The following is a 107,090-nucleotide window of genomic DNA, read 5'->3' as shown; positions in this document are numbered from 1 at the left end:
CTGTGTGGGTCTCACCTGTGATCTCGACAACGTCACCGCGCCGCAAATGGTCACCGCCGAGTTCATCATCGAAGACTTCGATGGCGTGCCCGCCGACGTCGAAAACGCCGGGCCCAACTTTGGCGATGGCAACGGCGATGGTATCCCGGACGCCGAGCAAAGCGATGTAGCGTCTTTGCCCGCTTCCCACGGTGGCGGCTACCTGAGCGTTGAGCTGAGCGGTGCCTGCAGTCAACTCAACGAAGTCCAGACCCCGGTTGCCATCACGTCGGATCCGGATGGCTATGCCTACCCGTTCGGGCTGCTCGGCTTTTCCTTGCCCTGCGAGACGGCCACCGTGACCGTGCTCTATCACGGCATCGAGAGTCTGGCAGGCCTCACCTACCGCAAGCACGGCCCCAACCCACCGGGCTCGGCAAGTGAGATCTGGTACTCCATGCCAGGTGCAGTCTTCGGCACCACCACCGTGTTCGGCGAAACCGTGGCCACCGCGACCTTCGACTTGGCCGACAACGCCCTCGGCGACGCCACCGGAGACGACGGCCAGATCGTTGATCCCGGCGGGCCCGGGCTACCGCTCGCCGCAATCCCCACGCTCGGCCCCTTGGGGCTGATGATCTTGTGCCTCCTGCTGGGGGCCGCTGGAGTCATCCTCCGACACCGTTCATCCCAAAGCTCCGGCTAGCTAGGACTCGCGGCCCAGTCACGCCGACGGAGAAGTTGCGCTTCGACGCCGCCTGTCACCTCAGCGAGGCCGACAACCCTGTCGTTGCACGCGCCCGGCTGCGGAGGGAAGCGCGGGCCGCCGCGCGGCTCAACCCTGCGTCCATCGTCCAGATCTTGGAGTGGATCGAGACCGACGACGGCGACTGGATCGTTCTCGAGTTGGTCGAAGGCGCCACCTTGGCTCAATGCCTCTAGGACGGTGCCTTGGCCTTTCCCGAGGTTGCTGGCCCTTGTCATGTCGCCGGAACAGGCACGGGGCCTCCAGGTTTCGGAGCGAGCGCTCCGCCGCCGCATGGGACAGCTAGGCGTTCCGACCTAGTCGGTATTTGGCCTCAAAACCTCTTTCTTACAACGTTGTGATCGGCCGCCATCCGAGTGGACCGGCGGCGTTTGTCCGCTCCTGGGCTAAGAAAATCGAAAATCCGTCGGCGCTGCGAAAGATCTTCGCCGGACTTCGCGTCACCCCTATTGATGCTCGCTCGCACGAACGCCGCAACCCCCTGGGGGATCGATGCCCGCCTGGTGCAGGTGGAGGTCGACGTCCGCAACGGATTGCCCGGCATGCACCTGGTGGGCCTGGCGGATGTCGCCGTCCGCGAAAGTCGCGAACGGGTGCGGTCGGCGATTAAGAACTGTGGTTTTGAGCTGCCGCCGCGGGCGGTGGTGGTCAATCTCGCTCCGGCGGACCTCCGCAAGGAAGGCAATCACCTCGACCTGGCCATCGCGCTGGCGCTCCTGGCGGCGCACGGGCACTTGCCGCAGGAGTGCCTCGAGGGGCGGCTCTTCAACGGCGAGCTGGGCCTGGACGGGCGCCTCCGGCCGGTGCGTGGCGGCTTGGCCCTCGCCGAGTGTGCTCGCGAGGCGGCGGCGCAGGAGATCGTCTTGCCGCCGTCGACGGCGCGCGAGGCGGTGGCCCTCGGCGGCCTCGACGTGGTGGCCGTCGAGCGGCTGGACGAGGCGGTACGTCATCTCCTCGGCCTCGACCGACTGCCGGTCGTGACCGCGGGGGTAGCTCTTGGGCACGAGGCCGGTCGGGAAATGCCGGATCTCTCCGAGGTGCGCGGCCAAGGAGCCGCCAAGCGGGCCCTCGAAGTGGCGGCGGCGGGCTCCCACAACGTGATCTTCGTCGGGCCTCCGGGATCCGGCAAGACCATGCTGGCCCGTCGCTTGCCGGGGCTGCTGCCGCCCCTAGCGCCGGCCGAGGCGCTCGCGGTTACCAAGATCCACTCGCTGTCCGGCAACAGGCCGCCGAGTGGATTGATGCGCCGCCGACCTTTCCGCAGCCCTCACGCCGGCACTAGCGCTGCCGGGCTGATCGGTGGTGGCTCCATTCCGCGGCCCGGTGAAGCCAGCCTGGCTCACCACGGGGTCCTTTTTCTCGACGAACTACCGGAATTTCGCCGTGACGCCCTCGAGTCCCTTCGGCAGCCACTCGAAGAGGGCTTTGTGTCCGTCGTTCGCAGTCGGGCGCGGCTGACGTTTCCGGCGCGCTTCGCCTTGGTTGCGGCGATGAACCCATGTATGTGCGGCCATCTGGGGGACCTGAGAGGCCGCTTTCAGTGCCGCTGCGCGCCGAACCTCGTGGAGCGCTATCGCAGCCGCATTTCCGGTCCGCTGCTCGACCGCATCGATCTCCACGTCGAAGTCCCGGCCGTCACCTTGAAAGAGCTGCGCTCGGAGCCCGGCGAATCCTCCGCCGACGTCGCGGTGCGGGTGGCTGCAGCGAGGAATCGCCAGCAGAAGCGACACTCCAAGGCCGGCGGAGGCGAGTCCACCACCCACAACGCCGGTCTGAGCGCCGAGGGTGTCCGCCGACATTGCGCCCTCGATCTTTCCGCCCAGCGACTCCTCGACAGCGCCTTCGAGCGCCTCGGCCTCTCCGCCCGCGCCGTCCACCGCATCCTCAAGGTCTCCCGCACGCTAGCCGACCTCGCCGGCCGCGACCGCATCGCTTCGGCGGATCTGGCGGAGGCAATCCAGTACCGGAGGAACGTTGGATGAATGCTCTTTCGATCGCGAGTTCGATCGGGGGCTTTTCCCTAGCTCATCAAGATGGCTATAATAGCCAAATGAAGACGGCTACATTGACCGAGACCAAAAATGGTCTGAGTGCCTTGATCGACCAGGTTCGTGACGGTGAGACGATCTTGATTCTGGATCGTGGTCGGCCGGTCGCGCGGTTGACCTCGGCCGTCGATCGCGATGCCGGTTTGTCGAGCGGCCGAGTCGATCGCCTCGAACGCCGCGGAATTCTCCAGCGAGCGAGAGAACCCGTTGCCGAGGATCTCCTTCGGAGGCCCCGGCCGAAGGCTCGTGAGGGCGGCAGCCTTTTGGAAGTTCTTCTCGAAGAGCGGTCCACGGGCCGATGAGGTTTTGGGACAGCTCAGCGTTGGTTCCTCTGCTGGTAGAGGAGAAGAGTAGCGTCAGCTTGGCTCACATCGCGATGGATGGGCAGGAGATCCTGGTGTGGTGGGGTTCAGAGGTCGAATGCGCTTCGGCTGTCGCCCGACTGGAGCGGTCGGGACATCTCACGGCTGCCGAGAGTCACGGAGTCTTCGAAGCCCTCGACGAGTTCTCGAACACCTGGTCAACCGTCGACGCCCTGGAAATGGTGCGCAGGTCCGCCCGGCGTCTACTGCGAGTCCACGACTTACGAGCCGCGGATGCACTGCAACTCGCAGCCGCTCTGGCGGCGTCGGAAGGTCAGCCCGCCAGTCTTGAATTTGTCTGCCTCGATGAACGCCTAGTGGCGGCGGCTCAGCGGGAGGGTTTTCGGGTGATCGATGGAAGACGGCTCGGAGTCGGCTAGCAACCCCACTTCATCTCGACAAAGTTCCTCAGGTCCCCCGCGAGCCCACCACAATCTTCACCGTGCGGAACAGGATCGACAGGTCCAGCCACAGGTTCCAGTTGGCGATGTAGGCGAGGTCGTAGCGGAGTTTGTTCTGGGGGCTGGAGAGGTATTCGCCGTTGACCTGGGCGAGGCCGGTGAGGCCAGGGACGACGGCGAAGCGCTCGGTGTAGCCGGGAATTTCCTCCAGATAGCGGCGCACAAAGCCCGGGCGCTCCGGGCGCGGCCCGACCAGGCTCATGGTGCCGCCGAGGACGTTTAGGAGCTGTGGTAGTTCATCGATGCGGGTGGCGCGCAGCCAGCCGCCGACGGCGGTGAGGCGCGGGTCGTCCGGCTGGGCCAGGACTTCCCCGGTTTCGGCTTCGGCGTCCGTCCGCATGGTGCGGAGTTTCCACAGGGTGAACTCCTTCATGCCGCGACCGATCCGCCGCTGGCGGTAGAAGGCGCTGCCCGGTGAAGTGAACCAGACCAGCGGGACGCAAATGGCGAGAAGGGGCAGCGACAGCAGCATCAGCAGGCTGGCGCCGGTGAGGTCGAGGGTGCGCTTGAGGGGGCGGCGCACCCGCCACTCGTTCTCCCGCACCACCTCGATCAACGGCAGGTCATGGACCCACCGGTAGCGCATGCGCCCGATCAGGCTCTCGTAGGGACCCGGCAGCAGGAGCACACTGGAGCGCGCCGGCTGGGAGCTGGACAGCCGATCGAGCATATGGGTTCGCCAACTCGGCGCGCTGCCGGCCAGGATCACGTGGTGGATGCCGAGTTCAGGAATCTTGTGAGGCAAGTCGTCGAGGGTGCCGAGGCAGGGTCCCAGGGCCGGCGCCTCCGGGTCGCAGAAGTCTTCCTCGTCCGGCGGGACGACGTAACCCACCACCTCCAATCCGTGCTGGTGGTGAAGGTCGATCTTGACCGCCACCTCAATGGCCGATGGGCCGCAGCCCACCAGCACCACTCGGCGGCGGCCGGGACGGTGGAAACGCTCGATCAGGAGCCGCCACAGCAGCAAGGCGACGAAGTTCACCAGTACGAAGAGCACCAGCACCGAGCGCGGAAACTGGGTTTCCGACAGGAAGTAGAAGCCCGCCAGCAGCAATCCCTGGAGGCCGGCGGCGGCGGCTAGGCGGCGGACGAGGTCGAGGCGCGGCCGCGGCTCCGGCGGATCGTAGAAGCCGAAGAAGTAGAGCAGTACGAGCTGGCTGGCCACCGCCAGCGCCACGCCGTTCCAGCCGGACGAGGCCAGGAGCAACCGATCTTCCGGCAGCAGTTGCTCGGTGAAGGGGATGGGGACGGTGATCCGGGCCCAGAAGGCGCCGTAGAATGCGGCCGCGGCGATCGCGAGATCGCCCGCCAGGCGCACCGTCGAGGTGATTCGTCCGCGGGGAGTGAAAGTGTTCATCGGGAGGGGGATCCAGCCACTGGCTCATCCGACTCTATCGAAGTTTCATTTTCCGCCCGCTATACTCGGCCTGGCTTCACCACGGCCTGTGGTTGCCCACCGAGAAATGATCCGCCGAGGGCAAGTCATCGCATGAAAGTCACCGATCACTTGGATCAGGCCGACGGGCCACTCATCAGCTTCGAGATCATTCCGCCCCTGCGTGGTGGCAACGTGCGGCAACTGCTGGAGGTGATCGAGCAGTTAGTGCCCCACAATCCGCCGTTCATCGACATCACCAGCCACCCGGCGGAGGTGATCTACGAGGAAACCGGCAGCGGCATCCAGAAGCGCATCAAGCGCAAGCGGCCGGGCACCCTCGGAGTGTGTGCGCTGATCCAGAACAAGTACGACATCGACGCGGTTCCTCACATCCTCTGCCAGGGCTTCACCCGGGAGGAGACCGAGGACTTCCTGATCGAACTCAACTACCTGGGGATCGACAACGTGTTGGCGGTGCGCGGCGACGATAGCGGCTACCGCAAGCCTCTGCGCAACGGTCGCAGCGCCAACCCCTTCGCGGTGGATCTGGTGCGGCAGATCGAGGCGATGAACGCCGGTACCTATCTCGAAGAATCCCTGCTCGATGCGGAGCCCACCAGCTTTTGCGTCGGAGTCGGTGGCTATCCGGAAAAGCACTTCGAGGCCCCCAACTTGCCGAGCGACATCCGCTGGGCGAAAGAGAAAGTCGATGCCGGTGCGGAGTACATCGTCACTCAGATGTTCTTCGACAATTCGCGCTACTTCCGCTACGTCGAGTCCTGCCGGGAAGCGGGGATCGGGGTGCCGATCATCCCAGGTTTGAAGGTGGTCACCTCGCTCAAACACCTGTCGAGCATCCCTCGCACTTTCCACGTCGATATTCCGCCGGAACTTTCGGAGGCCATCACGGCCGATCCGAAGCATGTCCGGGAAATCGGGGTGAAATGGGCTTTGGCTCAGGCGCAGGAGTTGGTCGACCGAGGAGTTCCCTCGGTACACTTCTACGTGATGCTCGATGCCGTGGCGGTCAACGATCTGATGACGCGCCTCAAGATCTGAAACGGGCCTCGGCAACTCCTTCCGCGCCGGTTCGTAGAATGCCCCCATGAGCCGTGCTTGGCCGGTGTACCTCGCCCTCTTGGTACTGGTGCTCGCCCTTGGTGGATTTGTCTGGCTCTCCCGTTTCCCGGAGTCTCCCGCGGTCGAAAGCGCCGAGAGTTGGCCGCTGGCCGGTCCATGGATCGCCGAGCTCCGCCGCGGCTATCTGCCTCCGGAGCCTCCGGAGCCGCAACGGGAGCCGGCCGAAGGCGCCGCCGCCGAGCCCGTCGTCCCCGCGGGGCCGATCGATCTCACCGGCAGCCAGAACGCCGCGGGTCGTATCCCCAAGCCTGGAGACGGCGATGCCGGCGAGCTGTGGCTGGGGCCCGGTGACCGGCTCTACCGGGGGCGGTCCGAATCGTCGCCGGTGGTGGCGGAGGTCGATGCCTTTTCCCGCGTCCTGGTGTTGGAACGCCGAGGCGCCTGGCGGCGAGTGCGCACGGACCGCCGGCAGGAGGGTTGGGTGCGGCCGATCGAACGTGCCCGAGCCGGGGAGCCGCCGCTCGGCAATGCCCCGGAGCCGGCGCGCCCGCTGCCGGGCCAGGCGCCGGATCCTGAGCGCCTCGAAGCGGCCCTCGACCTTCTCGGAGTCGGTGGACCGGCCGGCGAAATCGGTCCCTATCCGCTCTTTACGGACGTGGTGGACGTCGGTCTGGTCACCACCCTCGATCGGCTGGCCGGCGATCTGGAACGCGCCTACTTTGGGCGCTACGGCCGGTCGCCGAGAGGGCAAGCGCGGGAAGCGGTGGTGTTGTTCGATGCCGAGCGCGCCTATCGGCGCTTCCAGAACCTGGAGACGCCGCTCGTCGGGTTGCCGGCGAGCGGCCATGCGGCGGCGGGCCTGGTGGCCCTGTACCGGGGGGAACGGCGGCGTGACGAACTCCATGAGACGCTGGTGCACGAGGTGGTCCATCTGCTCAACCGCCGGGCCCTCGGTCCGGCTCTACCTCCCTGGCTGGACGAAGGGCTGGCGGACGATCTCGCCTCGTGCCGCATCGGCCCCGCCGGTGGTCTTGACATCTCGAAACTGGGCGGCTCGACGGTGACCGAGGGGGATCGCAAGCGCTACTTCGGTCCCCCGGCCACCCTCCGGCTTCTGGCCTATTCCCTCGACCGCGACGCGCTGCCGTCGCTGGCGGAACTGACGGCTCTCGACTGGCAGGGCTTCGTGCGGTCGGACCTGCGGGACCTCTACTACGCCTACAGCGGATTCTTCGTGCGCTATCTGCTGGAGGGCGAAGGAGGCGCCCTGGCCGATCCTTTCCGGCGCTTTTTGGCGGCGGTGTCGGAGGGCGACTCGGCAGCGCCGGCCTCGCTGTGGTTCGCCCTGGGGCGGGAGGCGGCGAGTCTCGACGCGGGATTCGCCGAGTGGGTGCGGGCCGAGGCGGCGGCGCGGGCGGACTACGAACCGCCGTCCGCGCCCGTTGGCCCGGGCGATGGGACGATCGGTCCCTGACCGGCGGACAAGGGCTCTTCCTCACGCCACACCGCCTCGCCGTCCGCATAGTGTTCTCGTTTCCAGATCGGCACTTCGGCTTTGAGGCGTTCGAGAGCCTCGCGGCTCGCCTCGTAGGCGGCGTCGCGATGCGGTGAGGCGACGGCGATCACCACGCTCGCTTCGCCTGCCGGCACCTCTCCGAGGCGGTGGACGATCGCCGCCGCCAGGTTCCGGTGGGCAGCTTCGAGGTCCCGGATGATGCGCCGCAGGGTCTCTTCGGCCATCGGTTCGTAGCCCTCGTAGGTCAACCGCTCGACCGCCCGTCCGCGGTGAGAGTCGCGCACCGCTCCCACGAAGGTGACCACCGCACCGCGCTCGCGGCTTTGCACCGCGGCGGTGATCACCGCGGAATCGAGCGCGGAGTGGGTCAGGCCGGTGGTCATCCGCCGGAGACCGGAGGGAGCAGCGCGACCTCCGCTCCTGCCGCGATCACCGTACTGGTTTGCGCCAGTTGCCCGTCGACGGCGACGGCCAGGCGCGGCCAGAGGGGGGCGAGAGCCGGGTGGTCTTCTGCCATTCGGCCGGCGAGGTCGGAGACCCGAGTTCCAGCGGGAACCTCCAGTTCGATCTCCCGGCCGCCCAAAGCTTCGGCGGCGGTGGCGAAGGCCAGGATGCGAATCTTCATGACCGAATGCTATCTCGGTCCGCCAGCCCGGCTCTCCTCGAGGGGCGTCCCCCGACTGGGCGGCCCCTTATAATCCCGCTTCATCCTTTGATCCCCCATCCGACGTTTGAGGAGACACCCCGTGGCCATTCTTGAAAGCAACGTGACCCATGACGAGCGATTCGCCCGCCGCGCCGAGCACTGGCAAGGGGAGGTCGAGCGCCTGAGGGAGGAGGAGGCTGCGATCCGCCTCGGCGGCGGGGCCAAGCGCCAGGAGAAACAGCGCGCCAAGGGCAAGCTAACCGCTCGCGAGCGGGTGGCGGCACTGTGCGACGAGGGGGCGGATTTCCTCGAACTGGGTTTGTGGGTGGCCCACGGTTTCTACGAAGAGGTCGGTGGCGCGCCGGCGGCGGGGGTGGTGACCGGCCTCGGCAGGGTGCACGGCCGCGAGGTGATGGTGGTGGCCAACGACGCCACCGTCAAGGCCGGCGCCTGGTTCCCGCTCACCTGCAAGAAGGTACTGCGGGCGCAGGAGGTCGCCCTGGAGAACCGCCTGCCGATGGTTTACCTGGTGGATTCGGCCGGCGTCTTTCTGCCGATGCAGGACGAAATCTTCCCGGACAAGGAGCACTTCGGCCGCGCCTTCTACAACAACGCCCGGCTGTCCGCCGAGGGCATCTTCCAGGTGGCAGCGATCATGGGTTCCTGCGTCGCCGGCGGTGCCTACCTGCCGATCATGAGCGACGAGTCGCATATCGTCGAGGGCACCGGCTCGATCTTTCTCGCCGGTTCGCACCTGGTGAAGGCGGCGATCGGTGAAGACATCGACAACCAAGCCCTGGGCGGTGCCGAGGTGCAGGTGGACATTTCCGGCGTCGTCGACCACCGGCATGCCTCCGATGCCGACTGCCTGGCGGCCATCCGCCGGCAGATCGAACAGCTCGGCGACACTGAAAAGGCGCCCTTTGCCCTCCGCGAGGCGCAGAAACCGCGGTCGCCGGTGGAGGAGCTCGCGGCGGTACTGCCGATCGACCGGGCCAAGCCCTACGACATGCGCGAGATTCTCGCTCGGCTACTCGATGGCTCGGAACTGGACGAGTTCAAGGCCACCTACGGCGAGACCATCATTTGCGGCACCGGCTGGATCGAGGGCCGAGTGGTGGGCATCGTCGCCAACCAGCGTTCGGTGGTGCAGCGCAAGACCGGACTGGAGCCGAAGGACAAGGAACTCCAAATCGGCGGCGTGGTCTATTCCGAGTCCGCCGACAAGGCCGCCCGGTTTGTGCAGGTGTGCAACCAGAAGAAAATCCCGCTGCTCTTCCTGCAGGACGTCACCGGCTTCATGGTCGGCAGCCGCGCCGAGCGCGGCGGCATCATCAAAGACGGCGCCAAGCTGGTGAATGCCGTCGCCAACTCCTCTGTCCCAAAGATCACCCTGTTCGTCGGCAATTCCTACGGTGCCGGCAACTACGCCATGTGCGGCAAGGCCTACGGTGCCCGCTTCCTCTTCGCTTGGCCGTCTGCCTCCATCGCGGTGATGGGCGGCGCCCAGGCCTCGAAGACCCTGTTGTCGATCCAACTCAAGAACCGGGAGGTCTCGGACGAGGAAAAACAGGAACTTCTGGCCCGCATCCAGAAGCGCTACGACGACGCCATGAATCCCCGCTACGCCGCCGCCCGCCTGTGGGTGGACGCCATCATCGAGCCGGCGAAGACGAGGCAGGTGCTGGCCCGGGCGCTGGAGGCGGTGGCGGAGAATCCGGAGGTAGCGGAGTTCAAGACCGGAGTCTTGCAAACGTAGCGTCTTTCCGGTGTGTCGTGGCTCCTTGCCGGCGCCGCGAAATCCTCGGAAATACGTTTAGTAATCGGGCTTTCCCTACGATGGTGGGCCGCTGGGGTCGACGAATCGGCTCCCCAATTCTGTTTTGAACAGATCCGCGAACTCCGGGTGCTCGGTCAGGTACTCGTCGGCCAATGCTCTGTGGTCCGGCCGGAGCGAAATCGCCAGCAGGACGGCCAGGTAAGGATCGTCGACCTCTTGCGGGTCGAGCTTTTCGAGCACCGCCGTCAGAAAGCCGCGGGCCGCGGTGCTGGCTTGCTCGCCATCGAGGGTTTCGGTGAAGGGCTCTGCCGCCTGGGCCAGCAACTCACCGCGCCGCTGCCAGGAAGTGCCTCCCAGGCGTTCGGCCCAGGTGTCCACCATCTGCTGCATTGCCGGCGTCAAACGTTCGTACAGAATCATGTCGGTTCCTCTTCTCCCGCCGGATAGGCGCGTTCGGCGTAGACCTTCAGTCGGTCGAAGCGGCGCAGGTTGACCCGGCCGGCCGGGTAGCCGCACGGTTTGGAGACGTCTCGCGCGCGGCAAATGTGGACTTCGGTCTTGCCGCGGCCGTTGCGGCCCTTGGAGTGCCAGGCGGCCAGCGCCGCAGCTCGCTCTTCGACGGAGCGGGGCAGGGCGGCGAGATCGTCCGGATTGCGCACCACCACATGGCTGCCCGGCGTACCGCCGGCGATATGCAGCCAGAAGTCTCGAGGCTCGGCGATCACCAGACTTAGGCGATCATTGTCCGCTGCCCCCTTGCCCACCAGGATGGTAAAGCCTTCGTGCTCGATGGTGCGATAGCCGCGGCCCTTGCTCGCCATCCGCGCATGGTAGCAATCAGAGAGCGGGAGAGGAACGAAGGTTCTCCCGCGCTCTGATTGCTCTTGATCTCAGGGGGGCTGGGCGCCCCCCTCGGCCGAGAAATGACTCGGCCTCACCCTCATCCTCGGCGGACCTGGCGGTCCGCCGCCGAGCCCTCTCGGGCTCGGAGCGGCAAAGCCACGAGGGGTAAGCCGCCAATGACGACTTGAAAAGAACGGAGCCGACTTGCATAGAAGTCCGACTCGGAGCACAATTCAAGCCAACCTTGCGCGATCTATTTCTCGGTTTGTAGGAGGCCTTGCATGAGCGACCGTTCGTTCCAGTCCGTCGTCGAGATGTTCCACCACCGGATTTCCACCTCGCCGGACAGCGATGCGATGTACGGGCGCCGGGGCGGAGAGTGGTACACCCTCACCTGGCGCGACGTGGGCGATCGCGCCCGTCAGATCTCCTGCGGTTTGCGCAGCCTGGGAGTGGAGAAGAGCCAGCGCTGCGCCATCCTGTCGATGACCCGGCCGGAGTGGGTGACGGTGGACATGGCGATCCTCTGCGCCGGCGGCGCCACCACCACTATTTATCCTTCGAACACGCCGGAGGAATGCGCCTACATCCTGGGTGATTCCGAGGCGGTGGTGGTATTCGCCGAGAACGCCGAGCAGGCGGCCAAGCTGGTGGAGGTGCGCGGCGAGGTGCCCGCCGTCAAAGCGGTGGTGGTGATCGAGGGCGCGGTGCCGGGCGGCACCGCCGACGACGGTTGGCTGCTGACCCTCGACGATCTGGCGGCTCGCGGTGCCGCCTGGGAGAGCGCCAACCCGGGAGCCTACGAAGAAGTCGCCGATAGCGTCCAGTCCGACGATCTCGCCACCTTGATCTACACCTCCGGCACCACCGGCAAGCCAAAGGGCGTCATGCTCACCCACGACAACTGGGTATTCGAGGCCGGCGCCATCGAGGAGATCGGGGTGCTGTCGCCGACCGATAAGCACTACCTTTTCCTGCCGTTGGCCCACTCCTTTGCCAAGGTGCTGGAAGTGGCCTCCGTGCGCATCGGCGTGCCGACGGCGGTCGACGGCTCCATCGACGATCTGGTCGACAACCTGGCCGTCGCCCGGCCGACGGTGATGGCGGCGGTGCCGCGGGTGTTCGAGAAGGTCTACAACAAGGTGGTGTCCGGCGCCCGCGAAGCCGGCGGCCTGAAGTACAAGATTTTCCTCTGGTCGCTGGAAGTGGGCAAAGAGGTGTCGCGCCTGCGCCAAGCCGGCAAGGACGCCTCCGGCCTGCTGGCCTTCAAGCACAAGGTCGCCGACAAACTGGTGTTCTCGAAGCTCAAGGACCGCTTCGGCGGAAGGATCCGCTTCTTCGTTTCGGGCGGTGCGCCGCTGGCGCGTGAGATCGCTGAGTTCTTCCACGCGGCGGACATCCTGGTCCTTGAAGGCTACGGCCTCACGGAGTCGTCGGCGGCGAGCTTCGTCAACCGTCCTGAGCAGTACAAGTTCGGCACCGTCGGCCTGCCGGTGCCCGGTGCGGCGGTGGAGATTGCTGAGGACGGCGAAATCCTGATTCGAGGCCGCGGCGTGATGAAGGGCTACTACAACCGGCCGGAGGACACCGCCGAGGCGCTCGACTCCCAGGGCCGCCTCTACACCGGCGACGTCGGCTTCGTGGACGAGGATGGCTTCCTGAAGATCACCGATCGCAAGAAGGACATCATCGTTACCGCCGGCGGCAAGAACATCGCGCCGCAGAATGTCGAAAACCAGCTCAAGGCGAGCTGCAACTACATCTCTCAGGTGGTCATGCTGGGCGACAAGCGGCCGTTCTGTATCGCGCTGATCACCATCAACGAAGAGACCGTCGGCAAATGGGCCAGCGATCAGGGCATCGCCTTCTCGGACTACGCCGACCTCGCTTCCAAGGCTCAGGTGCACGACCTGATCTGGGACGCGGTGCAGGCGGTCAACGGCGACCTCGCTTCCTACGAAACGATCAAGAAGATCCACCTGCTGCCGGCGGACTTCTCCCAGGAGACCGGTGAACTCACCCCCAAGATGTCGATCAAACGCAAGGTCGTCGAGACCCGCAACCAGGACGTTTTGGAGCGGATGTACGAGGGTACCGGCAGCCAAAGCTGACCGTACCGCTGGCCTCGAAGACCAGGTGGGTCAGGCTCCCCATTCACGAGAGACCGCCTTGCGTATCTTCGGTTTGATCGGGCGACCGAGACCGTCAGGGCTCGGCGGCTAAGCCGGGGATGGGGGGAGCCGCGAAGACTTGTTTTCGCGGTGAGGGGGGCGCCCAAGCCCCCCTGAAAAACTCCCTAGCAGGTGATGCCATCGGCGCGTGCGCCGGTGGCATCAACCTGCTACTCTCGGCTCGATGAAAACGGTACGAGTCGGCAACGGACAGGGTTTTTGGGGCGACAGTATCGACGCCCCGGTGCTGCTTCTACGGGGCGGCGAGATCGACTATCTCGGCATGGACTACCTCGCCGAGGTGACCCTGTCGATCATGATGCGTCAGAAGCTCCGGGATCCCTCCCTGGGCTACGCCACGGACTTCATCGATTTTATCCGGCGGGTGCTGCCGGAAGTGGTGGATCGCAACATCCGGGTGCTCACCAACGCCGGGGGCTTGAATCCCCACGCTTGCCGCCGGAAGATCTTCGAAGTCGCGAAGGAACTGGGGGTCGAAGGCCTCAAGGTGGGGGTGATCGAGGGCGACGACGTGCTGCCGCGGCTGCCGGATCTGGTGGCCGCCGGCCATCCGCTGGAAAACATGGACACCGGCGAGCCCATCGGCCCGGTGGTCGACCGCATGACCAGCGCCAATGCCTACTTGGGCGCCCGGCCGGTATGCGAGGCGCTGGCCGGCGGTGCCCATATCGTGCTGTGCGGCCGGGTGACGGACACCGCCCTGGCGTTGGCGCCGCTGGCCTACGAATTCGGCTGGCCGGAGGACGACTGGGACCGCCTGGCCGCCGGTACCATCGCCGGCCATATCCTGGAGTGCGGTCCACAGTGCACCGGCGGCAACTTCTCGCGCTGGTGGGAAGTGCCGGACCTGTGGAATGTCGGCTATCCCCTGGTCGAAGCGCGCGAGGACGGCACCTTCGTGGTGACCAAGCATCCCGGTACCGGCGGCATGGTGACCGTGGACACCGTATCCGAACAGCTCCTCTACGAGATGGGCGACCCGAACGAATACATCACGCCGGATGTGGTGGCGGACTTCACCTCGATTCAGCTCGCTCAGGCCGGCGAGAATCGGGTGGAGGTCTCCGGCGTTGTTGGCCGGCCGCGCACGCCCTTCTTGAAGATCTCCGCCTCGCACCTCGCCGGCTACAAGAGCTCCGGCCAGATCACCCTCTCCGGCCCGCGCGCCGTGGACAAGGCGAAGCTGGCGGCGGAGCTGGTGTGGAAGCGCCTGGAGCGGGCCGGGGTGACCTTCCCGGAGGAGTGCCGCTCGCAAGAGATTCTGGGCATCGGCGCCTGCCTGCCGGGGGTGTTCGAGGCGCCCAAGGAACCGCCGGAAGTGGTGCTCCGCCTCGGCGTGCGCGACGCCGATCGCGCCAAGGTCGAGCGTTTCGGCAAGGAGATCGCGCCGCTGGTGACCGCCGGTCCTCCCGGGGTCACGGGCTTTGCCGGCGGTCGTCCCAAGCCGCAGACGGTGGTGGCTTACTGGCCGGCGCTACTGGCCCGCGAGGAGGTGGAGGACCACATCGAGGTCTCCGTGGAGGAGGCGTGACGGCGGATACGGCGCCAGCGGCCTCTGCGCCAGCGGAGGCCACCCGGAGGCTGAACCTCACCCGCGAGGCTTTCTTCGACTGGTACCTGCCGATCACCGCCGGCTTGCTGCCGGTATTCCTGGTGGGGATGCTGGCGAGTGCCCTCGCCAACCGGCTGGCCTTCGCCGGCTGGTGCCTCGTCTTCGGCTTGCTCTACACCCTGTGGCTGCGACGGGGCGTCGAACGGGACTGGTCCTCCGGCCGGCGCATTGGTGGCGGATTGTTCCTCCTCGCCCTGGCCTGGTTTGCCTTTGCAGGCCTGGTCGTCCGCCACGGCGAGATCTTCGACCTCGGCTTCCGCGCCGCCCTGCCGGCCCTCTACCATCCGATCTTTACCCATCCGGCGACGGCGCTGGCGACCGGTGGTGCCCTGGCTGCGTCGGCCCTGGGCGTCATTCTGCGCGGGAGCCACCGGACCGAATCCGAGGAATCTACCCGATGAAAATACTTTTGAGCCGCGTGGCCCACGCCCGATCCGGCGACAAGGGCGAAGCGTCGAACGTGGGTTTGATCGCCTACTCGCCGGAACTGTGGGAAGTGCTGCGGCAGCAGGTCACGCCGGAGCGGGTGAAGGAGCACTTCCGCCACGTCTGCCGTGGTCCGGTGAAGCGCTTCGAGGTGCCCAACCTACAGGCCTTCAACTTCATCCTGCACGACTCCCTTGGCGGCGGCGGTACGGAAAGCCTGATCAACGACGCCCAGGGCAAAACCCACGCCCAGGGGCTGCTGCGCCTGGAGGTGGACGTACCAGAGGAACTGCTGAAGGAGCTGCCGGAGAGCCGGGCTTGAGCGTGGGCGACTTCGTGTCCTTCGAGATGATCAAGGTCGAGCGGCGGGGCGATCTCCTGTGGGTGTCCCTGGACAACGCCGAGCGGGCCAACGCTCTGGCGCCTCAGATGCTCGACGAGCTGACCGAACTCTACCGCCGCGACCTTCTCGGCGAGGGCGTTCGCGCGGTGCTGCTGCGCGCCGAGGGCAGACACTTCTCGGCCGGTGCGGACCTCGGTCACCTGCGTTCCCTGCGAGATGCCGGGCCGGAGGAGAACCGGCGCGATTCCGGTCGGCTGATGGATCTTTTCGAGTCGGTGCTGCGGCAAGAGACGCTGACCCTCGCGCTGGTGCAAGGCTCCTGCGTCGCCGGCGGTTGCGGACTGGCGACGGCCCACGACTTCGTGGTCGCCGCCGAAGATTCCCGGTTCCTCTACAGTGAAGTGCGCATCGGCTTCGTGGCGGCGCTGGTGGCGACCTATTTGCCGCTCCGGCTGCGCGGTGCGGACATTCGCGAGGTGCTGTTGAACCCGCAGTTCATGACCGCCGAGAAGGCGCTGGAGATCGGCCTGGTCAATCGGGTGGTGGCGGTGGAAGACCTTCAGGACGCCGGAGAGCATCTCGCCGCGGAGATCCTCACCAACGGCAGCTCCCAGTCCATCGCCAGCACCAAGCGGCTGCTCTTGGACCTTCCCGGCCGCAGCCTGTCCGACGCCCTGCGCCACGCCGCCGAGGTCAACGCCAAAGCGCGCGAGACGGACGATTGCAAACGCGGCATTGCCCATGTGCTGGACCACAAGAAGCCGCCTCGCTGGCGGGATTGATCTTCTCCTGCTGACCGAAATCGAGTGCCCGGCCCCGCGCTAGTTCATCTCGTGCTGCTCTACGGCGCGACGGCGGCGGTACTCGCCGTCCTCGGGCGGCGGTGGCTGCGAGGGCGCTGCCTCTCCTGGTCGGCGGTGGCAATCCTGTCGCTCCTGCCCTTGGCCTTCACCGTCTCCGGCTTCCTTCCCGGCCGCACCCTTGCGCCGACGCCGCAACTCGCTGGCGTGCCGCCCTGGGCGGACCCGGAACTGGTGGCGGCGAGCGCCGCTTCGTCGTCGGCAGTGAACCCGCTACTGCTCGATCCGCTGTCGCAGATGCTCCCCTGGAGCCGGGCGGCGCGGGACAGTTGGTTGTTCAACTCCTCCCAGGGGGCCGGCGCGGCGCTGTTGGGCAACGGTCAGTCGGCGGTGCTCTTTCCCACTGAACTCGCCTCGCGTGGGCTGCCGCCCTTCCGCTCGCTGCCCTACTCGCAGGCGGCGCGCCTGCTGATCGCCGGCTGGGGGTTGTTCCTGCTGGCGCGGCGCTTGGGGGCGCGGGAACCGGCTGCGCTCGTTGGGGCGGCGGTCTATGTCGGCTCCGGATTCCTCCAGCTCTGGCGGCTCCATCCCCATTCGCTGGTCGCCGCCATGGCGCCCTGGATTGCCGTGGCGGCCCTCGATCTGCTGCGCCGCCGCACGACCGAATCCGTCCGACGGTCGGCGGCGCGGCTGGCCGTTTGCGGTGCCCTGGGGGTCTTTGCCGGCCATCCGGAGACGCTACTCCATGGGGTACTCCTCGCCGGACTTCTCGCCCTCCTGCTCGGCCGCTGGCGGCAGCGGGTTCTCCCTCGGCTGCGCTGGGTGGCCGCCGCCGGTTTGCTCGCCTTCCTGCTGGCGGCGCCGGTGTTGCTGCCGGTGGTGGAGAACCTTCGCGCCTCCGCCGAGTGGTCCGAGGCGCGGGCTGAGCGCCGTGCCCAGACCGGCGTTCGGTGGGTCGATTCGCTGGATCGCCTGGCGCCGGCGGTGGCCTTCGCGGCCTGGGGCGATCCGCGGGACGGAAGTTGGCACGGTCCCGAAAACCTGGCCGAGGTGGGGGGCGGGTCCCTCGGTGCGTCGGCTGTCCTGCTGGCGCTCTTCGGAGTCTGGCGGTATCGCCGTCGACGGGTGGTGTGGGCTCTGCTTGGGGTCGGCTTGCTGTCCCTTGCCGCCGGCGCCCTGGTGCCGCTGGTGGCGGAGCCGCTCGGCTGGATTCCGCTGCTGCGGGATTCACTGCTCAAGCGGCTCGCCCTCGGCTGGTGCCTTGCCGGCACGGTGCTGGCGGCCCTCGGGGTGGAGGGATGGGTCAGGAGTCGGTACGGCCGGCGGACGGCGGTGGCCGTCTTCACGGCGATCCTGGCCGTCTTTCTCGGCGCGCTGCTGTCCGGCGGCGCTCTGGCCTTGGAACTGGTGCCGCTGATCGTCCTGGCCGCGGTGCTGTGCTGGAACCCCCGAGGTCGTCTGCGCAGGGTGGCCCTGGCTCTGCTGTTGGCGACCGTTTTGGTGCCTCGCCTCGCCCACTTCGCTCGCTGGGTGCCGGTCGCGGACGCTTCGGCGTTTTTCCCGGAGACCCTGGCGACCCGCTGCGTCGCCGAAAGACTGGAAGGTACAGTCTGGCGGGTAGCCGGGCTCGACGCCGCTCTGGTGCCTCAGGCCGCCAGCTTTTTCGGTTTCGAGGAGGTGCGCGCCAACGACCCGATGACCTTTGGCCCCTACGCCGCTTTCTCGCGAGCCTTCGGTACGCCCCGGCGGGGAAATTGGGTGAAGATCCTGGATCCCGACCACCCGGCCCTCGACTTCCTCGGCGTGCGCTACCTCTTCGATCATCCGTCGATGCACCACCGGGCCGGCGTGGAGGTGGTTTATCAAGGGCGCGATGCGGTGGTTTACGAGAACCCCGGCGCCCTGCCGCGGATGTTTCTGCCGCGCGAAGTTCTGGGCCTGGCGAATCCGCGGGTGGCGATGGAAGCGGCCGTCTCCCTCGAAGATTTCGCGGCCCGGGCGGTGGTGGCCGTACCGCCGGAGCGGGAGCTTCCGGTGGTCACCCCCAACGGCCGTGGAAGGCTCGCGGATCTACAGGTCGAAAAAGGCGTGCTCGGCGCCCGGGTGGTCGCTGAAGAGCCCCTGCTGGTGGTCACCAGTCAGCCGGCGATTCCCGGTTGGCGGCTCACGGTGGACGGTCGTCGGTTGGAGCCGGAGCGGGTGAACGGCGCTTTTCTGGGTGTTCGGCTAGCGGCCGGCGAGCATACCGTCGAGTTTCGCTATCGGCCACTCTCCTGGGTCATCGGCTGCTGGGCCTTCGGGGTCGGCATTCTCGCCTGGTTTTGGTTTACCCTGATAGGGCGTCACGATCACCATCGGCGGTCGGTCTCCACCGCCTGAACATCCCATGTCCTACCTGATCCTCTTCGACATCGACGGCACCCTACTGCGCTGCGGTCCGCGCCTCCGGGAGATTTTCGAAGGCGCATTGGCAGATGTTCGGATGCCCGCCGTCGGGGTGCCCGGCTACGACTTCGCCGGCAAGATCGATCCGGTGATCGTGCGAGATCTGGGGCGCGCCGCGGGCTGGACCTTGGAACGCTCGGTGGCGGCGATTCCCGAGGTGCGCTCCGCCTGGGTACGCCGCCTCGAAGCGGAGCTCGCCGCCGACGAGATCGAAATCATGCCCGGTGTTTCGACCCTGCTCGAACGGCTGGCGGCCCGGCCGGATGTCGAACTGGGTTTACTGACCGGCAATTGGCAGGCCGGCGCCGCCGTCAAGCTGCGGCGGGCGGGCCTCGATCACCACTTCGCCTTTGGCGCCTTTGGGGACGACGGCGAGCACCGTCGCGACCTGCCGCCGGTCGCCCTGGCGCGGGCCGCTGAGATCCATCGGCGAGAGTACGAAGCGGATTGTGTGTGGATCGTCGGCGATACGGTGCACGATGTGGATTGTGCCCGGGCGAACGGTTTGCCCTGCCTGGGGGTCGCCACCGGCGGCAGCACCGTCGAGCGGTTGCGGCAAGCCGGCGCCGTACAGGCCCTCGAAGACTTTACCCACCTGGCCGCCGACTGGCCCTTTGCCTCGGCTTCCGTGAACGGATGGAAAACGTAGCCTGCGTTTCTCACCCCCGACCGACTGCGAGTCCATATGCCACTGAATCTGCTGCGTTATCCGCAGAACTTGCTCCTCGACGTACTAAGAGTACGCCTTCGTCACAGAACCCGCGAATGCCTTTCATCTTCAGCGACCTACGGCCTCTCGTCACGGTCGCCGGTGAGAAAGTCTGGCTAGATGCAAGCCGACGAGATCGCCACCCGAGTGCCCACCCTTCGCCTGCGGGCGGCCAACGATCGGCCGGTGCGTGAGGACGGCGACTTTGTCCTGTACTGGATGATCGCCTACCGCCGGACCACCTGGAACTTCGCCTTCGACCGGGCTGTGGACTGGGCCAAGGCCCTGGACAAGCCGGTGCTGGTGTTCGAACCGCTGCGCTCCGGCTACCGCTGGGCCTCGGACCGCATCCACCGCTTCGTGATCGACGGCATGGTGGCTAATGGCGCGCGCCTCGCCGGCAGCCGGGTGGGTTACTTTCCGTATTTGGAGCCCGAAAACGGCGCCGGCCAGGGCCTCTTCGAAACGCTGGCGGAGCGCGCCGCGGTGGTGGTGACGGACGACTTCCCGTGCTTCTTCCTGCCGCGCATGGTGGCGGCGGCGGCGGACAGGCTGCCGGTGCTCCTCGAATCGGTGGACGGCAACGGCGTCCTGCCGATGCGGGCGACGGAGAAAGTTTTTTTGCGCGCGGTGGACTTTCGGCGCTTCCTGCAAAAGACCCTGCCGGCGCACCTCGGCGACCGGCCGCGGCAGGATCCCCTCACCACCCGTGGCCTGCCCGAGTGGCAGGGGCCGCTACCGGAGGACATCACCGACCGCTGGCCGCCGATGGATCTCGGGAATCCGCCGGATCTCGCGGACTTTCCCATCGACCACGAGGTGCCGCCGGTGTCCTACAGCGGCGGTTCCGAAGCGGCCGCCGAGCTCTTGGATCGCTTCCTCGAAGAGCGCCTCGACCGCTACCAGGATGGCCGTCGGGACGTGATCGACCGCGCGACCAGCGAACTGTCCCCCTACCTCCATTTCGGGCACATCTCCGTCCATGAAGTGTTCTCGGCACTGGCCGATCGGGAAGACTGGACGCCGGACGATCTCGCTCCCAAGGCCACCGGTTCTCGGAGCGGTTGGTGGGGGATGGGCGAGAACGCCGAGTCCTTTCTCGATGAACTGCTCACCTGGCGCGAGGTGGGCTACAACATGGCTTGCCTGAAGGAGGACTACACGGCGTTCGACTCACTGCCGGCTTGGGCCATCGAAACCCTCGAAGAGCACGCCGGCGACGATCGGCCGGAGGTGTACACCCGCGAAGAATTCGAGGGCGCCAAGACCGAGGACGAGCTGTGGAACGCCGCCCAGCGCGAGCTGATTCGCGACGGGCGCATCCACAACTACCTGCGGATGCTGTGGGGCAAGAAAATCCTCGAATGGTCCGCCACGCCGCGCGACGCGCTGGACGTGATGATCGAGCTGAACAACAAATACGCCCTCGACGGCCGCAATCCGAACTCCTACAGCGGCATCTTCTGGTGCCTCGGGCGCTACGATCGGCCGTGGGGTCCGGAGCGGCCGATCTTCGGCAAGATCCGCTTCATGAGCACCGCTAGCACCCGGCGCAAGCTCGACGCCGACGCCTACGAACGAGAATTTGGAATTGGGCGATTGTTTTAGGGGGGCTTGGCTAGAGGGCGATTTCGGCTAGAAGTTCCTCGGTGGTCATCAGCTCGACGCCCCGCTCCGGCCACTCCGCCAGCAGTTCTTCGCCGCGTTCCGGGTCGAGGGGGCGGGTGGCGTCGCTCACCACGACCACCCGATAGCCACGGCGCAGGAGCCCTTCCACCGCGTGGAAGTTGCACACATCTAGGGCCACGCCGTACACCGCCACCCGCTCCGGTTGCAGGATGTCCAAGACCACTTCGGTGTTGGGGTTGGTGAACACGTCGACGTGCTTCTTGAGGAGCAGTACCCCCGATGCGGCGGCGATGCGCATTTCTAGATCCGACCGAGGGATGGCCTGATGGCCGATCACCGCCACGTCGTCAATCTGAGTCTGGGGAATGCGTTTCGCTCCGCGGGTGCGGCGCATGCAGTGCGGTGGGTAGGTGGTGGAGAAGTCCGGCTCCAGGGAGATCTCGGCGTCGTCCAATTCGTGGTCGTCGGCCGACTGCACCAGGGGAATACCGCGCGCCACCACCGCCGAGGTCAGCCGAGCGAGATGGGGGTCGAGGGATTCGGCGTCCGGCACGTAGAGGGCGCCGTCCTCACGCATGAAGTCCACCTGGGTATCCACGTCCCAGAACAACCAGCCGGAAGCCGCCTGCTTGGTGCTCTCGCTCACGCTAGGGTCTTCCGGAACCAGTCCTGGGTGGCGTTCATTGCCTCGATCAAGTGCGGCGTGGGTCCCTGGAAAGGGTGCTTCGCCCCGAAGGTGTGGCCGGCGTCCTGTACCTGCAGCAGCTCTCGGGGCTCACGGGCGGCGGCGTAGAGGGTCTCCGCCTCTTCGATTGGCACCGTTTCATCATTGCCCCCGTGGACGATCAACCAGGGGGCCTCCCGGCGCTCAGCGGCGGCTTCCAGGTCGAGGGCGTCGGCGTTCTGCTCGATGTCGTCGAGGAGCCCCAGTCCGAGGGTCAGCTCCTGGCCGGTGCGGCCGTTCATCACCGGAAATCCCCCCGCCTTCCGCCACTGCTCTTTTTGCTCGTCGTTCCAGCGTTGGTAGGTCGAAACGCCGGCCCAAGTGACGACGGAGCGAACCCGCGGGTCGTCCGCCACTTGCAGTACTGCGCCGCCTCCCCGAGAATGGCCGAAAAGGCCGATGCGCTCTACATCGAATTGTCCTGGACCGAACACTCCGCGCTCCACCTCCAGGCCTCCGCCGCCGACCGCGTCGAGGACCGTGCCTAACTCCTCGCCCTCGCGGCTAAAGGTATTTGCCTCGAAAGCCGCGAGGTCGCTGACCCGGTCCTCGCCGGGCCGCTGACCGGCGCCGGAGAAATTGAAACGAACCGCCGCAAAGCCGCGTTCCGCCAGCAGGTGGGCGAGGGCGGAGAAAAACCCCCACTCCATGAAGCCCTTGAAGCCGTGGCAGATAATTACCGTCGGCCAGGGGCCGGGGTTCGATGGGTGGTCGATGAAACCTTCGAGAAAGTCCGCGCGGGCGGAAGCGGGTAGGGAAAGTCGGAAGGGTAGCTGTTGCGCCATGGCGGAATGATAACGGTCTCGGGTGGGTTTGCGGCTAGACTCATGCCGATGAGCGAAGCGAAATCCCTCCCCGAAACCACCCTGCTCCCTCACCACGGCGATCCCGTCGCCGAGCTGTCGGCATTGCGCACTGGCGCCGGCCACTGGTCGCCCTCGCCGGACCGCCTCTCGATGACCGGAGCCGACCGTCAGCGCTTTCTCCACGGCCTGGTGACCTGCGAGGTCAAGGAGTTGTTGCCGGGACAAGGCAGCTACGGCTTCGTGTCGAGCGCCAAGGGCCGTATCCTGGCGGACATTGTCGTCTCCTGCCGGGCGGACGATCTGCTGCTCGAACTGCCCGCCGGGCTTGGGGCGACCCTTCGGGAACATCTAGAGAAATACATCATCGCGGACCGGGTGGAGACCGCCTCGGCCGAGGAACTCGCGCCCTGGATCGTCGCCGGTCCGGTGGCGATGGCCGAACTGGCCGAGCGCAGCGGCGGTGCCCTTTGCGAAACCGTGGCTCCCTGGGCGGGTGTCGAGGCGACCCTCGGAGAAAGCGAGTTTTGGGCAGTGCGGCGAGATCACCTGGGTGCACCCGGCTGGACCCTGTGGGCTGAATCCTCCGCTGCGGCGGCGATCGAAGAAGCCCTCGCAGCCTTCAGCCAGCCGGTAGGGGCCCTGGCCCTCGAGGCCCTACGGGTGGAACATGGCCAGCCGGCCTTCGGTGTGGACTTTGGACCCGACAACTTCCCCAAAGAAACCGGCCTGGACGACGCCGTCAGCTACACCAAGGGCTGCTATCTGGGCCAGGAAGTGATCGCCAGAATCCACTACCGAGGCGGCGTCAACCGGAGGCTATGCCGGGTCGTCCCGCAAGACGGAGCGAATCTAGAACTCGGGATGGACCTCTCGTGGGACGGCCGCGCCGTCGGCACGGTAACCTCCCTGGACCGCGTCTCAGAAGAAAACGCCGCCGGTCTGGCGATCGTTCACAAGAAGGCGAAAGAGATTGTCGAACTACCGGACGGAGGAACCGCCCGTTTAGAGGAGAACCGTTCGGCGTAGCCTCAACGAGTTCGCTCGGCGGACTGGAACGCGGTAAGGACCGGGGTTAGAAGCCGAAGCTGTACGTAGATGCAAGGAGCTGCGGTCTGACCGGCCCCGCAGGCGTACTCCTAGTACGCCGAGGAGCCGGCAGGCCGCACGACGCAGCAGATGCGTGCAGATCCGGCTTCTAAACCGCGAAGGACGAGCCGCATCCGCACGTCCCCACCGCCTTCGGGTTGTTGAACTTGAACCCGGTACCGTTCATCCCCAGCACATAGTCGATGGTGGTGCCCTCCAGGTAGCGGGCGCTCACCGCGTCCACCACCACCTCCAGCCCGTCATATTCGAGGACGATGTCGTTCTCTCGCTTTTCGTCGTCGAAGTCGAGGGCATACTCGAAGCCGCTGCAGCCGCCGCCGCGCACCGCCACCCGCAGGTGGTACGAGGGGTCGATGCCCTCTTGCTCGCGGGTGATCTTGACCATGTCCACGGCCTTGGGCGTCACCTGAAGGGGGCCATCCGGAATCGGCGTAGGGTTGGCGTCCGCCGGGGGTGTCGTCGCTTCTTGCATCTCTCGTGTTCCTCGGAGGGTTGCGGCCGGCCGATGCGGCCGGTCGTTGAGTTCAAGACTCATAAGGCAACTTAGCGCCGCCGAATTCCCACGTCAACCGCTCGCGCCACCATTGAACACCTCGCGCGGTTATGATGCGGCCCGTGTTCCGAGCTGTCTTGTTCGATTTCAACGGCGTCCTGGTGGACGACGAACCGCTCCATTTCGAGCTGTTCCGGCGGGTGCTCGCCGAAGAGGGGCTGGACCTCTCCGAGGAGGAGTACCAGGCCGAGTACCTCGGTTTCGACGACCGGGGTTGTTTCACGGCAGTTTTCGAACGCGCCGGCCGGGCTGTCGAGGCGGCAAAGCTCGCCCGCCTGCTCGCCCGCAAGAGCACCTACTACCAGGAGTGGATCCGGCGAAACGGTTACCCCTTTTTCGCTGGCGCCGTGGATCTGGTGCGCGAGGCGGCGAATTCCGGCGCCGTGCTTGGCGTGGTGAGCGGCGCGCTGCGGGACGAAGTGGAGGGTGCGCTCATGCAGGAAGGGCTGCGGGATCTCTGCAAGTTCTTGGTGACGGCGGACGACGTGGCCGCCAGCAAGCCAGATCCGGAGAGCTATCGAACGGCTCTCACCCTCCTCAACTCCATGCCGCCCCTGCCGGAGCGCCTGATCCATCCGCACGAAGTCTTGGTGATCGAGGACAGTCCAGCGGGTCTCGCCTCGGCTCACGCCTGCGGTTTGACCACCGTGGCGGTAGGGCACACCTACTCGCGGGAAGAGTTGCCAGAGGCGACGGCCTATGTCGAATCCGTGGCGGCGTGCGGCTGGGAGGAGATGGTTCGGCGGGCCAGCTAAGTGCTCAATTGAGAGGGACTCGGCCCGCGAATCCCTCGTCGTAGCCGTGAAAGTGGCAGACGGCTTCTTCCGGGTACTTCCAGCAGTAATAGCCGTCGCCGCTGTCCCAGTCCACCAGCCATAGGCCCTTCACCTCGCAGCCGAGGGAGCGCACTTCGGAGGTCCAGGCGTCGACGATGCGCTGGATGGACTCCTCCAACTCACCTCGCCGATCTTCCATTTCGTCGTAGCTGCGGACGCGGTTGGTCAGCGCTTCGATCTGACTCACCGCGGCGCGGGTGAGGTCGCGCACGGCGGGGAAGCTGGTCAGGACGTCGTCGTAGCTGAAAATCCTGCGATCACGGGGTCTTTCGGCCATGGCCGCGCATCGTAACACGGCCTCCGGTGATAGAATCGGCCGTCGGTAGGACGGTCCATCCATTGAGCGAGCGGGTCGGGGCAACCCGCTCGCGGTAGGAAATCTTCAAGAAAGCGACGCGTGGACGAACGATCCCGAGGACACATCGAAGTCATCGCCGGAGGCATGTTCTCCGGCAAGAGCGAAGAGCTGGTGCGGCGTTTGCGGCGGGCGAGTATCGCCCGCCAGTCGGTGCAGGTGTTCAAGCCGTCAGCGGACACCCGTTTCGGCCCCCAACGCCTGGTGACCCGCGACAACCGCGAACTCGACGCCATCAGCGTGAAGGACAGCGCCGAGATGTTCGACCGCCTGCGCTTCGGGGTGCAGGTGGTGGGGGTGGACGAAGCGCAGTTCTTCGACGACGGCCTGGTCGAGCGGGTTGAAGAGCTGGCTAACCTCGGCGTGCGGGTGATCGTGGCGGGCCTCGACCTCGACTACATGCAGCGCCCCTTCGGCTGCATGCCGCGGTTGCTGGCGATCGCCGAGTATGTCGACAAGATGCACGCTATCTGCGTTCGTTGCGGGCGTGCCGCCCACTACAGCCAGCGCACCGCCGGCGGCTCCGATCAACTCCAGGTGGGCGACCTCGAAGCCTACGAGGCCCGCTGTCGCCAGTGCTATGAGCCTTTCGAGCCGGCGGAGGCGTCGCCACCGAAGCCGCGCGTGGCCCAAAAGCCCAGTTCTAGCTAACAGGGCAGCTGAAGAAGGGCTTCGCCCTGGCATTTCAGCTGCCCTGCTAGCTTTGATTCCTAGGGGCTGGGCGCCCCCTCACCTTAAAAAGGCTAGCCTTTTTAAGGCTCACCCCGTTCCCTCCGGCGCCGCCTCGCCCGGGGGCGCCCAGCCATGCAGACTCGGAGCAGGGTGCTGATGCAAATTTTCAGGATATTTATTTTTTACTCAAGAGCGCAGGGCTTTTTGTACCGCGTCTGCCGGCGATTCGGCCTTCTGCAGCAAGGGCTCCGGTGCGCCGTCCGGCAGTTCGGGCATCCAGCTCTCGAGGCAGACCACCGGAATCCCGTGTTTGAGCGCCAGGGCGATCTCGGACAGAGTGCCCCAGCCTCCACCGACGGCGATCACCGCCCGCGCCGAAAGCACTAGAACGAGATTTCGCGCCTGGCCCATGCCGGTGGCGATCACCACCTCGTCGGTGGCGTTCGGCGATTCACCGAGGGAGGGCGAAATCGCCACCGTGCGTCCACCGGCGAGATGGGCGCCGCGGGAGGCGGCGGCCATCACGCCGCCACGGCCGCCGGTCAACAAGGTGACCCCGGCCTCGGCCAGGAGCCGGCCCACCTCCTCGCCTTTGCGAGACAGCAGTGGGTCGCAGCGAGCAGCCCCGACGACGGCGATCTGGTGGCGTTTCGGTCCCATCCGGGGCATGCTATCTTCGATTCCGTCCTTGTTCCTTTGATGACATTCTTTGTTTCGGTGCTCCGCGCGCCTTGCCCGAACGATGACAGCAAATTCCAGCGATCTCGGCAGTTACTCCGATTCGGATTTGATGCTCCAGGTCGCCTCCGGACGGGAGGCCGCCCTCGGCGAGCTGTTCGATCGCCATTCCGCCAGCCTGCTCGGCCTGGCAACGCGTATCGTCGGCAATCCGTCGGACGGCGAGGAAGTGCTCCAGGAGGTGTTTCTCCACGCCTGGAGCCGGGCCGCCGGCTACGATCCGGGACGCTCCTCAGTGACCACTTGGCTGTCCTTGATCACCCGCAGCCGTTCGATCGATCGCCTGCGCAGCCGCAAGGTGGTGGACCGCACAACGGAAGCGGCGCGAAAAGAAAATCGCATCCACCATGAATCCCCTCAGGCCTCTGGAAACGTATTTCTGCAACAGAGACGAAAGCGCATCGGTGCCGCGATGCGTGAACTGCCGGAAGAGCAGCGACAGGTCGTCGAGTTGGCCTATTTCAAAGGCCTGACCCAGAGCGAGATCGCCGAATCGGCGAGCATCCCGCTCGGCACGGTCAAAACTCGCACGCTGCTTGCGATGAAGAAGCTGCGCCTGGCTCTAGGCGCTGAGATTGGGGAGCTCTTGTGACGGACGAACGAATCGACCGCGAGGATCGAGCGATCCTCGCCGCGATCGAAGCCTTGGAATCCGGTCGGGTCAGCGGACCCACCTTTTTGCCGGAGGAATCGCCGGAAGATCGCGCCCTCGAACGCGAGTACCACGAACTGCTCGGCTTGATTCCGGAGCAGATCGAGCCCATCGAACCCTCGCCCGAGGCGCGTGAGCGCCTGATGGCGGCGTTGCCGAAGCGCTCGGCGGCCGGTCCGGGAGAGGCTCGCCCGAAAGAGTCGGCGGGCCGCTCGGCCGAGGTCCGGCCCTTCCGCTCGGCCGCCTCGGCGACCGGCTCGACGAGGCGTGGAGCGCCGCCTTTTGCTTGGGCGGCGGGCATCGCTCTTTTCGCTCTGGCCCTTGCCGGCTGGTTGGCCTTCCAACTCGCCGACCAGAGCGCGCAACTGGCCCGCACCGAAGAGCTTCTCGCTCAGGAGGTACTGGCGCGCTCCATTGGCGACGAGCGCCTCTCCGAGATCTCTCAGCGGTTGGTGTCCTTTACCGCGCCGGGTACCCAGGTTTGCTTGATGTACCCCACCGGCGAGGCGCCGCCGCAGCCGGAGGCGAGGGGTGCCCTGTTCATGTCCGAGGTGGAGCGCGCCTGGTACATCCAGGCGCGCGACCTCGAACCGGCGCCGGATGGCATGGCCTACGTTCTATGGGCCCTTGCCGAGGGCGACGCCATGCCCCTTGGCAGGTTGGCAATGGACGACGACCGCGAGGCGATCGTGCAGTGGGCAGCGGACGCGCTACCGGACTACGACATGACCGGAGTGGCGGTGACCCTCGAAGATCCCGCAGCCCTCGAACGTCCTACCGGGCCGGTGCTGCTCTACGGTGCCCGGGCGGACATGTTCAGTCTCTAGCCTGCCTTTCTCACCGTCAACCTACTGCGAGTCCGTATGCCACTGAATCTGCTGCGTTGTCCGCGGAACCTGCTCCTCGACGTACCGAAAGGACGCCTTCGGCTCAGAACCCGCGGATGCCTTGCATCTCCAGCGACCTACAGCCTCTCGCTACGGTCGCCGGTGAGAAATCCAGGCTAGAGCTTCCTTGCCGGCGATCTGCCGTTAAACTAGGCCACATGACCCAATCTAAAGGTGAGAATCGGCCGGGGAGGAGTGCACTCCTCGTGGCCTGGATCGCCGCCCTGGCCCATATCGGTGGGTTCGGCTCCGAAGCTCAGCAACAAGCACGCATCGCCTTTCCCCCGGCGGCGAACCATCTGCTGGTCGAGTACACCGTCCTGCACGATGAGCTGGAGGAAAACGACCCAGTGCCGCTCCTGCGCATCTTCGGGGACGGCCGGGCGTTGGTCCACATTCCGCGCTACATGCGCGGAGCCGGGGACTTTCAGATGAATCTCGATCCGGGAGAGCTGGATGCCCTGGTTCGCTCTTTCGAGGAGAACGGCGTACTGGCCTTCGACGGCGAGCGGCTGGCGGATCAGAAGCGCCTCGCGGACCAGGCCCGCCTGGCCGAAGAGCAAGCCGAGCTTCACATCTCCGATACCTCCTGGACCCTCTTGACGATACGCCTGAGTCTCTACGATCCGGCGGGGAATGGCCTGGTCGAGTCGGGGCTGGAGCGCGAGATCGTCTGGCCCGACGTGGCGTGGCAAGCGGAGAACTACCTGCAGATTCGAGGCTTGCAGGGTCTGGCGGCCGCCGAGCGGGGTCTCCGGGCCCTACTCTCGGATCCGAGATTGACCGCCACCGAGGGCGCGCAATGATCAATCGCCAACAACTCGTCAGCGCGGTTCTTGGTGTGTCGATGGTGTGGCTGTCGTCGTCTCCGGCCGACGCCGGTGCCTTCATCGGCGCCTCCGACGCCAATCCAGACCGCATCCTCCATCCACGGGGCTACGACGGCACCGGCGGGGTGGTTACGGTGGGCATCTGCATCGATCCGGACTCGATCGCCGTCAGCGAGATGGAGATTCCCCTGCGCAACGTCATCGCCGTGTGGAACGCGCTGGAGCCGACCACCGGCAACGTGCGCCGCGGCGACGGTTCCGAACTGGATCCGGATCAGATCGACTGGGAGTCCACCATCCTGCACGAAGTCGGTCACTGTATCGGCCTGTCGCATCCGAACCTGGCGTCCGAATCTCCGGTAGCGAGCGCGGACCGCAACTACACCAAGACCGGTGCTGGGCCCAACGGTGTTTTCGATCTCGATGCCGGTGCGGATGGGGTGAAAGGCTCGGCGGACGATGTGCGGGGCGATGACTTGAATCGCCACTGGTACCAGAACGGCGTGAACAATCCCTTCACCTTGCCGGCGACGGTGGACTTCACCACCTACAGCCGCACGCTGGAGAACCTACCGCCCGGTGATCTGTTCCCCGCCAATGGGGATCTCACCGTATCGGCGCTCTACGGCGTGCCGAATACCGAAGCTTCCATGCAGCAAGGCGCTCGGTCCGGGGAAGAGCAGCGCACCCTGGTGGCGGACGACGTGGCGACCCTTCGCCTCGGCATGTCCGGCCTCGACGAAATCGCCGGCACCGCCGACGACTACACCGTCCACCTGGTCTATGCCGGAGTCTCCGACTCCTGCGATCTGGTGGTGCGGTTGATCAACACGTCGAGCTTCGCCTTCTGTTCGAGCAGCCGAACCACCATCGAAGGCAACCACCAGCGCATCACCTCCTCGTCGGTGACCACCGGCGACTTCAACTGGTTCTTCACGACGGAACGGATCGGTGGTGAAGAGATTTTCTCCGACGGCTTCGAGTCTGGGGATACGACGCTGTGGACGGCGGCGATTCGTTAGACCTGCCCGTCCGGGAACCGGCTATCCGCCCTTGAGAGAGGCCAGCCCGCCGTCCGTGCCCCATACCTGACCGGTCACCCAGCCTGAATCGGGACCGAGCAGCCAGGCGATGAGCGCGGCCACTTCTTCCGGCTGTCCGATGCGGCCCAGCGGATGGAGGCTACGGGACGCCTCCAGAGCCTTCTCGTTGCCGGTGATACGCGCGGCCAAAGGGGTGTCGACCAGACCGGGCGCCACGGCGTTGACCCGCAGGCCGCGGCCGGCATAGGTTGCCGCTGCGGCGCCCACCAACCCTTCGACCGCTCCCTTGGCGGCGGCAATGGCCTCGTGGTTCGGCAGTCCGATGCGCGCCGCCGCGGAACTCATCAGCACCACCGAGCCACCGTCTTTCATCGACCGGGCCGCCGCTCGCACGAGCGCAAAGGCGGTGGTGATGTTGGCGTCGAGGGTGTCCTGCAGTTCTTCTTCGCGCGTCAGATGGGCCGGTTTCAGCAACAAGGAGCCGGCGCAGTTCGCGGCGCCTACCAGGTCGCCCAGCTCGGCGGCCTGGTTGAGCAGATTTTCCACCTGCTCGAAAGAGCGTCCGTCCACTTCCACGGCCAGCCCGCCGATCTCGTCCGCCAGCGCCTCGACCTTTTCGCGCTTGCGGCCTCCAACGGCGACCTTGGCTCCGCCCTCGGCGAGCTGCCGGCAAAGGGCCGAGCCAATGCCGCCGGCTCCGGCGAGTACGGCGTAAACGGGACGGTGGTTTGGGTTGATCATGGGGTCCTCCTGAGGACGGTGGTTCGTTCTTCGGCTTCACTACCGCCATTCGCTGGGGTACGGTGAACGGAGGCAACGGGTGGGGACCGACGCTTCTCAAGCGGATCCACCCGGCAGTCGCAACTTAACTCACCGCATTGAGCTCGAGAGTTCGTGGCCACGAGTCTGGGGATACGACGCTGGGGACGGCGGTGCGGCCGTAGACCGGGTGGCGTTTCCTGGCTGTTGGGTTGGCTCTAGGGGAAATCTTACTGAACTGCGTCGAGTTCCAGGTTGCCTGCCCATGACGGACCTAGAGAGCGCCCGAACGAAGCAATGAGCGCAACAGCATCGCGGTTCTCGTCTTGCCTGGGCTGCCAGGCGACGAGGGAGATGGGGAGCTTCGGCAGACCTCGTGCCTGCCAGATGCCGGCGTCGTCGGCGGTACTTGCACCGGTTAGCCACCGGAGAGACGGGCCACTGACAATGATGCCTTGAATCTCTATGGCTATCCGTGCCCAAGGGCTGGGGTCTCCGTTGAAAAGGACCCGGGCTCGAATCGGAGAACGCGTGGCAGGAAAGGTGAGAGCTCTCTCGCCACTAGGTACGCGATCCACCAGGAAGCCAGCCCGGTGAAATCGGGCGAGCAATCGGGAGCCAACGTACCGCTCGGGCACAGCAACTCGGCCCTTGCTGTCCGCCTGAGCGGTCCAGAGAGTACGTTCGCCACTCTCGTCGGGTACCATGATCTGCGAACCCTCCGCCGGAGTGCCGTCGGGACCTAGAAAAGTCATCGAAATTGAGGAAGCATCCTCGGGTTCGAGTGCAATCTCCAGTGTTCTCTCATCGCGCAGCATGCCGATTGCGACATCGTCTATCTCGGCATCTTTGTATGAGTCGGCTCTAAGATGAAGCTCGAGGCTCCCATTCCGTAAAGCTGGAAGGAGCGCCGATCCGGACTCATCTGTTATGACCTTTCCATGGTATTTGCCAACTTTCTCGGTACCATCCAAGTGTAGATTGCGATATCTGACAACCGTTCCTTCGACTGGCTCTCCGCTGCGAAGGTCGGTGGTATGTATCGAAATTCTGTTGTCTGGGATGAGAAAGTCAAGCCGGGAAGGATCGGGAAAATCTGTCTTGATCAGAAGCTCCCAGTGAGGCTTCCTCTCCGGCTCGTCTGCCGGCTTGACCAGCGCAATGGCGGGAGGTCCATAGAGCACCGTCTCGTAGTGACCTTCGGAGTCGGATTCCGTTCGCAGTTGAAAGTCAGGGTCGTCATCCTGAAGATGAAAGGTGATTTCCGCCTGAATTGGCTCCTGGCCTCGGAACACAGTGCCCGACAAATGAATTGTCTCGGCTTGTATTTCGATCTCTCCATTTTGCCAGTCAGAGAGATCGGTTCTTCCCAGAAACCGCCAGGGTGGAACTTCGACGACGACTTCGATCGGCTCGGCCGGAAGGTGGATGAAAGTCGTGGACAAGGTCGGTCCCAGAGGCTTCTCCGCGATGGGTAGGCGCTCCGGGAACGTTCTCGCCGCGACTTGAGTGCCCATGGGGATCACTAACTCACTGGGCGTGTTCAGATGGACATGCAGCGATGGCAGGAAACGCAGGAACCCGCGAAAGCTCTCGACTTTTCCTGGTCGCAGGGCGAGATCTTGGGAGGGGGCGCCTACCGACGGGGAGCGGACTCGCAGCGAGACGACCCTTTCATAGTGATCGTAGAAGACGGCATGGATCCGTTCCGCGGTGGCGACCTGGACGTCGGGAAGCCTTTCATCCCCTTGTTGGCCGCGAAGAGCTACAGAAGCGTCATATTGGGAGTGACTTCGCATGACCTGGGGGCGATCGAAAACTGCAACTATGGTGGTACCCTCTCCGAAAGGAGTTGACGAGACTTCCACCGCCTTCCCTGCGAGAACCGTGATCGGCTGCGACAGCCAACGATATTCTTTGCTTCGCGTGTCAAAGACGCCAGCGATGATCTGGCCCGCTGGCATGGCGACGCCCTCGAAGGCCTCGCTCCCATTCGCTCTTCTCGACATCTCCGGCATCGGCGCCTTGAGCCACCGATGACTGTCGAGATGAAGGAGTCGAAGTTCCTCTTCGGGCCCGAGGAATTCACCAATGGCAAGCTTTACGGTGCCCGCCGGCACTACTCTCCGAGCTACGATGTGTCCTTGGCCTCGAAATGGTGCTGCCGAAAAGTGGAGGATCCCGTGGGACGGGCTAATCCAGTCGTTCCCCTCGATCCAGTACCTGTAGATGCCCCGTGCTGGCGCCACCCACGTACCCGCCGGTAGAACGGTCTTGGACCGAGCCTCTTGGTTTTCCATCTTCACGAGGTGGACCTCTAGTCCGTCAGGATCCAGAGGCTTGGGTGCGCCCTCGAGCTGAGCATCTGAGGAAAGTGCGACGAACGCTAGTGCGGCCGTGCCATCCACCTGGCCCTGCTCCGGAAACAGGCCAAACTGTTGACCTAAGGCAGGAACCCCCAAGCCTAAACAGGCCAATAAAGTAAGGCCGGGAACCAGGAATCTCTTCATCGTCGCGGTGGGAGTCTAGAACAGCCCGGATTGGAGGGTATGGACGCAGCATTGATCGACCTGGTAGTCGTCGATGCATGTGTCGTCGACATAGTAGAAAAAGCAGCCATCGTCTCCGTCTACGCACCAGCCCCAGAAGTCATTGCACTTTGCAAAGCACTCGTAGTTCTGAGCGTCAAGGCATGGGTTTCTGTACGAATCAGCTTCGTTCTTCTCGGCGGAGGAGTCCGAAGGTGTTCCGTCGACGTTGATTCCTGCAGCGTAGTTTTCCTTTGCGGCGTCAGGATCGAGAGATCCTTCGCCAGCTTCTAGGGGAAGTGTTAAGAGTAGGAAAGAAAGTAAGATGAGGGTGGCGCCCTTGGACATTGAGAAGTCCTTTCTTTCAATGTTTGGCATTCGATTATAAATTGATGAATCCCGGCAGTCAAGGCGGAGCCACAGGGCCGTTGACCAAGTCACCGGAGGGCGCAGGATCAGAGTCACTTCGAACGCTCGATACAGATCGTTGGTCGCTGAGAAGGCCGATCTCGTAGCTCAACTTGGGTAACGGCGCGGACCGCCTCTGCGCCTGAATCCGGTGAACCCCACCACCGGAGTCGCCGCCCATGCTCGATGTCCATAGCCCGATTCACCTTTCCCAGCTTTCCGATGTCCGGGTCTATCCGGATACCACCGACAGCTCCACCTTCTACGCCCTGCCGGTTCGTCCGGCGGTGGAGGATCTGGAGCTCACGCTGACCGGCCGCAAGGTGCGGGGACGGTTCGAGGCGGAGCGTGGGGTGGTTTCGCTGACCACCGTTCTCACCCTTGCGGAGTCGGATCGTCAGCGAGTAGAGCGTTTGCTGACGCAGCGCGCCGAGGGGATGCCTGTGCGGCTGGCGCCGGTGACCTGGGCCGGCGGACGGGTGGTGGTGACCCTCCTCCCCGGGCTGACCCTCGAAGGCTCTCCTTCGCTCTATGGCGACAACCGCTGTTCTCTGCAGCGAAAATTGGACGAGCCGTCGGCCCGGGAACTGGAGAAGGCCTGGGGTCGGGGCTTGCCCGATGCGCAGGCCGAGTACCTCTTGCAGCTCGGTGGAACGCCCAGTTCTGCCCGCCGGTCCTTTCGCTTGGAATCTTCAACCCGGGTGGTGGACGGGGTCGAGGAGCACGCTGCTGCCGCCCGCGGCAGGACCGAGCGGCGGGCGGGCGGTTCTGCCCAGGAACTCCGCTTCGCCGGATCGCTCGACGGGGAGGCCGGGGCCGTTCGACGGATTGGCATGTAACGAATTTATCGCCGGCGTCGCCGGTGATCATCACGAGCCGGACGTCTATGCCTTGGACTGCAACGCATCCCATTTCGACTTCCCGGAGGAGTCGAACCACGACCTAGGAACTAGAGCATGCTGAATCTCGACAGTGCCTTAGAGCTCCACGGAGTCACCGTTTTCCGTGACTACACCTCCCAGAACCGCTTCTGGTACATGCCGGATTCGCCGCAGCTTTCGAAGCAGGGCGGCGAGCACATGTTCCAGCTCCTGATCTATCGGGAGGACATCGCTGCGAGCGAAGAATTCGAGGAGGGCGATCGCGAGGGCGGTGGTTTCTTGACCATGACCGTCGATCTCGAAGTGTCCGCCGGCACTTTGGCCGCGGTGCGCGGTGAGTTGGAAAGCCGGGTGGGCGGCGCGGTGGACCTGGTGCCGGTGCCCTTCGAGCGCGGCAGCGTGCGGGTGACCGCTCTGGGTGAGTCCGCCGGTGCGGCGCCGGGTTTGGCTTCCGGCGACGACGACGAGGAGGGTGGAGGCTCCGGTTTTGTCGAGGAAATCCTCGGTTCGGCGACTCCCTCGCTCTACGGCAAAAATGAGGCGGTTTTGGCGCTGGAGCTTTCGAAGCGCGGCGCCCTGTTGATGAAGTCTTCCATCGAAGCCGGTGGCGCATCGCAGATTGCGATGGTTTACAACCTCGACTACAAGGGCCTGATGCCGGCTCGCGAATGCAAGATCACCATCGATTTCCGGCAGTCCTACCAGCACCTGCGGTCCCGTGCCCAGGTCAACACTCTGTGGTTCAAGGCGGATATCGACGCCGAGATGGAGACTCTCCGCAAGCAGGGGGCGATCACCATCGAGGATGTCGACTACCTGGGCCTGGAAGGGCCGGAATTGGCGGAGCGGGCGACACAGCTCCAGAATTTGGCCAAGGAGCTGGCTACCTGGTCGTTCTTCCGGCCGGGCTTGCAGCCGGGCCAGGTGCTGGCACAGGACCGCGGCGAACTCTCGGTCTACGATCCGGCGGTGGCGGCAGTGGCCAATACCGACGGCTTCACCACTCCCCTGCAAACGGCGGCCACCGGCCGAGGCAACACCGGCGATACCGCCGGGCCGCGCCACGAGGGCCGTTCGGCGACGACCGCCAACACCCGCCCCGGCGGCGAAGCTCCGCCGCCGGCGTCGGAGCGCGATGGCGGTGGCGACGGCGATGCGGCCGACGGCGGCGGCGGCGACCGTCCGTTGACCGCCGTCGAGCGCTGGAATCAGGCCGGCCGGCCGCAGGTGGGCTTCCTGATGCGTTCGCTGACCCAGGAAGAGCAGCAGACCATCACCTTCGATCTGCGTCAGGTTTCCGCCCAGCGGCGGACGGCGGCGCCGCAGAGCTCGATCCGTTTCGCCTCGGGCGGTGCGGACCTGTCGGACAAGATCCTGATGGTGGACCTGCGCCACCCGTTCTTCGAGACCATGCAGGGCACCGTTGGCAGTACGGCGGATTTCGAAGCCGAAGGCGTGCGGTCGATGAATGTCAAGGTGCGCTACGGCCAGCGGGAAGACGGCACGGGACCGAAGGACAGCAAGGAGTTTGTGCTCAACCAGCCGGGAGAGGCGGGCTCCTTCGCCTTCCATCTGGACCATCGCCTGAGCGTCGAACTGGAGTACCAGGTGATCGTCCACTACAAGGCCGGATTCGCCCTGGGCGACGCCTCGCCTTCGGCCACCTCGCCGTGGATTCGCACCACCACCCGCAACCTGGATATCGATCCGCGGGTGGTCGGAGCCACTTTCCCGGTGACCGTCACCGCCGGTCAGGTGGACTGGCAGTCCGTCAGGAGCATCCAGGCGGAGGTCCGCTACGCGGAGGCCGCCGCCGGGGCCAACGACTCGGCGACCCACGTGCTGACCCAGGCGGACTCGACGGCGGAGGTGCACATTCGGCCGCCGGCGGGCGCCTCGCGCAAGTTCGAGGTGGCCTCGACGTACTTCTACGAGTCGACCCAGGAAGGGCCGATCTTGCAGACCGACGAGGGCGCCCAATTGGTGGTGCTCAACCAGCCGCCGACCAAGGCGGTGCCGATTTCCGTCAACCTGGTGGATCCGCTGGCTCGCATTCGCAAGGCGATCGTCGAACTGGGGTACGAGAACCAGCAGACCAGCTTGGAACTGGCCGGCGACGGCGCCAGCCAGGGGTGGACGCTCTTCCGGTCGCGGCTGGACGAGAAACCGCGCTACTCCTACGCCGTCACGGTCTTCGGCAACGACGGCACCACCCAGCGTTCCCCGGAGCGCGAAACCGCCGAGCGCAACCTGATCGTCGGCGATCTGGTGGAGGGCATGCTGGAGGTCGAGGTGCGGATTCTCACCCCCGACCTGGCGGCCGCCGGATTCGTCCTCGCCAAGCTGCGCCTCGACTATCCGGATGCACCGGATTGGGCGGATCCCAACGTCGAGAAGACCTTTGAAGGAAACCCCGAGGCCTTCCACTGGAAGGTGCCGAAGAAGGCCGGCGGCGGTGACCAGTACACCTACACCATGCAGTGGTTCCGGGCGGACGGCTCGCGGGAAACCGTGGGGCCGGAAACGGCGCGGGACGAAGTGTTGATCCTCATTCCTCCGGTAGGGAGCTGACCCATGTCACAAGACTTGAACGCCGCGCTGAGTTACTTCTTTGGATCCTTCTTGAGCGAGGGCCAGCGGCGCACTCTGAGCGCCGCCGGCGAGCGGGCGAAGATCCGCATCGGCAACTACACCCGCTACGCCGGTTCGCCGGTCGCGGTGGTCGGTGGCGAGGAGCGCATGCCGAAGTACGCTGTCGGTGTGGGGCCTGAGCTGCCGGCGGGGGACAACGGCGTTCCGTCCGTCGGCGACGCCACCGTAGGACAGGGTGCGAACCAGGTCTTCCTCCTCTGGCTGCGGGAGGTGGCCGACATCCAGCACGACTCCGCTGAGGAGATCGAACGGGTGATGTCGAACGTCGACTTCTACGCTCCGGAAGGCAGTTCCGCCAACGCCGCTGCCTGGGCGGAGGCGATCGCCGGCACGGCGGACCGCGCCAGCCTTGCGGTGAACTTCTTCGATCACGAGGAAGTGCCGGCTGGCTTCGAAAGTCTGGCCGAGTCGGTGCAGGACTTCCGCGAGACGCTGCATCACTTCTTCACCTTCGCTGAGGACGGCGAGTACTACGAGCGCTGGTCCGGCAGCGGGCGCGAGGTGCCCGACGGACTCTCCTCGATCTATCGTCAGCGCAACATCGTCGAACTGCAACTCAAGCGATATGACGAATACATCTACTCGCTCGTCCCCGCTCGCTTCCTGAACCCGAGTGCCGCCGCCGATAGCGGCATGCGGGAGGTGGTGTGGGGTTTCCGGCGCGGTGACGATGGCGCCCCGGCCGAGGCACGGGTGCTCTTGACGGTGCCGAAGGACTTCGGCAACGCCGGCGATTTCTACGACTTTGTCGCCTTCGAGGCCGAGGAGGGCGAAGGAGCCGCCCTGCCGGTGACCGCCCGCTCGGCGGTCGATGCTCGGCTGGCGGACTTTCTCCAGGATCTGCCGGAGGAGGGCGAAGCACGCTCGGCGGCTCTGCGCAATTCGACGATCACCACCGACAACGATGAGCCGGCGGTCAAGGTGTTCGCGCAGGTGGCCGAGGGTGTCACCCTGCCGGACGGCGTGCGAAGCATCGGTACGGGGCCGACCCAGATGCTCCTGGTGCCGCCGGAGCGGGTAACGGAACTGGCGGCCCTCGAGGGCGTCGATTCCCTGGAGGCGCCGAAACCCCTGTTCCCCAGGCTCGGGGACGTGCGGCCGATGGTCAATCTGCCCGCCCTGGAGGCGCGAGTCGCCGCCGCCGACCGCGGTGGCGCGGGGGTGGTGGTCGGCGTGGTCGATAGCGGCCTCGATGCTCAACATCCGGCCTTCGCCGGCCGGGTCTTGGGCGTTTGGGACATTGCAGACCCCGCCGGACCCACCCCGGCCTCCGCCTGGAATGCCGGCAATTCGGGTGTGTTCGACGGCTTCGAGGACGCGATTCGGAGCTTCTTCTGGGATGCCGGGACCGAGTTCACCGGCCCAACGGTGACCAATGCTCGGGATACAGGCTCCCACGGTACCCATGTGACGGGTATCGCCGCCGGTGCGGCGGTGACCGGCTCGGATCCGTTGCCGGCGGGCATGGCACCGCGGGCGGACATCGTCGCCGTGCACCGCGGCCGGCCGGAGCCAGACCCGGACGATCAGTTCTCCCAGGACAATCGAGACATCTCCGATTGGGACACCTACACGGCGATCGCCTACATCTTGGAAAAGGCGCGGCGCCACCGCGAAGGCACGCCGGTGGTGGTGAACATGAGCTTCGGCCACCACGACCACGCTCACGACGGCACGGCCGCTCTGAGCCGCAGCTTGAACGAGGTCTCCCAGCTCAACAATTCGGCGCGGCCGGGCTTTGCGATGGTGGCGGCGGCGGGCAACGAGCGCTCCGACCAGCGCCATATCCAGCGCAGCGTCGGGGCCTCGGCGACCCGCAATTTCGACTTCGACCTCACCGGTTTCGACAGCCGTAGCCGCTTCACCGAGGTGGTGACCGTCTGGGTGACCAATCCGGACCCCGACAACGTCAACAACCTGGCGCTCGACGTGACCACCCGGCAACCGGGCTCGGCGACGGCGGTCACGCCCACCTACAGCCAGCAAGCGACGCACTCTCCGAGCTGGCAAAGCTTCTGGGGGCAGGGGGTTCACGTGGGCACTTCCTTTGGCCCACGGGACCCGCACAACAACGACTTCAACGTTCGGGTGCGACTGCAGACGGCGGTTGGGATCGTGCCGGACCCGGCGGGAACGGTGAACTTCCTCGGCGCCAACTGGCGCCGAGTGCGGCTGGATCGAGACTGGAACATTTCCGGTACCACCACCCAGATTTGGGGTACCGGGCTGCCGGTGGCGCTGGGGCCCTCGACGGCCAACGGTTTGGCTGGGTTCCTGTCGATCTTCAGCCTCCCGGCGCCGAGCGCCGCGGACCTCACGGCTTTCAACAATTTGACCACCGGGCGCTGGCGGGTGTCGCTTCGCAACCGCACCTCCGGGGCCCTCGATTTCCACGTCTGGGCAGGGCGGGAGAACGCTCAGTTCCGCAACGTCGGAGCGGCGGACATCTCGCACCTCATCTGCACTCCGGCGGAGGCCGATGGGGTGATCTCGGTGGCTTCCTGCAACGCCAACCTCGCGGTACCGAACCCGCCGGGCGCGGACATCATCGCGGACGGCAACCCGGAGGGGGCGATCACCAGCTTTTCGAGCCCGGGACCGCTGCGCAACCAGGCGACCAATCCGGGGGTCGACATCACGGCGCCGGGCAACATGATCATTTCGGCGCGTTCGCAGGTGGACGTGGCCGGCGGCACTAACCTGCTGACCGTCAACGCCAACGCCGTGCGCATGGCGGGCACCTCCATGGCCAGCCCGGCGGTGGCCGGCATCATCGCGAATATCATGGCCGAAGAGCCGAACCTGACCATCGACCAGATTCGGACGCGCTTCGCCACCTGCTCGATCCCGACGACGTTGCGCGACGGCACCACCGCCATGCCGGCGACGGCGCCGACCTCGGCGAACGACTGGGGCGAAGGGTTGATCGACGCCAACCGGATGAAGCCGTGAGACGTCGGGCTCGGCTGTCGGGGCAGCGCGCCGGGCGGTAAGGAGCAATCCCTGTGACCCGGGGTCTCGACGCCGCACTGGAGTTCTTTTTCGGCAGCGTACTGAGCCATTCCCAGCGATCCGTGCTGCGGACCGCTGGGGATCGGGCCAAGGTGCGGTTGGGTCGCTACGGTCGCTACGCCGGCTCGCCGGTGGCGGTGCTCGGCGGCGAAGAACGCACACCGCGCTTTTGCCTCCGGGTTGGCCCGGAGCTGGCGGTCGGGCTCGACGGCATTCCAGCGGTGGGTGAGGCCTCCGTCGCCGACCACTCCCCCCAGGTCTTTCTGTTCTGGCTACGAGACCTGGCCGACATCCGCCACGACTCCGCCGTAGAGATCGAGCGGGTGTTGAGCAATCTCGACTTCTACGGCTCGCCGGAAGGGGGTCAACAGGCGTCCTCCTGGGCGCGGGCGATTGCCTCCCTGCCGGATCGCTCGGTTCTCACCCGCAATCTCTTCGAGTGGCTGGAGGTGCCTTCGAACCTTGCTGGACTGGCGGAATCGGTACCGAGCCTGCGCGAAACGCTCCACCACTTCTTCACTTTCAGCGAGGAGGGGGAGTACTACGCACGGTGGTCCGGCAGCGGTCGATCCGTTCCCGCGGACCTGTCGGAGACCTACCGCCAGCGCAACCTGGTGGAAGCTCGCCTGCGGCGCTATGAGCCCTACATCTACTCCCTGCTACCGGCTCGCTTTCTCGATCCCAGCGCCCCCGCGGGCAGCGGAATGCGGGAAGTGGTTTGGGGATTCCGCTTCGGCGAGGATGGAGCGCCGATCGGCGTGCGGGTTCTCCACACGGTGCCCAAGGACTTCGAGGGTGCCGGGGACTTCTACGACTTCGTGGGCTTCGAGGCGGAAGAAGGGGAGGGCGTCGCCCTGGCGGAGGCGGCGCGCTCGTCCGTCGATGCTGGCCTCACCGGATTCCTGCAGGAACTCTCCGAGGAACCCGAGGTGCGCCTCGCCGCCCTGCAGCGCTCCGATCTCACCACCGGCGGCGACGAACCGCGGGTGAGGATGTTCGCTCGTGTGACGGCAGGATTCGAGGCACCGGAGGGCGTGGGAGGTGTGGGTGATGGAACGACGCGGGCCTTGCGAGTGCCGGTGGATCGTTTGGCCGAAGTTGCGGCTCGCGATGACGTCGAGTTCTTGGAGGCGCCGAAGCGGATGTTCCCCCGCTTGGTCGATGTTCGCCCGATGGTGAATCTGCCTGCCCTCGAAGCGCGCATTCCCGCCGACCGGCGGGGCGGAGCGGGGGCTGTGGTCGGAGTGGTCGACGGCGGTTTCGACGCCCAGCATCCGGCCTTCGCCGGGCGGGTGCTGGGTGTCTGGGACCAGTCCGACACCACCGGTCCGACCCCCGCTGATGGCTTCAACGTCGACGACGGACCCTTCTTCGATGTGCTCAACGAGCGCGATTTCGGCTACGGCACGGAGTTCACCGGCGCCACCGTGTCCCAGGCCCGTGACGGCGGTTCCCACGGCACCTACGTCGCCGGCGTCGCTGCCGGCGCAGCGGTGGGCGGTGCCGATCCCGTACCGGCGGGCATGGCGCCGCGGGCGAACATCGTGGCGGTCGCCGCCGGCCGGCCTCGGCCGCAGCCGAACAACCCTTTTGCGGATGCGAACCTCAGGGTCTACGACCTCGACATCTTCAACGGGGTCCAGTACATCCGGGAAAAGGCGCGGCGCCACCGCGAAGGAACGCCGGTGGTGGTGAATATCAGCCTGGGGTTCAGCGACCATGCGCACGACGGCACCGCCCCGCTGAGCCGGGCGCTGGCGGACCTATCGGCGGTGGACGGTCGGGAGCGCGAGGGATTTGCCATCGTGGCGTCCGGCGGCAACGAGCGCAAGGATGATGGGCACATCCAACGCCGCGTCGCTCCCGCGGCTCGGCAGGACTTCGACTTCGACTTCTCCGGCGTGGCGGGCAACAGCTCGGACTACGAGGTGGTCACCCTGTGGATGACGAATCCGGACTCACGCCGCCATCTCGCCATGGAGGTCACCACCCGGCAGCCGGCTTCTCCGGCGGCGGGTACGCCTACCTACACGCAGCGGGTGGATCACACGCCTCACTGGGTGACTTTCTGGGGGCAGGGGATTCATGTCGGCACTTCGTTCGGGCCACGGGATCCGGTGAACGGGGATTTCAATGTTCGCATCCACTTCCAGTCGGCTCTCGCCTTGGTGCCCGATCCGGCCGGATCGATTCTCTTTCGCTCGGCGCGGCATCGCCGGGTGTTGGTGGATCGCGACTGGACGATTCGCGGCACGACGACGCCGGCTTGGCAACAGGGGTTCGTGGTGCCCTTGGGCGACTCCACGGTGCAGGCCGGTGCCAAGCAGGGTTTGAGCGCGGCGGATGTTGCGGTGCTCAACGGTCTGACCGTCGCCCACTGGCGGGTGGGTCTCCATAACCGGTCCTCGCGCGCAATCGAGTGTCACGCCTGGGCCGGTTTGGAGAACGCGCGCTTCCGCGGTGTCAGCGCCGGGGATCGTCAGCACCAGGTCAGTGCGCCGGCCGACTCCTCGGGGGTGATCGGGGTCGCTTCCTGTAACAGCAAGCTGCTGGTGCCCAACGCCCCGGCGGCCCATCGCCTCGCCGACACGAATCCCGAGGGCGCGATTTCCAGTTTCTCGAGCCCGGGTCCCTTGCGCAAGCAGCCGGCGAACTCCGGGATCGAGATCACCGCTCCGGGCTGCAGTGTGATCGCCGCCCGCTCGCGGCAGCATGCGGTGGAGGAGGCCCAGGCGGGCCGCCGCCATGCGAACACGGTCAATGCGCTGGCCATGCGCGGACGAGGTACCTCCGTTGCGAGCCCGGTGGTCGCCGGCCTGATCGCCAATGTGATGGCCGAGGAGCCGAACCTCACCCTCAGCCAGATCCGCGCTCGCCTCGCCCAGTGCTCGGTGCCGACGACGCTGCGCGACGGGGTGACCCCGATGCCCTCCAACCTGCCGACGTCCGCCGACGATTGGGGCGCCGGCTTGATCGACGCCGACAAGCTGAAGCCGTGACTCGAAAGCTGCAAGCCAGCCATTCTCACCAGCGACCATAGCGAGAGGAGTATCCTGGAGCCATGAACGGTGACTGCCCCCCACCCGACCGACCCGCCGAAGAGCGCCCCGCCGACGAGCAAGGCGCCGAAGCGACCACCGCCAACGAAGCCGCCGCGCCCGAAGGCGCCGTCACCCTCACCCCGGGCCAGCACGCCAAACTCGATTCGCGTCTCGGCGAAGCCCTCGGAGACGCCGGTCCGGAGGCGGATGCCGGACCCTTTGAGGTGACGGTGAGTTTCCACGGTCCGATCCCCAGCGCTCATGACCTCGCAACCTTCGGTCTGGCTCGTCTTGGTGACCTGGTCCTCGGCCGGGTGGACCGCGCGGCCCTCGGCCGGTTGACGGCGCGGGACGATGTGAAGAGCGTTTCCTTGATGGGGAGTTCTTACCTGAGGTAGAGGCTTGGGACTCGAAGGCCGCCCGGTCCCCGACGACCAAGCCCTGAACCGACCCTCACGAACCTCCCACCACCCCACGCCGACGTCTCGGGTATTCACCGAGAACGGGGTATCCTCGCCTGTGCCCAATGGCGGGCCAGAAACTCAGAAATTACGTGGCTCTCTGGCGTCCAGGGGGAGCCTTGAGAGGGGACGATACATCGTGGAAAAACTGCGTTTGGGGTTGGAGTGGTTTCTCAATCCGGATCACCTACCGCTGCTGGTGGCAGAAGAGAAGGGGTGGTTTCGCGAAGCGGGGATCGAACTGGAGCTGGTGGAGCCGGAGAAGCACTTCGATGCCATGGAGGAGATCGAGGCCGGGCGGATGGAGGTGGCGATCACGGAGCCCATTCACCTGGTGCAGGATCGCGCCAAGGGCGACAAGGTGGTGGGTTTTGCGCGCTTCCTCCACACCAACGGCGGGGTGATGTACCTCGAAGGCTCAGGGGTAGAGCGGCCGCGGGACATGGCCGGCAAGCGCATCCAGTATCCCGGCGCTCCGGGTCCCGGTGGGCCGGCCATTGTCAGAACGATGATCGAGGCGGACGGCGGAACTTGCGATCCGGCGGACTTCACACCGGTCAACAACGGTTTTCTTCACACCGACGCGCTGCTCGAAGGCAAGGCCGATGTGGCGACCCTGATCTTCTACAACTTCGAGGTCATCGAAGCCCGCGGGCGCGGCGCGAATCCCGGCTTCTTCGCGCTGAAGGATTGGGGCGTGCCGGATTTTTGCCAGCTCATCCTGATCACCAGCGAAGAGGTGATGGCGGAGCGTCGACCGCTGCTCGAGAACGTGGTTCGTCTGATTCGGCGGGGTATCGACTTCGTCCATCAGCAGCCGGCTGAAGCGCTGGAGATCTACGACCGGCGGACCACCGGCGCCTACTCGAAGGACGAGCTGGGCGCGGCGATCTTCGACGCCACGGTCGGATGCTTCACCCACGACCTGTCGATGAGTCACGATTACTACCATCGCCTCGGCGATTGGCTGGTGGCGACCGGCCAGTGCGACGAAGCGCCGGATCGACTCGTCTACTGGACCAACGAACTGGTGGTGTGAGGGCGGGGCGCTGTGGCGAGGTGCTCCAGTCGGCTGGCTGGGAGAGGGCGATCAGGCTGGAAGCACGAGCACTTCATCCGTCAGCTCGCGCTCCGTCAAGGCCCTCACCTCGGTCGTGAAGAACAGCTCCCCGGCCATCCGGTAGCGGGTTTCCTGGGCGTCACCGCGGAACGGAATGCGCATCTCGACCGGTGCTTTGCCGGCTTCCAGGAAGTGCTCCACGGTGGGGGAGATGCCGTCCGGTGGCTCGAGGGAAGTGAGGCGGAGGTTGGCGCCGGCGAGACCGTCGGTGGGCAGCAGGACGACCTTCACCTTGAGCAGCCGGAGATGCGTGTCGCCCACCACCAGCAAGGGGCCGGCCGCCGGCAGCCACTCGCCCTGCAGCACCTCGGCGTTCCTGGCGGTGGTGCGCAGGCGGTAGCGGTAGCCGCGGGCGAAGTCCGCCGCCGGGGGGACCGACCAGAAGGCCGTGGGCTGCTCGGCGGTGAGGTCGACGCCGGTGCGCGAGGCTTCGCCGCCGTCCAGGGTCTCCAATTCCACGAAGGCGCTACGCAACCGTTCGAGCGGATCCGCCAGAACGATGCGCACCCTCCGTTCGAGGATCTCCGGCGGTTGGATCAGCAGGTGACGCTGCTCCGGACCGATGTGGCCCTCCACGGTAACCTCACCGCCGTCCTTCAGGGCCAGGGTTCCGGTGAGATCAACGGCGGTACGACCCCACACGGCGACGGCGACCTCCCGCCGCTCTGCGTCGAGCAGGAGGGATAGCGAGCGGCTGCCGTCCGACAGACGGCCTTCGAAGCGCTCGGCGCGATCGAGCACGGTGGGCCCGAGGGCGATGCGTAGGCGGCGCCGTTGAGCGGCGACTTCCGGTTCGACCAACAGGGCGCGCGTCGGCGCCGGGGCGAACTCCGTGTCCGCCGGCGGTTCACCGAGGTCGTCCGATGCCGGCCGGGCGAGGGTCCGGCGTTTCACCTCGACCTCGCCGGCGGGCAGCACGGTGGCCGCCCTGGGTTCGTCCTGCGACAGCACCAGGGTGCGCCTTTCGTCGCCTACCCGAAGGTCGAGTTGCACTCGGTCCACCCCGCTCCAATCGGCGCCCGGCAGGCTGAAGGCTTCGAAACCCTGGTGCGCTGCGGCCGGATCTAGGAGGTCTACTTCGCGCAGCCAGTCGGTTGCGGAATTCGCTAGCGACACGGCGCCCTGGGGAGCGATCCTCCGGGCCTGCACGGAGGTTTCCCGCAGGTCGTAGGTCAAGGTTTGTTCGTCTTCCTGGGAGAACGCTCGCAGCACAAAGGCGCCTCGGGCGATGGAGTCGCGCCGGGTAGACGATGGGCCTTCGCCGGAATCGGTCTCTGCCTGTGCTGGCGCGGCCGCCGGCTGGAAGAACAGCATCTCCGACAGCTCCAGCAGGGTCTTGCGAATCTCCTCCTCGCGCTCCGCCAGCACCGTCGGGTCGCTGCCGGTGTAGTCCACGTCCTCGATGCGGATGTGGCCCTCGCGGGCCAGCGCTTCGGCTTCGCGATCGAGATCGGCGCGTAGGTACAGGGTGTCCGCCGCCAGGCGGGTGCGCAGGTAGTCGTAGGCCATGCGGTAGTCCACTTCGGCGCGCAGGCCGCGGGCCTGGGCCAGCCCGGAAAAGGTGAGGTCGTAGATCACCAGCAGCGGCGTCGCCGTGCCGTCCAGAGCGGCCTCCGCGAGAACCGCGCCGTCTGCCGTCAAGGGGGCCGAGAAGATGGCGTGCTGGTGGTGGAAGAGGGACGGTGCCGCGCTGCCCAGGACCTGTTCGACGAACCGCCCTGCCGGTGTGGACCCGTTCTCGGCGTCGCCTTCGCCGGATTCGGTCGCCGCCGTGTCCACCGCCTCTGCCGGACTCTCCGTTCCCAATATCACCAACCGCACGCCGCCGCGGTCGAACACCACCGGCACGATGTTCGGTTCAACTTCGAACCGCTCGGCGATCTCGTCGCGGGCGTCGGCGACCTGCTCCTCTGGCGGTTCGAGATCCACTGCCAAGCGCAGGAAACCGCCGCGGGCTTCGTCCTCGTCGGCGGTGCCGCGGTAGCGCAGCAGTTCAATGCCGCCGCCGGGACCTTCGGTGACGCGGGGCGTACCCGGCAGCAGGTGAAAGGTGGCGGGGTCGGCGTGGTCGCGGAAGAAAGAGAGGCCGGCGGCCTCGACGGGAGAGTCCAGGAGCAACATATCGACTCCTCCGGCGCGCCACCGGCGCCGGGCGTTACGCCGGTGCCGGCAACCGCAGGGAGACGACCCGCTGTTCGGTGCCGCTGGGCGAGAGCTTCCAGGCCAGCATTCCGTGCCAACCGCCGTTGGGTCGCGGACCGAGGGCGCGCACCGCCGCCAGGTGCCGTTGGTAGGCCTCGAGGTCCGGTGTGGCGAGCCCCCCCGACCAGCTTTCGGAGACCGCGTCGTCGTTCCCCCAGCAGCGCGAATCGGCGCCGACGGTGACCGCCACGAGGTCGCCGCCGCGCCACCCGAAGCTGACCCAGAACCCGAGTTCGGCGGGCCGCGGCCGCGGCGTCACGGCGGGCGGCGGGGCATCGATCAAGGCGGCGCAGGGGGCGACGAAGGCGGACCACGGGCCGGCTTGCCGCCAGCGGGCGTAGAGCTCGATTCGGTCCTTCCAGCGCGCGGCCATCACCGGTTTGAGGCCGACCGGCGCGCCCGCCGGCACGGGCGGAAGGTCGATGCTTTTCACCGGAGGGAGCCGGTGGTAAGGCTTCGCCTGCAGGCCGCCGGTGGCGGACCAGCGCAGGCCGATCCAGGTCGGCAGTCCCCAGGGGTGGTCTTGCAGCTCAAAGGCCGCGTTCAGCGCTGCGGAATCCACCCCCGATTCAAAGGTCATGCGCACGCCGTGGGCGGTATTCGGCGCCCCGACCAGCACCTCGAAGGGTCGGCCGCCGGCTCGGCGGGCCCGCCGGCAAGCTTCGACGAAGTTCACGGAGTCCGGCGGGCTTCGCCAGGTGATGGTCTGTAACAACGAATCGAATGAGTCGCCATTCATGGTGCAAGGCCTTCTTCCCGAGCCCTTTTCTCCCGACGAGGATCGGAAGCCGCCGAGAAACCTTTACGAAACCACCTGAGGTTCGATCATGCTGACGATGACCAATCCTATGACCGTCGCCCTCGGCAACCAGTCCTACACGATCTATCGGGACGATGCCAACAAAACCGGCCCGCTGCGCCGCAACGAGCGGCGGCGCTGGCAGTTTTACATGCTGCCGCCGGAACCGCGCATCGCGCTGGATCCGGACGGCAATCCGATCTTCTCGATGGTCGTCTATCGGCACGACGAAGATCGCCTGACGGTCGAGGACACCGCCGAGGACGTCGGTGGCGGCATCCTCACATTCACCGTGGACCTCGGAGTGCCGCAGCAGACCTTCCAGCAGATCAAGAGCCGGGTGAAGTCGATGGCCTTGGGCGATGCCCTGGGGGCCGCTGGCGATATAGAGATCGACCTCACCTACGTGCCCTTCCTCGAAGGCACGGTGGCGGTGGCGGTGGCCGGCGAGCAGGGCGACGACACCGGTGAGGATCGCGAGTTCGTCGAAAGCGTGGTGGGCGCCGGCAAGGTGGCCGGTGTCGGCGGCAACCGCAAGGCGGTGATGGTCAAGCTCACCCAGGCCGGCGCCGCGCTGATGTCGCAACTCGACCAGCTCCGCACGCTACCGATCAACGTCCAGTACGACCTCGAGTTCGAACACCGCCTGATGGGTGTGACCATGCGCGTGTGGTGCGATATGGAGTCGTCCTACGAACTGACCCAAACCCTACATCACGAAAAGGTCGACGAATGGGGCGGCTATCTCTCCTTGAGCCGGAGCCGTGGCCGGATCGACAAGGTGACCAGCGTGGTGGAGGAGCTGGAGCGCAGCAAAGACGCCGGCGTGGAGGTCACTCCCGGCAGCTCGGAGGTGGAGGAGGAGACCATCCTGGCCCTCGAGAAGTTCGGCCTCGACATGCTCGCCCGGGAATTGGACAAGGCGCTCGAAGCCTCACCGCCGCCGGAGGAGCTGGACCGCCAGTGGTTGGAGTCGTTCAAGCAGGACTATTCGAGCAACTTCAACTTCCAGGTGGATCGCAAGATGGTGCTGGTTCAGGGCTACACCCCCTCGGCCAATCTGGAGAACGTCTTCCAGCGCGGTGACCTCGACGAGATGGTGGCCTTCGTCGATCTAAGAACGGACTTCTTCACCTTCCTCAAGGTACCGATCCGGGTGAATGCGGATTTCACCAACTTGCCGGTCCATTCGGTCACGGTGACGGTCCACTACCGGCGCCAGCGGGTGGGCGGCGGTGGTTTCGAAGAGATCGACAAGTCCTTCAACTTCACCGACGGTGCGCAGATCCAAACTTTCCTCACCTTCGCCAACCGGCTGCGGGACGTGACCTACGACTGGTCCGCGACGGTGCACTACGAAGACTCCGACAAGAGCTACACCTTCGACCAGAGCGACGTCCGCGACGACTTCTTGGTCATCGATGTCGGCCAGCTCGGAATGCTCGAAGTGGATCTCGGCCTAGGCCTGGTGGATCTCGAAAAGTTCCCGCAGGCCAAGGTCAGTTGCCGGTATCACTCGGACGCCTTGGGCGAGACCGTGGAGCAGAGTTTCCTCTTCGACCAGGACAACGAAGGCTCCGTGTGGACCGAAGTGATCCACGAGGAGTGGGACAACACCTGGGAGTACAAGGTCGACTGGCGCACCGCCGACGGCGACATCCTGGAAGGCAACTGGACCCCCTCCAACTCCAGCCGAGTGCGGGTGGACGCGCCGATTCCGGACATGCTCGATGTCGCGGTGGTGTGCAGCGGCCAGTTCGGCCAGGAGGTTGACTCCATCGCCCAGGTGGCCGTGTCGCTGCGCTACCAGGACGAGGCCAACGCCTACACGGAGGAAGGGCAGCTCCTGTTCACGGCGGACCAGCAGCAGCTCACCTGGCAGGTTCCGCTGCGCAATCGCGAGTTGCGGGACTACGAATACCGCTACGCCATCATCTACCGCGACGGGGTGATCAAGAACTTCCCGGAAACCCCGGACGAATGGCTGCCGGGGCAACCGGGCTTCATCGCGGTGGGCGAAAAGTACACCCTGGAGGTGAACCTCTACCCGATGCTCCTGACCTATCCGGACGAGGCCAAGGTAGTGCAGGTGGACCTGGCCTACGAGGATCCGGCCAACGACGTCGCCGAGACCGACAGTTTCGTCTTCAGCGCCGACAACAAGGATCCCGAGGTATGGCGGGTGAGCGGCGCCGACGGTGGACCGAAGCAGTACACCTACACGGTCACCTATATGTCCACCACCGGCGAGGTGCGGCGGATGGACCCGGTGCTCCAAGAAGCCGAGGCGATCGTCATCAAGCCGCTGGTGCTGCCGGAGCCGGAGCCGGAACCCGATCCGGAACCCGGGCCGACTCCCGCGGACCCGACGCCCAGCCCGGCGGATCCCGAGCCCGGTCCCACCCCTGCGCCCGGCGGCTGATCCGCCTGGAGTCGCCCGGTGATCGATCTCAACGCCCCCCTTCGCACCGTTGCCGGGGTCGACCTCGCTGTCGATTCCGAGCAACCGACGCGCTTCCACGTGCTGCCTGCCAAACCGCGGGTAGCCCGGAAGGAATTCGCGCCGGCCGATGGCGACGGCGTGGTGGTGGAGAAGCCGGATCTCGGCCTGCTCCGCTTCCTGCGCGAGGGTGAGGTCACCGGCGGCCATCTCCACCTGGGCCTGGAGGCGGGGTACCCGGCGGAGCGGCTGGAGGCCTGCCGGGAAGAACTGGCCGACGAGCTGTCCGACGACGGTGTAGAGCTGGTGGCCGTCACCCCCGTATCGGCGTCGGCGGAGTTGCTGTTTCTCGGCCGCGAGACGGACGACGACGGCGGCCTCTCCGGTCTGGTGCGGCGCGGCTACGGCTGGGTCGCCGCCGGGGTCGACGCCCCCCATCGCTCGCGTTTCGCGGTGGATCTGGACCCGGCCGGCGTCGCCCTGATGGAGGCCGCCATGGTGAGCGGCGGGGCGCCGGTGGGAGTGATCTACCGATTCGGCATCGAGGGTCTGTGGCCCGCCCTCGAAGCGGTGGCTCGGGTGGACTGGGAACGGGTGTATGACCACTTCTCGAGCCACGAGCGCCGCGGCGTGCTGCTGGCGGTGGAGGACATCCAGCGCATCCGCGAGGATCTGGAGGAAGAGGGCGCGATCGCGATCGAGGTGGTGCGCGGCCTCTCCGGCGAGCATCTGCTCACCGATCCCTCGGTCATCCTGGCCTGGATTCAACGCGAGATGGTGGAGCGCTTCTGCGAGCCGGTGATGCCGATGTCCCGCGAGCCGGCGAGAGCCTCCCTGGGCGGAGTGGGCGAGCTGCTGGGGGCAGGTTTCTCCTATGCCGTCAAGGCCCGCACCCAGATCGAGCGGGCCCAAGGGGTCATCGATTTCAATCGCCGGGCGGTCGTCTCCCGGACGTTGACCGCCGAAGCCCACCTGGCGGATCTGCTGGGCGACTCGCCGGTGGAGGAGCACCTTTCCGATGCCGAGACGGCGGATCATCCCTTCTTCCGGCGCTTTCGCCTCGAGGTCGAGAGCACCCGGCCGCTATCGGAGCTGCATCTGGAAGAGGCGGTGCTGCACTTCTCCTTCGGCACCCACGACGACAGCGGCCAGCTCGCTGCCGCAAACCGCACCGTCCAGTTCGAGAGCTGGGCCGACGCTTCAGCGGACGGCACCTGGTCGTTGCTGCCGGAGGTTCGCTTCGCCGACGAGGCACCGATCCACCAGGGCGAGGCGGTGCAGCTACCGGTGGTGACCGGCGACAGCCGCGCCCTGTCCCTCGACTTCGGTCGCCTCCTCGGCCTGCGCGAGCTGCGCCTCGAAGCGCCCGCCGATGAGCGGGTTCTGATGTGCCGGGTGAAGGTGAATCACCGGCGGGGCGAGGAGATCCGGGACGATCGCGAGGTGGTGCTGACCGGGGATCACGCCGCGGAGACGGTGTGGTTTCACGACTTCGAGGAAGGCGACCAGCTGGAGGTGCTCCCGGCCTACCTGACCGCCGAGGGGCGCCAGGTCACCCAGGATCCGCTGATCGCCGACACCCGGATCCTCCGCCTGCCGCCGGCCTTTCCGGGCCGTATGACCGTGCAGCTCCTGTCGGACGACGACTGGACGGATCTCGACCAGGTGGTGGTGGCGGTCCAGAAGTCCGAAACGGCGCCTGCCGGAACGTTCACCTTCTCGGGTCCCGGTGAGCTGGTGCCGGTAGCCCTCGACCTGCCGGATCCCGCCGACCGCAGCTTTCGCTACCGGGTGGCGCGCACCTGGTCGAGTGGGGCGGTCGAGGAGGACGACTGGACCACCAGCGACGCCTCTCTGGTGGTGGTCGGCCGGGTGGCGAGCGACCGGCTGGTGGTGGACGTCGTGCCGGTGGGTCCGGAGCTGACCGCCGCCGGCATCCTCCTGATCGAGGTGGAGCTCGCCTACGTCGATGTACCGAACCGCGTTCGGGAACTCGATCAGGCCGTCTTCCGGGCCCGCGCCGATCGCCATCGCTGGCAGATCGCCCTCGCCGATCCTCAGCTTCGAACCTACGAATACCGCGTCATCGTGCACCGCACCTCCGGTGACCGGGAAACCGGCCCCTGGACCACGACCGGCGACCAGATCCTCACCATTCCCATCGTAGCCAGCCTTTAGGAGATTTCTCATGTTGAGCGTCATGGACCCGGTTGAGCTGGAAGGCCTCCAGATCTTTCGCGACGACGAAGACCCCCGCAAGTTCTACCCGCTGCCGGACCAGCCGGTGATCCCCGCCGACGACGAGGGCAATGCGGAGTTTCTGTTTATCAAGTACCTCAAAGAGGTCGACTCCCTGACCGACGATGAAGAGGCGGGCGGCGGTTTCGTCATGTTCCGCTCCGTCCTGCATCTCGACGAAGAGCGCCGAGAGCGGGTGATCGAGGGCCTGCGTACCCGTCTCGAGCAGGAGAAGGCGGCCGGCGAGAAGCCCTTTGGCCACAAGATCACCAACACCGAGCCGATCCTCGCCTCCCCCCTGTGGAGCGACGGCGAAGTGTCGCTGGCCACCTTCCAGGTGAGCGACACGGGGCTGGTGCGCCACGCCACCGAGACGGTGCGGCCGGACCTGGCCGGCGACCTCGGGGCCTCCATGACCTTGGAACTGGACGACACCGGCACGGAGATCTTTTGGAGCGCCTTCGAGGACCGCGACCAGCAAATCCCGATCGTCGTCTCCTACGACCTCACCTACAAGGCGCGGGTCTCCGCCACCATGAAGATCCACGCCGAGCGCTCGGTGATCGAGCGCCGGGTGTGGAGCCAGGCCCGGCCCTACAAGCTGGTGCGCCGGCCGCGCGCCCGCTGGGTGCGCATGGCTCACCAGGGCGCCCTCAATCCGGCGGTTATCGCCACCCTGATGGCGCGTAGCCAGCATCCGGTGAGGGCGATGATCCGCACCCGCCGCCTGCGCGAGTCCATCCGCCAGGCGATCCTCGAGCAGGAGATCCGGGTGGAGATCGACACGGACGAGAGCGGTGGTGGCGACTCTTCCGTGCAGCAGTCGCTCTTCACCCTCGCCACGGAGGTGTTGACCGAGCGGGTGATCCCGGCGATGTTCGGCGACGCCCAACCCGGCGCCGACGACGAGGACGACGAATCCGGCAGCTTCGACCTGCTAGAAGTCTCCGCCGACGATCCGGGCATGGTGTTCGATCTGCAACTCGATTCGCGCCAGACCATCGACCGCAAGGTCTATCCCAACGGTCCCATCCACCTGCTGCTGGACGATCCCGACGCCGTCGCCTCGTCCTTTCGGGAACTGCGCCTGACGGACGGCTTCTTCAGTCTGATGCAGGTCGCCGTTTCCACCTCCGGGGTGAACTTCGAGCGCGACGGCATCGCCTCCATCCAGGTGTTCCTGGAGTACGAACAGCGCGACGAGAAGAACCCGGCGCGACCCTGGGTGCGGCGCAACAAGGACGTCGTGCTCAAGAGCGAGGAGGACGCCGCCCACTGGCGGACGGACACCGCCCGGCGGGCCGACGGCAGCCACATCCGCTCCTACCGCTACAAGACCAAGGTGCGCTACCTCGACGGGCCGGACACGGAAAGCGAATGGCGGGAAACCACCGACCAGAAGCTCCTCATCACCCCGCAGGCGATGGAAGCCCTGCGGGTGGAATTGGCGCTGACCGCCACAAGCGACGTGGTGGAATCCGCCCGGTTGGACCTGCGCCATCGCACCCCCTCCGGCAAGCAGTTCACCAAAACCCTGGAACTCACCCCCGGCGGCGAGCGCGCCACCTGGTTCCAGCACACCGGTGAGTTGGTGGGAGACGATCTCCAGGGACCCGAATACGAAGTGCAGGCCACCTACCGCACCGGTTCCACGGAGCTGGTGGTGCCGTGGGCCGCCACCCGCGACCGCACCCTCGAAATCCCCAGCCCCTTCCGCCAGCGTTTGACCTACATTCTGCGGCCACAGGGCTCCTTCGAGGGGGTCAGCGGCATCGCCGGCGACCTCCTCTACGAGGATCCGCAGCACCAGTACAAGGTGCGCCAGACCTTCCACCTCGGCTCCCTGGCGGAAGTCGCGGAGATCGCCGTTCCGGTGCTCGAAGGCGGTCCGGAAACCGCCCGCTGGGAGGCCCGCAAGCTCTTTGCCGACGGCTCGTCGGAGGACCTGGGCGGTGGCGAGGCGGTGCCCGGCACCGTCTGGATCGGCGGCGCCGACGACGGTTCCGTCGCCTTCCTGGACGTCCAGGTGCTGCCGGACCTGCTCGACTTCGAGGGCGACGTACAGCTCGCCGTGGTGACCCTCACCCACGGCGACGAGAGCGACAGCTTCACCTTCTCCAAAGCCAACGCCGCGCCGCAGTCCTGGCGGGTCACCCTCGACCCGGACCTGGAGCCGGCCTACGACGCCCGCATTCGCTACATCGCCTATGACCGCGCGCAGAGTTCCAACGTCGAACTCGCCGGTCAGACGGATCAAATCCTGGTGCTTGACCGCGCCGCCCAAGGATAGGAAACGCCATGCCCACCGAGAGAATGATCACCCGGACGGCCGCCCCCACCCGAATCGTCCACCGGCAGCCGATCGTCGTTCAGAAGATGCACCTGATGGTGGTCTCGCCGCTCTTTTCGAGCACCGAGGCGAGGAAGCTCAGCAACAAGAAGGCGCTCGTCAAGGCCACTGACGGCAAGAAGTGGACAACCCTCGAAGGCTGGCTCAATCCGGTGCCCGGCGAGAGCGACGTGCTGTGCCGCAAGACCGGTTTGCAGATCGAGCTGAAGCGCCGGGTGGCATCGAGCGTGCAGCTCCTGCCCTTCCAGGGCGGTACGCCCAAGGCGAAGGTCTTCTTCGCGACGGACCGAGGAACCAAGTCCGTCGTGATGCAGGCGACGATGGACACCCGCCGGGGCGTGGTGTCGCTGGTATTGCCCTTCGTCAAGCCGGACTGGGACGACGCGGCCCGGGCCGCAGGACTCAATCTCTACGGCGAGATCGTGGCCGCCTTGAGCGGATCGGCAGGCATCACCGTACAGCTCTCCTACAACCACTCCTACCGCGTTCAGGTTCGGCGACCGGTGGTGCCGCCGCCGCAGGGGGGACGAGTGCCGAGGCCGCGCCGCCGCGACCGCCCCGGTACTCCTGCGCGGGTCGTGGCGCGGCGCCCTCACCCCCAGCTGAGGGCGAACCCTCAGATCCGGATGATCGAGCAGCCGCAGTTGACCCACCGAATCGACCGCCGCACTCTGGAGACGCTGCTGCGCGAGCGCGGGCGTCATTCGGCGAAGAAGCCGCCTCCTACCCAGACCGAGAAGCCCGGCACCGTGCAGGGCGTGATCTCCCAGGAGGTGAAGCGTCCGCAGAACCATCCCTCGGCCTTTCCGGATCTGCTGCGCGCCGCCAACAACGGCTGGGGGCATCTCACCGGACCGTCCGGCGCCACCCTCCACTTCCGGGACACGGACCGGCCGGACACCTTCCACTATCTGCCCACCGTCTTTCGCCTCGGATACCACGCCGACCGCGATGGCGCCTCCGGCCGGCCGCCGATGCGCCCGGAGTACTACCTGGACGACGACCGGCGCCGCGTCAAGGTGACTCTGGTCGCGGTGCCGGACATCGCCGATGAAGACCGCGCCGCCCTCGCCACTCACCTGCGCGATACGGTGCTCCTCGGCAAGCTGCCCTTCGTGCGGTTGGTGCCGGCCAGCGGCCTGACCACCGAATTTCTGCCCACCTTCGCCACCCGCTCCGTCGACGGTCAGCAAACTCTGCCGGCCTCGATTGTCTTCCGGGCCCTCGAAACGGACATCGACGACCGCGTGCTGATGGAATTCGACATGGGGGCGACGGAATACTCGATCTTCATCGAGTTGATGCACAAAGGCCTGCGGGGCACGGCCACGGTCTCCGGTGACGTGCAGGAGTCGGTGCCGGTGGATCTCTCCCTCGATGCCGTTGCCAGCGTATGCCGGGTGATGGCGGAGGCGCCCGGAGACTCCGCCGCGCCGGGGGTCTACGTGTGGTGCCACGAGGAAGACGACCCACCGGAAGACCGTCCGCCGCGGGTCTACCTGGAGATCGCGAACCGATTGGAGCATCCGGTGCGGGTGGAGTCGATCCACGCCGGACTGCTCGACAGCGGCACCATCGCCGGCATGATCTTCGACGCCGAGGAAGTGCAGGTCTCGCAACCGCTCACCCTGGCGGCACGGGACCACCACGATGGCGACGACCATCTGCCGATTCCGCTCGCTCCCCAGCGCATCGCCGTGTGGGACGAGACGGTGCCGCAGGTGGGCAAGATCACCGTGCAGGGCGGCACCCCACAGCAGTGGCTGGACCGGGTGCACGAAGATCCCTCCATCACCCAGGCAGAGTTCGTGCTGCCCCTCAACCGGGTGCCTGTCGTCGGCGACGAGCAACTGCAAACGCTCCGGGTGCGGCTGTTCGAGGCCGATGCCGGTGCGCCGCGGGAAGAGATCGAGCTGTCCGCCGCCGAGCTACCGAAGGATTGGTTCATTCCCCTCACCCTGAAAGAGCTGGCCGGCGAGCTGCCGGACCTGTTCCTGGAATACGACTGCGTCACGGCGGACGGCGAGATCAGTCTGCCGCAGCGCCAGGGGGTGAACCCAAAGAGCTCCTCGACGGTGCATCTGCGGCCGGCGATTCCCGGACCGCACTCGGTCTTTGACCTGGAAACCGGTAGCGACCGGGAAGAGGGCCTCGACCTCGAAACGGCTGCCCGGCGCGTCCAGGAACTCCAGTCTGCCGGCGCCACCTGGAAACTCTTCGTCCGCACCGTCGAACCCGAGCCGGTGGACACCGATCCGGTCGATACGGAACCGGTGGACACCGACCCCCAAGAGCCGACGGAGACCGGAACCCCGGTTCAGATCATCACCGACCTGCTCGCTGCGCCCTTTGCCGCCGGCGAGCTGGCGAGCGTCTTCGTCACCCTGCAGCCGACCGGCGAGGGTGCCCAGACCACCCTCGCCATCGAGGCCGACCAGCCGGAGACCCGCACCTGGGTACCGGACGTTCAGGACGTGCCGCCCTTCCACTACCGGGTGACCTACCTGTTCGCCGACGACCGACCGCCCAAGCGGGTGGAAGGCACCGAAGCGAGCCCGGTGCTGGTGCTCGATCCGGAGGCGTGACCCCGGCCTTCCCTCCGCTCGGCTAGAATCCACAACGAGATTTTGATCCTGGGAGGAAACGACATGCGGAACCGCGCGACGTTGGCGTGCCTGACCATCCTGGCCGCCGTACTGACCACCCCGACGATCCTGGCGGACTGGCTGGTGATGAAGGACGGCTCGCGACTCGAAACCCAAGGCCCCTGGAAAGAAAAGGGCCGGCTGGTGGTCTTCACCAACGCCCAGGGCGCCCTCTCCTCCATGCGCCTGAGTGAGATCGACCTCGACGCCAGCCGCCAGGCCACCGAGGCGGCGAAGTCCCCCGCCGAGAAACCGCAAGAGAGCGCAACCGAAGGAGCGCCAGCCGAGCGGCGTAAATCGGTCCTCGTCCTGCGCGATGGCGACCTACCGCGAGCCGACGCCGACGCCCTCCGCCGCGCCGCCGCCGGCCTGCGCAACAAAAAGCCGGTGCTCTTCACCACCGACTGGTGCGGCTACTGCCGCAAAGCGCGCGCTGTGCTGGCGGACATGGGCCTGTCCTACGACGAGCGCGACATCGAAAAAGACCCGGTTGCCAAGGCCGAATTCACCCGCCGCTTCGGCAAAGCCGGCGTACCCATCCTCGACCTCGACGGCACCGTCCTGCGCGGCTTCAACGAAGCCAAAATGCGCCGCGCGGTGGGGCAGTTTCAGAAGAAGCGGGCGGAGGGGGACACCGAGAGGGTGGACAGTGATTCGTGAGGTCTCAAAAGGGTACCGGGAGCCACCGCGCCACCTTGCTCCGATACTCCGTGTACTCGGGACCAAACTGCTCACGAAGGCTGGGTTCTTCATGTAGGACCACGCGCAGGTGGAACGCAACAAACAACAAGACCAGATAAACAACGAGCGTCATTTGTCCTCCGAACCACACCACCCATCCCGCGACGACACCCAGCACACCAACATACATTGGATTTCGGCTGTATCGGTAGAGGCCTCTCACCACCAAGCGTTTGGGAGCGTCGACCGGTGCCGGCGTGCCGCGCCCGAAGGTGGCGAAGTCCCACAGGCACCAGAGATAGACGACGGCGCCGAACCCGAATAGGAATCCGGCCACCAGGGCGAGCCACCCCGAAACCCGATCCCCGGATGCAAGAAACCACGGAAGAAATCCGGCCACCGTCCCGGGAACGAACACTGTAAAAAACAGATTCTTCAGAAACAGTCTCATCGTTCTGTAGGAGTGTAGAGGATCACAGCGGCTCCCCTCTCGGTGCTCCCCTCTCGGTGCCACCCAAATGTCTGCCCCCTCTCGGTTCCACCCGAATGTCGAGGGGTCAACGCCTGCCCCTCTCAGTGCCCCCCCTCTCGGTGCCGCCCCGTTTCGGTGCCCCCGTTTCGGTGCCACCCAAATGTCGAGAAATCAGCGCCTGGCGATGCGATCGGGCAGAGGTTCCTTGCTCGCGAGCGATCCCCTTCCCTCCCTGCGTCTCCCTAGGGCATGGGAAGACCATTGCTCTACGTACCCCCCAGTGGCGGGCTATTCCTCGTCACCACCCGCACGGTGCACGGCCGGTTCTTGCTCAGGCCCGGCATGCAGCTCAACGCCCTGGCAGCGGGAGTTCTCGGCCGCGCGCAGCGCAGGCACGAAGTCGAGATCCACGCCGCCGTCGTCCTCTCCAACCACTATCACCTACTGATCTCGGTCCGCGATGCCGAACAACTCGCGTCCTTCATGTGTTTCTTCAACGGCAATCTCGCCCGCAAAGCCGGCAGATTGTACGACTGGAAGGAGAGATTTTGGGGCCGCCGCTATCGCGCCACCTTGGTGAGCGAAGAACCTGAAGCGCAAATCGACCGGCTACGGTACGTGCTGGCCCAGGGATGCAAGGAAGGGTTAGTCGGCAGCCCGCTGGACTGGCCCGGCCTCACATGCGCACCTGCTCTGCTCGAAGGGCAGGATCTACAGGGCGTTTGGGACAATCGGACTCGACGGTTCCTCGCTCTGAAGGCGAACAAACAGCTCGACGATACAGAGTTTCAGGAGCAGGAGAGCGTCGTCTTTTCGCCGCTGCCTTGTTGGCAAGATCTGGAGCCCGTTGCATACCAGAACCGGATCAGGAACTTGGTGCAAGGCATCACCGAAGAAACCGTCGAAATGCACGCCGAACGCGGTACTCAACCCCTGGGAGCCGAAAATATCCGCCGCCAGCAGCCGCACAGCCACCCCAACCGACCGGCGCGATCGCCCGCTCCGCGCTTCCACGGCATCGCGAAGGCGGTGCTGAGGGCCATTCTCGAGGCCTACAGGGAGTTCGTGGAGGCCTATCGAGCAGCGGCCGAGCAACTTCGGCGAGGAGAGCAAGGAGTTTCCTTCCCAGAAGGCTGCTTCCCTCCGAGATTGCCCTTTGTGCCTCCTTTGAGGCCTGGATAGGCCAGCGATTCAGTTGCCACCGCGCCACAGATCCATCCTGATTGTCGAGTCCATCGATCCGGCCTGTGAGCAGTGTGTTCATTCGAAGGCGATCAGGGGCTGAAACTGGCTCGAATCCGTCCGATCGTGCGCCATAGCATCACGGAACTTTCTCGGGCTGCGGTCTTTCGTCTCGAAGGTTTGAGGAATCGGCCAGAAGCCGCCGAACTGCCGACATTCGGGTGGAACCTCTAGGGGTGGGAACCTCTAGGGGTGGAACCTCTAGAGCGGAGAGCCGACATTCGGGTGGAACCTCTAGAGCGGACGTACAGAAAATTCCTCGTATGATCCAAAGGTAATAAATTTAAATATAAAAATATTTTTGAAAATTGGACAAGTGATGTTCGGGTTCTGCAGCTCAGGCGGGACGGAAGGTCCGAAATGGTCTTCGCGAGGCGGAAAGAGCGTGAATACCCCCGGCAGATCCGCTCTGCTTCCGCGGTCTGGGATGTTGGGGCTCTGGCGGGTCCGATGCCCTACCCCGTTTGCACCACCAACAACCCCCCCGTCCCCCGATCTTCCTTCACCGGCTCTTCGCCACCCGCCGAAAACCGACTCACCGCATACCGATACCGCAGCTCGCCTTCCGCGGTCCCCGCCGGCAGCGTCAACCGCCCCTCCATTTCCCCAGCCCGCAGGAAGGTACTCAACTTTACCCCGTCCTCACCGTTCGGCAGGGTCGGCCAGAGGTCCACCCGTAGCCCCAGAGCATCCCCCGGGTCGCCGACCCAGACGATGCGAATTTCCGGTGGCGGGTCGGCGTCTTGGCCGACGACCAAGACCGTCTGGTCGGCGTCTTGCCAGTCGGTCTGGTGGACGGTGCCGTCTTTGCGGATGAGGGTTTGGCGCCAGGAGTAGGTGCGGTTGCGGACGTCGAGGAGTGCCCATTTCTCGGTTCGGGCCGTGTCCGTTTCGGCGGTGAAGGGGAGGGTGCGGTCGATGGCGAGGTCGCCGTCGCGGTAGCGCAGGTCGACGACGAGCTGGGAGATCCGCTCCCAATCGGCCACCGGGTGGAGGGTGATTTCGAGCTGGTCGTGGAAGGGGTCGCGCGCTTCGTAGGTGCCGCCGATGATCTCTTGCTCTTCGCCCGGGTGGATTTCGCCTCGGAGGTCTTCCCAGTCGGTGCGAATCAGGAGTTGCGGGAAGGGCTGGTCCGGCGGCGTGAGACGGTGGCGCCAGATGGCGTTCGGGTGCTGGGGGTCGAGGAGGATTTCGAAGGATTCGAGTTCGTCGCGGGTCTCTTCGTCGCGCAGGCGCAGGTGGACCCGGTAGCGGGCGACCTCGTCCGCTTGGTCACTTCGGATGCGCAGGGTGCGGTAGCGGAAGTGTTCGAAGGGGTCGAGCACCAGCACTCGGCTGCGACTGTCGAAGGGACCGGCGGTGATCTGGCTCGGGCCGCTGCTCAGGCCGAGGGGTGAAGACGGTGAGGTGCCGTCGCCGGCCTCAGCGTCCGTCGCAGCGCTGGTCTCGGCCCCGAACCGCTCGTTGAAGTGGTATTCAACTTCCCAGGTGTATTCGTCGTTCTGGGGGTCGGTGAGGGCGACTTCGAACTGCCCTCCTTCGTTGTCTCCACCGCGCTTGAACTCGAACGCTTTGCGGTGGTTTCCGTGCCTTAGATGGACCACCGCCGACTGGAGGTCCGGCAGGCTGTCGAAGTCGATGGCCGAGGAGACCTGGACGGCGAGGGAGGAGTAGAAGGGGTCGTCGAGGTCGAGTTCTTCGACTTTGATTTCCACTTCGTCGTCGCCGGTGAGGGTGGAGAGCAGGCCGACGGCGGTGTGGGGCAGTTCGATGGCGGTGCGGCCGGCGAAGATCATCTCGTGGTGTTTGGATTCGCGCACCGCCTCGTAGCGTGCCTTCAAGGTGAAGAAGGCGGAGGCGGAGGTGATCTCGCCTTCGCCGCCCATCAGCCCGCCGAGGAGTTCGCCGAGGGCGCCCTGGCCGCGCTGCTGTTTGGGTGGCACCCCGGAACGGAAGAAGTCGCCGAGGATGCGGGCTTTGACCAGGGCCATCACCTGGTCCTGCTGGCGCTGGGCGTCCTCGCCGTCGGTGAAGGAGGTGATCTCGATCTGGATGACGTCGTTTTCCACCAGCCAGGCGAGGTCCACGTCGAGCTTGACGGAGACGTAGTAGGTGAATCCCACCGAGGCGGCGAACCGATCGTAGATGCGCTCGTAGTCCATCTTGACGGTGGCGTGGAGCGACGGCGTCAATGCCAGGAAGCGCAGGTCGTAGACGATGCCGATGGGCAGCTCGCCGCCGCGCGCCGCCTGCTCGAAGAGGCTCGCCCCTTCCGCCGACAGGGCCACCGCGAAGGCCGAGCGGTGGGGTGGGGTGAGGGGTGCCGGATGGAGGTCGACGAGGTCTTCCACCAGTCCGTCGCCTTCGGCGTGGGCGACGAGGGTGGCGACGGTGCCGGAGCGAAAGACCACCGGCGACAACTTGGCGTCCGGCCGGCCGCTCTGGGAGGCGATTTCCGCTCGGGCGACTTCCAGCCGTTCCGCCGGCAGCTCCGTTTCGAACAGCGCCAGGCCGGCGCCCCGGCCGCGGGTGGGGTCGAGTTCTGGGTTGTCGGTCAGGTCCCGGCGGTACTTGTAGAGGGTGAAGCGTTGAGTGCGGTCGTCCCCCCGGCCGTCCTCCGCCAGCCGCGGCCGGCCGGGCAGGTAGTGAAAGAGGTCTTCGTCTGCATCATCGCGGAAGAAGAGCAGGTCGCGGACGCGGTAGAACGGGGGCTCCAGGGTGAGCATGGGGGACTCCTAGGTCAGCGGTTGGATGACGAGCAGATCCGAGGTGTTGATCGGGTCGCGTTTCTCGATCCGGCCGTCGCTGTGGATCAGCGTGAGCTGGAAGCTGTAGGTCTGGCGGTTGGGGTCGGCGACGGGGTAGCTCCACTGGAGGGGTTGGCGGGTGTCTTCCACCAGCACTTCATCTTCCGCCGACAGGCCGGACTCGGGGTCGTCGTAGGCGAAACGGACTTTGAGCGCCAGCAGGCCGAGATCCGCCGGCGACGGGCCAACGAACATCATCTCGATCTGCCGCGCTTGACCGCCTTCGCCCACCACCAGCTTGCCCGGCGGTCCCGGCAGCCAGGGGCCTTCGCGTAGCTCGCTACGGACGGTGTGGACGGTCACCCGGTATTCATACTCCCGCCCCTCGTTTTCGCCGGGTTGGAAGGCCCAGGTCGCGGACGCCTCCTCGGCGGTCAGCAGGAAGGGGGTGACCTCCTCCGGCCGGTCCTTCGGCCGCAGCTCCACCACCAGGCGCCGCACCGCGGTGCCGAAGCGCGCCGCCGCCAGCACCAGCACGTCCACAATGTCCGGCAGGGGATCTGGGATCACCAGGCTGACAACTTCGCTCTCCGCTGCCACCCGCTGCCAGTCGAGCACCACTTCGCCACCATCCGTTTCGAGGTAGCGGATGCGGCGCTCGACGATCCAGCGGGCGCCGAGAGCGGAGCGCACCTGGAAGCTCTGCTCGAGGGCCTCGGCGGTCAGTTCCAGGGAGCGCTCGTCGCTCCAGTCGGCGAGCGGGTCGGACACCTTGAGGTCCACCAGCACCCGCGGATACTTGTCGAAGGGGATGCCCTGGGAAAACACCCGCACGGTGCGGGTTTCCCAAAGCTGGCGCGGGTCGAGGCGCAGAACGCGGTGGTCCGTGCGCTCCGCCGGCGCCTCGATCACTCCTTGGAGGCCACTGCCGGCGGCGTTCAGGTGGGCTTCCCACTGGATGTCGATCTCGCTGCCCAGTTCCGGCTCGAACCAGAACACCACCTCGCGCCTGGGGGTGACCGCGTCGAGCATCAGCCGCTCGCTGCGGTCGCCGTAGGAAAGGGCCACCTCCAGGTGATCGATGCCCTCGGCGGCGAGGTCGACGGAGGGGGCCACGTCGAAGCGCATCTCGCGCGATGCCGTCGGCTCGACCTGGACGACGAAATCGTCCACGCTCAGGCCGAGGTCTTCCGGCAGCACCGCCTGCAGGGTGCCCTGTGGAGCCAGGGTCATGGGCTCCGCCTGGGCCGCCTGTAGGCGATAGCGGAAGGTCTTCAGCTCGCTGCGGTCGAGGTGGCGTAGCGAGTGGTTGATGGTGAAGAAGCCGGCGATGTCCTTGATCGCCCGACCGATGGTGGCGAGGCCGCTCTCTTCCGCTGCCGGGTCCATCGGGGGCGACAGGCCGAGGCTGGGCTTGAACAGTTTGTCCGTGACGTAGCGCTGCGCCTGGGCGATGGCCCGATCGTAGACGTCCGAGCGTTCGTCGGCGGGCACCAGCTCGTCGATGTGGATCTCGATCGCCTCGCGCTGCACCAGGTCTTCCATTGTCGGGCCGACGTCGATCGCCGCCAGCAGCCGGCCGCCGTGCACCCGCGCCTCGAAGAAGTCGTAGATCTGTTGCCAGTGGGCGGTGATCTCCGCCCGTAGCGCCGGCCGTAGGCCGAGCACCCGCAGGTTGTAGACCACCCCCACCGGCAGGCCGCCGCCGGCGAGGGCGCCCTCCACCAGGGAGACGCCCTCGGCGGAGAGCACCGCCTGGAAGGTGGCGGCGTTGGCGCCGTAGAGCCCCGGCGTGGCGGCGCCGAGGATGCGCTCCACCAGGCCGAAGCCGACGGAGTCGTCATCGTCGTCGGCATCCGGGGCATCTCCACCGGTTGGGGCATCACCGTCTCGCGAGCTGCGGTCGATCAGGATCAGCTCGCAGGTGCCGCTCTCCGCCGCCACCGGGGTGAGCACCACCCGGGTGCCCGTTTCGACGTGCCGGGACGCCCGCAGACGCAGCCGCTCCAAGCGGTCTTCGTCCACCGCCAGGTCCACCGTCAGAGACAGCAAGCCGGCGCCGAGCTGCTCGTGGAAGCTCGGGTCGAGGCGGTATTCGAGGATCTTCAGCTCCGGCTTGCCGTCCGCGTCGAAGCGCAGGCCGGGGCCGCCGGGCAGGTAGTGGAAACGCCCCGCCTCGGCGTGATCCGGAAACAAGGTGACGCCCTCGGCGAAGAGGGCGGGTTTGCCGAGATCGATCATCGCCCTAGCCCGCTAGAGTTGCCGCTTGCAAGGCCAGGATGGCGCTCTGGTGTGGGGTCCAGGCGGAGACCTTCGGACCGCTGGCGGTGAAGGTGGTGGTGCGGTATTCGAGGGTCTGCGGCCGGTCGGCGCGCAGCAAGAGCCTCTTCACCACCTGGCTTTCGGCGCCCGGGAGGAAGAGGTGTTCCTCGACCTTCTCGCGCTCGCCGTCCAAAGGCTCGGCCTTCAAGTCCACCTGCACCGCATCGATGCCGGCGGCGGTGATGTCGCCCAGCAGCACCATCCGCACGTCGAGGTAAATACCGCCCTCGGTGATGGTGATCGACTCCTGGTCCGTGTCCTTCGCCTCGTGGTTCTCAGAGCGGCCGTTGGTCTTGATCAAGGTCACCGCGTAGGTGTACTTGCGGCGCCGTGGGTCCATCACCGGTACGGTCACCGTCTGCGGCGAAAAGTCCGGCCCTTCGAGGCTCAGGGACTTGCGCACTTCGTGATCGTTGCCGCTGTCCTCGTACACCAGTTCGACGTGGATGCGCTTGACGTTGGCCGGGTCCACCTCCGGCCGCACCTGGATCTCCAGGCGGTGGTCGAAGGGGTCACGGATGAACAGGTGAGCGGTGTCCTCGGTGTAGGGCTCGCCCTCGATCTCGCTGTGGTCCTTCATGTACCAGATGTGTTGGACCTGGTACTCGCGCAGATTCGGATCGGTGAGCCGCAGCGCCCAATCCTCGGGCTCGCTGTTTTGCTGGGTGAAGAAGGTGCGGTCGGCTTGGAAGCCGTTGGCCGGATCGTCGTAGGTGAGAACGGTCTCGACCCGGTCGATCACGTCCCAGTCCACCGGCCCGGGCTCCACCCGCACGTTGAGCATCGCCACGTCGTCCGGCGGATGGACCACCAGCGCCCGGCTGGTGGCCTGCTGCCAGGGCGTCTCGTAGCTGTGCTGCTGGGCGGCGATCCTGTCCGACTGACCGAACTTGTAGATCGTGCGGTAGCGGTAGGAGTAGTCGCCCTGGTCGAGGAAGGCCGTGAAGGCGCGATGGACATCGGCCTCGTCGGGATCGAACTGCGACGTGGAGGTGACCTCCGGCCGCTCCTCGGTGCCGCCGTACTGCATCTCGACCAGCAACTTCTTGAGATCCAACCGTTCGAAGTCGGCGGTGGTGGTGACGTCCACTTCGAGCACCTTGAAGAAAGTGTCGTCGAGGCTGATGACCTTGATGTGCTCGTCCTTGTCGGTGTCCTTGATGAAGGCCGAGAAGAAGCCGTTCGGGGCGTGGGTGCGGGTTTCCGGCGCCACTACCGAGAAATCGAAATCCGCCGTTTTGAGTTCTTCTTGGCGCTTGTACTTGAGCTGGAAGCCGATCTCCACCGAGGTGCCGTCGCCGGCCTCGCCGGCGCTGGTGTCCGAGGTGGTGGCCATCAAGCCGCGGGCGGCGTTGGCCGCGGCCGCCGCCGACGAGGCGGCGGAGGAGCGACCGCTGGTGGCGCCGGTCATGCCCGGCTGGAAGAACTCCTTGAGCACCACTTCTTGCAGCAGGGCGAGGGCCCGCGTCTCCATTTGATCGACCGTGGCGCCTTCCTGCTGGCGCACGATCTCGATCTGGATCGAGCCGCTCTGCTTGGCTTTCTCGAGCATCAAGCCGAGATCGGCGCTGATCGCGACGTTGGTGTTGCCACCGCCGCCGCCGGTGCCGCCTCCACCGCTGCCCCCTCCGCCTCGGTTGCCGCCCCCACGCCTACCTCCGCCTCCGCCCCCGGAGGTGTCGCGGCGCAAGGGAGCCGGCTCTTCGGCTCGAACGGTACTGTCGCCAGCCGGTGGATCGGTCGGAGGATCCGCCGGTGGGTCGGCAGGCGGGTTCTCGGGCGGGTCCTCGGGCGGATCGGCCGGCGGATCGGCCGGTGGGTCCTCGGGCGGATCGGCCGGCGGATCGGCTGGTGGGTCCTCAGGCGGATCGGCGGGCGGATCGGTCGGTGGGTCGGCGGGAGGATCCGCCGGAGGGTCGGCAGGCGGATCAGCCGGTGGATCTGCTGGTGGATCGGCAGGTGGATCCTCAGGCGGGTCTGCCGGTGGATCCGCGGGAGGGTCTGCCGGTTCCGGTGTTTCCCCGCCGTCGGAGGGGCGATCCCCACCGCCGGTTCCACCACCTCCACCGCCGGTTCCACCACCGCCACCGCCTCCGAGTCCTCCGGCGCTCACGCCGACGTGAAGATCCGCCTTGAGCTGGGTATAGAGGCGCCGGAAGTCGACGTGCGCCTTCACCGCCAGGGCCGGACGCAGGCCGGCGAACTCCAGCTCGTACATCACCCCGATGGGTGACATGTCCGAGCTGTAGGCCTCCTCTAGCAGGGTGGCCGCATCGGGGGTGAGGGAGAGAGAGAAGATCGCCCGCTGGTCGTCGAGCAGGGAAGGCGTCGCCGTGCCGAGGATGCCGCGCACGAACTTGCTCTGCTCCGGCGATGCGGCGTCACCCTCCTCTTCGACCGCCGACTGTTTGTCGAGGGCGAGCACGTGCACCTTGCCCTTGGTGAACAGCACCGGCACCAGCGAGGCCGGCCCGGAACCCGGCGGCAATGTGGCTTCGAGCTGGCGCTTGATGGAATTTTTGACGTCCTGGGGAATTTCGCAGTCCACTCCGAACATCAGGAACCCGCCGCCCAACTGTTCCCGCGCCTCCGGCGCCACGCTGCCGGCGTCGAGGGCGTGGCGGTACTTGAGGAGGGTGAGATCCGGTTTCCCCTGCGCGTTCTCGCTGAGTTTCGGGGGGCCGCACAGATAGTGGAAGGTGGTCGGGCTGGCGTGGTCGCGAAAGATCACGACGCCCTCGAACTCGTAGAACGGGGATTCGAAAGTCAGCATGGATTCATCCTCGGTTGTCTTGCGGTGGGCGTAGCACGAGCACTTCGTCGCGGCCCGAAATCCAGGGGGTGACCACCCGTTCACCGGCCGGCGGCACGAGGGTCAGGCGATAGCTGTAGTCGAGAGAGGGGTGACTATCGGATTCTGCGGTCGCCCGGAAACTCCAGGTCGGCCGATCGTCCGGGTGGCGCAGCACCAGGGACTTGCGATCCCCCGTCGGCGGGGTCTGGTCCGTCACGTCGGCGCCGGTCTCCAGGGTGAGTAGCGCCAGGGTCCAGGCGCCGCCGAGGTCGAGCAGGCGGCTTACCACCTGCACCTCCCGGCGGCCGGCATCGCGGACGACGAACAGCCGGCGGTCGGACTCCACCGGGGGCTGCTCCAGCACCCGTCCGTCGGCGAAGACCAGGCTTTGGCGCAGCCGGTAGCGGAACTCGCCGTCGGCGCCGGCAGCCGCCGCGGGCTGCCAGAGGTGGCGGTCGCCGGGCTGGCGGAAGGAAAACTGGTCGATCTCCCCGCTGTCTCCGACCGGTTCGATGTCGACGAGGATTTGCTCCAGGCCGGAGAAGTCGCCGCTCGCCAGCAGTTCCACTTCGGTCCGTTGGGTGAGTTCCGCCGGCGCATCGAGCAGCAGGCGGCGCTGGGCGGTGGCTTGCCAGTCGGTTTCGATGCGCTCTCCGCTCGCCCCCAGCCAGGCGGCCTTCCAATGCAACTCCCCCGGGCGGTCGCCGACCACCTGATGCCAGGCTCCGGCGGGATTCGCCTGGTCGAGGATCACGCGGTGGGTCAGAGCCTCGCCGGCGCCGGCCGGATCGTCGCCCCCCGGGCTGTCTTCATAGGCGAGATCCACCACCGCGCCGCGCACCCGGTCGAAGGGGGCATCGCGCAGCGCGAGGTCGACCTTGAGCACGCCACAGGCGTCGAGATCGAGGACGATGACCTCCGTCTCGACCGGTGAGTGCGAGAAGTGCATCGGCGGGGCGCCGCCGTCGAAGTGGACTTCCACCTCGTAGGAGATGCTGCGCAGGTCCGGGGCCGCCAGATCCGTCCGGAAGGTCCCGGTGGTTTGTCCCTTCTGGAACACCAGTTCGCCGCGGCGCCGAATCGGGGAGTCTCCCGGCGCTGCGTGGTCGTAGGTGAGGGTCGCCTTGACCTTGTCGATCGGTTCTGTCGCGAAGTCGACGGTGGCGAACACCTGAACCTCCAGCACATCGAAGAAGCCGCGCCCCGGCTCGACCTTGCGAATGCGCTCGGCGAACGCTTCCGGTTCGAATCGCGGGTCGTCGAAGGTGAGCGCAGCGTCGAGAGCCAGCGGTTGCTCGACCGGATAGGACTGCGAGAAGGTGAAGTTCAGCCGCGAAGCGACGGCCGGGTCGAAGGGACCCGGAGCCTCGTCCGGCGCCGTGCCGTAGGTGGCGGCAAGGGCCGTGTCCAGCACCGTGGTGGCGAGGGTTTTCAGGGCCTCCTGGTGCTCTGCATCGAGCGGTTCCGCAGCGACCATCTCGATGCCGGCAATGCGCCGCTCGACCAGGGACTCGCGCAGGGCCGGCACCGTCAACGGCCCGGCCATCCGGCCCTGGGCGGTGGCGTGGTGGGCTCGCTCGGCGTCGCACCAGACGCGCAGTTTGACGCCGTCGAGGCGGTGGCTGAAGAGCAGGTCGTAGCGCAGGTGGAAGAGGTCCGTGCCGGACTCGATCGCCTCCGCCAGCAGGGCGGCGCCGTCGGAATTCAGCTCGATCATAAAGCTGGCGGTCTGGTGGCCGGCGAGTCGCGCCGGGCCGCTGCCGGCGATGCGGCGGGTGAACTCTCCCTCGCCCTCCGCCGGGTCCGTTTCACCGGCGAAGGCCAGTTCGACGGTGCCGTCGTGGAACGGCACCGGCAGGATTTCGACCTCACCGTCGAGCGGCTCGCCGAGATCCGCGAAGCGGCGGGAGATCGCCGCCGCCAGGTCCGCCCGTTCCTTCGGCGACAGGGCGAGATCGACGGTCAGGATCACCAGGCCGCCGTGGGGCGGTTCCGGTCCATCGTCGCCGGCCGGCCGGCGGTACCAGAGGAAGTCGAAGGCCGGGCCGCCGTCCGCCGCCCGGGCGAGACGCGGTGCATCGCGCAAGGCATAGAAGCGCGAGGTGAACCGCCGCTCGCCATCGCGCAGGGTGCGATCGCGCCACAGCGTCACCTCGCCCAGCCGGAAACTGCCGGCGAGGGTCAGCACTCCGTCGTCCTCCCGATCTCAGGGGTCCTCGTCATCGTCGGTCTCTACCTTTCGGACCGGCGCATCGCAGAGAAATTTCTCTTTCTCGATCGGCCTGTCGTAACGACCGGCGAAGGAGACCTCCTAAGGGTTACAACTGAGGAGACCAAAAACATGATCACACTGAATGGACAAAGAGAAATCGCCGGCTGCCAGGTGTACCGCGACGACGTCGACGCCCTGGCCTGGTACGTCATGCCCCAAGCGCCCACCCTGGCGATGGACGAGAACGGGAAACCCTCGATTTCCCTCGCCATGTATCGGCGCGATGTGTCGCAGCTCACGGAAGAAGAGCGCAAAACCCGCCTCGGCGGCGGCATCCTGTCGCTTTCGGTGGAGCTGCGGCCCACCGATGAACAGGAGCGGGAGATCCGCGAGGCCATCGCATCGGATCCCAAGGCGCAGCGGCGGGTGGCGCGCCGCAACCCTCAGCTCGCGGCGGATGCCCGCGATCTGGCCGCCGCCATCAAGCTCGGCACGGTGCCGATCAAAGACGGCCTGGTGACCCTCGCCATTCTCGGCGAGACCACCGGCGACGACGGCACGGTGATGCCCGGCAGTGAGTTCATCAACAGCCTGGTGGGAGTCGGCCGGGTGTCGATGGTCGGCCGCCAGCGGGCCTCCTTCATGGCCAAGCTGTCACAGGACGGGGCGGTGATGCTGTGGGAAATGATGGAGCGCGATCTCGCCGCCCTACGGGTGGCCTACGACCTCTCCTTCGACCACCGTCTGAACGCCGTGCGCATGTCCGTTTGGTGCGACGCCAAGAAGACCTACGAAGCCACCCAGGAGCAGTGGCAGAACTTGAGCGACCGGGCCTCCTGGTCCGTGCGACGTTCCGGCAACAGCACTCGCCGCACCTTCGGCCGCACCCAGAGCATCAGCGCTCGCGAGACCCTGGGTATCGTGGCGGAAGACAGCCAGAACTCGCGGGTGACGATCACTCCGGGAGCCGGCGCGGACGTCGTGTCGCCGGAGATCACCGAAGAGCTCATCCGCTCCGGCAACGAAATGATCAGCGAGTTTCTCGCCGCCACCTTCCTGCAGTGGAATCCCGGCGCCGAAGCGCAGTTCGCCGACCAGCCGGAGCTCGAGACGGAGCTGGCCGAGCACGACGGCAAAAAGTACGGCAGCCACACCATCGACTACTACAACCTGAAGGAGTGGAACGAGGAGATGTCGGCGACCCTCAACCACCACTTCACCAGCAAGGCGGTGATCGAGGGCCACCTGGGGCCCAACGCCAACATGACCGGCGTGCTCGCCGGACACGATCCGGACGACTTCCGGGTCCAGATCGACCTCGATCACGACTACTACAAGTACCTCGACGTGCAGGTGCTCTGCACCTCCGATTTCGAAGAGGATCCCGTCGACCTGGTCAAGGCCCACCTGGAGTACGACGAACGGGGCAGCCAGGGGAGCGTCCACGAGGTCAAGGACTTCGCCTTCCGCAAGGATTCCCAGCCGCAGAATTTCCTCACTTTCCTGGCCGATCCGGACAAGAAGTCCTACGACTACGAATACGAGGTCTTCTACCGCGGCACCGACGAGACCTACACCGTCAAGGGCAAGACCGACGAGACCATTCTGGTGCTCGACACCGACCGCATGGGCATTCTGCGGGTGGAGGTATTCCTCGGGTTGGTGAACTGGGAGCAGGTGAAGTCCGTCTTCGTGAAGATGTGGTTCGGCGGCGGCAGTGACCGCAAGGAAACGGAATTCGCCCTCAACGAAGGCAACCAGAGCTTCCTGTGGAACCAGGTGATCGCCAAGGCTCTCGACGAGCCCTACCACTACCAGATCACCTTCGTCGACCAGACCGGCCAGAAGATCGAGCATGCTCCGGAAAGCTCTCGCTCCGGCCGCTTGATCATCAACCAACCGCAGCAGGAAAGCATGGAAGTGGCGATCGTGCCGGCCGGTTCCTTCGGCGATGGCGGCATGTTGTCCAAGGTGGTGGTGGCGATGCGCTACCGCGACGGCGATTACCTGGTGGACGACATCTTCACTTTGTCCGGTGAAGATGACTCCAAGGTTTGGGAGGTGCCGCTGCTCAACGACGATCGGCGGGAGTACGAGTACCAGACCACCGTGTTCTACGCCGACGGCGTCACCCGCGAGGACGACTGGCAGAAGTCCGACAAGTCGGTTCTTGCCCTCGGCGACCCCTTCGGATACCGAGTACAGATCTCGCCCTACCTGCTCAAGGACAAGGGCTTCGCTTTTGGCACTCTGCATCTGGAATTCCACGATGCGGCGGCGGACATTCGGGTGGAGAAGACCCTGGAGATCACGGACTTCGGTACGCCGCTGTTCTGGCGCTTCCGCCTGGGTGCGCCGGACCGTCACACCTACACCTACCAACTCACCCTCTTCACCACCGAAGGCGAAGAGAAGTCACTGCCGCCAGCTCAAGGAGACAAGGAAGTTCTCGTGCTCCGGCCGCCGACGGACTGATCGGAGGAACTGCCATGAACTCTCCCGCCATCCCGCAATCGGCACCCGCGGAACCGCAGGCCGTCGGTCTCGCCCGGCGCCTGGTCGACGAAGTCTGGAACCAGCAGGACGAGGGTGCCGTCACCGCCCTGATGCCTCACTCCTTCGCCTGGAACGAAGACCGGACCATCGGTCCCACCCGGGTGAGCGGAATGGGCGGGCGCTCCATGCTGCAAGAGGTGCGTGCCAACCATGCTGCCTTCCCGGACTTTGAGGTGAACGTCACCGATGCCTTCTGGGACGACCAGGGCCGGGCCCTGGTTCTCATCCACGCCTCCGGCACCCATACCGGTGAAGTGCGCCTGGGCAACAATCGGGTGACCGACGGCAAGGTGCTCGAAGCGAGCGGCGCGAAGCTGCAGGCGACCGGTTGGCTCTTGGTGAAAACCCGGGACGGCAAGATTTTGGGTGTCAGCCCGTCCTGGAATCCCAGGTCCTTGCTCCAGCAGGCGGCGGGGGTGGAGCCGGAGGATCTGGCCTGACCGGCGCCGAGGGGTCGAGGGTGAGGGGTGCCGCCACCCGGCCCTTCGCCAGGGCGAAAGCTGGTAGAGTTCCCTTCGTTCCCATGAAGTGAGGGTCCGATGACGGCCCATGTTCTGACCGTTGCTCACGAGGCTGAGTGCCTTCTGATGCTGGAGGTGGCAGGGGCCGTCTCCCAAAACCAATCATTCGACCGTTGGACGGTCGAAGGGAGGAGCGACGAATGGACATCATCTGGTTCTTGATCGTTGGAGCCATCGCCGGTTGGCTGGCCGGAGTCCTCATGAAGGGGCGCGGACTGGGGCTGGTGGGCAATTTGATCCTTGGGATTCTGGGGGGCTTGCTCGGTGGTTTTCTCTTCCCCTACCTGGGCATCTCCCTGGGGAGCGGGATTCTCGGAGCCATCCTGAGCGCCACCATCGGCGCCGTGCTGCTGCTCTTGATCATCGGGCTCATCAAACGAGCTTGACCGAATCCCATGCAGCGATTGATTCTCTTTGTATTTTGCTGCTGGGTGGCCAGCGCCATGGCGCTGGCCGATTCGCGGGTGGAAGTGGAGCAGGGAGGTGTTGCCCGTTGGGATGCCGACGGCATTGAAGCCTGCGGTATGGACGGCCGGACCTTTCGGCCCGTCGATGGAAGCTGTTGGTTTCCGGTGGACTTCGGCCGTCGGCCGGGTCACGTGGAGATCGCTGCCTATCTGCGAGGAGGTGCCTCCGAGACCGGTTGGTTGGTCATCACGGAGCGCGAGTTCGAAACCCAGGAGATCGAGTTTCCGGACGACCGATTTGTTGATCTGAGCCCGGAGGATCTGGCGCGGCACCACCGAGAGCAGGCGAAGGTCAAGCCTTTGTTCCGAAGAGGTTGGTCCACGCCGCCTCTCTTCACCTTGCCCTTGGGACCGCCGTCGGACAATCTGCCCGAGGGTGGCGGGTTCGGCGCCAGGCGGATCTTCAACGGCGAGCCCAAGAATCCTCACACCGGGACCGACTATGCGATTCCCGCGGGTACGGCCGTGAAGGCGGTCGAGGCCGGCAAAGTCGCGCTGGTCGAAGAGCACTTTTTCTCCGGACTCGCCACCTACGTGAACCACGGCCATGGCCTGGTCAGCATGTACTTTCACATGCAGGAGGCTCCTCTCGAGGCAGGAGCGATGGTGGAGAAGGGGGACGCCCTCGGCGAGGTCGGCTCTACCGGCCGCTCTACGGGTCCGCACCTTCATCTCGGATTGCGCTGGAGAGGAGCGCGAATCGACCCGGACTGGCTGCGCGATCGGTTCGGGGAGATCCCCGCCGTGCAGCCTGCGCCCTGACCTCCGGCGGCTCTAGGCCGCCGGAGGTCCTCGACCTCTCGGTGCCGGACGAACTGCTCGATTCCGGCGACGCGAGCAAATCCCAGATCCTCGCCACCGACGCCGACGGCAACGAAGCCTCGTCGGAGAGTTGCCTCTTCGTTCCGTATGTCGATGGGATCGGCGGCCCGAGCGGTCGCCGACTCTGATCCCTTCGGGGCGAACTCCCGAATTGAAATTGTTAACCTGTCAACATTGTCGTACATGATGACTGTCGGAATTTGCGTTGAGTTGGTGCAGAGCGTGTATCGCTAACTGGCGCTCATACCGGGAGTCGAGTCATGACGATCAGCTTTTCCTTTCCCCTTCGCCTTCTTCTGACCATCTTCTTGCTGTCGCTGTTGGTGGCACCGCTGTCCGCGGAGGCTGGAGATTCTTCCTCCGTGGACGAGGAGATCAAGGCCGAGCTCGCCAAGGGCTATGAGTTGTTGCAGCGGCGGCGGGTCGACGACGCCGTCCGTGCCTTCCGCAAGGCCGACAAACTCGGCGAAAAGGCCCATCCGGAGGCGGCCGTGGCCCTGGCGATCGGCTACCAACGTCTCCAGGCCTGGGTAGAGTCCGAAAAGACGGCCCGTCGCGCCATCGAGCTCGCTGGCGCGGATGCCTACTTGAGGTCCGCCGCCTACAAGGTGCTCGGACTCACCCTCCTGGCCCGAGCTTCCGGCAAGAAGGAAAACGAGCTACTGGCGGAGGCGGAAGGCAGCTTCCGAGCGGCCCTGGAGAGCGCGGGCGGCGAGGATCCGGTACTGAAGCTCAACCTCGCCGAAACGGTGATGCGCCTTGGGCGCGACGAGGAAGGCATCGCTTTGCTCGAAGAGTTCCTGGCCGGGGATCCCACGGGACCGAGCGCGGCCCGCGCCCGCTCCCTGCTCGACAATCCGGACCGATCGCGCGAGGCCCTGGTTCCGGACTTCGCTATGGTGACCCTCAAAGGGGAGTACCTGACCCCGGATGACTTCGCCGGCGAGGTGATCCTGCTCGACTTCTGGGGCACCTGGTGCCCTCCCTGCCGCAAGGCCACTCCCGCCCTTGGCCGGCTCGCCAAGCGGCACCATGATGAGCCGTTCCGGTTGGTCGGCGTCAGCAACGACTCCTCCCGCGAGGTCCTGGAGCAGTACGTGGCGGACCACGACATCACCTGGACCCAAGTCTGGGATCAAGGCGGGCAGATCGGCCGTGATTCCTTCTTGGTGAAGACCTATCCAACCTATGTCGTTCTCGACCACCAAGGGCGCGTGGTGTACCGAGTGAGCGGCTGGGGTGAATACCTCCGCAAGGAACTCGAACGGCGCGTCTACTCCGCGATTCGGAAGGCTCGCAAGGCAGAGAAAGCGCAGGGTTCTCGCTGATCTTGTGACTGGATCGGCGGCCTTGAATGCCTGCTCGGTTTGAGTTCGACTAGGTTGGGGTCAGCCAGCTTCTTCTGCCCCGGAGTCATACCCCTTTCTTTACTTTGGTATGATCTAAGGATGAAAGTTGGAATCTCCCTTCCCGATGATCTGGTGACCTTTGCCGACGAGGAGGCTCGGAGCCGAGGGACGACCCGATCCGGTCTACTCGCCGAGTTGCTCAAGGCCGAGCGTCAGCAGAAGCAATTGCGGACCTATCTCGATCGACACGGCTGGGACATCGTCGAAGACGAAGAAAGCTGGCGCGAGTATCAACGGGGCCGGACAGCGGAGGAGTACGGTGCCGACGACTGGTGAATCCCTGCCGTCGCGAGGAGACGTGTGGTGGGTTCGCCTCGACAAACGCCGTCCCGCGGTCATCGTGCAAAGCGACCGGCTCAAAGATCCCCGTGTGCGGAGCTTCCTCGCCGTTCCCTTGACCAGTCGCCTGCACCTTGAGGGCCTGCCCGGAACGGTGCGTTTTGATCGGCGATGCACGGGCCTGCCGAAGCCTTCCGTCGCCAACGTCTACGACGTGCAGAAAGTTCTACGCTCCGACCTACTCGAGCGAGCCGGGAGACTCCCGGCCGCCCAGCTCTCGACGCTCGATGAGGGCCTGAGGTTGGTGCTGGGTCTCTAGGCCGACCTCCTCAGAAACCCGCTTCCGGGAGGGTTCTCGACCATCCCGCCTCCTGACTTCCGGGGTGATTTCTCTTGCCTCGATTTCTCGGGCCACAACCGAACCCTGCGGCACCGCCCGACCTCTTACTAGAGTGAAGGCGAGTCCGGCGGTGGCCGATGCCACCGCGCCCAGTATTCGCCATCTAGTCGGAGAGGAGCGAGGCGTTCCGTGAAGACATCGAAACAAGAAGCTCTTTGGATCCTCCGGGCCCAATCCGGAGATCTGGAAGCGCTCGATTCTCTGCTCGAGGGTGTGCAGGGATCGCTGTTTCGCTTGATCCGCGGAATCGTCGGCGACCATGCCCTGTCCGAAGACGTTCTGCAAGACGTTCTCGTTCTGGTCTGCCGCAAACTGAAGTGGTTGAGGGAGCCTCGCCTCTTCCACTCCTGGGCCTTCCGGATCGCCAGCCGCGAGGCCATACGGTGTGTGCGTCGGGAGCGCCGATGGCGTCGTCAGATGGTAGAGGAAGAATCCCTCGAAGAGGTGGCCGACAACACCCCGAGCCCTGCTGACTTCGCGGTACGGATTGCCGAACTTCCAGCGCTTGTCGAGAGCGTTCCACCGGCGAGCCGGGCCGTCCTTCTTTTGCACTATCAGGAAGAACACTCGCTGCAGGAAGTGGCCGACGTACTGGGGCTACCCCTCGGCACCGCCAAATCACGGCTTGCCTACGGATTGTCCATCCTGCGCTCGAAGAAACATCCGAAACATTAACCCGGGAGACCCTATGTCCACAGCTACCCCGAAGGGACGCAGAGTACGTGTCCAACGAGTGCTCCTTTTCGCCCTCGTCGAGGTCGTGATCCTCGTCGCCTTGCTGTACAAATTTGGCGTTCTCGGCCAATAGAGAATCTTTGGAGACCCCCCATGAGCAACTCATCCAATCTGGATCAGCGCCGCCGGGCAGCTCTCGACGAAGTCAAGAAGAGCGAGAAACACGTTCGCAACCTGTTCATTTTCATCGCCGCTTGGGAACTCGTGCTGTTCCTGGCCATCATCTTCTGTATGGACTTCGGCGATCGCCTACACGTTCTCATCTTCCTGTCGGCGGGCCTCGTGTACGGAACCCTCGGCATCGGCCTGTTGGCCCTAGGGGCCTACATGCGACAGAACACCCAGCGAGTGCTCGCCGCCTTGGAGCTGTTGAGCGGGAACGAAGCCTAGGGCGGCCGTGGGCTGTCCTCGCTCCCTCCCCCAATGGGCCGGTGACGGTCCGGGGGAGGGAGGCCCGTCCCGTCAGGGTACTCGGGCGGAGAGTTGGTTCATCTGGCGATTCTGGGCAGGATCTCGGTCAAGGCGGCGGTGAGCGCCAGTCCGAAGGCGATTCCAAGAAAGAGGATCGCCGCCTTGTAGGCGACCATTCCCAAGATCGCCATGAATCCAATCGCCAACAGGGTGGTCAGCCGGGGGAACCGCAGCGGCCAAAAGACCATTTTCGTCAGGCGTTCTTTCGCGACCCCTCGGATCCCCGAGTTGAGCAACTCGTGTCTCGATTCTCGTGCCGCACGTCGCAGGACAACGATCATCAGGCCCAGCGAAACGAGAAACAAAAGGACTGCGCCCAGGGCGACCATCAAGCCGCTGAAGTCGAGGGCGCCGAGGTCCCGGAGGTACTCGAGAATGCTCCCGCGCAGGCTCTTGAGGTCGAGCGCCACATCCGCTCCTTCCAGGAACTCTTCGCGGATAAAGCCCCAAACATTGAGGGCAGACTTTTCCGGGGTGTGTAGATAGGCATTCCACAGGCGGCTGAGCAGCAATTGAGAATAGAGACACGCCCCGGCCAAGAGAAAGTGCGAGAGGACCGTGGAGAACTGTTGAAACCCGCAGCGGGGGTCATCGGGAGAGTAAGTCCCGGAAGGGAAGAGCCGCGCGGCACGACCGGGCTGACGAAGGTCTCGAACGAGGGCGTTCATCGCAAGGGCGAAATGCAGTAGCAGTGCGATCATCGCGATCAAGAGCGCCTGTTGGAGGAAGACGACGAGCGAGAAGGCGGCTGCCGCCTTCGCCGTCACGGCTTCGGCGCCGACCTGCTTGATCGACCAATCCACCTCCGCAACCCCGGAGCGATCTCCCGTCCACAGGGGGCCGCCGCTGTAGGTCCACCACTCCCAGAGGCTTTCCAGCAGTCCCAGGATGGAAAACACCATCCACGACAGGGAGTAGCGCTTCAACATGGCCTTCCATCGGTTGGTGGCGAGGGTTGCCCCATTGGGGTGCGGCTTCAACTCGCCGTCGAGGAGCATGCCTGCCGAGGCGAGGCGGGAGCCGAGGGCGGACATTTCCTGCAGGGTCGTCAGCAGAAAAAAGTAGAACAAGGGCACAATCAGGGTGAATCCGATCGCCCAGTTGAGGGAAGAGGCGTAGCCCACCTCTCGACCTCCATACTCGTACTGGAAAACGCCGACGGCGAACGACCCGACGAGCAGCACGAGGGACCACGTGGCGGCCGCGATCGCCGCGTGCAGCGGCTCGATGCTGACCACTCGGTCCAGCCACCGCTCTGAGAGTTTCCGAATCGACACTCGAGATCAACCTTTCTTGGCTTCTCGTCTTTCGCCTGGGCGAACCGGCGAATCGCCGTCACCCGCTCACTTTGCCCGATGGGAGCCTCAACCTTAACGGATGACCCGCGGGGCTGACTCCATGGACGGACCGTGGGTCTCCGAATCGACCCACGGAAAGGCCTTGACCAGCGAATCGCGGGAGCCGGTGACCTCTGTGGCGGCGGACTTCGTCGACCTCGACGGTGGAAAGACCCGGGTCACCCTGGTGCAGGATCGGCTGAATCCGGAATTCGTCGAATACGTCAAGGCGGGCTGGAGCGCGGCCTGCGGCAGGCTCGATCGCTTGTTGATGGCCGACGCGTCCTGAGGCCGACGGCAGGGCGAGGTGGGGTCAGCCCCAGATCTTGCCCTCCAATCTCTCCGTGTCGGTGGGCGTTGGGAGGGCTGAGAACTCAGCCCGCCGCTCGCACATCGCGAAGGCCGAGACGGCGGCGTCGAAGGCGTCGTCAGAGCACTGGGCCTGGATGCGCTGCATGCGGTCCATGGTGAACTCGGGGTGATCGTCAAGGAACTGCACCCGCGCTTCGAGGCTGCTCTTATTCAACGCCGTGCCGTAGAAGAGCCGCGGGTAGATTTCGACCACCAGCGGTAGCTTTGGCGGATCGAACGGCCAAATCGAAAAACCGGCCTCCTGGAGGTCCGCCAGGATCGGCATGCCCCGAATCGAACCGGGACCGACTTGGGTGGCTCCAACGAGCTTGAAGACGGTCTCGGGCGACAAGCCCTGCTCCCGGAGTTCGATGTCGGTGGCTCGAAAGGCGTTCGAGGGCTGCGGTCCTTTTCTGTAGAACGGTTTGCAGGGTTGCTCAGCCAGCCATTGGTCGGCGTGGCGCTCCGCCTGCTTCCAGAACTCGGTAGCCGACGAGCAGCCGCATTCTCGAACGAACCACTTCGGACAGGAGAAAGCGAAGTCCAGCCCAACGACCAGATCCGATTCCTCTCGCCCGATCTCGATCAGCCGGTCTCGCGCCTGCTCTCGGCTTCTACCGTTTTCCAGAGCTTGCATCTCTCCGGCGGCATCGGCCTCCGCCAGCCAGATCTTCTTCCTGGAGCCGTTCTTCGCGCCGGACCAGTCGACGGCTACGAAGTGTTGGGGAATCGCCGTCATCGCGTGCCTGTCCCGATGCCGAATCAAGGGTCGGATCTCAAGGCGTCACTCCTGACTACGATCCAAGCTCTCCGCTTTCGAACCCGTCGGCGAAGAGCAAGCCCACGGGGAAGCCTTCCGCCGACCAGATGCCCGGCTGGGGCTGGAGGAGGGAGAGGCAGCGCGTCGGCGCGAGGGCGTCGCACGCGGTGGTGCCGCCGCCCTCTTCGAAGGGAAACCAGCCGACCAATCCGGGTTCCGTGCCGTCCACCGCGGAGCTCCAGGTGCCGGCGACTTCCGCGGCGGTCTTGGCGCGGGTCCAGAAACGCATCTCGTCCACCAGGCCCTTGAAGTCCTCGTACTGCGACAGCACTCCGATCGCCGCTTGTTTCTCGGCACCGAAGAACCAGCCTTCCTGACCGCTCGGGAATCCACTCCAGCCGGACCACCAGATGGTCATGTCGGTGCGGAGAGAGCTCTCTTCGCTGGCGATCAGTACGCCATCGATAAAGAGCTCCAGCCGCGCCGCCGATATGGGTACGAAGCGGCGCACCAAGGTCAGGTGGTGCCAGGTGCCGGTGAGGAGCGAGGGAGTATCGCTGGCGGGGAAGGCGCCGATCGACCAGTGACCTCCGGGGCCGGCGTTCGCGCCATCGCCAAAGAGCCAGCGCACCCGGCCTCCGCCGTAGAACTGGAGGCTCATGGTGCCGTCCTGGAACGAAGCGTTGTTGTGGCCGTCGAGGAGGAAGTTGCCCTCAAACCACCAACCGCCGCTCGAATACGGCGGATGGTCGGCAGCGCACCAGTGGGTGAGCTGGCCCGCTCCGGCGCAGTTGCCCACCGGGAAGCTCGCATCCGGCTGGATCCACAGTTCGAAGGTGAATTCGCCGTCGCCAAAGTCCGGCGGCATGGCGGTCAGTAGGCCGTAGTCGTGCTGGTTCGGTGCGTTGGCGAAGAATGCCAGGCTGTCCGCCTGGCTCGCCGTGCCTGGGATCAGCCAGCAGGCCATACAGCAGGCGATGGTGAAGGCCGCGGTGGGTGGTCCTGTTCGGTGCGTCGAAGCCATCGCTCTCACTCTGGAGTCAGGGGTCAGAATCGGGTGGGGCCTCCCGGGCCGCCGGATATCTCCGGAGATCTCGATGCATCGTATCTCGGCGCTCCGTCAGCGGTCAGCCGGTGTACCCGGCGACGGAGCAAAGTGGTCGCCCGAGAGAAGTCGCGTAGTTTCCGAGCGGATCACTTGTAGGTATTTCATTGGTATGCTATATCTATTGATTGTAAAATTGACCATAATGATTTAGAGGATATTTGTATGTCTTTGGAGGGTACTCCTCTCGATTTCGCCACGACGGATCTCTGCGACCAATTCCCCCGCCGGGTTCAGCCCGCCGATCCGATCTTTGGAGACTACGGTGGCCTCCCCACCTTCGCCGGCGAGATGACGACCGTGAAGGTGCTGGAGGACAACGTTCTGGTCCGCCGACTGCTCGAGAGCGACGGCCGCGGGCGGGTCCTGATCGTGGACGGCATGGCATCCCTCGCCTGTGCCCTTCTCGGCGACCGGCTCGGCGGTCTAGCGGCGGAGAACGGCTGGTGCGGGATCGTGTTGAACGGATGTATCCGCGACTCCGCCCAACTCGGGAAGATTCCCATCGGCATCCGGGCGCTCGCCGCCCATCCCCGCAAGAGCGGCAAGCAGGGCCTAGGAGATGTCGGAGTACCGGTGGCCTTCGCAGGAGTGGTCTTCCAGCCTGGCCACTTCGTGTACGCCGACCAGGACGGTCTTCTGGTTGCCGCTGAAAGACTGCACTAGGGAGGCCCAGCCATGAAAGTCCGCTCCATTCCCACGGCAGATTGTCAGTCCTACGACGACTATCTACGTCAGCGCGAGACGGTCCGACGACTGCTGGAGACGAGAGGCTACGTCCTCATCCAGGCCTGGGACGCAGAGCTGGAAACCCTGGAGGCGATCGCCGGCGTTTTGGGGGTGACCCAGTACCACGTTCGAGCCGGCGAGCGCGGCGTCGTCGGGGAGGGCGAGGCGCGTTTCGGGAGCTGGCGGTCCCACGGCGGGGAATACCAGGGAACCACGGAGGAGAGCTTCCCGCCCCACACTGATGGTTCCTTCTTGCTCGGACTGTTTCCCGAAAACGGCGTCATGAGGTCGGTGCGGCCGCCCAAACTCATCTTGCTCCAGTGTGTGCAGGCGGCAGCGGAGGGAGGAACCAATACCCTGGTGGACGGTCAGGAAGTCGTCTCGAGCCTCTTGGAGCGCGAGCCGGAGATGCTGAGGACGCTGATGTCGGCAGGTTGCGTCGCCTTCTGCCGCGACGATCAGCTAGCCGTGGGCGGACCGGTGTACTCGCAGCGCCGACCGGGCGCTCTCGGTATGCGTTTTCGCTTCGACCGGGCCACCTACGTCGCGCCCTGGGCCTACCAGGCGGTCGAGAGGCTCCATGTCGGCTATCATCAGAATGCAGAGTACACGCAGCGAGTCCATCTGGCTCCGGGCCAGATCCTGATTGTGGACAACCTCCGGGTCCTCCATGGCCGGGACGCTTTCCGCTGCGGCGACGGAAGCGTTCGGAAGTACCGGCGGATCTGGATCGCGGACGAGGGCGAGGAGTTTCTGTCGCCACTTTCGCGAGAGGAGGTGCCGCGCGCCCTGGAGCCCTATCGAGCGTATGAGAGGTTGCTCCGGCCGCCCAACCCGGACGCGATGGAACTCCAGCTCGGCATCAAGCTCGAGCCTCACCAGGAGCGACTCCTCGAGAGCCTGACGTCGAGTCGAGATTCGACCCATGGAGCCGCCCTTGCTACCCATTGAGCCTGTGGCCGTCCTGCACCAGGCGCTGAGGCCACCGCTGATCGGCGGTGTCGCGAAACCGAAGAAGCCCGGGGGCTACCGGGACAGTAGCGCGGACATCGCGTTCGGGCTCGCCGAGCGCGGGATCCGCGTAGTGACGCCGGTGGAACGGCCGAATCCCGACCACGACGACGATTGGTCCTTTCCCGACACCGCCGCAGGGATCGACCAGGCGGTGACCCTCGGCGCGCGGACTCTGTGGGCGAACACCGTTCTGTACTCGACACACCCACTGGCAGAAGTCCGGCTCCGGTTGGTGGCACAACGGCCGGCGGACGTCGAGCGCTACGACGACAAGGTCACGACCAACGGCCTGCTCGAGCGTCGGGGCTGTCCGGTTCCGAAATCTCTGGTGGTTGAGGGTGCGGGAGTCTCCGACGGCGATTGGGTGGAGCGGCTCCGGCGGGCCCTGCACGCGCGGGAGATGGAGTTTCCGCTGGTGGCGAAGCCGATCCGCGGCCGGGGCAGCGAGGGCGTCAGCAAAGTCGAGTCCCTGGCCGAGCTGCGCTCGGCGGTCGAAACCCTGTGCGCCGCCAGGAGCCGCCATGATGGGGTCGAGATTCCGCGCTACGGGGATGCCGTATTGGTCGAGGAGTTCTTGCCCGGGCGGGAGCTGACGGTGACGGTGATGCCTCCCGGAAGCTACTCGATCGCAGGCTCCGAGGTTGTTCGCGACTCTCACTGGGCCCTGGGTCCGGTCGAGAGATTCAGTCACCGGGACGGCATCGCGCCGTACAGCGGCGTCGTCGCCGTGGCCGCCAACAGCCGGCTCCTCGACGCCGAGGAGCTGGCCGACGAAAGCGTGCGGCGGAATCAGCGCCACTGTGAGTCGGCGGCGCGCGCGATCGATGCTCGGGCGCCGATCCGGATCGACTGTCGGGAAGACCGGGACGGCGCGATAAAGCTCTTCGACCTCAACATGAAACCGAACATGACGGGTGCGGGCCGCCCGGGTCGCGACGATCAGAACGGGCTGAGTTCGATTGCCGCCCATACCGTCGGCTGGAACTACCGGGACCTTTTGGTCAACATGCTGCGCCAGGCGTGGACCGCGGAGCCAACCCCGCAGGATCGACGATGAGCCCGGTGGCGAAACGGCGGATCCAGGGCTCCTGCGGCCGGCCGCAGGAGCCCGCCGCCGACGGGGAGCGCGAAGCCATCGCCGTCGGGCCGTGGCTTGCCCCGTCGAGTCCGCGATCTTCGGAGCGCCCAGGATGACCGCCACGGCCAAAGACTCCTCACGCGGCGGCGAGCGGCGGCCGCTAGAGGGCCTGCAGGTGGTCGAGTTTGCCCACGCCATCATGGGTCCGGCCTGCGGGCTGGTGCTGGCCGACCTGGGAGCGAGCGTGACCCATGTAGAAGTGCCTTCCGGCGACCCCACCCGCCGGCTTGCCGGCGGCGGCAAGGTCTACTTTTCCCTCTACAACCGCAACAAGCGGAGCCTCGCCGTCGATCTGAAGCGGGGGGCGGGCCGTGAGATTGTCCGCAAGCTGGTGCAGCGATCGGACGTCGTCGTCGAGAACCTCGGACCCGGCACGATGGAGCGTGCGGGCCTGGGCGAGCGCGAGCTGCGCGGCCTGAACCCGGAGTTGATCTATTGCTCCTTGAAGGGCTTCTTGAGCGGCCCCTACCAGGACCGCCACGCGATGGACGAGGCGGTTCAGATGATGAGCGGCTTGGCGTACATGACCGGGCCGCCGGGCCGTCCGCTACGCGCTGGAACCTCGGTCATCGACCTCACGGCCGCCCTGTTCGGCGTCATCGGCGTCCTGGCCGCTCTGCTCGACCGCCCGCGCCGCGGCGGGGGCCAGGCTTTCCGGGCCTCGCTCTTCGAGACCGCGGTTTTCCTCATGGGGCAGCACGTCGCCGCCTCCTCGCTGTCGGAGGCGCCGGTCGACCCGATGCCGGCACGGGTGCCCACCTGGTCGGTGTACCAGCTCTTCGGTACCGCGGACGACGAGCCGATCTTCATCGGTATCGTCAGCGACCGTCATTGGCAGCGGTTCTGTCGGGCGTTCGGCCGGGAGGATCTGGGCCGGGACCCTCGGCTCGCCACCAACCGGTTGAGGGTCCAAGCGCGCGAATGGTTGATCCCGCAGATCGCGGCCTTGGTCGGTGGGCTGCCGGCCTCCGAGGTCACCCGCCGGTGCGAGGCCGCCGGTATCCCGTTCGCTCCGGTGGCGACCCCGGGGGACCTGCTCGACGACCCTCAGCTTCGGCAGCCCGCGCGCCTGTTGCCGGTCGAGGTGGACGGCGGCCTCGCCCGCGCCCCAACCCTGCCGATCGAGGGCGAGGCCTTCGGTTGTGCCTCCGGGCTCCAGCCGCCGGAGGTCGGTGAACACACGGTTGAGATCCTGAAAGAGCTCGGGTACCCCGAGTTGCAAATCGGCGAACTGATTTCCCAGGGCGTCCTGGGCGAACCGGTGAAGGCATGAGCGAGATCGCTTCGACTCCCCCTGCGCCGGGCCGGGTAGTGAGCCCGCCACAGGTGTCGGGAGCCATCCGGCACGACCTGGTGCTCGAGGACACCACCCTGCGCGACGGCGAGCAGATGCCGGGCGTCGCCTTCTCCAAGCAGACCAAGCTCGCCCTGCACGATCTGCTGGTGGCGGCGGGCGTGCGCTGGCTGGAGGTCGGGGCCGCGGCGATGGGTGGCGAAGAGCTGGACTACATGCGCGCCCAGATCGCGCACGGCAGCGACGCGACGCTCGTCGCCTGGAGCCGCGCCATCCGCGCCGACGTCGACCAGTCGCTCGACCTGGGCTACCGGGCGGTCCACATCGGGTTCCCGGTCTCCCGCATCCTGTTGCAGGCGAGCGTGGGACGGGACCGCCACTGGCTACTGACCCGGCTCCGGGAACTCGTCGGCCATGCCAAGGACCGCGGCGCCTTCGTCTCCGTCAGCTCCGGGGACTCGGCGCGGGTGGAAGACGATTTCCTGCTCGAGTACGCCGGGGTCGCCCGCGAGGCCGGCGCCGATCGCCTGCGGATCTCCGACACCACCGGCGCGTTGACGCCGGAGGCCTACTACCGCAAAGTCGGGAGGCTGGCCGTCGCCTGCGACATCGACCTCCACTGCCACACCCACAACGACTTCGGTTTCGCCACCGCCAACACCATCGCTGGCCTGCACGCCGGGGCGCGCTACTTCCACGTCACCGTCAACGGAATCGGCGAGCGCGCCGGGAACGCCGACCTGGCGCAGACCGCGGTCGCCCTCAAGCATCTCCACGGACGCGACGTCGGGATCGTCGAACGCAAGCTGCCGGCGCTCAGCGCTGCGGTGGCTCGGGCGAGCGGCTATCGGGTCCAGGCGCACCATCCGATCGTCGGCAAGAACGTCTTCACGCACGAATCGGGGATCCACGTCAACGCGATGCTCAGCGACACGAAGACCTTCGAACCGATCCTCGCGCCGTCAAAGGTCGGCCGGCGCCGGCGCTATGTCCTCGGCAAGCACTCCGGCCGCCGCCTGTTGCGCGAGATGCTCCGGCGCCGCGGCATCGAAGCCGGTGAGGACGAGCTGATCCACTGTCTCCGGGAGGTGAAGGCGCTCGCGGTGGCGAAGCGCGGCTCGGTCAGCGAGCGGGAGCTGCTGGAGATCTATGGCCAGCCGGCCGGGACGTCAGCCACGTCGGCTGAACCCGTGGCCGAGAATGCCGAGCTGGCGGCGGAGCACCGGCCAGCCCAGGCCGCAAGCGAGAGCGACGAATGAATGAGAGACAACCTTCGAATTGACTTCGGATAGACCAAGCAAAGAGAGGAGACGAGCATGTGGCAACAAGCGACAGCGTTTTTACTGGGAGTGGTGGCGGCGCCGGTGGCGGGAGGGATCTTGCGCCCGCTCACCAGGGAGTTGATCAAAGGGGTGATCCTCACTAGCCAGCAGGTCAAAAAGGTCGCCCACGAGGTGCGGGAGGATCTCGAAGACCTCACCGCCGAGGCTGCCGCCGACATCTCGGAGGCACCGGCCAAGCCCAAAGGGCGGCGGAAGTGAGCCCTCGCCCGTTGGGAGTGCCCTTGTCGGAAACCGTAAGTGGCTGAGGTCCTGACTTTCGAGAAACGCTCCGTTGGAGCGGCCGCCAGGGCGGTCCGCGAGGGCCGCGGCTCGCCCGTCCGGCTGTCGCGGCGCTCAGCAACCCCGGGCCGCGAGCGATGGGAGATCGAAGGCTTCGCCGGTAGGCCGGGGGTGTTGGCTCTGGTCTCGGAATTGGTGGCCCGGCACGAGGGTGTGAAGGAGGCCACGGCGAACCCGGTCACCGCCCGGTTGCTGGTCCGGTTCGACGAGAGGATCCGCAGCCGGCAGGTGGCGGAGGCGGTACGGTCGGCGGTGAGAACCGCAATGAAACGCCTGGCGGCGGTCGTCGGCGCGGAGGGCGGGTCCGGACACGAGCCGGCGGCGCCGGTCGGCACGGTCGCCAAGCTGGCCGCGGCGGCCTTGGTGGTGCCAGCGGCGCTGCTGATGGCGGCGAACGCCTCCGGACCGGTGCTCCTCGGTGCCGCGGTCGCGGCCACCGCCGTCACCGGAGTCGTGGCCTGGCGCCGCCAGGCAGCGGCAAGATCGTCGCCGACGCGCGGGGTCCTCCGCCGCCTCTACGAGCATGCGAGGCCGCACCACCGTCAGTTCTACCTGGCTGCAGCGAGTTCAGTCCTCAAGAAAATCTTCGACCTCGCTCCGCCGATCCTGATTGGCCTCGCCGTCGATCTCGTCTCCAACCGGGGCTCGGTCGTCCTGGCGGGCCTCGGCATCGCCGGGGCTGTGCCCCAATTGCTGACTCTGGCGGGCGTGTCGATTGCCATTTTCGTTCTAGAGTCGGCGTTCGAGGTGGCCTACAAGCGGCTGTGGCGAGACCTCGCCCAGAGGATCCAGCACGACCTCCGCGTCCAAACCTATGAACATCTCCAAGCGATGCGCCTGGGCGACCTGCTGGACGAGAATGCCGGAGACCTGGCGACCGTCCTCAGCGACAACATCAACGATCTCGAGACCTTCCTCAACGAGGGCGCTCACGATCTTTTCGAGATGACGACCAATGTCGCCGTCGTCGCCCTGATTTTCTTCTTCGTCTCGAGCAAGGTGGCGTGGGTCGCTCTGTTGCCGATCCCGCTGATCGTCTGGGTCACCCTGCGGTATCACCGCCAGATCGGTCCGCTCTACGCACGGATCAAGGAGCAGGCGGGAGTCGTCAGCGGTCAGCTCGTCGCTAACGTCAGCGGCATGTCGGTCATCCGCAGCTTCACCGCCGAGGACAACGAGAGAGACCGGATTCAGGCCATCAGCCAGGAGTACCTGGAACGCAATCGGCCGGCAATCCGGCTCTACTCGCTCTTCGAGCCCGGTATTCGGATGCCGGTTCTGGCCGCGTTCTCCGGCGTTCTCGTCGTCGGCGGTCTGCTCGGCCTCGCGGGCACATTGACGGTGGGCCAGTATGCCCTCACCCTCTACCTGATCCAACGCTTCCTCTTCCCCTTCGCCTTCCTCGGCGAAGCCGTCGATCTCTACCAGCGGGCGATGGCGAGCATGGCGAGGGTGTTCGCCGTGCTGGACCGGCCGATCGACGTCGACACCGGGGATCGTGCTCTGGCCGTTTCAGAGGTTGCGGGCGAGGTGATCTTCGATCGCGTCACCTTCGCCTATAGCGGGAGAGACCCAGTCCTCGCCGACTTCGACCTGCATGTTCCGGCTGCCAGCACGATCGCCATCGTCGGCACCACCGGCGCCGGCAAGACCACCTTGGCGAGGCTGCTGCTGCGCTTCTATTCTCCGGATTCGGGGAGGATTTCGATCGACGGACTCGACATTCGCAGCGTGCGGGTCCGCGACCTGCGGCAGGCGATCGGGCTGGTCAGCCAGGAGATCTTCCTGTTCGATGGCACGATCCGGGACAACATCGCCTACGGTACTTTCGATGCTCCTCTGGATGCCATCCAGAACGCTGCTCGCCTGGCGGAGGCGGAGGAGTTCATCGAACAACTACCCCAGCGCTACGACACCCTCGTCGGCGAGCGGGGCATGCACCTTTCGGGCGGGCAACGCCAGCGGCTCTGCCTGGCCCGCGCCATCGTCAAGGACCCTCCGATCCTGGTGCTCGATGAAGCGACCGCCTTCGTCGACAACGAGACGGAGGCGGCGATCCAGCGCTCGCTAGAGAAGATCTCCGTCGGTCGCACGACGATCATCATCGCCCATCGGTTGTCCACCGTGCGGAGCGCGGATCTCATCTACGTGATGGGCAGCAATGGCAGGATCCTCGAGACCGGACGACACGACGAGCTGATCCAAATGGGCGGCCCCTACTCCTCCCTGTGGAGGGTGCAGACGGGCAACGGGTAGCCGGCCGTCAGGCCATCGTCCGCTGGCCGAGGCCGAGCCACTCGAGGAGTTCGACCCCGGCCGGTGCTTTCGCCTTGGCGTCTGGATCGGTCGCCTGGCGGAGGCCACTGCTGATGTGCATGTATTGCCAGACTACGACATCCCCGGCGGACAGTCGGTAGACGCCGAAACCGACGTTCGAGTTTTGGTCGTTGACCAGGTAGACCCAGGGGTGGCGATGTGAAGGAAGACGTCTCATCCGTTTCAAGAATCTAGATTTCTGTTTGGATCGGAGATCCCGTAGCCTTGGGAGGTCGACTTTCACGGCACCCTCTCCGAGGAACTCACCATGGGACGAATGATCTTGATCCTGGCCTTGATGCTCGTGGCCCTGCCGGTGGCCGCTCAGGAACCGGCGCGACCGGCGGACTGGGCGGAGCCGATGGAGCTCGACGGAGTGCCCAACCTTCACCGGGTCAGCGATCGTCTGTACCGCAGTGCACAGCCTTCCGCCGAGGGCATGAAAAACCTGCGGGAGATGGGCGTTGAGACGGTGGTGAACCTGCGCTCGTTCAGTTCGGATCGCGACGAGATCGGGGACACGGGACTCGGCTACGAACACATCTACATGAAGGCGTGGCACCCGGAGCGGAAAGAGGTGGTCCGTTTTCTGACCATCGTGACCAGTCCCCGGCGCACACCGGTGCTAGTCCACTGCCGCCACGGTGCCGACCGCACCGGCACGATGGTGGCCCTGTACCGGATCGCGGTCGAGGGCTGGAGCAAAGAGAAAGCCCTACAGGAAATGACCCAGGGCGGCTACGGCTTCCACAAGGTGTGGAACAACCTTCCGCGCTGGATCCGCAATCTGGACATCGAGTCCATCCAGCAGGAGGTTGGGATCGAGCCCGGTCCGCCGAGGTCCGCCCCGGTTTCGAGTGCGGAAGACCTGGTGGGCACCAGGAAGATCGACCTTCGCCCCACCCCCTGAGCGGAGCCCTCCCAACAAGACTTCGCCAGTAGTCAGGTTCGGTCAGTGGCTTCGCCGGACGTGGTGATGCAGTGAACAAGTTTGAAAAATTTCAAGCATTTGGGAGTTGGGTGATCCATTGTCGGCCGGGAGCCGGAGCGAATCGAAGGGAGGTAAGGTTTGAATGAAAAGGATCTTCAAGGTTCCCGCAGGCTCGGCTTTGCTCATCGTGCTTTTCGTGGTGCCGGTTGCTCAAGCGCAGGATATTTGGAAGAGCGGCGGGCCTTTTGGCGGTTTGATCGTCGACCTCGAGGTCGATCCGAACGATGCGTCGGTCGTCTTCGCGGCGGCTTCGGGCAAAGGACTCTTCAAGAGTGTGGACGGTGGGGCGACTTGGCAGCGCAACGTCAGTGCTCCGGACACCGCTCGGGCCCTGGCCGCGGATCCGGACACGCCGGGGGTGTTCTATCTCGGCTCTTTCGGCGGTGTCTTCCGAACCGCTGACAGCGGAGGGAATTGGACCGAGATCACCCTGGGTTTGCCGGCATCAGAAGGTTTCTCCTTGCTCGAGCTGGCGCCTTCCGACCCCGATGTTCTCTATGGGGTGATTTCCGGCCAGGGGATTTTCCGCACCAGCAATCAGGGGACGCTTTGGACGGACATCAGCAGTGGCCTGGGCGGCTCGAACGTCACCGAGCTGGCGGTCGATCCCCAGATTGCGGATGTGCTCTATGTCAAAGCCGGGTCTGATCTCTTCAAGAGTGTCGACGGCGGGTCGACCTGGGCGCCGCTCTCCAACGGCCTTCCCGGTGGCCTTCTCCTGGCCTTGGCGATCGACCCCAACAACAGCAACACGGTACTCGCCTCGTACTTCATCAGTGGGATCTACCGATCTCTCGATGGTGGGGCGAGTTGGACTGCGTTGGTCAACGATCTTCCGGAAGCGCCATCCCTCTTGCGCTTTGATCCCCGACAGGCGGGGACTCTCTTTGGCCGGACGTTTCTGGACCCTGCCTTCTACCGCAGCTCCGACGGGGGGAGTTCTTGGTCTCTGGCGATGAACGGCTTGGTCGAGCCGATGGTGGAGGCGGTGGCCTTCGGGGCCGCTGCTTCTGACGATCTGCTCGTGGGCACGCGCTCACACGGTGTCTCCATTTCGACCGATGGTGGCGCGAACTGGGTCTCCAGCAATGAAGGTTTGTCGGCTCTTTCGGTTCGAAAGCTGGCCCATGATTCCTGCAATCGCAACCTGGTGTACGCGGCTTCCGAAGGCGGTCTGTACAAGAGCATCGATGGTGGCAACTCGTGGAGCTTCGCAAGTCAAGGGCTGACTCACCTCGACGTGCGGGATGTCGTCGTCGATCCGCAGATGTCCCACATCGTGTATGCGGCGACGAATGGCGGGGGTGTCTTTCGAAGCGACGATTCCGCAACCACCTGGGTACCCATCAACTCAGGACTGACCGAGACTCAAATCAGGACTCTGGCGGTGGCTCCGTCGGATCCCCAGATCGTCTTTGCGGCGGCTTCTTCCGCTGTCTTCAAGAGCACCGACGGAGGCGCGAACTGGAACTCCATCGGGCCCGCGTTTCCGTCCGGTTTGCTCGCACCTATCGTAGTCGATCCATTGGATTCCGATCATCTCTTCCTGGGAAGTAGTATGGGAGTTTACGAGTCTCAGGATGGCGGTACCTCCTGGGGGACCCGCAACGATGGCCTGACGGAACTCAGTGTGAGTTCCCTCTCCATGGATCCCGTCGACCCTCTGAAGCTCTTGGTGTCGACGTCGAATCTGCTGTTTCAGACTGCGGACGGCGGTGCGCTCTGGACCGAGATCACCTCATTGCCGTGGAATTCGCCGGAGGTTGGTTTGATCGATCCTCAGGGATTTCCCACGCTCCACGCCATGAGCCACAGTTCCGCCACCTCACGGGCGGCCACCAGCTTCGATGGGGGCGCCACTTGGTCCGAATTCAATGTCGGGCTTCCAGGTCTCGATTTCCAATTGGACCTCTCCATGAACCCGTCCAATTCAGGGCGGCTCCTGGCTGCGACTACGGCCGGCGTCTTTTTCCGCGACCTGGCGATCTTTGTCGACGGCTTCGAGTCCGGCAATACCTCCGCCTGGTCGAGCGTCACGCAGGAGCCCTGAAGCGGATCTGGCTTCGGCGTTCCCGAGGGCTCACCTTACCCCTCCTGCCGAAGCCGCTAGGGGTATCCGGCCAGCCACGCCTTGGCCTCGGGCAAGAGGTAGGCGGGAATCGCCCAGGCTACGTGGTAGACCGGCTGTTGCCCGGCCGGTGCCTGGGTGAGGTGCATGCGGGTGCCGCCGGCATGCACCCGCACGGACTTCGCATCGCTCTCCACCCGCAGGCCCATCACATCGCTGTAGAAGCGTGCCTGGGCGGCCAAGTCCGGCGCCTGTAGCTGGAGCGACAGGATGCACCGCGCGGTGGACGGCGGAGCCTCCGGCGAAGCGGCCTGCTTCGCCGCGTCTGCCTCGAGTCCGAACCAGGCCGCCGCCAACGCTGGCTCCCAGGCTTTGCAGGAAGGTTCGGCGGTTGGAGAGGACCGGTCCAGCCGGTTGTCGGGTAACCCATGAGGTACCGTTCGCTGTCTTGCGCTCTGGGCTTCTCCTCATTGATAGACCCACGATACCGGAATCAGTGAAGGGCCGGCCGGTTCGCGCGTGGACACCTTGGATGGTTCCTTGGTTCTGAATTATGGTGAAGAAACTCCGGCCCTTTGCATCTAAACCGAATGGGTTCCGTCGGGACTCCCGTTTTGCGAGACTGGACCGGCAACTTCCGTCGATTTTCATAGAAGACCTCAACCGGGAATCCCCTTATGCGAAATGCACTCTTTGCCCTTTCCTGCGTCGCCGTGGCTCTCTCGCCGGCTGCCGCTCTCTGCCAAGAGGCGGTCGCCCTCTGGGATCGGCCTCCGTTGGAGGCCGGGGTGGACGAGGTGCTCCAGGCTTTTGCGGCCCTTCCAGAACCGGAAGAGGCGGACGTTCAGTTCCTAACCTCGCAGAAAACGTATAGCTTCGACCACATGGGTCGCCTGACCCTGACTCGGCACACCATTTTCAAGATTCTTACCGAGGAAGGGTTAGACCGCTACGCAACGGCTCGGCTGTCCTACTCTCCGTGGCATCAGGCTCGACCGGAATTTGGCTATCGTGTGATCGCTCCGGAAGGGACCGAAAGTCCACTCGATACCACCACTCTCTCGGAGCGTCCGATCGCCTCGGAGTCAGTGGACATTTTCGAAGATCGGCGGGTGGTCGAGGCCCCTCTGCCGGCGGTGAGGGTGGGATCGATTGTCGAGGGCGTTCGGGTGCTGTCGGACCTGGAACCGTTCTTCTCGGCCGGAACGGTTCATCTGAGCTACCTCCAGTCCTCCTCTGGACCGATCCACTTCTTCCGCACTCAGGTGGAACATCCTGAGGATTTGGCGCTCTCCTTCGTGGTGCGCAAGTGGGAAGACCTGAAGCCGGAGAAGGCGCAGGACGATGGTGTGATCCGCTATCGGTTCGAGGCCTTCGACCTGCCGCGATCGGAGAGCCCGGTCTCCGGTCTGCCCCCGGAATTGTCGCGCTGGTCGTATCTGGGGCTGACGACCGCTCCGAGCTGGCAGGCGGTGGCGATGGCCTACAGCGAGCTGGTCGAATCGCGCCTGCAGGAGCAGAATCTGCCGCGCCGGGTCGGGGTTGAAAAGGGTGCGACCCGGCAGGAGAAGATCGAGCAGATCCTCGAATGGACCCATGACCAGGTGCGCTACACCGGACTCGAGCTCGGTGCCGCGGCGATCGTGCCGGTGTCGCCCGAAACGACCCTGGCGAGAAGCTATGGCGATTGCAAAGACAAGTCCACCCTCCTGGTGTCCCTATTGAGGCGCGAGGGCATCGCCGCGCAGGTGGCCCTGCTTCGGGCCTCATTGGGCGCTGACCTCGATCCTGATCTGCCGGGCCTTGGGCAGATGAACCACGCGATCGTCTATCTGCCGGAGGACGATCTGTGGATTGACCCGACGGATCCCTTCAGCCGGGCCGGTGAGCTGCCTGCTCAGGATCAGGGGCGATGGGCGCTGATCGCTAGCGAATCCACCACGGAACTGGTGCGGACTCCCTCCAGTACGGCGGACCAGAACACGGTGCGGATGGAGGTGCGGGTGCAGCTAGGGTCTCAGGGGCCCGCTTCTCTCACCGAAGTCAGCACCTATGGCGGCGCACAGGAAGGAGCGATACGAGCCAACTTGCAGTCTTTGACGGACGACCAACTGCGGGAAGTCTACGAATCGGTCACCGAGTCGCGCTATCTGGCCGAGGAACTCGGCGAGGTGGAGGTCTCCTCGGCCGACGATCTGTCGGTGCCGTTCCGGACGGAATTGTCGGCTCGCAAGGTCGGCCGCGGGGTGACCGCGATCGACGATGCGCTGTACGCGATCCTGCCGATCGAAGTGCTTTCCGATCTGCCGGACAGCCTGCTCACGCCCCGCCCGGAGGACGACGAGCCGCGAACCGAAGACTTCGATTTCGGGGTGCCCTTCTCGACCGAAGTGAAGTTCGATCTGCGGGCTCCGACGGGGATGGTGGTGCGGGAAGTGCCGGCGACGGAGGAGATTCTCTGGAAGGGAGGGCACTTCCGAAAAGTGTTTCAAGCGACCCCGACGGGTCTTGAGGCGGTGTATTCCCTGCGGGTCGGGGAGCGAGTCCTCAGCGGAGACGAGTTCGAGAGCTTGCGCTCCCAGATCGCCGATGTCGGCGAGGAGGCGGACATCGTGTACTTCGATCACTCCGCCATCGCGAGCCTGGCGGCGGGTCGTACCCTGGAGGCCGTTGCGAGCTTTCAAGAGTTGCTGCGGCAGGATCCGAAAGACGCCGTCAATCGCGCGCGCTTCGCACGGGTGCTGGTGGGCTTGGGGATGGGAGCCGAGGCCCGTCGAGTCGCCGATGAAGCGGTGAGACTGGATCCGGAATCGTCCCTCGCTCTGCGCGCTCGTGGTGAGGTGTATCAGTATGACGAGATCGGCCGCCTGTTCGGGCCTGGAGCCGATGTGCCTGCGGCGCGGCAATCCATGGCGCGGGCGGCGGAGCTGGACCCGGAGAATCAGTGGATCCGCCAGATCCACGCGATTCTTTTCGACTACGACGACGCGGGGCACCGGTATTCGTCGTCGGCGCCTCTCGAAGAGGCCGTTGCAGCCCATCGGGCCTATCGAGAGGACTTCGACAACGCCCTCGACGTCAATCTGTTGTCGGCCCTGTTTGCCTTGGATCGATTCGAAGAAGTGGTGGCTGAGGCGGTCGACGTTGCCGAAGATCCGGCACGTAACTCCCTTCTGGTTTCCGCTTTGGCCGTCACCGAAGGGGCCGATGCGGCCCTTGCCAAAGCGGAGCAGTTGACGCGCAATCAAGAGGAATTCACCCAATTGGTGTCCGACGCCGCGAATCGGCTTCTCGGCGCGCGGCAATATCCGGAAGCGTCACGGGTGTTGGCGCGGGCGGCGGCGGGAGTCGGAGACCCGACCACCGTCCTGAACCAGGCGCGCATTGTCGGCAAGATGGAGCCGCTGGCTCTGACCGGGGCGCCGACGACGATCGAGGTGCTGTCGCAGCAGCTACTGGCGGCGATCTACGTACCCGAAGTGGATGTTGAGAGCCTTCGTCCTCTACTCCATCGGAGACTGCTGGAGCACCTGGACGAAGCCGGCCCGACGGGTGTGGAGGATGCCTTCAAGGGCGAGTACGCGGGAACCAAGGTTCCTGAGAGTATGCGGCAGGAGGCGTTCGTCGATCTGGCCATCGCCTCTTGGGATCTCGCCGTAGAAGGAGACGAAAAGCGAGGGGCTCGCGTGACCGTGACGAACAGCCGTTTCGGTTTCTCTACGTCATTGGTCTACTTTGCGAAGTTCGGTCCCGAGGGGCCGAGAATCATTGCGACCTTGACGTCGCTGAGTCCGGTGGCGGACCTGGTCCTCGATCTCCTCGCCGAGGATCGGTTGGAAGAAGGGGCGCACTGGCTCGCCTTGATCGGCGAGCTTTTCGAGGATGTCTCCGTGTCCGAAGATCCTCTCCAGGCTGATGCTCTTCTGACATTCTTTCCCTCCGCCGAGGAGCGCTCGCCGGAAGTCCTACGACTCGGCGCTGCCGTGACCTATGCCTCTACCGGCGATTGGGAATCGACGGTGTCGGCGGCGGAACCGCTCCGCAAAGCGGAGTTGGCGCCGGACCAAAAAGCGATGGCCGATCTGACGCTGGCCACCGGCTATCTCTCCACGGATCGATTCGATTCAGCACAGGAACTATTTGAATCCTTGGTCGAGCGCTTTCCAAGCTCCGAATCCGGCGTCGCGGGATTGGCGGAGGTGCATCTGATGAAAGGCGACTGGGACAGCCTGGAGCGTCTGGCCCGGCCCTATCTCGAGAGTTCCGACATGAAGGCATTGGGATGGCTCATGTTGCAATCCGTGGCCGTCGGACGGGGCGATCGGGCCGCCGTTCAGGAGTCCGTAAGAGCACTCGAAAGCTTGGACAAAGCCGATGGCCTCATCTACAACAATGCCGCCTGGGCCGAGTTGTTCGTCGAACCGGTTTCGGAAGAGGCCCTCAATCTGGCGCTGCAGGCGATGGACGATGAGGCGGCACCCAGCCCCGCTGTCTTGCACACCGTGGCGACGGTGTTTGCCTCGTTGGACCGGCCGCAGGAAGCGTACCGGGTGATGCTGCAAACCCTCGCCAGCCGTCAGAGCATCGAGGTGGAGACAAAAGACTGGTACTGCTTTGGGCGTATCGCCGAAGCCTACGGCCTGAACGAAGCGGCCCTCCGTTTCTATCACCGCGTCGAGCCGCCTGAGAGTCCGACTGGCATGTCGACTCACGAGCTGGCCCGGCGGCGGATCGCGGCGTTGACGACTCCCGAGGTGAATTGAGGCTTTTCGCTCTCCGACGGTCGTTCCCTACTGAAGAGTGGATCTCCCTCCGCTCGATCCGTCACGGGACGGCGAGGCAGGAGACTGCTGCGCATCGAACTGAGCGGCATGCGCTGACCTTGGGAACGCCACCGCCGGAATCCTGCACCTGAAAAAGAAGGGCCGGCGGAGGGCTCCGCCGGCCCGATCGACCTTCATCCCGCGGAAAGGGTTATGAGCAGAGTCCCGCCGCTCGGCGTATCTCCACTTCGCTCAACGCCCGGTTGTAGACCTTGACGTCGTCGATCTCGCCGACGGAATGCTGGTCCGCCGGCGAGCTGTTGAGGTGCCGGGCGCCGGGGGTCCAGGTCGAGTGACTCGCACCCGCGGTCTCGGGGACCGGGACCGCGCGGGTGCCGGCCGGCACGCCGTTGACGTAGATCCGCGCTCCGGCGGCGCGCGGCCCGGCACGCACCACTTTTCAACTACAGATGTAGGTGTTCGGCCGCGCCTGGGGGGTTTAGTGGCGGGTGGATCGAGAGGTCAAGTCCCCGCCTTCGGAGTGATGGAAGGCGGTGGCAGAGGGGGTCAGGTTGCCTTGGCCTGCTCCTCGCAATAGGCCTTGACGGCGTCCATGTCGTCGGCGAGTGCTCGCTTCACGGCGCCGGCGATCAGCGGGTTGACGATGCGCGCCAGCAGCTTGTGTGGCCGCCCTTCCATGGTCAGGGTGAGAACCGACGCCGAGTCGCCTTCGGGGTGTACCGTGAAAACCGAGTCCCACACGGTGCCGTGGCTGTCGGCCACCATCCGCACCCGCTCTGGCGGCTGGTACTCCGCCACCTCGAGTTCCGTCGTCGCCTCCCGGCCTTTCATCAAGCGGGTCTCCCGAAAGCGGGTTCCGACGCCGGAACGCTCTTCGGTGAGGAACTCGACCTCGGTGATGTGGGGCACGGCCTGCGAGAAATGGTCGATCTCGGAGACAGTCCGAAACACCAGCTTCTGCGGCGCTTGGATGGTGCGGCTGTCGGTCATCGTCGTCATGGCGGCTCCTTTTGGACTCTGTGGGATGCTGCCGAACCCTACCAAAAGCGAAGTGGTAGCGTGCCTCCATCATGAAAGCGCTCTTCACCTCCTTCCCCGCCTCGGACTACTCGGCGAGCAAATGCTTCTACGAGGAGGCGGTGGGGCTGCCGATCCTGCGGGAGTTCGTGGGGGAGCCGCACTGTTTCACCAACTATGACTTGGGCGGGATGATGCTCAAGGTGTACGAGTGGCTGGAGCCCTACTATGGGAGCGGGCATTCCGGATTGTTCATCGAGACCGAAGATCTGGACGGAGCGGTGGCCCGGATCCGGGAGTTTGGCGGCAAAGCTACGGTCATTGAGGTGCATGCATGGGGCGGTCGCTGCTCCTCGGTGACGGATCCCTTCGGCAATATCTTCGATCTGATCGATGCGGCGCAGAAGGGCGACGTTTGACCTTGGGACTCGAGCGAGGAGAAAGAGCATGACCTCGGAAATCACCAGCGACTTCGTAGAGGTGTCCGGTCTTCGCCTTCACTTCACCCAGGCCGGGGAAGGCGAGCCGGTTCTGCTGCTCCACGGCTGGCCCACGTCGTCGTACCTGTGGCGCAACGTGATGCCGCCGATCGCCGCCTCTCACCGGGTGATCGCTCTCGACCTGCCTGGCTTCGGGCGCTCCGACAAACCGCTCGATGCGAGCTACAGTTTTCGATTCTTCGAGCGGGTGTTGACGGAATTCTTGGATGCCCTGGAGATCGATCGCCTCAGCCTGGCGGTGCACGATCTCGGTGGCCCCGTCGGCCTGTTCTGGGCGACGGCTCACCGCGAGCGGGTGCAGTCCCTCGCGCTCCTCAACACCCTGGTCTACCCCGAGGCTTCCTGGGCGGTGAAGGCGTTTGTTCTGGCCGTGAGCCTGCCGGGTCTGCGGCGGATGGCCACCAGCCCCTGGGCCTTGAAGAAGACGATGCAGGTCGGGGTGCGAGATCGCCGCAGATTGGCGCCGGAAGTGATCGAGCAAGTCCAGGCGCCGTTCCGATCTCCGGATGCGCGCACCGCCCTCGCCAAGACCGGCCGTGGGCTCAGTCCCAAAGGCTTCGTGAGCATCGCTCGGAAGTTGCCGGAATTCGACTGTCCGGTGCGCGTCGTCTACGGCGCCCGCGATCGCGTGCTGCCGGATGTGGCTCGCACCATGGAACGGGTGAAGAAAGATCTCCCCCAGACGGAGGTCACCGCCCTCCAGGATTGCGGTCACTTCCTGCAGGAGGAGCGGCCCGAAGACGTTGGCGCCCTCCTCGCCGAGTTCTTCGCCCGCTGAGACCTGGTGGCCTCATCGCGATGACGCCGGGAGCTCTTCCGGCGATCGGCTAAACTCGTAATCATTCGATGAGTAGAGCAGTCCCTCCTGGCGCTCTGTCACCTCGCCTGCCCGGTCGCGGTCGTCGCGATGTGGGCTGGCTGCTGGTGATCGTCTACACGGCGATTCTGGTGCGGGTGTATCCGGCCTTTTCGAATGTCTTCGGCGGGCCGGCGGTGGCCTTTCAGGGCAACGACGCTTGGTACCACATGCGACTGATCGATCACCTGGTGGCGAATTTCCCGCACCGCCTGACCTTCGATCCCTACGCCCTTCATCCGGGCGGGCAGGCGGTGTCCGTGGCGCCGCTTCTCGATCTGCTGATTGCCGGAATCGCCTGGGTGATCGGATTCGGGGCACCGTCGGAGCGGCTGGTGGAAACGGTGGCTGCCTGGACGCCGCCGGTCCTCGGCGCTCTGACGGTGCTGCCGGTCTACGGCATCGGGCGGCGTTTGCTGGATCGCCGAGCGGGCCTTTTCGCGGCGGGGCTCCTCGCCGTTCAGCCGGGGCAGTTTCTGCTGCGCTCGATCCTGGGGTTCGTCGATCACCACGTGATGGAGGCATTGCTCAGCACCCTGACCGTGTGGTTGGTGCTGCTGGCGTTGGAGGGCACTCGAGACGGGCGGCGACCGGCGCACGGCGTCGCGGCCCTGGCGGGCCTCGCCCTCGGTGGATATCTCCTCGCCTGGGGGAGCGGTTCGCTGTTCGTGGCGGTGCTCGTCCTGTGGTTCGTCCTGCAGATGATCTGCGACTTGTATCGCGACCGGCCGGTGGCTCCTCTGATTTGGCTGGCGGTGCCGATGGCGGTGACCGCCGGGGTCGTGCTGGTGCCCTTCGTCCGGGTACTCCCGGGAGTGGGGCTCCATCTGGCGGCCTTGGCCGGTCTGGCGGGGGTGCCCTGCGCCCTGGCCGGGCTCGCTTCATGGGCGCGACGCTTCCGGCGTCCGCGGGCCGCCTTCTCAATATTGGCGGTCTTTGCCCTGGCCGGTGCCTGGTGGATCCTGGTCGGCTTCCAGCCGGCGGTGGCGTCGAAGATCCTGGTCAGCATCGGCCGTTTCCTGCCGTCCGATGTCGGGCGGACGGTCTCCGAGGCCCAGCCGCTCCTCGGCGGCGCCGAGAAACCCCTTGAAGAGGTGTGGAGGCAGTACCGGGCGGCCTTCGCCCTCGGTCTGGTGGGTTGGGTGGTTCTGATCTGGCGGGTGTTGCGGCGAGGAAAGGGGGAGGAGCAGGTCGGCGATCTGCTGCTGCCGGTCTGGAGCCTCGCGATGTTCGCCGCCACCCTCGGCCAGAACCGCTTCGGCTACTACCTGGACGTCAATCTGTGCCTGCTGATCGGTGGGCTATGCAGCGTCATCCTAGCCCGACCTTCTCACCAGCCTTCTGCTGCGAGGTCGGATGCGCCTGCATCTGCGGCGTCTTTTGGCCTCTCCACTCCTCGACGTACTTCGAGTACGCCTGCGTCGCTTCGAGAACCAAATTCCTTGCAGCTACAGGCGCCTGCGCCCTCTCGCGACGAAGTTGGTGAGAAGGTCGGGCTAGGGCCGATGGGCCAAGCTGGGGGCCGGAGGAAACATCGCGTCCTGCGCGCGGCCGGCGCCCTGGCGGTCGCCCTGGCGGCGTTTCTGCCGACCCTGCAGCCGGTGATCGAGATTGCCCGTTCGCCGCGCGGTCCGGGGTACGAGTGGTGGGCGGCGCTCTCCTGGATGCGGGAGAAAACGCCGGAACCCTTCGGCGAGGCGTCGGCCTATCTCGCGCCGGCGACGGAAGAAAACCTCCCCGCCGATGGCTACGGCGTGATGGCCTGGTGGGACTATGGCTACTGGATCACCCGCATCGGCCGGCGGGTGCCGGTGGCGAATCCGACCCAGGCCGGAGCGCGGACGGCGGCGCGCTTCTATCTGGCGACGGACGAAGCGACCGCCATGGGAATCCTCGACGAGGTGGGCGCCCGCTACGTGATCGCAAACTTCGACCTCGCCCTCTGGCTCGATCCCGGCGGCGGCTCCTATGGCCTGTTCGATGCCATGGTGCCCTGGTCCGGGGAGGATCGGTCACGGTTCTACGAGATTGTCTGGTTGCCGGGCCCGGAAGGCGAGTTGTCGCCGGTGTACGCCTTCTATCCGGCCTTCTACCAAACCATGGCGGTGCGCCTCCATCACTTCGCCGGCGACGCCATCGAGACGCAGCACAGTTCCTTCATCGTCGCCTTCGAAGAGCGCCCGAACCCGAAGGGTGAACAGCAGAAAGTACTGACGGAGATCCATCCGTTCGAGACCTACGAGCAGGCGATGAGTTTCCTCGCGGAGCACCAGGACGACCGCTACCGGCTGGTCGGGCGCGATCCGCACTACCCCTGCCTGCCGCTCGAAGCCCTCGACCGCCTGCGGCAGGTCTACCAGTTCCCGAGCGCCGAAGCCCTCGGGCCGCAGGTCGTGCCGCAGATTCGGGTCCTCGAGTACTCGCCCGGGGAGACGGACTGGGCGACAGGCCGTCTCCATGCGTCCTACTGAGTCCGCACCCCGTAGATCTTGAGGCTGGCGTTGAGAGAAGACGGTTCGAGGGTGCTGCTGTTGGTCTGGCGAATGAAGACCTTGGAGACGTTGTTGCGGACCTGCGGGTAGGACATCGGGGCGCCGTCGATCTGGACCATGTTGCTCGGGTCCAAGCTGAAGGTCAGGGTCACCGGATTGCCGGTGCCCGGCTGCACAACCTGAGGCTTCGCGCCGTACTGCGAGATGTTGAGGCGTAGTGGGCTGCTGCTGTTGAAAAAACCCGACGTCAGGTCCGGGCGCGGCCCTTGGGTGAAGCCGTTCTGCAGGATGAAGGTCAGATTCAACGGCATGTTGGTGGGGTTCTGCACGTCGACCTGGACGGCGCTGACCTGCGAGGCGTTGCACTTCCACTGCTCGCTGTTGAACACCCCGAGCTTCGGGGTGTAGGGAGTGACGATGTTTTGGAACGTGGTGACCAGGGTGCCCTGCTGAGCGCTGGGAATGCGGCTCTGGATCAACAGGTAATCGCCGCTGGCGTCGCTTTCCTGCGCCGGCGCGAAGCCGAGCGGATGGAAGGTGCTGTAGCGGTTGGTCCAGTTGTCCGTTCCGGTGCTGAAGGTGTCGTTCAGGTTGCCGCAAGGGGCGATCGAACCGGCGGTCGTCCCGTCGCCCTGGGAGGAGACGACGACGGCGGCGGTGATCAGGCCCGCGAGGGCGATCTGGCTCAGGATCTTGAAGGTCTTCATGTCGCTCTACTCCCCACCGAAGCCGTTGGCGGTTTCCGGTTTGGACCCCGATTGGCCTCGCTTGAGCACGAAGCTGAAGTCGTAGCCGGCGGACTGCGAAACCCCATGGCAGCCCATGCAGCCACCCATGTTGAAGACCGCGCCGTAGGCCAGGGGTTGATTCGCCGGATTCGGCTGGCTCGCCATGCGGTGATACCCGGCGTTGTACAGGCTGCGATTGAAGGTGATGGCGTTGTTGGCAACATAGTTGGCCCGGGAGCCGTTCCGGCCGTGCTGGTAGCCGTCGGTGGGGGTAAACGCTGCCGGGATATTCACGTTCGCGATGCCCGGCGGCGTACCCTGGAAGTTCTGCAGGCCCCAGTTCGTCTCGACCACCAGGTTCGCCAGGTAGAAGGGCTGCCCGAAGTCCTCGAACGGAGTGTTGCAGTTCGTCGAGGTCGGGTTCTGGTCACAGCCCGGGCGCGCGTCGAGGGGGATGAACTGGGTGCCGATCAGGCGATAGTTGCACCACACTGGGGGATTCGCTCCAGAGCAGCCGAAGGCGTTGTGGAAGTTCTGATTGGTGGTTTGGGTGCCGGAGAGGATGCGACCGGCTTCCCGCTTGACCGGAATGAGACTGCCGTTGAGCGGCGGGTAGTAGCCGGCCGAGACGTTCTGGCCGCTGGGAACGACGCCGCCCAAGAAGAAGTTGGAGTAGGAGAACCCGGCGGTTTCGTTATCGTCGTGTTCCCAGGTGGCGTACAGGTAGTAGGGCTGGCCGACGGTCTTCTGGATGATGTGGAAGCCGATCAGACCGAAGGTGCCGGTCTCCAGACAGATTCCGCCGGGCACGTTGTCGTTCGAGAGGTAGTAGATGGCTTCGGTGGTGTGGAAGTCCTGCGAGTTGATCTCGGCCTGGGTCAGCAGTTTCCAGCCGGACTTGGTCTGGATGGTGCCGGAGACGCAGGGATGGTCGCTCAAGTTAGCGTTCTCCGCCACGCACTCTTCCACTCGATAGTTGGGCGCCGTGGGATTCAGCGCCTGGTCGAAGTACGAGGCGCACTGGTTGCTGGAAGCGTCGCGGAAACCGCGGCAGGGGAAATTGATGGTCGGCACGCCGGGCATGCCGTTGGCGGCGGCGAGGGGGGTGGCGACGGAGTCTTGGAACAGGCCCTCGATGCGGGTGTAGGTGTAGTAGTCGTAGTTCAGCTTGACCTCGAACAGCAGGCTCTGGAGATTGCCGTTGACGGTCTCGAAGACTTGCGGCTCCACCGCCGCGCCGGCCACTGCGCCGGTGACGCTGGCGTTGGGATTGGCCTGGGAGGGAACCTCCAACGCTTCGTCGAGGCTGTTGGCCTTGGTGACGGCGCCGAGGGTGCGGTGGAAATCGTCGGGCGTCACGTTGGATCCGGGACAGGTCACGATCGGTGGAACGTAGGCGTTGTTGCCATAGTCCGTAGGGCCGTTCCAGGTCGGCGGCGTGGGTGGGTTCGGAGTGGGTGGAGCGCTCAGATTGGTGCCGTAGAAGAACAGCTCGCGCTTCTCCCGCCAGCTCTCCCACACGCCCACGTCGTCGTAGGCGGCGCCCAGGAAGGTTTGGTTGTAGTCCGGGAAGCCGCGGGCAAATTGCGGCGAGGTCTGGTTCGACGGAATCCTCGCCGGCCAGTTGAGAGCGATGAAGCTGCGCCAGGCGAAGCTCTCGTAGTCGGCGGCGGACGGGGTGTCGGTTTGGAAATTGTAGGTCGGTAGAGTGTCCGGCAGGGCGGGACAGTCGACCACCACCTGATCGATCGGTTGGGTGCACTGCTGCTGATAGTAGGCGATGGAGTTGGTGCCGACGTCCGGCTTGTTGTTGCCGGTCGTGCAGGCGAAGTGAACGTAGGCCGTAATCAACAGAATGAGCAGCGGATACAGCGTCCATTGCCGCCAGCTCCTTGGCATGCCGAGATTCATCTCGCCTCCCATTCGTCTTGGACGAAAAGTTTTTGAGGAATGTCTCTACCATAGACCCTGAAATCGTTGTTGTCAAACTATTGAAATTTCGACATTTCAGATAGATCACCGACCGCGCCGCGCAGATCCGCCACGAACCGCTCCGCGGAGTAGCGCCCGCGGCGCTCTTCAACGTTCCGCAGAATCGCGCCGCGCAGGTCGGGCTCCGTTAGCACCCGGTCGATCTTTTCCACCGCCTCCTCGACGCTGCGGTAGACCAGCCGCGGATCGCCATCGACGATCTCCACCTGGCCGCCGTCGTCCGGCACGAAGACGATGGCGCCGGCTCGCTGCATCTCCGCGACGGCGATGCCGAAGTGCTCATTGCCCATGCCGTGGATGCCGTAGCGGCTTGCGGCCAGGAGGGTGAGCATTTCGTCCCGCGGCAGGTCGAAGTGAAGATCGATCCAGTCGCCTTCCGCTTCGGCCGCGGTGAGCACCCGTTGGGTGTAGGCGTCGTGGTCGGGACTGCCGACGATGTGGAAGCGGATGGCGCGGCCCCGGCGGCGCACGTGGGAGAGGATCTCGATCATCTTGACGACCTCTTTCTCCGGCGAGATCCGGCCGATACACACGAAGCCGTCCTCGCGCTCCTCCCACGGGCGTCGGAGAAAGGTGCCCGGCACCGGCGGCGGTACGGTGACCGAGTCGACGCCGTAGATTTCGCGCAGCTTGCCGCCGGTCCAGTCGGAGTTGACTAGGCTCAGGTTGCGCCGAATGCCGTCGGCCGAATGGCTGGCAAGGCGGTGGCTGAGCCGTCGGTAGCCGCTGAGCAAGAACGGGAAGGCGCGGTGGTACCAGCGATGGTCACAGTCCGGTCGGGGCTCGAAATAGGTAGGGAAGTGAATGTATTGAATGCCGGGCCGGCCGAAGTCCATCTCGTTCTGGGTGCTGAGGACGACGTCCCACTCCCCGCGCTGGAGCAACCGGCGGGCATAGCGCGTCATCACGCCCCAGCCGAGCAGGGCCGACGGCGTGGGTAGGGAGTCCACCGCCAGCCGCAGGGGAGCCGGCACCCGAAGAAGACGAAAGTCGCCTGGCCGGAGGGAGGTGCCGAAATAGCGGTTGACCGGCTCCAGATCGGGCTGGCGCCAAGCGAGCAGAGTCAGGTCGTAGGGCTCGCGCAGGGCTTCGATAGCCCAGGCGGCGACGCAGTTGCCGCCGCCCGGCGGTTGCAGGGAGGGATGGACCATCAGAACCCGTGTCACCGCAACAGACCCTCGAAGGTCCGGCGCGCGTCTCGCCGCCACCCGTCGTCCCAGCGTTCGACGGGGCGGTTGTGGAGGGCCTCTCGCAGCCGCGCGATGGCGGAATTCGGGCCGGGGAATCCCTCGAACAGATGGAGGATTCGATCGGCCAGCTCCTCGCCGGTGGTGAACAGCACTCCGTTCTCTCCGGTTCGCAGTTGTTCCGCCAGCACCGGCCCGTAGTCGAAGGCGCAAACCGGCAGGCCGGAGCCCAGCATGTCGGCGACCTTCATCGGCAGATCGAGACCCGAGGACGAACGGTGGAGGCACAGCCCGAGGTCTGCCGCGGCGAGGAGCAGCGGGTAGTCCTCCGGCGTGAGCCAGCGGGTGAGGATTCGACTGTGCTGCAGATCGAGGTTCGCGAAGTCGGCTTCATAGGCCGAGCGGAGCGGACCGCGGCCGGTGAGGACGAAGACCAAGCTCGGCGGGTCGTCCGCTGAGGCGAGTTGCCTGCGCTTCGACAGGGTGCGGTCGATCCTCCGGACGGCGTCGATGAGCAGCGAAAAGTCCTCATCCAGGGTCCAACTGGTGGCGCTGACGACGATGCCGGAACTCTCCGGCGCCTGCTCCATCAACGCAAGGCGGCGGAGGAGATGGGTCCGCCGATGCCGCGCCGCCGGTTGAAAGACGGCCGGTGGGCGGTCGTAGAGTACCCGCACGTCGCAGAGGCCGCACTTTTCTTCCAGTTCCTCGGCCATTGCGCGGGAAACCGAGAGGTGGGCGTCCGCCCGGCGCCCGAAGAATCGCTCGTAGCGAGCCATGGCGCGAACCGCGCGATGACCCTCGCCGAGTTTCAGGGCCAGCAGGGTGGCTCCGAAGTTGTGCCAGTCCACTACCAGCCGGGCGCCGCGCAGGCGAGCTGCGAGCCAGGCGACGGCGAGGGTGGGGACGGACGGTGGGTTCTGCA

At 65.7% G+C, this 107,090-nt stretch carries 91 protein-coding genes (1 of these 91 only partly in view); 60 read left to right on the top strand and 31 right to left on the bottom strand.

Annotation, left to right across the window (positions count from 1 at the left end; genetic code table 11):
* The 5 genes from AAF481_12580 to AAF481_12560 form a co-directional block, all read left to right on the top strand.
* Window positions 1–685: choice-of-anchor U domain-containing protein (locus AAF481_12580; GenBank protein ID MEM7482003.1), on the top strand; the 685-nt coding region annotated here is incomplete at its 5' end.
* Window positions 686–720: 35 nt separating this feature from the next.
* Complete coding sequence (locus AAF481_12575; GenBank protein MEM7482002.1) at window positions 721–921, top strand: hypothetical protein; 201 nt, start codon at window positions 721–723, stop codon at window positions 919–921.
* 276 nt (window positions 922–1,197) lie between these two features.
* A complete protein-coding gene (locus tag AAF481_12570) occupies window positions 1,198–2,727 on the top strand; it encodes a YifB family Mg chelatase-like AAA ATPase (GenBank protein MEM7482001.1) in 1,530 nt (509 codons plus the stop codon).
* The gene (locus tag AAF481_12565) at window positions 2,724–3,095 is read left to right on the top strand and encodes a type II toxin-antitoxin system prevent-host-death family antitoxin (protein MEM7482000.1); all 372 of its coding nucleotides are present in this window, start codon (window positions 2,724–2,726) and stop codon (window positions 3,093–3,095) included. Before AAF481_12570 ends, AAF481_12565 begins: the two co-directional genes overlap by 4 nt.
* A gap of 59 nt (window positions 3,096–3,154) precedes the next feature.
* Window positions 3,155–3,535, top strand: coding sequence for a PIN domain-containing protein (locus AAF481_12560; protein ID MEM7481999.1), 381 nt, complete (start codon window positions 3,155–3,157; stop codon window positions 3,533–3,535).
* A gap of 28 nt (window positions 3,536–3,563) precedes the next feature.
* Here AAF481_12560 and AAF481_12555 read toward each other — a convergent pair whose 3' ends face one another.
* Window positions 3,564–4,973 (bottom strand): sugar transferase, encoded by a 1,410-nt coding sequence (locus AAF481_12555; protein MEM7481998.1) that lies wholly within the window; start codon window positions 4,971–4,973, stop codon window positions 3,564–3,566.
* 132 nt (window positions 4,974–5,105) lie between these two features.
* On the opposite strand from AAF481_12555, the gene AAF481_12550 reads away from it, so the two are divergent.
* Entirely contained in the window at window positions 5,106–6,053 is a 948-nt protein-coding gene (locus AAF481_12550; GenBank protein ID MEM7481997.1) for a methylenetetrahydrofolate reductase, read from the top strand.
* A gap of 46 nt (window positions 6,054–6,099) precedes the next feature.
* The gene (locus tag AAF481_12545; GenBank protein MEM7481996.1) at window positions 6,100–7,548 is read left to right on the top strand and encodes a hypothetical protein; all 1,449 of its coding nucleotides are present in this window, start codon (window positions 6,100–6,102) and stop codon (window positions 7,546–7,548) included.
* Here the strand turns inward: AAF481_12545 and AAF481_12540 are convergent.
* Complete coding sequence (locus tag AAF481_12540) at window positions 7,494–7,973, bottom strand: molybdenum cofactor biosynthesis protein MoaE (GenBank protein ID MEM7481995.1); 480 nt, start codon at window positions 7,971–7,973, stop codon at window positions 7,494–7,496. The two genes, AAF481_12545 and AAF481_12540, sit on opposite strands and share 55 nt — an antisense overlap.
* Window positions 7,970–8,215: a MoaD/ThiS family protein gene (locus AAF481_12535; protein ID MEM7481994.1), complete on the bottom strand. Its 246-nt coding sequence runs from the start codon at window positions 8,213–8,215 to the stop codon at window positions 7,970–7,972. The genes AAF481_12540 and AAF481_12535 overlap by 4 nt, the downstream gene beginning before the upstream one ends.
* Window positions 8,216–8,417: 202 nt before the next feature.
* Between AAF481_12535 and AAF481_12530 the strand changes: the two genes are divergently transcribed.
* Window positions 8,418–9,995 carry an acyl-CoA carboxylase subunit beta gene (locus AAF481_12530; protein MEM7481993.1) on the top strand — a complete coding sequence of 526 codons (1,578 nt, stop codon included), beginning with the start codon at window positions 8,418–8,420 and terminating at the stop codon, window positions 9,993–9,995.
* 75 nt (window positions 9,996–10,070) lie between these two features.
* Here AAF481_12530 and AAF481_12525 read toward each other — a convergent pair whose 3' ends face one another.
* On the bottom strand, window positions 10,071–10,436 hold the full coding sequence (locus AAF481_12525) for a hypothetical protein (protein ID MEM7481992.1): 366 nt from the start codon (window positions 10,434–10,436) through the stop codon (window positions 10,071–10,073).
* Window positions 10,433–10,837 (bottom strand): NFACT RNA binding domain-containing protein, encoded by a 405-nt coding sequence (locus tag AAF481_12520; GenBank protein ID MEM7481991.1) that lies wholly within the window; start codon window positions 10,835–10,837, stop codon window positions 10,433–10,435. The genes AAF481_12525 and AAF481_12520 overlap by 4 nt, the downstream gene beginning before the upstream one ends.
* Before the next feature lie 303 nt (window positions 10,838–11,140).
* Here AAF481_12520 and AAF481_12515 point away from each other — a divergent pair, with 303 nt between their 5' ends.
* The 8 genes from AAF481_12515 to AAF481_12480 all read left to right on the top strand — a co-directional run bounded on the left by AAF481_12515 (window position 11,141) and on the right by AAF481_12480 (window position 20,994).
* Window positions 11,141–12,970, top strand: a complete 1,830-nt coding sequence (locus AAF481_12515) for a long-chain fatty acid--CoA ligase (GenBank protein ID MEM7481990.1) — start codon at window positions 11,141–11,143, stop codon at window positions 12,968–12,970.
* Window positions 12,971–13,214: 244 nt separating this feature from the next.
* Complete coding sequence (locus AAF481_12510) at window positions 13,215–14,582, top strand: acyclic terpene utilization AtuA family protein (protein ID MEM7481989.1); 1,368 nt, start codon at window positions 13,215–13,217, stop codon at window positions 14,580–14,582.
* Window positions 14,579–15,064 carry a hypothetical protein gene (locus AAF481_12505; GenBank protein MEM7481988.1) on the top strand — a complete coding sequence of 162 codons (486 nt, stop codon included), beginning with the start codon at window positions 14,579–14,581 and terminating at the stop codon, window positions 15,062–15,064. Before AAF481_12510 ends, AAF481_12505 begins: the two co-directional genes overlap by 4 nt.
* Window positions 15,061–15,411, top strand: a complete 351-nt coding sequence (locus AAF481_12500) for a hypothetical protein (GenBank protein ID MEM7481987.1) — start codon at window positions 15,061–15,063, stop codon at window positions 15,409–15,411. The genes AAF481_12505 and AAF481_12500 overlap by 4 nt, the downstream gene beginning before the upstream one ends.
* Before the next feature lie 2 nt (window positions 15,412–15,413).
* Window positions 15,414–16,214: an enoyl-CoA hydratase-related protein gene (locus AAF481_12495; protein MEM7481986.1), complete on the top strand. Its 801-nt coding sequence runs from the start codon at window positions 15,414–15,416 to the stop codon at window positions 16,212–16,214.
* Between the two features lie 24 nt (window positions 16,215–16,238).
* Complete coding sequence (locus tag AAF481_12490; protein MEM7481985.1) at window positions 16,239–18,611, top strand: YfhO family protein; 2,373 nt, start codon at window positions 16,239–16,241, stop codon at window positions 18,609–18,611.
* A gap of 7 nt (window positions 18,612–18,618) precedes the next feature.
* Window positions 18,619–19,326, top strand: coding sequence for an HAD family hydrolase (locus AAF481_12485; GenBank protein MEM7481984.1), 708 nt, complete (start codon window positions 18,619–18,621; stop codon window positions 19,324–19,326).
* A 180-nt stretch (window positions 19,327–19,506) separates the two neighbouring features.
* Window positions 19,507–20,994: a deoxyribodipyrimidine photolyase gene (locus AAF481_12480; protein ID MEM7481983.1), complete on the top strand. Its 1,488-nt coding sequence runs from the start codon at window positions 19,507–19,509 to the stop codon at window positions 20,992–20,994.
* A gap of 10 nt (window positions 20,995–21,004) precedes the next feature.
* On the opposite strand, the gene AAF481_12475 is transcribed toward AAF481_12480, so the two are convergent.
* Both AAF481_12475 and AAF481_12470 read right to left on the bottom strand, forming a co-directional pair.
* Window positions 21,005–21,661 carry an isochorismatase family protein gene (locus AAF481_12475; protein MEM7481982.1) on the bottom strand — a complete coding sequence of 219 codons (657 nt, stop codon included), beginning with the start codon at window positions 21,659–21,661 and terminating at the stop codon, window positions 21,005–21,007.
* A complete protein-coding gene (locus AAF481_12470; GenBank protein MEM7481981.1) occupies window positions 21,658–22,524 on the bottom strand; it encodes a prolyl oligopeptidase family serine peptidase in 867 nt (288 codons plus the stop codon). The genes AAF481_12475 and AAF481_12470 overlap by 4 nt, the downstream gene beginning before the upstream one ends.
* A 48-nt stretch (window positions 22,525–22,572) precedes the next feature.
* Between AAF481_12470 and AAF481_12465 the strand changes: the two genes are divergently transcribed.
* Window positions 22,573–23,571, top strand: coding sequence for a hypothetical protein (locus AAF481_12465; GenBank protein ID MEM7481980.1), 999 nt, complete (start codon window positions 22,573–22,575; stop codon window positions 23,569–23,571).
* 169 nt (window positions 23,572–23,740) lie between these two features.
* Here the strand turns inward: AAF481_12465 and AAF481_12460 are convergent, their stop codons facing one another.
* Window positions 23,741–24,124, bottom strand: coding sequence for an iron-sulfur cluster assembly accessory protein (locus AAF481_12460; GenBank protein ID MEM7481979.1), 384 nt, complete (start codon window positions 24,122–24,124; stop codon window positions 23,741–23,743).
* Window positions 24,125–24,267: 143 nt separating this feature from the next.
* Here AAF481_12460 and AAF481_12455 point away from each other — a divergent pair, with 143 nt between their 5' ends.
* Window positions 24,268–24,960 carry an HAD family phosphatase gene (locus tag AAF481_12455; GenBank protein ID MEM7481978.1) on the top strand — a complete coding sequence of 231 codons (693 nt, stop codon included), beginning with the start codon at window positions 24,268–24,270 and terminating at the stop codon, window positions 24,958–24,960.
* A 4-nt stretch (window positions 24,961–24,964) separates the two neighbouring features.
* On the opposite strand, the gene AAF481_12450 is transcribed toward AAF481_12455, so the two are convergent.
* Window positions 24,965–25,318, bottom strand: coding sequence for a DUF2203 family protein (locus AAF481_12450; GenBank protein ID MEM7481977.1), 354 nt, complete (start codon window positions 25,316–25,318; stop codon window positions 24,965–24,967).
* Window positions 25,319–25,438: 120 nt separating this feature from the next.
* Between AAF481_12450 and AAF481_12445 the strand changes: the two genes are divergently transcribed.
* Complete coding sequence (locus tag AAF481_12445; GenBank protein MEM7481976.1) at window positions 25,439–26,047, top strand: thymidine kinase; 609 nt, start codon at window positions 25,439–25,441, stop codon at window positions 26,045–26,047.
* A 207-nt stretch (window positions 26,048–26,254) separates the two neighbouring features.
* Here AAF481_12445 and AAF481_12440 read toward each other — a convergent pair whose 3' ends face one another.
* Complete coding sequence (locus tag AAF481_12440; GenBank protein MEM7481975.1) at window positions 26,255–26,728, bottom strand: TIGR00725 family protein; 474 nt, start codon at window positions 26,726–26,728, stop codon at window positions 26,255–26,257.
* Window positions 26,729–26,858: 130 nt separating this feature from the next.
* On the opposite strand from AAF481_12440, the gene AAF481_12435 reads away from it, so the two are divergent.
* From AAF481_12435 to AAF481_12420, 4 genes are all read left to right on the top strand, one after another.
* Window positions 26,859–27,398: a sigma-70 family RNA polymerase sigma factor gene (locus tag AAF481_12435; protein ID MEM7481974.1), complete on the top strand. Its 540-nt coding sequence runs from the start codon at window positions 26,859–26,861 to the stop codon at window positions 27,396–27,398.
* Complete coding sequence (locus tag AAF481_12430) at window positions 27,395–28,285, top strand: anti-sigma factor (protein ID MEM7481973.1); 891 nt, start codon at window positions 27,395–27,397, stop codon at window positions 28,283–28,285. Before AAF481_12435 ends, AAF481_12430 begins: the two co-directional genes overlap by 4 nt.
* A 266-nt stretch (window positions 28,286–28,551) precedes the next feature.
* On the top strand, window positions 28,552–29,151 hold the full coding sequence (locus AAF481_12425; GenBank protein MEM7481972.1) for a hypothetical protein: 600 nt from the start codon (window positions 28,552–28,554) through the stop codon (window positions 29,149–29,151).
* Window positions 29,148–30,197: a hypothetical protein gene (locus tag AAF481_12420; GenBank protein ID MEM7481971.1), complete on the top strand. Its 1,050-nt coding sequence runs from the start codon at window positions 29,148–29,150 to the stop codon at window positions 30,195–30,197. The genes AAF481_12425 and AAF481_12420 overlap by 4 nt, the downstream gene beginning before the upstream one ends.
* A gap of 21 nt (window positions 30,198–30,218) precedes the next feature.
* On the opposite strand, the gene AAF481_12415 is transcribed toward AAF481_12420, so the two are convergent.
* From AAF481_12415 to AAF481_12405, 3 genes are all read right to left on the bottom strand, one after another.
* Window positions 30,219–30,959 (bottom strand): SDR family oxidoreductase, encoded by a 741-nt coding sequence (locus AAF481_12415; GenBank protein ID MEM7481970.1) that lies wholly within the window; start codon window positions 30,957–30,959, stop codon window positions 30,219–30,221.
* A 248-nt stretch (window positions 30,960–31,207) separates the two neighbouring features.
* Entirely contained in the window at window positions 31,208–33,097 is a 1,890-nt protein-coding gene (locus tag AAF481_12410) for a carboxypeptidase-like regulatory domain-containing protein (GenBank protein ID MEM7481969.1), read from the bottom strand.
* 405 nt (window positions 33,098–33,502) lie between these two features.
* Window positions 33,503–33,970 (bottom strand): hypothetical protein, encoded by a 468-nt coding sequence (locus AAF481_12405; protein ID MEM7481968.1) that lies wholly within the window; start codon window positions 33,968–33,970, stop codon window positions 33,503–33,505.
* A gap of 122 nt (window positions 33,971–34,092) precedes the next feature.
* Between AAF481_12405 and AAF481_12400 the strand changes: the two genes are divergently transcribed.
* From AAF481_12400 to AAF481_12375, 6 genes are all read left to right on the top strand, one after another.
* Window positions 34,093–34,752 (top strand): hypothetical protein, encoded by a 660-nt coding sequence (locus AAF481_12400; protein ID MEM7481967.1) that lies wholly within the window; start codon window positions 34,093–34,095, stop codon window positions 34,750–34,752.
* Window positions 34,753–34,869: 117 nt separating this feature from the next.
* Window positions 34,870–37,365 (top strand): hypothetical protein, encoded by a 2,496-nt coding sequence (locus AAF481_12395; protein MEM7481966.1) that lies wholly within the window; start codon window positions 34,870–34,872, stop codon window positions 37,363–37,365.
* 3 nt (window positions 37,366–37,368) lie between these two features.
* On the top strand, window positions 37,369–40,398 hold the full coding sequence (locus AAF481_12390) for a S8 family serine peptidase (GenBank protein MEM7481965.1): 3,030 nt from the start codon (window positions 37,369–37,371) through the stop codon (window positions 40,396–40,398).
* A gap of 53 nt (window positions 40,399–40,451) precedes the next feature.
* Complete coding sequence (locus AAF481_12385) at window positions 40,452–43,457, top strand: S8 family serine peptidase (protein MEM7481964.1); 3,006 nt, start codon at window positions 40,452–40,454, stop codon at window positions 43,455–43,457.
* A 62-nt stretch (window positions 43,458–43,519) separates the two neighbouring features.
* Window positions 43,520–43,897 (top strand): hypothetical protein, encoded by a 378-nt coding sequence (locus AAF481_12380; GenBank protein MEM7481963.1) that lies wholly within the window; start codon window positions 43,520–43,522, stop codon window positions 43,895–43,897.
* Window positions 43,898–44,099: 202 nt separating this feature from the next.
* Window positions 44,100–44,999: an ABC transporter substrate-binding protein gene (locus AAF481_12375; GenBank protein MEM7481962.1), complete on the top strand. Its 900-nt coding sequence runs from the start codon at window positions 44,100–44,102 to the stop codon at window positions 44,997–44,999.
* 51 nt (window positions 45,000–45,050) lie between these two features.
* Here the strand turns inward: AAF481_12375 and AAF481_12370 are convergent, their stop codons facing one another.
* Window positions 45,051–47,201, bottom strand: a complete 2,151-nt coding sequence (locus AAF481_12370) for a hypothetical protein (GenBank protein ID MEM7481961.1) — start codon at window positions 47,199–47,201, stop codon at window positions 45,051–45,053.
* A gap of 34 nt (window positions 47,202–47,235) precedes the next feature.
* A complete protein-coding gene (locus AAF481_12365) occupies window positions 47,236–48,021 on the bottom strand; it encodes a hypothetical protein (GenBank protein ID MEM7481960.1) in 786 nt (261 codons plus the stop codon).
* 88 nt (window positions 48,022–48,109) lie between these two features.
* Between AAF481_12365 and AAF481_12360 the strand changes: the two genes are divergently transcribed.
* From AAF481_12360 to AAF481_12340, 5 genes are all read left to right on the top strand, one after another.
* Window positions 48,110–50,503 carry a hypothetical protein gene (locus tag AAF481_12360; protein MEM7481959.1) on the top strand — a complete coding sequence of 798 codons (2,394 nt, stop codon included), beginning with the start codon at window positions 48,110–48,112 and terminating at the stop codon, window positions 50,501–50,503.
* Between the two features lie 18 nt (window positions 50,504–50,521).
* The gene (locus tag AAF481_12355; protein ID MEM7481958.1) at window positions 50,522–52,699 is read left to right on the top strand and encodes a hypothetical protein; all 2,178 of its coding nucleotides are present in this window, start codon (window positions 50,522–50,524) and stop codon (window positions 52,697–52,699) included.
* A gap of 10 nt (window positions 52,700–52,709) precedes the next feature.
* A complete protein-coding gene (locus AAF481_12350) occupies window positions 52,710–55,049 on the top strand; it encodes a hypothetical protein (protein MEM7481957.1) in 2,340 nt (779 codons plus the stop codon).
* Window positions 55,050–55,057: 8 nt separating this feature from the next.
* A complete protein-coding gene (locus AAF481_12345) occupies window positions 55,058–57,694 on the top strand; it encodes a hypothetical protein (GenBank protein MEM7481956.1) in 2,637 nt (878 codons plus the stop codon).
* A gap of 63 nt (window positions 57,695–57,757) precedes the next feature.
* Window positions 57,758–58,414 (top strand): glutaredoxin domain-containing protein, encoded by a 657-nt coding sequence (locus tag AAF481_12340; GenBank protein ID MEM7481955.1) that lies wholly within the window; start codon window positions 57,758–57,760, stop codon window positions 58,412–58,414.
* 4 nt (window positions 58,415–58,418) lie between these two features.
* Here AAF481_12340 and AAF481_12335 read toward each other — a convergent pair whose 3' ends face one another.
* Window positions 58,419–58,886, bottom strand: coding sequence for an isoprenylcysteine carboxylmethyltransferase family protein (locus AAF481_12335; GenBank protein MEM7481954.1), 468 nt, complete (start codon window positions 58,884–58,886; stop codon window positions 58,419–58,421).
* A gap of 270 nt (window positions 58,887–59,156) precedes the next feature.
* Here AAF481_12335 and AAF481_12330 point away from each other — a divergent pair, with 270 nt between their 5' ends.
* The gene (locus AAF481_12330) at window positions 59,157–60,089 is read left to right on the top strand and encodes a transposase (GenBank protein ID MEM7481953.1); all 933 of its coding nucleotides are present in this window, start codon (window positions 59,157–59,159) and stop codon (window positions 60,087–60,089) included.
* 515 nt (window positions 60,090–60,604) lie between these two features.
* On the opposite strand, the gene AAF481_12325 is transcribed toward AAF481_12330, so the two are convergent.
* Genes AAF481_12325 through AAF481_12310 form a run of 4 tightly spaced genes read right to left on the bottom strand, consistent with a single transcriptional unit; the run spans window position 60,605 to window position 70,200 of the window.
* Window positions 60,605–62,875 carry a hypothetical protein gene (locus AAF481_12325; GenBank protein MEM7481952.1) on the bottom strand — a complete coding sequence of 757 codons (2,271 nt, stop codon included), beginning with the start codon at window positions 62,873–62,875 and terminating at the stop codon, window positions 60,605–60,607.
* A 9-nt stretch (window positions 62,876–62,884) separates the two neighbouring features.
* Window positions 62,885–65,137 (bottom strand): hypothetical protein, encoded by a 2,253-nt coding sequence (locus AAF481_12320; protein ID MEM7481951.1) that lies wholly within the window; start codon window positions 65,135–65,137, stop codon window positions 62,885–62,887.
* Between the two features lie 4 nt (window positions 65,138–65,141).
* Complete coding sequence (locus AAF481_12315; protein ID MEM7481950.1) at window positions 65,142–67,991, bottom strand: hypothetical protein; 2,850 nt, start codon at window positions 67,989–67,991, stop codon at window positions 65,142–65,144.
* Window positions 67,992–67,995: 4 nt separating this feature from the next.
* On the bottom strand, window positions 67,996–70,200 hold the full coding sequence (locus AAF481_12310) for a hypothetical protein (protein MEM7481949.1): 2,205 nt from the start codon (window positions 70,198–70,200) through the stop codon (window positions 67,996–67,998).
* 153 nt (window positions 70,201–70,353) lie between these two features.
* Here AAF481_12310 and AAF481_12305 point away from each other — a divergent pair, with 153 nt between their 5' ends.
* The 10 genes from AAF481_12305 to AAF481_12260 all read left to right on the top strand — a co-directional run bounded on the left by AAF481_12305 (window position 70,354) and on the right by AAF481_12260 (window position 77,803).
* Window positions 70,354–72,699, top strand: coding sequence for a hypothetical protein (locus AAF481_12305; protein ID MEM7481948.1), 2,346 nt, complete (start codon window positions 70,354–70,356; stop codon window positions 72,697–72,699).
* A 14-nt stretch (window positions 72,700–72,713) separates the two neighbouring features.
* Window positions 72,714–73,220 (top strand): ester cyclase, encoded by a 507-nt coding sequence (locus tag AAF481_12300; protein MEM7481947.1) that lies wholly within the window; start codon window positions 72,714–72,716, stop codon window positions 73,218–73,220.
* A 221-nt stretch (window positions 73,221–73,441) separates the two neighbouring features.
* A complete protein-coding gene (locus tag AAF481_12295) occupies window positions 73,442–73,687 on the top strand; it encodes a GlsB/YeaQ/YmgE family stress response membrane protein (protein ID MEM7481946.1) in 246 nt (81 codons plus the stop codon).
* Between the two features lie 9 nt (window positions 73,688–73,696).
* Window positions 73,697–74,530 carry a M23 family metallopeptidase gene (locus AAF481_12290; protein MEM7481945.1) on the top strand — a complete coding sequence of 278 codons (834 nt, stop codon included), beginning with the start codon at window positions 73,697–73,699 and terminating at the stop codon, window positions 74,528–74,530.
* 41 nt (window positions 74,531–74,571) lie between these two features.
* On the top strand, window positions 74,572–74,718 hold the full coding sequence (locus tag AAF481_12285; GenBank protein ID MEM7481944.1) for a hypothetical protein: 147 nt from the start codon (window positions 74,572–74,574) through the stop codon (window positions 74,716–74,718).
* Window positions 74,719–74,850: 132 nt separating this feature from the next.
* Complete coding sequence (locus AAF481_12280; protein ID MEM7481943.1) at window positions 74,851–75,918, top strand: redoxin domain-containing protein; 1,068 nt, start codon at window positions 74,851–74,853, stop codon at window positions 75,916–75,918.
* A 120-nt stretch (window positions 75,919–76,038) separates the two neighbouring features.
* Window positions 76,039–76,275: a hypothetical protein gene (locus tag AAF481_12275; protein ID MEM7481942.1), complete on the top strand. Its 237-nt coding sequence runs from the start codon at window positions 76,039–76,041 to the stop codon at window positions 76,273–76,275.
* The gene (locus AAF481_12270) at window positions 76,259–76,597 is read left to right on the top strand and encodes a type II toxin-antitoxin system PemK/MazF family toxin (protein MEM7481941.1); all 339 of its coding nucleotides are present in this window, start codon (window positions 76,259–76,261) and stop codon (window positions 76,595–76,597) included. The genes AAF481_12275 and AAF481_12270 overlap by 17 nt, the downstream gene beginning before the upstream one ends.
* Before the next feature lie 210 nt (window positions 76,598–76,807).
* On the top strand, window positions 76,808–77,353 hold the full coding sequence (locus tag AAF481_12265) for an RNA polymerase sigma factor (GenBank protein ID MEM7481940.1): 546 nt from the start codon (window positions 76,808–76,810) through the stop codon (window positions 77,351–77,353).
* A 153-nt stretch (window positions 77,354–77,506) separates the two neighbouring features.
* Complete coding sequence (locus AAF481_12260) at window positions 77,507–77,803, top strand: hypothetical protein (GenBank protein MEM7481939.1); 297 nt, start codon at window positions 77,507–77,509, stop codon at window positions 77,801–77,803.
* A gap of 98 nt (window positions 77,804–77,901) precedes the next feature.
* On the opposite strand, the gene AAF481_12255 is transcribed toward AAF481_12260, so the two are convergent.
* Window positions 77,902–79,161, bottom strand: a complete 1,260-nt coding sequence (locus AAF481_12255) for a hypothetical protein (GenBank protein ID MEM7481938.1) — start codon at window positions 79,159–79,161, stop codon at window positions 77,902–77,904.
* A gap of 100 nt (window positions 79,162–79,261) precedes the next feature.
* Here AAF481_12255 and AAF481_12250 point away from each other — a divergent pair, with 100 nt between their 5' ends.
* A complete protein-coding gene (locus AAF481_12250) occupies window positions 79,262–79,510 on the top strand; it encodes a hypothetical protein (protein MEM7481937.1) in 249 nt (82 codons plus the stop codon).
* Window positions 79,511–79,534: 24 nt separating this feature from the next.
* Here AAF481_12250 and AAF481_12245 read toward each other — a convergent pair whose 3' ends face one another.
* Complete coding sequence (locus AAF481_12245) at window positions 79,535–80,311, bottom strand: hypothetical protein (GenBank protein MEM7481936.1); 777 nt, start codon at window positions 80,309–80,311, stop codon at window positions 79,535–79,537.
* 55 nt (window positions 80,312–80,366) lie between these two features.
* The gene (locus AAF481_12240; protein ID MEM7481935.1) at window positions 80,367–81,356 is read right to left on the bottom strand and encodes a LamG domain-containing protein; all 990 of its coding nucleotides are present in this window, start codon (window positions 81,354–81,356) and stop codon (window positions 80,367–80,369) included.
* A 246-nt stretch (window positions 81,357–81,602) separates the two neighbouring features.
* On the opposite strand from AAF481_12240, the gene rraA reads away from it, so the two are divergent.
* From rraA to AAF481_12200, 8 genes are read left to right on the top strand one after another with little or no spacing between them, the layout of a single operon-like run.
* On the top strand, window positions 81,603–82,103 hold the full coding sequence (gene rraA / locus AAF481_12235) for a ribonuclease E activity regulator RraA (GenBank protein ID MEM7481934.1): 501 nt from the start codon (window positions 81,603–81,605) through the stop codon (window positions 82,101–82,103).
* 12 nt (window positions 82,104–82,115) lie between these two features.
* A complete protein-coding gene (locus AAF481_12230; protein MEM7481933.1) occupies window positions 82,116–83,117 on the top strand; it encodes a TauD/TfdA family dioxygenase in 1,002 nt (333 codons plus the stop codon).
* Window positions 83,092–84,237, top strand: coding sequence for an ATP-grasp domain-containing protein (locus AAF481_12225; protein MEM7481932.1), 1,146 nt, complete (start codon window positions 83,092–83,094; stop codon window positions 84,235–84,237). The genes AAF481_12230 and AAF481_12225 overlap by 26 nt, the downstream gene beginning before the upstream one ends.
* On the top strand, window positions 84,234–84,374 hold the full coding sequence (locus AAF481_12220; protein ID MEM7481931.1) for a hypothetical protein: 141 nt from the start codon (window positions 84,234–84,236) through the stop codon (window positions 84,372–84,374). The genes AAF481_12225 and AAF481_12220 overlap by 4 nt, the downstream gene beginning before the upstream one ends.
* Window positions 84,371–85,591, top strand: a complete 1,221-nt coding sequence (locus tag AAF481_12215; protein MEM7481930.1) for a CaiB/BaiF CoA-transferase family protein — start codon at window positions 84,371–84,373, stop codon at window positions 85,589–85,591. The genes AAF481_12220 and AAF481_12215 overlap by 4 nt, the downstream gene beginning before the upstream one ends.
* Window positions 85,588–86,871, top strand: coding sequence for a hypothetical protein (locus AAF481_12210; GenBank protein MEM7481929.1), 1,284 nt, complete (start codon window positions 85,588–85,590; stop codon window positions 86,869–86,871). The genes AAF481_12215 and AAF481_12210 overlap by 4 nt, the downstream gene beginning before the upstream one ends.
* Before the next feature lie 57 nt (window positions 86,872–86,928).
* Complete coding sequence (locus AAF481_12205; protein MEM7481928.1) at window positions 86,929–87,153, top strand: DUF5132 domain-containing protein; 225 nt, start codon at window positions 86,929–86,931, stop codon at window positions 87,151–87,153.
* Window positions 87,154–87,192: 39 nt separating this feature from the next.
* A complete protein-coding gene (locus tag AAF481_12200) occupies window positions 87,193–89,490 on the top strand; it encodes an ABC transporter ATP-binding protein (protein MEM7481927.1) in 2,298 nt (765 codons plus the stop codon).
* Window positions 89,491–89,497: 7 nt separating this feature from the next.
* On the opposite strand, the gene AAF481_12195 is transcribed toward AAF481_12200, so the two are convergent.
* Window positions 89,498–89,728, bottom strand: coding sequence for a DUF4430 domain-containing protein (locus AAF481_12195; GenBank protein MEM7481926.1), 231 nt, complete (start codon window positions 89,726–89,728; stop codon window positions 89,498–89,500).
* A gap of 90 nt (window positions 89,729–89,818) precedes the next feature.
* On the opposite strand from AAF481_12195, the gene AAF481_12190 reads away from it, so the two are divergent.
* On the top strand, window positions 89,819–90,460 hold the full coding sequence (locus AAF481_12190; GenBank protein MEM7481925.1) for a tyrosine-protein phosphatase: 642 nt from the start codon (window positions 89,819–89,821) through the stop codon (window positions 90,458–90,460).
* A gap of 163 nt (window positions 90,461–90,623) precedes the next feature.
* Entirely contained in the window at window positions 90,624–92,591 is a 1,968-nt protein-coding gene (locus AAF481_12185; GenBank protein ID MEM7481924.1) for a hypothetical protein, read from the top strand.
* 56 nt (window positions 92,592–92,647) lie between these two features.
* Here AAF481_12185 and AAF481_12180 read toward each other — a convergent pair whose 3' ends face one another.
* Window positions 92,648–92,965: a VOC family protein gene (locus AAF481_12180; protein MEM7481923.1), complete on the bottom strand. Its 318-nt coding sequence runs from the start codon at window positions 92,963–92,965 to the stop codon at window positions 92,648–92,650.
* A gap of 321 nt (window positions 92,966–93,286) precedes the next feature.
* Here AAF481_12180 and AAF481_12175 point away from each other — a divergent pair, with 321 nt between their 5' ends.
* Window positions 93,287–97,372, top strand: a complete 4,086-nt coding sequence (locus AAF481_12175) for a DUF3857 domain-containing protein (protein MEM7481922.1) — start codon at window positions 93,287–93,289, stop codon at window positions 97,370–97,372.
* A gap of 211 nt (window positions 97,373–97,583) precedes the next feature.
* On the opposite strand, the gene AAF481_12170 is transcribed toward AAF481_12175, so the two are convergent.
* Both AAF481_12170 and AAF481_12165 read right to left on the bottom strand, forming a co-directional pair.
* Window positions 97,584–97,829 carry a LamG-like jellyroll fold domain-containing protein gene (locus AAF481_12170; GenBank protein ID MEM7481921.1) on the bottom strand — a complete coding sequence of 82 codons (246 nt, stop codon included), beginning with the start codon at window positions 97,827–97,829 and terminating at the stop codon, window positions 97,584–97,586.
* Between the two features lie 110 nt (window positions 97,830–97,939).
* Window positions 97,940–98,392: an SRPBCC family protein gene (locus AAF481_12165; GenBank protein ID MEM7481920.1), complete on the bottom strand. Its 453-nt coding sequence runs from the start codon at window positions 98,390–98,392 to the stop codon at window positions 97,940–97,942.
* 71 nt (window positions 98,393–98,463) lie between these two features.
* On the opposite strand from AAF481_12165, the gene AAF481_12160 reads away from it, so the two are divergent.
* The 3 genes from AAF481_12160 to AAF481_12150 all read left to right on the top strand — a co-directional run bounded on the left by AAF481_12160 (window position 98,464) and on the right by AAF481_12150 (window position 102,237).
* On the top strand, window positions 98,464–98,829 hold the full coding sequence (locus AAF481_12160) for a VOC family protein (protein ID MEM7481919.1): 366 nt from the start codon (window positions 98,464–98,466) through the stop codon (window positions 98,827–98,829).
* 28 nt (window positions 98,830–98,857) lie between these two features.
* Entirely contained in the window at window positions 98,858–99,688 is an 831-nt protein-coding gene (locus tag AAF481_12155) for an alpha/beta fold hydrolase (GenBank protein MEM7481918.1), read from the top strand.
* 68 nt (window positions 99,689–99,756) lie between these two features.
* A complete protein-coding gene (locus AAF481_12150) occupies window positions 99,757–102,237 on the top strand; it encodes an oligosaccharyl transferase, archaeosortase A system-associated (protein MEM7481917.1) in 2,481 nt (826 codons plus the stop codon).
* Here AAF481_12150 and AAF481_12145 read toward each other — a convergent pair.
* The 4 genes from AAF481_12145 to AAF481_12130 all read right to left on the bottom strand — a co-directional run.
* Window positions 102,231–102,965 carry a hypothetical protein gene (locus AAF481_12145; GenBank protein ID MEM7481916.1) on the bottom strand — a complete coding sequence of 245 codons (735 nt, stop codon included), beginning with the start codon at window positions 102,963–102,965 and terminating at the stop codon, window positions 102,231–102,233. The two genes, AAF481_12150 and AAF481_12145, sit on opposite strands and share 7 nt — an antisense overlap.
* Window positions 102,966–102,971: 6 nt before the next feature.
* Complete coding sequence (locus tag AAF481_12140) at window positions 102,972–104,897, bottom strand: hypothetical protein (GenBank protein ID MEM7481915.1); 1,926 nt, start codon at window positions 104,895–104,897, stop codon at window positions 102,972–102,974.
* A 77-nt stretch (window positions 104,898–104,974) separates the two neighbouring features.
* A complete protein-coding gene (locus AAF481_12135) occupies window positions 104,975–106,144 on the bottom strand; it encodes a glycosyltransferase (protein ID MEM7481914.1) in 1,170 nt (389 codons plus the stop codon).
* A protein-coding gene (locus AAF481_12130; GenBank protein MEM7481913.1) for a glycosyltransferase crosses the window boundary here: on the bottom strand, window positions 106,141–107,090 show its 3' portion. It continues 316 nt past the right edge of the window; only the last 950 of its 1,266 coding nucleotides appear in the window; the start codon falls outside the window, past its right edge; the stop codon is at window positions 106,141–106,143. Before AAF481_12130 ends, AAF481_12135 begins: the two co-directional genes overlap by 4 nt.

The organism is Acidobacteriota bacterium, from assembly GCA_039030395.1.
Lineage (GTDB): Bacteria > Acidobacteriota > Thermoanaerobaculia > Multivoradales > JBCCEF01 > JBCCEF01.
The sequence above is the reverse complement of the archived record's forward strand: the minus strand, read 5'-3'. Positions and strand labels throughout refer to the sequence as shown.

Excerpts from the sequence above, each read along its gene's own strand:
- AAF481_12335 (MEM7481954.1), bottom strand. The coding sequence starts at position 58,886 with ATGAGACTGTTTCTGAAGAATCTGTTTTTTACAGTGTTCGTTCCCGGG.
- AAF481_12330 (MEM7481953.1), top strand. The coding sequence starts at position 59,157 with ATGGGAAGACCATTGCTCTACGTACCCCCCAGTGGCGGGCTATTCCTC.
- AAF481_12210 (MEM7481929.1), top strand. The coding sequence starts at position 85,588 with ATGAGCGAGATCGCTTCGACTCCCCCTGCGCCGGGCCGGGTAGTGAGC.
- AAF481_12500 (MEM7481987.1), top strand. The coding sequence starts at position 15,061 with ATGAAAATACTTTTGAGCCGCGTGGCCCACGCCCGATCCGGCGACAAG.
- AAF481_12535 (MEM7481994.1), bottom strand. The coding sequence starts at position 8,215 with ATGAAGATTCGCATCCTGGCCTTCGCCACCGCCGCCGAAGCTTTGGGC.
- AAF481_12380 (MEM7481963.1), top strand. The coding sequence starts at position 43,520 with ATGAACGGTGACTGCCCCCCACCCGACCGACCCGCCGAAGAGCGCCCC.
- AAF481_12250 (MEM7481937.1), top strand. The coding sequence starts at position 79,262 with ATGACCCGCGGGGCTGACTCCATGGACGGACCGTGGGTCTCCGAATCG.
- AAF481_12155 (MEM7481918.1), top strand. The coding sequence starts at position 98,858 with ATGACCTCGGAAATCACCAGCGACTTCGTAGAGGTGTCCGGTCTTCGC.
- AAF481_12295 (MEM7481946.1), top strand. The coding sequence starts at position 73,442 with ATGGACATCATCTGGTTCTTGATCGTTGGAGCCATCGCCGGTTGGCTG.
- AAF481_12435 (MEM7481974.1), top strand. The coding sequence starts at position 26,859 with ATGCTCCAGGTCGCCTCCGGACGGGAGGCCGCCCTCGGCGAGCTGTTC.
- AAF481_12340 (MEM7481955.1), top strand. The coding sequence starts at position 57,758 with ATGCGGAACCGCGCGACGTTGGCGTGCCTGACCATCCTGGCCGCCGTA.
- AAF481_12415 (MEM7481970.1), bottom strand. The coding sequence starts at position 30,959 with ATGATCAACCCAAACCACCGTCCCGTTTACGCCGTACTCGCCGGAGCC.
- AAF481_12470 (MEM7481981.1), bottom strand. The coding sequence starts at position 22,524 with ATGGCGCAACAGCTACCCTTCCGACTTTCCCTACCCGCTTCCGCCCGC.
- AAF481_12440 (MEM7481975.1), bottom strand. The coding sequence starts at position 26,728 with ATGGGACCGAAACGCCACCAGATCGCCGTCGTCGGGGCTGCTCGCTGC.
- AAF481_12525 (MEM7481992.1), bottom strand. The coding sequence starts at position 10,436 with ATGATTCTGTACGAACGTTTGACGCCGGCAATGCAGCAGATGGTGGAC.
- AAF481_12565 (MEM7482000.1), top strand. The coding sequence starts at position 2,724 with ATGAATGCTCTTTCGATCGCGAGTTCGATCGGGGGCTTTTCCCTAGCT.
- AAF481_12290 (MEM7481945.1), top strand. The coding sequence starts at position 73,697 with ATGCAGCGATTGATTCTCTTTGTATTTTGCTGCTGGGTGGCCAGCGCC.
- AAF481_12420 (MEM7481971.1), top strand. The coding sequence starts at position 29,148 with ATGATCAATCGCCAACAACTCGTCAGCGCGGTTCTTGGTGTGTCGATG.
- AAF481_12230 (MEM7481933.1), top strand. The coding sequence starts at position 82,116 with ATGAAAGTCCGCTCCATTCCCACGGCAGATTGTCAGTCCTACGACGAC.
- AAF481_12145 (MEM7481916.1), bottom strand. The coding sequence starts at position 102,965 with ATGAAGACCTTCAAGATCCTGAGCCAGATCGCCCTCGCGGGCCTGATC.
- AAF481_12185 (MEM7481924.1), top strand. The coding sequence starts at position 90,624 with ATGAAAAGGATCTTCAAGGTTCCCGCAGGCTCGGCTTTGCTCATCGTG.
- AAF481_12395 (MEM7481966.1), top strand. The coding sequence starts at position 34,870 with ATGCTGAATCTCGACAGTGCCTTAGAGCTCCACGGAGTCACCGTTTTC.
- AAF481_12225 (MEM7481932.1), top strand. The coding sequence starts at position 83,092 with ATGGAGCCGCCCTTGCTACCCATTGAGCCTGTGGCCGTCCTGCACCAG.
- AAF481_12390 (MEM7481965.1), top strand. The coding sequence starts at position 37,369 with ATGTCACAAGACTTGAACGCCGCGCTGAGTTACTTCTTTGGATCCTTC.
- AAF481_12450 (MEM7481977.1), bottom strand. The coding sequence starts at position 25,318 with ATGGCCGAAAGACCCCGTGATCGCAGGATTTTCAGCTACGACGACGTC.
- AAF481_12345 (MEM7481956.1), top strand. The coding sequence starts at position 55,058 with ATGCCCACCGAGAGAATGATCACCCGGACGGCCGCCCCCACCCGAATC.
- AAF481_12540 (MEM7481995.1), bottom strand. The coding sequence starts at position 7,973 with ATGACCACCGGCCTGACCCACTCCGCGCTCGATTCCGCGGTGATCACC.
- AAF481_12510 (MEM7481989.1), top strand. The coding sequence starts at position 13,215 with ATGAAAACGGTACGAGTCGGCAACGGACAGGGTTTTTGGGGCGACAGT.
- AAF481_12550 (MEM7481997.1), top strand. The coding sequence starts at position 5,106 with ATGAAAGTCACCGATCACTTGGATCAGGCCGACGGGCCACTCATCAGC.
- AAF481_12140 (MEM7481915.1), bottom strand. The coding sequence starts at position 104,897 with ATGAATCTCGGCATGCCAAGGAGCTGGCGGCAATGGACGCTGTATCCG.
- AAF481_12205 (MEM7481928.1), top strand. The coding sequence starts at position 86,929 with ATGTGGCAACAAGCGACAGCGTTTTTACTGGGAGTGGTGGCGGCGCCG.
- AAF481_12300 (MEM7481947.1), top strand. The coding sequence starts at position 72,714 with ATGAACTCTCCCGCCATCCCGCAATCGGCACCCGCGGAACCGCAGGCC.
- AAF481_12370 (MEM7481961.1), bottom strand. The coding sequence starts at position 47,201 with ATGTTGCTCCTGGACTCTCCCGTCGAGGCCGCCGGCCTCTCTTTCTTC.
- AAF481_12570 (MEM7482001.1), top strand. The coding sequence starts at position 1,198 with ATGCTCGCTCGCACGAACGCCGCAACCCCCTGGGGGATCGATGCCCGC.
- rraA (MEM7481934.1), top strand. The coding sequence starts at position 81,603 with ATGTCTTTGGAGGGTACTCCTCTCGATTTCGCCACGACGGATCTCTGC.
- AAF481_12260 (MEM7481939.1), top strand. The coding sequence starts at position 77,507 with ATGAGCAACTCATCCAATCTGGATCAGCGCCGCCGGGCAGCTCTCGAC.
- AAF481_12245 (MEM7481936.1), bottom strand. The coding sequence starts at position 80,311 with ATGACGGCGATTCCCCAACACTTCGTAGCCGTCGACTGGTCCGGCGCG.
- AAF481_12165 (MEM7481920.1), bottom strand. The coding sequence starts at position 98,392 with ATGACGACGATGACCGACAGCCGCACCATCCAAGCGCCGCAGAAGCTG.
- AAF481_12365 (MEM7481960.1), bottom strand. The coding sequence starts at position 48,021 with ATGAATGGCGACTCATTCGATTCGTTGTTACAGACCATCACCTGGCGA.
- AAF481_12325 (MEM7481952.1), bottom strand. The coding sequence starts at position 62,875 with ATGCTCACCCTGGAGCCCCCGTTCTACCGCGTCCGCGACCTGCTCTTC.
- AAF481_12460 (MEM7481979.1), bottom strand. The coding sequence starts at position 24,124 with ATGCAAGAAGCGACGACACCCCCGGCGGACGCCAACCCTACGCCGATT.
- AAF481_12150 (MEM7481917.1), top strand. The coding sequence starts at position 99,757 with ATGAGTAGAGCAGTCCCTCCTGGCGCTCTGTCACCTCGCCTGCCCGGT.
- AAF481_12305 (MEM7481948.1), top strand. The coding sequence starts at position 70,354 with ATGATCACACTGAATGGACAAAGAGAAATCGCCGGCTGCCAGGTGTAC.
- AAF481_12360 (MEM7481959.1), top strand. The coding sequence starts at position 48,110 with ATGCTGACGATGACCAATCCTATGACCGTCGCCCTCGGCAACCAGTCC.
- AAF481_12195 (MEM7481926.1), bottom strand. The coding sequence starts at position 89,728 with ATGAGACGTCTTCCTTCACATCGCCACCCCTGGGTCTACCTGGTCAAC.
- AAF481_12465 (MEM7481980.1), top strand. The coding sequence starts at position 22,573 with ATGAGCGAAGCGAAATCCCTCCCCGAAACCACCCTGCTCCCTCACCAC.
- AAF481_12400 (MEM7481967.1), top strand. The coding sequence starts at position 34,093 with ATGCTCGATGTCCATAGCCCGATTCACCTTTCCCAGCTTTCCGATGTC.
- AAF481_12485 (MEM7481984.1), top strand. The coding sequence starts at position 18,619 with ATGTCCTACCTGATCCTCTTCGACATCGACGGCACCCTACTGCGCTGC.
- AAF481_12215 (MEM7481930.1), top strand. The coding sequence starts at position 84,371 with ATGACCGCCACGGCCAAAGACTCCTCACGCGGCGGCGAGCGGCGGCCG.
- AAF481_12190 (MEM7481925.1), top strand. The coding sequence starts at position 89,819 with ATGGGACGAATGATCTTGATCCTGGCCTTGATGCTCGTGGCCCTGCCG.
- AAF481_12515 (MEM7481990.1), top strand. The coding sequence starts at position 11,141 with ATGAGCGACCGTTCGTTCCAGTCCGTCGTCGAGATGTTCCACCACCGG.
- AAF481_12350 (MEM7481957.1), top strand. The coding sequence starts at position 52,710 with ATGTTGAGCGTCATGGACCCGGTTGAGCTGGAAGGCCTCCAGATCTTT.
- AAF481_12315 (MEM7481950.1), bottom strand. The coding sequence starts at position 67,991 with ATGCTGACTTTCGAATCCCCGTTCTACGAGTTCGAGGGCGTCGTGATC.
- AAF481_12240 (MEM7481935.1), bottom strand. The coding sequence starts at position 81,356 with ATGGCTTCGACGCACCGAACAGGACCACCCACCGCGGCCTTCACCATC.
- AAF481_12280 (MEM7481943.1), top strand. The coding sequence starts at position 74,851 with ATGACGATCAGCTTTTCCTTTCCCCTTCGCCTTCTTCTGACCATCTTC.
- AAF481_12160 (MEM7481919.1), top strand. The coding sequence starts at position 98,464 with ATGAAAGCGCTCTTCACCTCCTTCCCCGCCTCGGACTACTCGGCGAGC.
- AAF481_12220 (MEM7481931.1), top strand. The coding sequence starts at position 84,234 with ATGAGCCCGGTGGCGAAACGGCGGATCCAGGGCTCCTGCGGCCGGCCG.
- AAF481_12275 (MEM7481942.1), top strand. The coding sequence starts at position 76,039 with ATGAAAGTTGGAATCTCCCTTCCCGATGATCTGGTGACCTTTGCCGAC.
- AAF481_12320 (MEM7481951.1), bottom strand. The coding sequence starts at position 65,137 with ATGATCGATCTCGGCAAACCCGCCCTCTTCGCCGAGGGCGTCACCTTG.
- AAF481_12555 (MEM7481998.1), bottom strand. The coding sequence starts at position 4,973 with ATGAACACTTTCACTCCCCGCGGACGAATCACCTCGACGGTGCGCCTG.
- AAF481_12545 (MEM7481996.1), top strand. The coding sequence starts at position 6,100 with ATGAGCCGTGCTTGGCCGGTGTACCTCGCCCTCTTGGTACTGGTGCTC.
- AAF481_12520 (MEM7481991.1), bottom strand. The coding sequence starts at position 10,837 with ATGGCGAGCAAGGGCCGCGGCTATCGCACCATCGAGCACGAAGGCTTT.
- AAF481_12480 (MEM7481983.1), top strand. The coding sequence starts at position 19,507 with ATGCAAGCCGACGAGATCGCCACCCGAGTGCCCACCCTTCGCCTGCGG.
- AAF481_12175 (MEM7481922.1), top strand. The coding sequence starts at position 93,287 with ATGCGAAATGCACTCTTTGCCCTTTCCTGCGTCGCCGTGGCTCTCTCG.